Source organism: Umezawaea endophytica (assembly GCF_025061645.1).
In the GTDB taxonomy this organism is placed as follows: domain Bacteria; phylum Actinomycetota; class Actinomycetes; order Mycobacteriales; family Pseudonocardiaceae; genus Umezawaea; species Umezawaea endophytica.
Genome location: NZ_JANYMP010000017.1, coordinates 110,218 through 225,002, shown reverse-complemented (window position 1 = coordinate 225,002; position 114,785 = coordinate 110,218). Strand labels below are relative to the sequence as shown.

The following is a 114,785-nucleotide window of genomic DNA, read 5'->3' as shown; positions in this document are numbered from 1 at the left end:
CCGCCTCCAGGTCCAGGTCCGGCTCGATCATGTCGATCGGGTAGCCCGTGCGCTCGGCGATGATCTCCAGCACCGACTCCAGGACGCTGGTCGGCGCGGCGACGACCACCGGCACCTGCTCGACCACCACGGGCTGGATCACGACCGGTTGTCGTTGGGGCGCGCGTTGCGCGGGCAGGCGTTCGGCCGTCCCGAGGTAGCCGAGCAGGACGTCCCGCTGCGCGGCGATCATCTCCCGGCTGCCGCGGAGGAACTCCGCGATCAGCGCCTCGTCGGAACCGCCGCCGTGGGCCGCCATGGGGATCTCCTGAACGCGTTCGGCCGGGCGCAGCGCACCGGTCGGGATGACGCCCGCAGCGGTGCGGACGAGGTGGCCGTCGACGGTCCAGCCCGCCGCACGGGTCGTGCGGGGCACAGACGCGTCGACCGAGTCGCGGCCGCGGTGTAGCCACGCCGTGCGCGGGTCCACGCCCGCCACGGCGAGCTGGGCCAGCGCGGTGAGGAAGCCGCGCACACCGTCGTGCCCGAAGGACTCCAGGCCGATCGTCCGGTGTGGACGGTCGCCGAGGGTCGCGGACACCAGGCCGGACAGCACCGAGCCCGGCCCGGCCTCCACGAACACCCGCGCGCCGTGGGCGTACATCGCCTCGACCTGGTCGGCGAACCGCACGGGCGACCCGAGTTGGGCCGCCAGCTCCGCGCGCACGTCATCCGGGTACGTCGTCGCGGTCCGGTTCGACCACACCGGCAGCTCCGGGGCGCGCACGTCGGTCAGCGCCTCGGCGAACGCCTCGCCTGCGGAGGCGACCAGCGGGCTGTGGAACGCGCACGCGACCTTGATGCGCTTGGCGCTGAAACCGTTGGCCCGCAGGGTTTCCACGGCCGCCTCGACGTCGGCGGTCGGTCCGGAGACCACGGTCTGCGTCGGCGAGTTGTGGTTCGCCACCACGACCGACGGGGGCAGCAGCGCCTCGAAGTCGGTGGCGGCGGCCGTCACGGCGGCCATCGCGCCCGGATCGTCGCCGGTCGCCGCGAGGATCGATTCAGCTCGCGCGGCGCTCAGCGCGGGCAGGGATTCCACCGGGAGGGCGCCCGCCGCGGCCAGCGCGACCAGTTCGCCGTAGCTGTGGCCCGCGACCATGTCCGGCTCGACGCCCGCCATCGTCAGCAGGTCGTGCGCGGCCAGCCCGACGATCCCCAGCGCGGGCTGGGCGACCCTCGTGTCGGTGAGCCTGGCCTGCTGCGCGGCGCGCTCCCCGGCGTCGAACGCGGTCGGCGGGTGCAGCACGTCGGCCCACTCCGCGCCGACCTGGAGGTGCCGCTGCACCTCCGGGAACGCCACGAACAGCTCGGCGAACATGCCGGGCCGCTGGCTGCCCTGACCGGGGAAGAGGAACGCGACCTCGCCGGACACGCCGGTCGCCTGGAAGATCCCGTCGGACGGTGAGTCCTCACCGGAGACGGCCCGGCGCAGCTTGGCCGCCAGGTCGTCCACATCGGACGCCACAACGGCGAACCTCACCTCGCCGCGCGCGAGGTCCGCTCGCCTGGCGGCGCTCAGCGCGTAGTCGCGCAGCCGCCACCCGCCCGCCCGGACCAGCGCCAGGAGCTGTTCCGCCGCCTGCACCGCGCCCTCGCCGCGGAACGTGAAAAGCTCGGCTGGCCACTCGTCCAGCCCGTGCGCGGGCGGTGGGGCACCGTCGTAACCCCGCAGCACCACGTGGAAGTTCGTGCCGCCGAACCCGAACGCGCTCACCCCGGCGACCCGGTCGGCGGGCTCCGCCGACCACGGGCGAGGGGTGGCGTGGAAGGTGAACGGACTGGTGTCCGCGACCCACGCCGAGTTCGGCTTGCTCACGTGCAGCGTGGGCGGCTGGACACCCGTGTACAGCGCCAGGGACGTCTTGATCAGCCCGGCGAGCCCGGCGGCGCACTTCGTGTGGCCGATCTGCGACTTGACCGAGCCGACCGCGCAACTCGCGGGCGTGGCGCCGGCCTCGACGAACACGTCGGTGAGCGTGCCCAGTTCGGTGCGGTCGCCGACGACGGTCCCGGTGCCGTGCGCCTCGACCAGCCCGACCTCGGCCGGGGAGATGCCCGCGTTGCGGTAGGCCCGTTCCAGCGCGTTGCGCTGCCCCTCCGGGCGGGGCGCGGTGAGACCGAGTGACCGGCCGTCGCTGGCGCTGCCGACGCCCTTGATGACCGCGTAGACCCGGTCGCCGTCGCGTTCGGCGTCGGCGAGGCGCTTGAGCACCACGCACGCCACGCCCTCGCCGAGCGCGATGCCGTCGGCGGAGCTGTCGAACGTGGCGCACCGGCCGGTGGGCGACAGCGCGTGCACCGACGAGAAGAGCAGGTAGTCGTTGATGCCGTTGTGCAGGTCCGCGCCGCCGCACAGCACGACGTCGCTGGTGCCGCCGGTGAGTTCCTTGCAGGCCACGTCGACCGCGGTCAGCGACGACGCGCAGGCCGCGTCCACGGTGTAGTTGGCGCCGCCCAGGTCGAGCCGGTTGGCGATCCGGCCCGCGATGACGTTGGCGAGCACACCGGGGAACGAGTCCTCGGTCAGCGTCGGCAACTGGTCGCGCAGACCCGGTGGCACCTCGCCGAAGTAGCTCGGCAGCACCGTGCGCAGGGTCATGGCGTTGGACAGGTCGCTGCCCGCCTCCGCGCCGAACACCACGGACGTGCGGGACCGGTCGAACGGCCGCTCGGCGTACCCGGCGTCGGCCAGCGCCCGCGACGCGGCCTCCAGCGCCAGCAACTGCACCGGTTCGATGCTCGCCAGCGACGTCGGCGGGATGCCGTACTTCAACGGGTCGAACGGGATCTCCGGCAGGAACCCGCCCCAGCGCGACGGGGTGCGGTCGCCGTCGCCGTCGGGGGCGTAGTAGACGGCCGGGTCCCAGCGGACGGCCGGGACCTCGGTCACGGCGTCCGCGCCGGACAGCACGTTCGCCCAGAACGAGGGCAGGTCGGGTGCCTGCGGGAACATGCAGGCCATGCCGATGACAGCGATGTCCAACGGCTGGGGCACGGGGAGGTCGAGCCCCGGCGCCGCCAGGCCCAGTTCCCCGGCCCTGGCGGTGGCGAAGGCCGCGGCTCCGGTGGTGACGCTCGCGTGCAGCTCGGTGATCGTGGTGACCTCGGACCGCAGCACGGCCACGTCCCCGGCCATGAACATGCCCTCGTCGAGCTGACGCGATTCGTCCACTTCGGACAGAACGTCGCCGATCCGCTCGATGCCCTTGCTGGCCAGGCGGAGCCTGCCGACGTTGAGCCGCTCCAGCCGCTCCCACGCCTCGCGGTCGGGCACCTCGCGGTCGCGCAGCTCCTGCTTCACGGCCGCGTACTCGTCGGTGAACGGGCTGCTGACGCACCGGGTCGCGTGACCAGGCGCGGTCTCCAGCAGCTCGGTCCGCTCGGCCTCCACCACCTGCCGCTGGAACAGCGGCTGGACGGCCCCGGCCCGCACGGCCTCCTCGGTGAACAGGTACGCGGTGCCCATCAGCACACCGATCGACCCGCCGCGGCTGGTCAACGGCGTCGCGAGCGCGGCCACCATCGCGGCCGACCGCTCGTCGTGGATACCGCCCGCGAACAGCACGTGGACGTCGTCGACGGGGTGTTCGGAAAGCACCGCCAACTGCGCCTCCCACAACGGGAAGCTGTTGCGCGGCCCCACGTGCCCGCCGCACTCGGCGCCCTCGAACACGAACCGCCGCGCCCCGGCCGCGAGGAACTGCCGCAGCAGACCGGGTGACGGCACGTGCAGGAACGTGGTGATGCCGACCTCGTCCAGCGCGGCGGCCTGCGCCGGACGGCCGCCCGCGATGATCGCGTGCGTCGGCCGCAGTTCGCGGATCACGTCGAGCTGGGCGGTCTTGACGTCCTCGGCGGCGAACCCGAGCACCCCGACGCCCCAGGGCGAGTCGCCGAGCTGTTCCCGAGTGCTGGTCAGCACCTCACGGGTCTGCGCGCCGGTCGACAGCGCCAGCGCGATGAACGGCAGCCCGCCGCCCTCGGCCACCGCCGCGGCGAACGCGGGCTGGTCGCTGACCCTGGTCATCGGGCCCTGCGCGATCGGCAGGGCGGTGCCCAGCGACCGGGCGCCGGGGGAGTCCGGGCCGAGCGAGCCCGCGCCGTCGCCGAGCGCGGTCACGACGGCGTCGCGGACTCCGCGGACGGCGGCGCCGACGGTGCCCCAGCGGTCGCGGAAGACGGCGGCGAGGAAGCTGTCCTGGCCGACGGGCAGGAACCGGGTGTCGAGCGGACCCGACAGCGCTCCGGGGTCGGGGAGCGCGGGTGCGCCGGGGCCCTTGCGGAGCAGCACGCGGTGCCCGTGCACGACCGTCGTCTCGGAACCGTCCATCGTGGCGAGCGGGCCGGTCACGTCGGCGGGCAGTTCCGACTCGGCGAGCAGCGCGAGCTGGACGTCCAGCACGACCCCCGCGGCGCCACCGGCCACCGCGGCGGCGGCCGTGTTCGGCCCGATGCCCCCCGCGGCCCACACCGGCACGTCCAGGTCGGCCAGGAGCTGTTGCAGGAGAACGAACGTGGCCAGGTCGCCGATCCGGCCGCCGCTCTCGTGGCCTCGGGCGATGACGCCGTGCGCACCGGCCAGCACGGCGTCGTGGGCCGACTCGCGGGAGGTGACCTCGACCAGCACCCGCAGGCCGGGCAGGTCGGCCGGGCTCAGCGGGGCGTCGAGCGCCAGGACGGCGGTGGACACCTGGTCCGGCAGGTCGGCGGCCGTGAGGCGGCAGCCCGCCGTGAACCGCACGCCGAACGCCCCACCCGCCCACCTCGCGGTGCGGGCGAGCGCCGACCGGGCCGCCCGGCCGCCGCCACCGAGGTCCAGCACGCCGAGGGCTCCCGCCCGTGCCGCCGCCGCCGTCATTCTCGGGGAGGTCGTGGAGAACGGGTTCAGCGCGATCACCAGATCGTCCGCGCCGCTTCCGTGAATCAACCCGCGCATTCGCACTCCAGTAACACTCGAAAGAGTGACAGGGACTACTCGGAGTTAAGCGGTCCCATCCGTTCAGGTCAATGCGTCGACGGGCTGAAAAATTGCAATCCCGCTCACATGTTAATTCCACTCCCGTAACACGAAAAACGCGTTGACCTGCTGTTTTGGCCATCGGTCACGCGCTTGACGCATGATCGTCATGTTCTCACCCGTGCACGGCGAATACCCCTTGGACACGTTCGTCCAAGGGGTATTCGGTAATCGTATGGATCAGCCGGTAATGGCGTTCAGCGGTGCGAAGTAGCCGAACTGGTGACCCTTTTTGTTCGGGTGGAACGACTCGTTGAGCTTGAAGATTTCGAGGGCCGTCAGGTACCAGTCGCTCGTGCAGATCTCGTGACCGCTGAAGGTCGTTCGCGCGTCCAGGAACGTGAAGCCCGCCGCGGCGGCCTGGTTGGCGGTCACGGTCGCCAGCACGTCGGCGGAAGCGTTGATCGCGGCCTGCTTCGGGGCGCTCAACTGGCCGAAGCACGTGCCGCCCGGCTTGTAGATGCGCGGGTAGCCGATGACGATGACGCGCGCCGACGGGGCGTTGGCCCGGATGGCCGCGTAGGTCTTCTGGAGCGCCGGGGAGACGGTCGTGCGGACGACTTCGCTGGCGACCTGGGTGCGGGTGACGCAGTCCGCGTCGGACCCGAAGGTGCAGCCGACGAGCACGTCGACGAAGCCCGCGTCGTTGCCGCCGACCTGGATCGTCACGAGCGAGGTGTCCGGCGTGACGAGCGGGATCTGGGTGGAGAGGACGTCGGTGGTGTCGGCGCCCGAGCACGACGCCTCGGTGAACGCGGTCGCGGGGTGCGCGGCGGCCCAGAGGCGGGGGTAGGCGAACGGTCCGCGACGGCACGGGTCGTTCGGGTCGTCGTAACCGTACGTTCCGACACCGACGGTGTAGGAGTCGCCGAGCGCCACGTACTTGGTGATGGCGCGGGGTGCCGCTGAGGCTGCCGAGGTGGTTCCTACCAGCAGGGAGAGGGTGGCCAGGGCTGACAGGGCGAAAACGCGGAACGCTCGCATTGGTTCTCCGTAGATCACCGGGCAGGGGGGAACGGCGTCCAAGAGTTAGCGGTCGCTCACCCTGAGCGAAAGGGGTGGCGTCCAGAATTCACCGAAGTGCGTACGGTCGGGTCAGTCGTTTCCTCCTTACGCCACCGCAGGTCCTGCGGGGGTCCGCACCACCTGCGGGTATCCGCAACAGCCACTGTGGACCGTCCACGACGGCGGTGGTCCAGCCGGCTAACAATCAGTCTTGACTGTTTGTTAGTGAGCGGCCAGACTCGGCGGCATGGTGGTGGAGGTGAGGCAGCGCCAGGCCGATCGCAGCCGTGGGACCAGGCGCAAGCTGATGGAGGCCACGGTCGACTGCCTGGTCGAACGCGGCTGGTCGGGCACCACGACGATCCTGGTCGCCGAACGCGCGGGCGTCTCGCGCGGCGCGCAGCTCCACCACTTCCGCACCCGCGGCGAGCTGGTGGCGGCGGCCGTCGAGCACCTGGGCGCGGAGAGCGTGCTGGTGCTCAAGGCGCGCGCGGTCGGCGTCGGCCGGTCCCCGGTCGCGGTGGTGGGCCTGATCGCGGACTTCTACGCCAGCGACCTGTTCTCCGCCGCGCTGGAGCTGTGGGTCGCCGCGCGGACCGACCCCGAGCTGAAGACCATCGTGCTGCCGTTGCAGACGAAGATCGGCCGTGAGACGCACCGGTTGGCCGTGGAGCTGCTGGGCGCGGACGAGACCCGGCCCGGTGTCCGCGAGGCCGTGCAGATCACCCTGGACCTGGTCCGCGGCCTGGCGCTGGCCAACCAGCTCGCGGACGACCGCAAACGACGTGCGGGCATCGTGCGGCACTGGGCGACGATGCTCGAAGCTGCCCTTGAGGAGAGCTGATCGTGATCACCGACGTGCTCGACGACCTCCGGGTCGAAAGCGAGGAGCTGGACGACCTGGTCGCCCCGCTGGACGACTGGTCGGTCCCGACCCCGGCCGCGGGCTGGACCATCGCCCACCAGGTCGCGCACCTCGCGTGGACCGACCGGATGTCGCTGGTCGCCGTGCGGGACCCCGACGGGTTCACCGCCGGGCTGGCCGCCTACGACGAGCACACGGTCGACAAGGCCGCGGCCGAGGGCGCGGAGCACCCGGACCTGTTGGCGCGCTGGCGAGCGGGACGTGAACAGTTGGCCGAGGCGTTGCGCGCGGTCCCCGCGGGCGAGAAGCTGGTGTGGTTCGGCCCCCGGATGAGCCCGACGTCGATGGCGACGGCCAGGCTGATGGAGACGTGGGCGCACGGGCAGGACGTCGCCGACGCGCTCGGTGTGGTCCGCGCGCCGTCCGAGCGGCTGCGGCACGTCGCCCACATCGGCGCCCGCACCATCGCGTTCGCCTTCCTGGTCAACAACCTCGCCCCGCCCGCCGACCCGGTGCGGGTCGAGCTGACCGCCCCGAGCGGGGAACTGTGGACGTGGGGGCCGGAGGAGGCGGAGGACCGGATCACCGGGCGGGCGCTGGACTTCTGCCTCCTGGTGACCCAGCGCCGCCACCGCGACGACCTGGACGTGACGGCCGTCGGGCCGGTGGCCCAGGAGTGGCTGCCGATCGCCCAAGCGTTCGCGGGCCCTCCCGGAACGGGCAGGGAGCGGTCGTGATCAGGATCGGCAACGCCTCCGGCTTCTACGGCGACCGGCTCGGCGCCGTGCGCGAGATGCTCGAAGGCGGCGACCTCGACGTGCTGACCGGCGACTACCTCGCCGAGCTGACCATGCTCATCCTCGGCCGCGACCGGATGAGGGACGCGAACCTGGGCTACGCCAAGACGTTCCTGCGCCAGATGGAGGACTGCCTCGGGCTCGCCGTTGAGGGCGGCGTCACGATCGTCGCGAACGCGGGCGGCCTGAACCCGCTCGGGCTGGCCGCCGCCATCGAGAAGGTGGGCGTGGGCGCGAAGATCGGCGTCGTGACGGGGGACGACCTGCGGGCGGACTTCCCGGAGTCGTTGACCGCCAACGCCTACCTGGGCGCGTGGGGCATCGCCGAGTGCGTCCGGGCGGGCGCGGACGTCGTGGTGACCGGCCGGGTGACCGACGCGTCGCTCGTGGTCGGCCCGGCGGCGGCGCGCTTCGGCTGGGCGCGCGACGACTGGGACGCCCTCGCGGGCGCGACGGTCGCGGGCCACGTGCTGGAGTGCGGCACCCAGGCCACCGGCGGCAACTACTCGTCCTTCACCTCGATCGACGCGGACCGGCCGGGGTTCCCGATCGCCGAGGTGCACGCCGACGGCTCGTCGGTGATCACCAAGCACGAGGGCACCGGGGGAGCGGTCACGGTCGACACCGTGACGGCCCAGTTGCTGTACGAGATCGGCGACCCGGCGTACCTCGGGCCGGACGTGGTCAGCCACTTCGACACGATCACCCTGGAGCCGCACGAGCGCGGCGCGCGGATCTCCGGGGTGCGCGGCAGCCCGCCGCCGGACACGCTGAAGGTGTGCCTGAACAGCCTGGGCGGCTTCCGCAACGGCACCACGTTCGTCCTCTGCGGACTGGATGTCGAGGCGAAGGCCGACCTCGTGCGGCGGCAGTTGGAGACCGCGCTCGGGCCGGACGGCCTGACATGGACCCTGGCCCGCACCGACCGGGCGGACGCGGACACCGAGGAGACGGCCAGCGCACTGCTGCACGTGACCATCAAGACCTCGGACCCCAAGCGCGCCAAGGCTTTCTCCCGCACGGCCATCGAACTGGCGCTCGGGTCGTACCCCGGCTTCCACGTCACCGCGCCGCCGTCGGACGGCACGCCGTTCGGCGTCTACCGCGCCGCGTACGTGCCGCGCGACCGCGTCGAGCACCAGGCGGTCCTGCCCGACGGGAAGGTGATCACGGTATGAGGCTGCCACTCGGCACGATCGCCGGAGCCCGCTCCGGCGACAAGGGCGGAGACGCGAACCTCGGAGTCTGGGTGCGCACCGACGAGGCCTACGCGTGGCTCGCGGAGGAGCTGACCGCGGCCCGGCTGAAGGAACTCCTGCCCGAGGCGGGCGAGGTCGTCCGGTACGAGCTGCCGAACCTGCGGGCGCTCAACTTCGTGCTGCCCGGCCTGCTCGGTGACGGCGTGGCGTCGTCCACCCGCTTCGACCCGCAGGCCAAGGGACTCGGCGAATGGCTGCGCTCCCGCCACGTGGACATCCCGGAGGCCCTGCTGTGACCATCACCGCCGACCTGTTCGAGACACCGGAGCGCAAGGACCTGCGTGCCACGGTCCGCCGGTTCACCGAGCGGGAGGTCGTGCCGCACCTGGACTCCTGGGAGCGGGCGGGTGAGCTGCCGCGCGAGCTGCACCGGGCCGCCGCGGCGGTCGGACTGCTGGGCATCGGCTTCGCCGAGGAGGTCGGCGGCAGCGGCGGCGACCTGCTGGACAGCGTCGTCTTGACCGAGGAGATCATCCAGTCCGGCGGCTCGTCCGGCTTGATCGCGGGGCTGTTCACCCACGGCATCGCCCTGCCGCACATCGTCGACGCCGGGAACCCGGACCTGGTCGACCGGTTCGTCCGGCCCGCGCTGACCGGCGAGCTGATCGGCTCGCTGGCGATCACCGAACCGGACGGCGGCTCGGACGTCGCCGCGCTGCGCACCACGGCCGTCCGCGACGGCGACCACTACGTCGTCAACGGCACCAAGACGTTCATCACCTCCGGCGCCCGCGCGGACTTCGTCACGACGGCCGTCCGCACCGGCGGCCCCGGCTACGAGGGCGTCAGCCTGCTCGTGGTCGACAGCGGTATTCAGGTCGTGCGCAGGCTGGAGAAGATGGGCTGGCACTGCTCGGACACCGCCGAACTGTCCTTCGTGGACGTTCGCGTGCCGGTGGCGAACCTGGTGGGCGAGGAGAACGGCGGGTTCGCGCTGATCATGCGCCAGTTCCAGGTCGAACGCCTCACGATGGCCGTCGAGGCGTACGCCACGGCCCAGCGCTGCCTCGACCTGACGCTGGCCTACGTCCGCACCCGCGAGACGTTCGGCAAGCCGCTGGTGAAGCGGCAGTTGGTCAGCCACAAGCTGGTCGAGATGGCGCAGCGGATCGAGCTGGCCCGCACCTACACCCGCGAGGTCGTGGCGATGGTGGCCGAGGGGCGCGAGTGCGTGGCGCAGGTGTGCTTCGCGAAGAACGCCGCCGTCGCCGCGTGCGACCACGTGGTGGACGAGGCCGTGCAACTGCACGGCGGCTTCGGCTACCTGCGCGACGCCGAGGTCGAACGGCACTACCGCGACTCCCGCATCCTCGGCATCGGCGGCGGCACGACCGAGGTCATGGCCGAGCTGGCCGCACGACGATTGGGGTTCACGGCATGACCACGCTGCGCTCGGTGCTGGACACCGGATCGGCGGACTACCGCGACAACCGGGCCGCGCTGCTGGCGAAGGTCGAGGAGTTGGACGCCGAGCAGGCCAAGGCGCTCGCGGGCGGTGGGCCCAAGTACACCGAGCGGCACCACAAGCGCGGGAAGCTGCTGGCCCGTGAACGGATCGAGCTGCTGGTCGACCAGGACAGCCCGTTCCTGGAGCTGTCGCCGCTGGCCGCGTGGGGCACGGACTTCCCGGTCGGCGCCAGCATCGTCACGGGCATCGGGGTCGTCGAGGGCGTCGAGTGCCTCGTGGTCGCGAACGACCCGACGGTGCGCGGCGGCGCGAGCAACCCGTGGACGCTGCGCAAGACGTTCCGCGCCAACGACATCGCGTTCGCCAACCGGCTGCCGGTGGTGAGCCTGGTCGAGTCCGGCGGCGCGGACCTGCCGAGCCAGGCGGAGATCTTCATCCCCGGCGGGCGGGCGTTCCGCGACCTGACCCGGCTGTCGGCGGCGGGCATCCCGACGGTCACGGCGGTGTTCGGCAACGCCACGGCGGGCGGCGCGTACGTGCCGGGCATGTCCGACCACGTCGTCATGATCAAGGAGCGGTCGAAGGTCTTCCTCGGTGGGCCGCCGCTGGTCAAGATGGCGACCGGCGAGGAGTCCGAGGACGAGGCGCTGGGCGGCGCGCACATGCACGGCACCGTGTCCGGTCTGGCGGACTACGTGGCCGAGGACGAGGTCGACGCGATCCGGCTGACCCGCCGGATCGTGGCGCGGCTCAACTGGCGCAAGCTCGGCCCCGCTCCGAAACCGGTGGAGGAGCCCGCGTACCCCGCCGAGGAGCTGCTCGGGCTGGTGCCGACCGACCAGCGGATCCCGTTCGACCCGCGCGAGGTCATCGCCCGGATCGTGGACGGCTCGCGGTTCGACGAGTTCAAGCCCGGCTACGGCACCAGCCTGGTCACCGGGTGGGCCGACCTGCACGGGTACCCGGTCGGCGTCCTGGCCAACGCGCGCGGCGTGCTGTTCAGCGAGGAGTCGCAGAAGGCGACCCAGTTCATCCAGCTCGCCAACTCCGCCGACACCCCGCTGCTGTTCCTCCAGAACACCACCGGCTACATGGTCGGCGCCCAGTACGAGCAGGGCGGCATCATCAAGCACGGCGCGATGATGATCAACGCCGTGTCGAACAGCCGCGTGCCGCACCTGACCGTGACCATGGGCGCGTCCTACGGCGCGGGCAACTACGGCATGTGCGGCCGGGCGTTCGACCCGCGCTTCCTGTTCACCTGGCCCAACGCCAAGTCCGCCGTGATGGGGCCGGTGCAGCTCGCGGGCGTGCTGTCGATCGTCGCGCGGCAGGCCGCCGCGGCGAAGGGGCAGGACTACAACGAGGAGCACGACGCCTCCATGCGGAAGATGGTCGAGGGGCAGATCGAACAGCAGTCCCTGGCCGCGTTCCTGTCGGGGCGGCTCTACGACGACGGGGTCATCGACCCCCGCGACACCCGCACGGTGCTCGGCCTCTGCCTGTCCGCGATCCACAGCGGACCGATCAAGGGCGCCGAGGGCTACGGCGTCTTCCGGATGTGATGGGGACGATGATCCAGACACTGCTGATCGCGAACCGGGGCGAGATCGCCCGCCGGGTCATCCGGACGTGCCGGGAGCTGGGCATCTCGCCGGTCGCCGTGCACTCCGACCCGGACGCCGACGCGCCGCACGTCGCCGAGGCGGACGCGGCGGTGCGGCTGCCCGGCGCGACCCCCGCCGAGACGTACCTGCGGGCGGACCTGCTGGTCGCCGCCGCCGTGAGCGCGGGCGCGGACGCCGTGCACCCCGGTTACGGCTTCCTGTCGGAGAACGCCGACTTCGCCCGCGCGGTGCTCGCCGCCGGGCTGGTCTGGGTCGGCCCGTCGCCGGAGGCCATCGAGGCGATGGGCTCCAAGGTCGCCGCGAAGAAGCGGATGGCGTCCGCAGGCGTACCGGTGCTGGCCGAGCTGGACCCGGACTCGGTCGCCGACACCGACTTCCCGTTGCTGGTCAAGGCTTCCGCCGGTGGCGGCGGTCGGGGCATGCGCGAGGTGCGGTCCCGCGCCGAGCTGGCCGACGGCGTCGCCTCCGCCAGGAGGGAGGCCGAGTCGGCGTTCGGCGACGGCACGGTGTTCTGCGAGCCGCTGCTGGAGGGCGCGCGGCACGTCGAGGTGCAGGTGCTGGCCGACGCGCACGGCACGGTGTGGGCGCTGGGCGAGCGCGAGTGCTCGATCCAGCGGCGGCACCAGAAGATCGTGGAGGAGACGCCGAGCCCGGCGGTGGACCCCGAGGCGCGCCACCGGCTCTACGCCGCCGCCACGGCCGCCGCCGAGGCCATCGGGTACGTCGGCGCGGGCACGGTCGAGTTCCTCTTCTCCGACGGCGACTTCCACTTCCTGGAGGTCAACACCCGGCTCCAGGTCGAGCACCCGGTGACCGAGCTGGTGTTCGGCGTCGACCTGGTGGCGTGGCAGATCGCCGTCGCCGAGGGCGCGGAACTGCCCGCCGAGCCGCCGACGCCGAACGGCCACGCCATCGAGGCGCGCCTGTACGCCGAGGACCCGACCCGCGACTGGCGGCCCGCCAGCGGCACGCTGCACCGGTTCGAGGTGCCCGGCGACGTCCGCGTGGACAGCGGCGTGGAGAACGGCTCGGTGGTCGGCGTGCACTACGACCCGATGCTGGCCAAGGTCATCGCGTGGGCGCCGGACCGCGCGTCCGCGGCCCGCAAGCTCGCGGCCTCGCTCGCGGGCGCCCGCATCCACGGTCTGGTCACCAACCGGGCCCTGCTCGTGGACGTCCTGAGGCACCCCGCGTTCCTCTCCGGAGACACCCATACCGGCTTTCTCGATCAGCACCGCCTCACCGAGGCGCGGGAACACGACCTGACCCCCAGCGCACTGGCCGCCGCGCTCACTCAGGCGGCACGACGGCACACCGGCGCTCTGCCGATCGGGTGGCGGAACCTCCCCTCGCAGTCACAGCGCGTGAGGTACGAGAATGTCGAGGTCGATTACCGGCACACCCGCGACGGCATCGTCACGAGCCTGCCGATCACGGTCGTCTCCGCCGACGGGGAATCCGTCGTGCTGGAACGTGACGGTTTGCGAAACCGTTTCCACGTCAGCGTTTACGACGATTCGGTCGAAGTGGACTCGCCACTCGGCGCCGTGACGCTCCGGACCGTTCCGCGCTTTCCCGACCCGGTGGCGAAGGTGGCGCCCGGCGCGACCGTCGCCCCGATGCCCGGCACGGTCGTGCGGGTCGCGGTCGAGCAGGGGCAGCGGGTCGAGGCGGGCGCGGAACTGCTCGTGCTGGAAGCCATGAAGATGGAGCACCGGATCCTCGCGTCGACCGCGGGGGCGGTCGCCGAACTCCGCGTCACCCGAGGACAACAGGTCGACTCCGGCGACGTGCTGGTCGTCGTGGCCGAAGACGAAGTCGCAGAGGGAGAGCCATGACCGTCAACTTCACCGAGACCGACGAGCGCAAGGCGTTGCGCGCGGCCGTGGCGGACCTGGGCTCCCGCTACGGGCAGGAGTACTTCACCGCCAAGGCCCGCGCGGGCGAGAAGACCGACGAGCTGTGGGCCGAGGCGGGCAAGCTCGGCTACCTCGGGGTGGCCGTGCCGGAGGAGTTCGGCGGGGGAGGCGGGGGCATCGGCGACCTCGCCGCCGTCTGCGAGGAACTAGCCAGGGCGGGCAGCCCGATGCTGCTCATGGTGGTGTCGCCCGCGATCTGCGCGACGGTGATCGCCCGGTTCGGCACCGCGGAGCAGAAGGCGCGGTGGCTGCCCGGATTCGCCGAGGGCACCACGAAGATGGCGTTCGCCATCACCGAGCCGGACGCGGGCTCGAACTCGCACAAGCTCACGACCAGGGTCCGCCGCGACGGCGACGAGTGGGTCCTCAGCGGCGGCAAGTACTACATCTCCGGTGTGGACGAGGTCCAGGCCGTGCTGGTCGTGGCGATCAGCCCGACCGGCCCGGCGCTGATGATCGTGCCGACGGACGCGGCGGGCCTGACCTACCAGCCCATCGAGATGGACATCGTCTCGCCGGAGAAGCAGTTCACGATGTTCTTCGACGACGTGCGCCTGCCGTCGGACGCCCTCGTCGGGTCGGAGGACGCCGGGTTGGCCCAGCTCTTCGCCGGGCTCAACCCGGAGCGCATCATGGCGGCCTCGTTCGCCACCGGCATGGCCCGCCGCGCACTGGACAAGGCCGCCGAGTACGCGCGCACCCGGTCGGTCTGGGGCGCGCCCATCGGCACCCACCAGGGGTTGTCGCACCCGCTCGCCCAGTGCGCCATCCAGGTCGAACTGGCCAGGCTGATGACGCAGAAGGCGGCGGCGCTGTACGACGCGGGGCAGGACAGGGCGGCGGGCGAGTCGGCGAACATGGCGAAGTACGCCGCCGGGGAAGCGGTTGCCACGGCCGTCGACCTGGCCATCCAGGTGCACGGGGGCAACGGTCTCGCGACCGAGTACGGACTCGCTTCGCTGTTGACCGCGTCACGCATTTCGCGAATCGCCCCGGTGAGCCGGGAAATGATCCTCAACTATGTGGCGCAGCACACCTTGAACCTGCCCCGGTCGTATTAGTTGTACGACCATTCCCAGCGGATGCCGAAGATTCCGGGACCGAAGTCGCGGGCCTTCGCGTGGGCGTAGCCCCAGTCGTCCACCTTGATCTCGGTGCCGCTGGCGAGGTCGGGCGTGGAGAACTGCTCGCACCGCGCGGGCACGCACCGGCTGTCGAACCTGACCTCCAGCGCGTACTCCCGGACGGGCAGGCGGAAACGGCGGAAGTGCGAGGTCTCCAGGGCGGGGTAGGGCGCTTCGCCGTGGAGCAGCTCGTACTCCAGCACCAGCGTCTCACCCTGTCTCAGCGGTCTCGGGAACAGGAGTTCGGCGACCAGGATGCCGCTGGTCGGATCCGCTATCAACCGCCCGAGCCTGCACGAGCGGAGCATGCCGATCGTCGGCAGCGGGTTGCCCGGCGCGTCCGTGTCGTAGACCAATACCCACCGGTCCACGCCCCCGCGGTCGGCCCGCAGGGTCTGCCGGGACCGCAGGCGGCGGGTGCCGCCCTCGGCGCCGATCTCGACGCGGTCCTGCTGGGAGACGCGGTTCAGCCCGGTGTCGGAGCTGGTGTCGACGCCCGCGAGCAGTTGGGCGAGCCGAACGTTGTCCCGGCCGACGCCCTGCACCTGGGGCTCCGGCTGGCGGACCCGGCCGCGACCGCGGGGCCGTGGCGGGCCGAGGAGTTGGCTCAACGAGCCTTCCGGCAGGTCGAGCACGTCTTCGAGGTGGCTCAACGCGAGCAGTGAATCCGGTCTTTCCGGTCTGCGCCTGCCCGACTGCCAGTAGCTCAACGCCGTGATGCTGATCGGCGCGCCACGCATGTGCAGCCGGTGCCGAATGCGGTCCAGGCTGAGGCCTTTCGCGCGTATCGCGGCACGCAGTGTTTCGGCGAACTCCTCGGCCGTTTCGGTGGTGTGGCCGACCATTACCCACTCCGTTCAGAAGGAACTTCAGCGGGAGCGACCCTACTGGGCCAAAACAGTGCTCCGGTACAGCCGTTCGGGGATGTTCCTCAGCATTCCGGATGCTGACACTGTTAAAGAAACACTGGATTCTTGAGACTTTCGGCCCTGTTCATTACCGGTACCCGGTCGGAGGTGTACCGCCGAAGGTATGACGACGATCGTCGTGGCCCCGGTGCAGTAGAGTCCACGAGCTGACTGGGGCATCTGGTCTATTTCGGACATCTTGGATCGTCAATAGCCTCGGAAGACGTGGAGCGCCTGCTCAGGGGCGTGACATGCGGTCGTCGTCCCCGTCTTCCCCCGCCCGCGGGTCACTTCGTCGACCGTTCCCTGCGAACGACAGGAACAGACGAATGCGTGAAACACGACAGGTGCGCTGGTTGGCCGGTGCCGGTGCGGTGATCGTCGCGGCGGCGACCATCACCATGGCCGCCGGGACGGCGCAGGCCGCGGAGGGCAGCATCCTGGCCGCCGGGTCGCCCCAGGCCATCCCCGGCAGCTACATCGTGAAGCTCAAGGACTTCTCCACCGCGTCCGTCGACTCCCTCGCGTCGAAGTTCGGCACGAAGATCGACCGCACCTACGAGGGCGGCTTCAAGGGCTTCGCGACGAGCGCGTCGGAGACGCAGGCCAAGCGCCTCGCCGCCGACCCGTCGGTCGAGTACGTCGAGCAGAACCAGGTGTTCAGCATCCAGGCGACGCAGACCAACCCGCCGTCGTGGGGCCTGGACCGGATCGACCAGGCCAACCTGCCGCTCAACTCGTCCTACAGCTACACCACCACCGGCGCGGGCGTGAACGCCTACGTCATCGACACCGGTGTCCGCATCAGCCACCAGACGTTCGGCGGCCGCGCGGTCAACGGCTACGACGCCGTCAGCAACGACAACATCGCCCAGGACGGCAACGGCCACGGCACGCACGTCGCGGGCACCATCGGCGGCAGCCAGTACGGCGTCGCCAAGGGCGTCAAGATCGTCGCCGTCCGCGTGCTCGACAACAACGGCTCCGGCACGACCGCCGGTGTCGTCGCGGGCATCAACTGGGTCACCAACAACCACGTCAAGCCCGCCACGGCCAACATGAGCCTCGGCGGCGGCGCCTCCACGGCGCTGGACGACGCGGTGCGCACCTCCATCGCGCGCGGCGTGACCTACGGCGTGGCGGCGGGCAACAGCAACGCCAACGCCTCCACGTTCTCCCCGGCCCGCGTCACGCAGGCCATCACCGTGGGCGCCACCGAGCGCACCGACGCCCGCGCCAGCTACTCCAACTTCGGCTCCGTGCTGGACGTCTTCGCGCCCGGCTCGGGCATCACGTCGTCGTGGAACACCAGCGACACGGCCACCAACACCATCAGCGGCACCTCCATGGCGACGCCGCACGTCGTCGGCGTGACCGCGCGCTACCTCCAGTCCAACCCCTCCGCCACGCCCGCCGCGGTGTCGTCCGCGATCACCTCGACGGCCACCGCCAACAAGGTGACGAACCCCGGCTCCGGTTCGCCGAACCGCCTGCTGTTCCGGGCTCCGTCCGCGTAGTCCCCGCTCCGTCACCGGTGGCCCCGCCGCGCTTTCGCGTCGGGGCCACCGCCCTGTTCGAGGAAAGGACCTGTCCATGCGCAAGTCGTTGTCCTGCTTGGGAGTCGTGGCACTGGGGATGGCGCTCGCCGCCGCGCCCGCCCAAGCCGCCGAGGGCGTCGTCCTCGCCGCCGGGTCGCCGACCGCGATCCCCGGCAGCTACATCGTGAAGGTCAGGAGCGGGGGCGACCGGCTGGCCGCGTCGCTCGGCGGGCGGTCGCTGTCCGGCGCGTTCCCCGGTTTCGCCGTGACGCTGTCGGAGAAGCAGGCGCGACGGCTGGCGGCCGACCCGTCGGTGGAGTACGTGGAGCAGAACCAGGTCGTGCACTCCACCGCGACCCAGTTGAACCCGCCGTGGGGCCTGGACCGCACCGACCAGCGGGCCCTCCCGCTGGACCACACCTACAGCTACACGTCCAGCGGTCGTGACGTGAACGTCTACGTGATCGACACCGGCATCCGCAAGACGCACGTCGACTTCGGCGGCCGGGCCCGCGACGGCTGGGACTTCGTCGACAACGACCCGATCGCCGACGACCTCAACGGCCACGGCACGCACGTCGCGGGCATCGCCATCGGCACGACGTACGGGATCGCGAAGCAGGCCATCTGCTACGGCGTGAAGGTGTTGGGCCCCACGGGTTCCGGCACGACCGCGGGCGTGATCGCGGGCGTGAGCTGGGTGACCCGCAACGCCGTCCACCCCGCCGTGGCCAACATGAGCATCGGCGGCTCGGCGTCCGTGGCGATGGACGACGCCGTGCGCACGTCGATCGCCTCCGGCGTCACCTACACCGTCTCGGCGGGCGGCAGCAACGCCGACGTCGCCAACTTCTCGCCCGCCCGCGTCGCGCAGGCGCTGACCGTCGGCGCGTCCACGATCACCGACACGAAGGCGTCGTCGTCCAACTACGGCCCCGGCGTCGACATCTACGCGCCGGGCCAGAGCATCCTGTCCGCCTGGAACACCAGCGACACCGCCGCCAACACGCTCTCGGGCACGTCCATGTCCGCCCCGCACGTGGCGGGCGTCGCCGCGCGCTACCTCCAGTACAACCCCGCGGCCACGCCCGCGGAGGTGTCGGCGGCCATCGTCGCCGCCGGAACCCCCGTGCCCTACGGGCGGCTCCTGTACTGGGACCCCGCCCTGTAGACCCCTCGGTTGGGCACGCCCGCAAGCGTGCCCAACCGCTGGAATCGGCTGTCGAAATGCTGTCGAATACCGTTCGGTCCATTCTCGTCAACCACTTTCAGAAGGTGAGAAACCCGAGGTAGAAGCATTTTTTGACACGGTTGCAACAACTGGCAACATTTAGCCCTTTCACCCGTTCGCATTCACTGCCTATGGTCGTGACCATCAGCAACGATGCTGTGGCACTCAGTGAAGTCGATCGCGTGACCAGCACTTCCACTCCCTGCGGACGTGGTGGTCACCATCCGAGAACGGGATCACACGATGCGAGAGTCACGACAGAACCGGTTCCTGGCCGGCGTCGGGGTGGCCGCGATGGCCGCCACGGCAGTCACACTGCTGGCTTCCCCGGCTCAGGCCGCGACGGGCGAAATCCGTTCGGCGGACGCCAAGGAAAAGGTGCCGAACAGCTATGTGGTGAAGCTGAAGGACACCGCTGAGGCCTTGTCGAAGACCGAGACGACGGCCAACACCGTCGCCGCCCGCTTCGGCGGCGCCGTCGACCGCGTCTACGGCAGCGCCCTGCGCGGCTTCAGCGTCAAGCTCTCCGAAACCCAGGCCAAGCGCCTGGCCGCCGACCCGGCCGTCGAGTACGTCGAGCAGGACCAGGTCTTCCACGTCGAGACCACGCAGACCAACCCGCCGTCCTGGGGCTTGGACCGCATCGACCAGGCCAACCTCCCGCTCAACTCGGCGTACTCCTACGCGTCGACCGGCTCCGGCGTCACCGCCTACGTGATCGACACCGGCGTCCGCATCAGCCACCAGACCTTCGGCGGCCGCGCGGCCAACGGCCGCGACTTCGTCGACAACGACGCCGTGGCCCAGGACGGCAACGGCCACGGCACCCACGTGGCGGGCACCATTGCGGGCAGCCAGTACGGCGTGGCGAAGGGCGCGAAGGTCGTAGCGGTCCGCGTCCTGGACAACGCGGGCTCCGGCACCCTCGCGGGCGTGGTGGCAGGCATCGACTGGGTCACCGCCAACGCCGTCAAGCCGGCAGTGGCAAACCTCAGCCTCGGCGGCGGCGCCTCCACCGCGATCGACGACGCGGTCCGCCGCTCCATCGCCTCAGGCGTCACCTACGCGGTAGCGGCGGGCAACAGCAACGCCAACGCCAGCACCTTCTCCCCGGCCCGCGTAACGCAGGCCATCACCGTAGGCGCCACCGAACGCACCGACGCCCGCGCCAGCTACAGCAACTTCGGCAGCGTCCTAGACATCTTCGCCCCCGGCTCAGGCATCACGTCCTCCTGGGGCACCAGCGACACCGCCACCAACACCATCAGCGGCACCTCCATGGCCACCCCCCACGTAGCAGGCGTAGCCGCCAGGTACCTCCAGACGAACACCACGGCAACCCCCGCCCAGGTCTCCGCAGCACTAGTGGCGGCAGCAACGGCCAACAAGGTCACCAACCCAGGCTCAGGCTCCCCGAACCGCCTGCTCTTCCTCTCGCCCACGGCGTAACAACCACACACCATCAGAGGGCCCGGCACACCTGCCGGGCCCTCTTCTTTTTCTCTTAATCTTGTTGCCCACCAACGAACCGCACGCCGCCTACGCAACCGTGGCCGATTTTACTTGGGGGATTTGCCCCTTAAACTTGCGTCGGACGGCAGCTTCACCTCTGCCCTTTATTGTCCGACGAAGGGGCAAATCTAGGGGCCCCAAGTCAAATCGGCCACCCCACCAACGCACCCCCGGCACCCAACCGGACCCCCCACCGAACCCATCCCCACCGAACCCACCCTCACTGAACCACCGGCAACAACACCGGCCCATACACAGCCTCGTTGGCAGGCAACCACTCCACCACCCCGTTCCCCCTCAACCCAGGCCAAGCCCGAGCAATCCGAGGCAACACCTCCTGCAACTCCACCCGAGCCAACCCCGCCCCCAAGCAGTAGTGCACCCCACCCCCATAAGTCACATGCGCCACCCGCGCCACCCCGACATCCAACCGATCCGCCCCAACAAAAACCGCCGCATCCCGATTAGCCGACCCCGTAACAGGCAGCACCCAACTACCAGCCTCCAACAGCATCCCGTTCACCACGATGTCCTCCTTGGCGACCCGAGGCACCCCCAACAACGTCGCAGGCTGAAACCGCACCACCTCCTCCGCCGCCTGCCCCGCCAACGACGAATCACCCCCCAACACCTCCCACTGCTCAGGGAACTCCAAGAACGCGGCCACCGCCCCACCGAGCTGGTGCTGCACCGTCCCCTGCCCAGCGGACAACAACGTGACCACCAACGACCGCAACTCATCCTCGGTCAACGACTGGTCCACCAACGAAGAGAGCAGATCACCCCCAGGCGACCGCCTCCGCTGATCCACCAGATCATCGATGAACTCGTACAAACACCCCAACGCCGCCTCGATCCGAGAAGCGTTCTCCACCACCGAAAACCCGAACAACAACCCCACGGAAGCAGCCCACCCGCTCACCTCCCGCTCCGCATCCTCCGGCACCCCGATGAACCGACACAGCGCCCGCACCGCGAACGGCCGAGCGAAATCGGCCACGAAGTCGAACTCCCCACCCACCCCATCGATCAACTCATCCGCCAGAAATCCAACCGACGACCGAAACTCCTCAACCCGCCGCACGCTGAACGCCCGCCCCACAGCCCGCCGCAACCGCTGATGCGCAACCCCATCGGAGTTCACCAGGAACCCGCGCATCACCTCCACCAGCGGCCCCTCGGTCACCCCTTGCGCGACCAGGAAATCCACCCCAGGCGTCCGCAACGACCACGACGACAACACCGCCTGCACCTCGTCGTACCGCAGCACCGCCGTCCCCAGATCCGTCTCAGCCCACCAATCCGCCTCCCGCAACCCACGCAGCACAGCATGCGGATCCGCCAAGAACGCCGGCCCGCGCAAATCCAGAAACCCGCTCACACCCCGACGATAAGCAACCCGCCACCCCCGAAAACCCCGCTCACCACCACGGCGGAACCGACTCCACCCGGTCAGCCCATCCCCCGACCACTGGATCGATCCCCCTGAACTCCCCCCAACTCCCCGCACGACCACCCCCGCCCCCGCAGCCCGCACAAAACGTCATTCGGAATGCTCCGAACGGGCGAAATCACCCCAAGTTCACCTGGCAGGCCCAACCCACCGCCCAGGTGATCGGCGATCGTCCCGGAGCATCTCGTTCATCGTTCACCGTCCACCGCCGCGATCCGGCGAGACGACGACACGACGACACGACTGCGGTAGTCGACCCGTGGAGGGCGGGCATGACGTGGCAGCGGTTCATCCGGGTGGCGCGCACAGCCGCGGTGGTCGGCCTCAGCGCCGTGACGACGCTCGTCCTGCTACCGATCGCGATCAACGTCGGCACCGGCGGAACCGCCCCCGGTTTCCTCGCCCGCTTCCAGGACTGGCTCTGGCCCGCCGTGGCGGTCCTCACCGCCGTGACCGTCGTACTGGGCACCTGGGACCGCTTACGCGCGAAGAGCGAGCCCTACCTCAAGGGCCGCTGGGACCACCCCTCGAACAGACGGGCCGCGCTGAACAGGATCGAGTCGTGGGTGGGCAGCCGCCTGGACAGTTCACTGGGCCGCCGCACGGGTCGTGAACTGGACCTCAAGCTGTCACCGCAACCCAGCATGGTCATCTGCCCGGTCGACCTCATCGAGGACCCGTACGTGGAACTGGGCGAGCCGTCGTCGAACCACGACATCGCCAGGCTCTTCACCGACAACCACAGCGAACTGCTCGTCCTGGGTGATCCGGGGAGCGGCAAGAGCACCGTCCTGCTGCACCTGTGCCAGAAGCTGGTGGAAGAGGCCCGCGAGGACTCGACCAGACCGCTCCCGATCGTCGTCGACCTGGCGTCGTGGTCACCGTCCAGCCAGAACAGCCTGAGGTTGAGCGCACAGCTCAACCCGCTCCCGGAGTTCGAGCCCTGGCTCCTGGCACAGGTGGTCGACCGCTACAAGCTGCCCATCGGCCACGTCAAGAAGTGGTTCAGGGCCGGGCGGCTCGTCCTGCTGCTCGACGGGCTGGACGAGGTGAACGGGGACGACCGGAACAGTTGCGTGGACAAGATCAACGCCCTGACCGAGCAGTTCGGCAACCAGGTGGCCGTCTGCTCGCGGATCAAGGACTACCAGACCCTCAAGGAGAAGCTCAAGCTCTACCAGGCCGTCCGCATCGAACCGCTGGAGCGGCACGTCGTCGAGGACTACCTCGGGGCGGTGAGCCCGGTGCTGGACGGCGTTCGCGGGGCCTTGGAGGACGCGCCGAGGCTGTGGGAGCTGCTCGACTCGCCGTTGATGCTCAACATCATGGCGCTCACCTACCGGAGCGGTGAGGCCGCGGGGGCGCCCGAGCAGGTCGGCGCGCACGAGGAACCCCACCGGCGGCTCTTCGACGCCTACGTCGTGGAGATGCTGGTGCGCCGTCACGCCCCCGAGGCGCCCTTCGACAGCGAGCGCGTCATCCGCGGGTTGCGGTTCCTCGCGCTGGTCGCGAAGAACCCGTTCTGGAACGACCTCGTGGCCCGGCGCAAGCTGATGTACCGGGTGGCGTGGCTGGACTTCGTTCCGGCACAGGCGGTCCACCGCATGTTCACCCGGTTCGAGCCCGCGATGCTCATCGGGATGCTGTCGGCCTTCGGGTTCGCGGTGGGGTCGAGGTTCGGGCTGGTCGAGGCTTCGGTCGTCACCGCCTGCTCCGCGCTGTTCATCCTCGTCCTCGTCGCCCGCGGCAGGTCGGACCGCGTGCCGGTCCGGCCCGAACGGGGTGACCGGCGTTCCTGGCACTGGGGCGCGGCGGGTTTCGCGGCGGGCGCGGTCGGAGCGGGAGTGGCCGTCTGGTCCGCTCGGCAGCTCGGGCTCCTGGTCGGCTCCGGGCCGGACTTCGTCGGCGTCGGTCTGGTCGTGCTCGTGACGTTCGCCGTGGCGTTCGCCAACCTGGTGACGTTCAACAGCTACACGCCGGGGTCCCTCTCGTTCATCGCGTCGCTGGTCCCGGCGGTGGTGATGATCTGGACGGGGCCGTCGCCGGACCTGGTCGCAGGCCTCGCCACGGGCTTCGCGGTCGGCGGTCTCACGGGGACGGTCACGATGAGCTTCTCCAGGCTGTGGGCGACCGCCGACCGGGCGGGGTTCGGGTCACCGGGTCCGAGGGGGAGGTGGGTGCTCCTCGACCTCGCCGTCCTGCTCGTCGGCGCGGGGGCGGGTCTCGGTGCCGCCGGGCTGCTCGGCGCGTCGTTCGACACGTCGGTGCTCGGGTCGCTGACCGGGCTGGCGATCGGGCTGCTGATCGGTCCGGTCACCGCTGTCCAGGCGATCTTCCCGTTCGACGTGACCCACGGCCTGGCGGAGTTGCTCGCCAAGCCCTTGGCGCACGGTGAACTGCCCTGGCGGAGGACGGTCCTGCTGCGGTTCGCGAGCGACCGGATCCTGCTCACCGAGGTCGACGGGGAGTACCGGTTCGTCCACGCGCTGGTCCGCGACCACCTGGCCGCCTGCGACCCGGTTCGACTGGCGGAACTGGTGCGTCGGCGCGTGGCCGCGAAACCCGACGGGGAGTGACCCGCCGTCACCCCTCCACGACACTCGTGAACGTCATCGGCTTGACGGGCTTCCCGTCCTGCGCCCCACCCTCCACACCGCCCGCCACGACGGCGTCGACGAGTTCCATGCCCGACCGCACCTTGCCGACCACCGGGTAGTCCGAGTCGATCTGCGCGGCGCCGTGGACGATGAAGAACTGGCTCCCGTTGGTGCCCGGTCCGGCGTTGGCCATCGCCACGACCCCGCGCACGTACGCGCCGCGGGTGGGCAGCTTGTCCTCGTACCGGAACCCCGGCGTGCCCGTCCCGGTGCCGGACGGGTCGCCGCACTGGAGCACGCCGAGGCTCGGGTTGGTGGTCAGGCGGTGGCACGACGTGCCGTCGTAGAACTTCTTCTTCACCAGGTAGCGGATCGCCTCGACCGAGCACGGGCCCGCGGTCGGGTCCAGGTCGATCGTCAGGGTGCCCTTGTCGGTGGTGAACGTGGCCGTGGTCTTCCCGGTGCCCGGTTTCGAGTCGGGGAAGCCGTTCGAGGGGAGCGCGCCGGGGGAGGTGTCCTTGGCGTACTCGCACTGCCCCGCGGGCGACGGGGAACCCGTGGTGGAGGCGCCACGGGACGTGGTCGCGGTGGTGGAGGCGGCGACGCCCGCGACGGGCACCCCGTTCACGCGGACCGCGCAGCCCGACGTCAGCAGCAGGGCGAAGACGATCACCAGCAGGCGTTTCGGCACCAGCGGATCCTACGGTTCCCGCCGTCACCCACAAGTGAATCGGAAACCTGGTGGGTGTCGCCACGGGGCTGTTGGCTAGCCTTGACTGCCAGCCGCCAGTCGGATAAATGAGCACGAGGAGAGCAGCACCCGTGATGCGCACGCACGAGGCCGGGACGCTCCGGGCCGAGCACGCCGGGCAGTCCGTCACCCTGACCGGGTGGGTGGCCCGCAGGCGCGATCACGGCGGGGTCATCTTCATCGACCTCCGCGACGCCTCCGGTGTCGCCCAGGTCGTCTTCCGCGAGGGCGAGATGGCGGAGCGGGCGCACCGCCTCCGCTCCGAGTTCGTCGTGAAGATCGTCGGCGACGTGACCGCGCGCCCCGAGGGCAGCGCGAACCCCGACCTGCCCACCGGCGCCATCGAGGTCTACGCGACCGAGCTGGAGGTCCTGAACGAGTCGGCCGCGCTGCCGTTCCAGCTCGACGACCACCTGGAGGTCGGCGAGGAGGCCCGCCTCAAGCACCGCTACCTGGACCTGCGCCGCAGCGGCCCGGCCAAGGCGATCCGCGCCCGCAGCGAGGCGAACCGCATCGCCCGCGAGGTGCTGCACGCCGAGAAGTTCGTCGAGGTCGAGACGCCGACGCTGACCCGCTCGACCCCGGAGGGCGCCCGCGACTTCCTGGTGCCCGCGCGCCTGCGCCCCGGCTCCTGGTACGCGCTGCCGCAGTCGCCGCAGTTGTTCAAGCAGCTCCTGATGGTCGGCGGCATGGAGCGGTACTACCAGATCGCCCGCTGCTACCGGGACGAGGACTTCCGCGCCGACCGCCAGCCGGAGTTCACCCAGCTCGACATCGAGATGAGCTTCGTCGAGCAGGACGACGTCATCGCCCTCGGCGAGCGGATCATCTCCGCGCTGTGGAAGGGGCTCGCCGACCACGAGCTGCCGCAGCCGTTCCGCCGGATCAGCTACGCCGACGCCATGTCCAAGTACGGCTCGGACAAGCCCGACCTGCGCTTCGACGTGGAACTGGTCGAGCTGACCGACTACTTCAAGGAGACCCCGTTCCGGGTCTTCCAGGCCCCGTACGTCGGCGCGGTCGTCATGCCCGGCGGCGCGGACCAGCCCCGTCGCACGCTCGACGGCTGGCAGGAGTTCGCGAAGCAGCGCGGCCACCGCGGCCTGGCGTACGTGCTGGTCGCCGAGGACGGCACGCTCGGCGGCCCGGTTGCCAAGAACCTGTCCGAGGCCGAGCGCGAGGGCCTGGCGAAGGCCGTCGGCGCGAACCCCGGCGACTGCGTGTTCTTCGCGGCGGGCGACCCGGACGGCGCTCGGTCGCTGCTCGGCGCGGCCCGCGTGGAGATCGCGTCCCGCGTCGGCCTGATCGACGAGAACGCCTGGTCGTTCGTGTGGGTCGTGGACTTCCCGATGTTCGAGTCGACCGAGAAGCTCAAGGACGGCGACGTCGCCGTCGGCGGCGGCACGTGGACCGCGCTGCACCACGCGTTCACCTCGCCCACCCCGGAGTGGCTGGACAACTTCGAGTCCGACCCCGGCAACGCGCTGGCCTACGCCTACGACATCGTCTGCAACGGCAACGAGATCGGCGGCGGCTCGATTCGTATCCACCGCGCCGACGTGCAGCAGCGCGCGTTCGGCGTGATGGGCATCGGGCCGGAGGAGGCGCAGGAGAAGTTCGGCTTCCTGCTCGACGCGTTCAAGTTCGGCGCCCCGCCGCACGGCGGCATCGCGTTCGGCTGGGACCGGATCGCCATGCTGCTGTCCGGCACGGACTCGATCCGCGACGTGATCGCGTTCCCGAAGTCCGGCGGCGGCTACGACCCGCTGACCGCTGCCCCGGCCCCGATCACGCCGTTGCAGCGCAAGGAGGCGGGCGTGGACGCCAAGCCCCCGGTGGACAAGTCCGCGACAGACAAGTAGGTGCTGCACTTACGCGCGGTCTGCCCGGTCGACGTCACCGACCGGGTGCTGGCCGTGTTGAAGGAACATCCCGGCGCGACGCACGTGGTGCTGCTGCGCGGGGCGGCGATCGACCCCGCGGGCGACGTCGTCGAGGCGGACGTCGCACGGGAGGCCACCGACGAGGTGGTGGCCTCCCTGTGCGGCCTCGGCGTCGACAAGGACGGCGGGGTGACGCTGGAGCAGATCGACACCGCCCTGTCGGACGCCGCCGACCAGGCCCAGGACGCCGCGCCCGGTGAGGGCGCGGACGCCGTGGTCTGGGACGAGCTGCTGTCCCGCACGGGGGAGGAGTCGCGGCTCAACGCGACCTTCCTGGCGTTCCTGAGCATCGCGTGCCTGCTGGCGGCGGTCGGGGTCGTGACGAACTCGACCGTGACGCTCGTCGGCGCGATGGTCGTCGGTCCGGAGTTCGGGCCGCTCGCCGCCATCTCGGTCGGTCTGGTGCTGAAGCGCTGGGACCTGGTCCGCCGGGCCGCGCTGGCGCTGGCTGTCGGGTTCCCGGCGGCCATGCTGGTCACCGTCATCGGGGCGCAGATCGGGTCGTTCACCGGGCTGTTCGACCGGCAGACCGTGATCGACCAGCACGAGTTCGACTTCGTGTACACCGTCGGGCCGTTCTCGCTGATCGTCGCGCTGCTGGCCGGAGCGGCCGGGATGCTGTCGATGACCTCGGCGAAGTCGGCCGCGCTGGTCGGCGTCTTCATCTCGGTGACCACCGTTCCGGCCGCGGGTTACGCCGCCGTCGCCGCCGTTCTCGGTGAGTGGGAACGCTTCGCCCAGTCCACGGGACAGCTCGTGGTCAACCTGGTGGGCATCGTGGTGGCGGCGTCCCTGGTCCTGGCGGTGCGCAGCCGGAAAAACCGGGCGGGCGACACGGGCAGACCGCTGTCAACGGGATAACGGCCCTACATCTCGTATGGTTCGAAGCCGTTACCAACTAGTAGTGGTGGTCATCACCGGTGGAGCACTACCGTCACGATGCCCAGCCGACTTCTGTCAACCAGCACCGCACCATGGCCAACGGAGTAGGGTCGGAGGGGATGAGCGTGGAGATCACGGCCGGCTCACCGGACGTCGACAACGCTGCCACGCCGGAGATCGACGAGGCGGTGGCAGCCGCGCAGTCCGTGTTGAGCGGGCGTTTCGGAGCACAGATCAGGCTTGCCGATCCCGAGGACCTCGGGGGAGCAGGCCGGTCCGTCGTCGTCCGGGTCAGGGTTGCCGCGACGCCGTTCTCCCTCCCGCGCACCCTCGTGGTCAAGCGGTACCCGCCCGCCGCCGCCGATCGCGACCCGTTCGCGCACGAGACCGTCAGCCACCAGTTGCTGACCGCCCTGCCGTCCGAGGAGCGCCTGACCCCCGAACTGGTCGCGCACGACATCCGCAAGCGGCTGGTCGTGCTGGAAGACCTCGGCAAGGCCCCCCGGCTGGCGGACAAGCTCCTCGGCAGGGACGCCCGCGCCGCCGAGCGCGGGCTGCTGTCGTGGGCGCACGCGATGGGCAGGCTGCACGCCACCACCGCGGGCCGGGACGCGGACTTCGACGCGCTCATGCGCCGCCAGGGCACCCAGTGCTGCCAGGACCCGGTCGCCGTGGACGTGCACGCCGCCCTGGAGGGCCTGCCGGACCTGCTGGAACGCGAGCTGGAGGTGGAGACCACGGGCAAGGCCCGCGACTTCGCCGCCCTCGCGGTGAAGGGCTTCGTGTCCTCGCGCCGCCGCGCGTTCAGCCCGTCCACGTCGTGCCCGGACAACCACCTCGTCACCAGCAAGGGCGTCCGGTTCCTGGACTTCGAGGGCGGGTGCGTCCGCGACATCGTGTTCGACGCCGCCTGCCTGCGCGTCCCGTTCCCGTCCTGCTGGTGCGCGTACGGCCTGCCCGCGGGCATGTCCGAGGCGATGGTGGCCGCGTGGCGCGCCGAGGTCGGGTCGGTGTGGCCGGACCTGGACGACGACGCCGTGTTCCTGCCGCGCCTGCTGGAGTCGCAGCTCCTGTGGGTGTGGCTGTCGACGTGGCGGGCGCTGCCGAAGCTGACCGCGACCGAGCAGAGCGGTCACCGGGGCCAGGACGCACCGCCGCGCAGCACGATCCTCACGTCGCGGTGGGTGCGGCTGCGCACCGACGCCGCGTCGCTCGGCGCGACGGCCATCGTGGAGCACGCGGACGCCGTCATCGGCGCCCTGGTCGAGCGCTACGGCGAGAAGGCCACGAACCTCCAGCTCTACCCAGCCTTCCGGTAACCGGAGCCGCTCCAGGTCCGGAAAAGCCCGCCGTACCAGGCGTTCCGGCAGTGCGCACACGGCGTTCGCCACGCTGTTCCCACCCGGTCACCCGGCTGCGCGATGGTGGCGCTCGTGCGAACCCTCGTGGTGCTGGGAGATTCGACCTCGGTCGGCATCGGCGACCCCGTTCCCGGCGGCTGGCGCGGCTTCGGTCCGCTGCTGGGCGCGGCCTTCCCCGACTACCACAACCTCGCGTTCCCCGGCGCCCGCGTCGGCTGCGTGCGCACGCGGCAGCTCCCGCTCGCGCTGGCGGCCCGCCCGGACGCCGTGGTCGTGCTGGCGGGCATGAACGACACGCTGCGCTCCGACTTCGACCCGGTGCGGCTGCACCACGACCTGGACCACGTCGTCGGCGCGCTGCGGTCCGCCGGTGCGATGATCGTCACCGTCCGCTTCCACGACCACGGTCGGGTGTTCCGGCTGCCCGGTGCGCTGCGCCGGGCCCTGTCGGCCCGCGTCGCCGCCGTGAACGAGGTGGTCGACGCCGTCGTGGCGAGGCACGGCATCGGCTGCGTCGACCTCGACCTGCTGCCCGGCGCCTACGACGCGTCGACGTGGAGCGTGGACCGCCTGCACCCCTCTGAGCTGGGACATCGCCGGTTGGCGGCGGCGTTCGCGGAGGTGCTGGGCACGGCTCCGGTCAGCCTGGAGTGCGTCGGGGGAGTGCGCACGACACCCCTGCACCACGCCGCGTGGCTGGTCCTGAAGGGCCTCCCGTGGCTCTGGCGGCGGAGCCGCGACCTGGTGCCGATGGTGGTGCGGATCATGGTCTCGGACGCCGGTCTTGACCGATCCGATCGGACAGGGCACCGGGACGGGGCTACCCTCGGAGACGGTTGAGAGGACAGCCACGGACAAGCACACACTGTCGACCGGTCGGGGAAGCACTGGTGGAATACCCGGAATTCGCGGTGGACGAGCGCCGCCAGGCGGGCTGCGCCGTCGTCGTAGTGCGCGGTGACGTCGACAGCGACACCGCCCCGGACGTCTGGGTGGTGGCTCGCCAAGCCCTGGAGAGCAAACCCGTCTCGCTGGTCGTGGACTGCACCGGCGTCACCTTCTTCGGCTCCACCGGCATCAGCCTGCTGCTGGAGCTGAGCGGCGTGTGCCGCGAGCAGGGCCTCCCGTTCCGGCTCGTCGCCGACACCAAGACGGTCCTGCGCCCGCTGGAGGTCATGGACCTGCTGCGCGAGTTCGTGATCGTGCGGGACGTCGCCGAAGCCTGCTAGACGTGCTGCTCCATGACCAGTATCGCGCCGTTCGGCTCACCGGTGCTCGACCGCAGTGACGTGCACACGACGCGGACGTGCACGTCCCGGCCGCGGCGGTTGACCGCGTCCACCTTGACCTCGGTGGTGAACGAGCCGTCGGAGAGCGCTTGCCGCACGACGGGCCGCAGTTCCGGCAGCGGCAGGCCGATGTCGAGGTTCAGCAGGTGCATGCCCTCGGCCTCGTCGCGCCGCATGCCCCACAGCTCCTCGGCGCCGCGGTTCCACGCCAGCACGCGCATCTCCAGGTCCAGCACGATGACGCCCGCGCGCAGCGACGTGAGGATCGACTCCAGGAAACCGTTGACCTCGTCCAGCTCCCCGCTGCGGTCGCGCAGGGTGTCGTTCATGGTCTGGAGCTCGTCGTTGGTCGACTGGAGCTCCTCGTTCATCGTCTCCAGTTCCTCGTTGGTGGACTGGAGCTCCTCGTTGGTCGTCTCCAGTTCCTCCACTGTGGACTGGAGTTCCTCGTTCGTGGTCTCCAGTTCCTCGTTGGTCGACTGGAGTTCCTCGTACGCCGCTTCGAGCTGGTGGTTCGCCTGCTCCAACTCCTCCAGCAGTCGCCGCGCGGCGCTGACGTCGTGGAAGACGATGGAGACGCCGAGGATGCCGTTCCCCGAGTCCACGAGCGGGTTGACGTGCACCTCGAACCACATCGTGTCGCCGGGACCGCGGGCCCACTCGACGTCCTTGACGCGCAGCGTCCGCCGTTCCAGCCGCGCCTGGTCGACGTAGCCGCGCAGCTCGACCGGCCGGTAGGAGAGGTCGAGGTCGCGCAGCGGCCTGCCGACGTCCTTGCCGGACAACCCGAACGTCGCCTCCGCCTGGTGGTTGACCAGCGCGACCACGTCGTCGCTCGTCACGACGACCTGCGCGACCGGGCTCGCGGAGAAACCCAGTTCGCGCAACTGGTCGAGCCCGCCGATGTCGATCCGCCGGTCCTGCACGAACGCGTGCGTGACGAAGTGCGAGGCGCCGTTGCCGCTCGCGGCCCGGCGGAAGATCCGCCGCTTGAGGTCGACGGCGTCGAAGATGCGGGTGTGGCTGAGCAGCATCTCGGCCTTGCCGAGGAACAGCACGCCGCGCGGCACCAGCGCGAAGTGGAAGCGCCCCAGTATCTTCGCCTGCGTCTCCTGGGTGAAGTACATCAACGTGTTGCGGCAGATCAGCAGGTCGATGCGCGAGATCGGCGCGTCCTGCACCAGGTCGTTGCGGCCGAAGATGACCGTGCGCCTCAGGTCCTTGCGGAACGAGAACCGCCCGTCGTGCGCCTCGAAGTACTTCTCCAGCAGCTCCGACTCCAGGCCTTCCAGCTCGCGGGCGGTGTAGCTGGCCTGCCGGGCCTGGGCGAGGGCCTCGTCGTCCACGTCCGTCGCGTAGATCTTGACCCGCCGCCGGTACGCGTCCGGCCCCAGTGCCTCGGCCAGCGCGATGGCGATGCTGTACGCCTCCTCGCCGGACGCGCACCCCGCGCTCCAGATGCGGATCGGGTCGTCCGGGCCGCGTTCGCCCAGCATGGACGGGATGACCTCGCCGCGCAGGTACTCCCACGCCTCGGGGTCGCGGAAGAAGCCCGTGACGTTGATCAGGATGGTGTTGAACAGCGCGTTGAACTCGTCGGGGTTCAACTGGAGGTAGTCGATGTACTCCGTGTGACTGTCGATCGACACCTGGCTCATCCGGTGCGCGACGCGCCGCATGAGGCTCGTGCGCTTGTACCCGGTGAAGTCGAAACCCCTCGCCTCCTTCAGGTAGGCGAGCACTTCTTCGAAGTCGCGGTCGGGCTCTGGCTGGCGATCGGTCACGGCGGGTAACGCTACTCGCTCGACGGGGAGCCGTCGGTGAGCGGCAGCACCGCCCAGATGACCTTCCCGCCACGGGGGCTGGGCGAGGCCCCCCACGCCTTGCTCACGGCCTGCACGAGCGGCAGGCCGCGGCCGCCCGGCTGGTCCGGGGTCAGCGGCCGCAGCTTCGGCATGGTCGGGTCCTCGTCGTGGACGGCGACCGCGAACTGGCCCGGACGCAGTTCCAGCCGCAGCGACGGCGCGGACCCCGTGTGCTGCACGGCGTTCTCCACCAGTTCGCTCACGACCAGCACCGCTTGGTCCAGGATCTCCGGCACTCCCCACCGCTCGCACGTGTCCCGCACGAACCCCCGCGCGAGCCGCGGCGTCGCCGAGGAGAAGGGGAGTTGGACCTCGTGCCTGCGCCTCGTCCGCGGGGCGCCGATGGCGTCCAGTGCCAGCCGGACCGTGGGGTACTGCGGCACGAACCTGGCGATGCCGCTGAGCGTCAGGGTCGTGCGCATGAGGTCGTCGGCGACGACCATCACCGGCACCCCCGGCCATTCCGACACCCGCATCCACACCGTCGCGAACACGCTCAGCTCAGCGGTCCCGGACGCCTCGAATCCGTCGAGCAGGTGGACGATGATCGCCGTCGGCTCGGTCACCGCGCACTTCAACAGCCCGTCGCGGAACTCCGCGTAGCTCGACAGGTCCAGCCTGCCCGTCGCCTCCACCACGGTCGCGCCCTCCTCGGGCGTCAACCCCAGGGTGATCACGAGAAGCGATTCGCATGGGCCTGCTCGCCGACGGCATCGGACAACAGGTAGCCCCGCAGCACACCAGCGGCGTGCGCGGATTCCTCCTCGGTTCGCGCGTACCTCTCCGCGAGCCTCTCGCCGCCCCGTTTCCGGGCGTCCATCCGCAATTTGCGGGCCAGGCTCACTTTTTCCTCCAATGTGCGCAGCGCGGTCCACAGCGCGCGCTCCAGTGTGCCCGCTTGCGCGTCCAACAGCGCGTCGGCGGTCCAAGCGTGGCCGACTCGACACCGGAACCGCTTGCGTTCGGCGTCGAGTTCCACGAGCGTGCCCGAGCAGTCGGGGCAACTGAAGCCGGACGGTTCGCCGAGGTCGTTCACCTCGACGGTCTTCTGCACCGCGAACAGGGTCTCCATCCGCAGCAGCGCAGGCGGCGCGGGCAGACCGTCGGTCTCGACCAGTTCGCCCGCGTGCCTGCGCACGGCGGAACCCAGGAGCCGGGCGGGCAGCACGTGATCCATCCGGACGTGCCTCATCACGCTCCCCGGCATCCCGCGGTAGAGCGCGTCACCCAGGTCCTGGGCCATCGTCACCCCGCCCCGCGCGGAGATCGCGACCATGCCCGCCGTGCCGTCGTCGAGCGCCCCGGACAGCACGACCCCGATCACGCGCGGCCCGCGCGCCAGCGAGGCGGACCGGAACAGCGCGTCCACGGCGGGCCGATGCCCGTTCTCCGTGGGCCCGCGCGACAACGTCAGCACCCCGTCGTCGACCACGACGTGGTGGTCGGGCGGCGCCACGTGGATCAGCCCGTGCTCCAGTTCCATGCCGTGCCGCGCGCTCACGGCCGGGAGCAGCCCGCTGCGCGCCAGGATCGCCGGCAACGCGCTGTTCCCGCCCGCGGGCAGGTGCAGCACCACCACGACGGCAGCGGGCAGACCGAGCGGCAGACCGGACACGAAGTTCCGCAGCGCTTCGACACCACCCGCCGAAGCACCTACCACGACGAGGTCACGAGGTTCCAGAGCCATCCGCCTCAACCCCTTGTTTGATGGCGGGGTACCCAGTGTGAACCTGGTCAGACCCGAAAGACACCCGTGAACTTCCGCCATACCGACGGTGTGAACGCCAAGGAAGGACCGGCCGCGTTCTTGGAGTCCCGCACGGCCACGAACCGCGAGGTCAGAGCGACTTCACCCTGCCAGATCGGGATCATCGGCCAGTCGTGCGATGAAACGTCGTGAATGTTCGGGCGACAGTGCCCGGCCGACGAGTTCTTCGGCTGACCGCACGTACTTCGCGACCTGTTCTCGCCTCTCCAGGTACACGTTGGCGGTCTTGATGCCGACGACGACCAGGGGTTTCCTCTCCTTGTTGTCGAGCAGCAGGAAAGAGCCGTCCACGCCCGCGTGCATGCCTGCCGAAGTGGGCAGCACTCGGATCGAGACGCGCTTCCACTCGGCGAGGAACGCCAGGTGCATCAACTGGTCGTGGATGACGGCCGGTCCGCCGATCGGCCGTCGGAGGGCGCTCTCCTCGATGAGGAAGGTGGCGAGCGGCGCGCGGGCACCTCGGAGCACCTCCTGCCGGGCCTTGCGTTGATCGACCAGCTCGTCCTGGTCGACAGTGGTGAGCGCCCGGATGTACCCCTCGGTCTGGATCAACCCCGGAATCAGGGAGCACTCGTAGTTGATGATCGTGGTCGCCCGCTGCAACTCGGTCGTCAGCGCGCGAGTGCGTCCACCCGGTCCCTTGCCGAACATGTGCAACCAGGTGTCCTGGCCGGACTCCCGATTCAAGTCCAGGAGCCTGACCATGTTGTCGCCCAAGGCATCGCAAACGGTGAGCAGGGCCAACAGTTCGATGTCCTCGACGCCCTGCTTGCCCTGCTCGATCCGCGACAGCTTGCTCCCTGCCCATCCGAGCTTCTCGGCCACCACCTTCGCGTCCAAGCCTGCGGTCTTCCTGATCCGCGCCAACTCCGCACCGAGTACCTGGCTGCGGGTGGTGGACCTGCGTTCGCCCATGTCGTGGAACGGTATTGCCAAGCCGGGGTCGCTTCCGCCCGTTGATGCCAAGTCCCCTCGAAAGAAGCACGCGCCGGGCTTCCGTTGCGACAGGCGCAATCGGTGCACTGGTTCCATGCGTGAACTGCGGGCACTGGTCGAGCGCGGCTTCTTCTTCCAGCACATCACCGACGACGGCGGCGAGATCGTGGTGGTCGTCGGCTCCTACGGCTGGCACGGCTTCTACGACCGCATCCACATCTGGGGCGAGTCGGAGGCGGTGGCGGCGCGGGAGCGCAGTGACCACCGGCCGTTCAGCGGCAACGTCGTGTGGACCGTGGACGGCACGACGGCCGACGTGGCGCGGGCGGTCCTGGAACTGCCCGCGCCCGGAACCCGTGGGGCGCCGACGATCGCGAAGTGCGCGCCGAACACGCTGTGGTTCCCGCGCCGCGCTACCGGATGAGCAGCAGCGCCCCGCCGAGCAGAAAGAGCGCCGACAACGACGTGGCGACCAGGACCTGACCCCGGTTGCCGAGGTGGCGCAAGGCGATGGCGAGTGGACCGATGGGCAACATCTCGTGGGCCTTCCCTGTGGTGAAGCGGAGTCGGAGGCAGGTCACCGCGATGCCGAGCAGCAGACCCCGGCGGCTCAGGCCGAGTTCGGCGGCGCCGTCGAGGTCGGCCGTCCACTGCTCGCGGTAGCGGGCGCGGACCTCCGGGTCGCGGATGAGGGTGGTGAGGACGGTGATCACCCGGCCGCCTCCGGTCTGCCGGGATTCCACGTGGGGGAGCGGCGGGTGGCGCAGATCCGTTGCGCCTCAAGGGCTCCGTCGCGGGTGAGGACGTAGAGCCTGCGGCGCGGGCCTTTCCGCTCCTCGTCGTCCCACGACGACGTGACCCAGCCCGCGCGTTCCAGGCGGTCCAGCAACGGGTACACGCTGCCGGACGGGCGGCCGGTGGTCTTGATGATCTCCAGGCCCCATCTCGGGCGGTCGCTCTCCAGGAGGACCGCGAGCACGTCGACGGTGGTCCTGCCGATGCGCCCGAGTGGTTCCACGACGGCTAATCTACCTATGTAGTTTAAGCCGCGCAAGGGGGGCCACCCCGCCCGGAGGCGAGGTGGCCCGGAGAACTCAGAAGCCCGAGTTCCCGCTGCCCCTGGTGAGGGTGTAGCCGGTGGAGTTGAGCAGACCGCCCGACGCCGCGCCGGACACGGTCGTGTTGGAGATCGACGCGCTGCCCGCCGCGTTCAGCTCGATCCCGTACGTGCCCGCCCCGGAGATCGCCACGCGGTCGAAGCTGATCCCGCTGATGGTCTTCTGGTAGCTGAGCAGCAAACCCTGGTAGGTGCTGTCGGTGATCGTCATGTCCGACACCACGACCGGCGCGGTGATGTCCTTGGTGTCCGCGTAGATCCACAGCGCACCGAGCCGCGCGTCCCAGTTCGGCTCGTGGCCGCCGGTGCGGATCAGCGTGTTCTGCCGGACGTACGTGGTGCCGGTGAACGGGGTCGGGTTGAACCTGGTGCTGATCGCGATGCCCGCGGAGGCGGTCACCGTGTCGGAGATCAGGTTGTTGTCGGCCCGGTTGCCGGTGCCGCCGTAGATGCCGATCCCGTTGGCCAGCAGCGGGACCTGCACGGTGTTGTGGGTGTACGCGCCGTTGACCACCGGCTGGCCCTCGGAGAACATCGCCAGCGCGTCGTCACCGGTGTTGCGGAAGGACGACTGGTCGATCCGGACGTTCGTGGTCGGGCCGTCCTTGGCGTGGATGTTCACGCCGTCGGCGAACGTGTCGCGGACGCGGATCCCGACCGCGTACAGGCCGTTCGTGCCGGAGTCCGGCCACATGCCGGTCTTGGTGTGCTCGATCCAGATGTCCTGGAGCAGCGAGCCGGTGCCGAAGTTGCCCTCGATCCCGGTGTCCGAGGCGTTGTCCAGCCGGGAGCGGACGTCGCCGTGGATCGCCAGGTCGGCGATGGTGACGTTGCCGCCGTTGGCGAAGAAGCCGCCGCGGTTGGCCGTGCCCTGGACGACCGTGTGCCACGGGCCCGCGCCGAAGATCTTCACGTTGGCGACGCTGATCGCCGCGGTGATCCGGAACGTGCCCGCCGGGATGAACAGCGGCTTGTTCTGCGCCGACGCCGCCGAGACGGCGGACCTGATCGCCGCGGTGGCGTCGGACCCGTTGTTCGGGACGGCGCCGTAGGCGGTGACGTTCAGCGCGCCCGCGGGAGCGGTGGCCGCGGCCGGGGCGACCTCGGCGTCGATCAGGTCGACGTCGACGTACGCGGCCGAGCCGGAGTCCTTCTGGAGCTTGAGGACCGTGCCCGCTGGCAGGTCCCCGACGATCGCGCGGGTCTCGTCGTAGAAGTGGTGGGCGTTGCCCTCGCCGGGGTTGTTCGTGTACGGGTACGCGCCGTAGACCCAGCTATAGGCCGACGTGAGGGTGAGGTCCTGCTTCTTGGTCCCGTTCGCGTACACGGCCAGCGGGGCGGTCTGCCCGGCGCCGTCGGCGCTGTCCGGGATCGAGTAGCGCACGACGATCGCGTTGGCGGGCTTGGTGAGCGTGACGCTGACGGATTGGCCGGTGGTCAAGCGCACCGCGCGCCTGCCGCTGGACTCCGACTGCACGGTCTTGAACGTGCGGTCGGCCGCGAGCACGGTTCCGGTGGTGCTGCCCGCTTCCGCCTCGTACTGCGTGTACGGCACGGTCGCGCCGCGGTTCGCGAGCGCGGTCTCGTTCGCGACCAGGACGCTGTCGACGAGCACGTCCCCACCGTTCCCGGTCAGCGCCAGGGTGTTCACCCCCGCGCGCAGCGGCACGGAGACCGCGGTGGTGCGCCAGCCCGTGCCCGAGGTGAGCGTCGCGGTGCCCGCGTCCCGGCCGTTGGCCGACACGGCGAGCGTCCGCGAAGCCCCACTGCTGTTGGCGAAGCGGATCGTGGCGGTCGCCGTGCCCGCGGCGGGCATCGCGACCGTGCGGACGACGCGGGCGCCGTTCGTGCCGAAGCCGGTGACGTAGCCGGAGCCGCTGAACCCGGACGTCGAGGTGGCCACGGTCGCGCCGCCGGAGAGGAAGGCCGACTCGGCCTCACCCGGTCCGGCGGGCGGTGCGACGACGACCGGGTTCACCGCGAGGCTGTCCAGGTTGACGTTGCCGGAGTCGGTGGCGTCGAACGCGTAGGCGACCGAGTGGGACCCCGCCGACAGCGCCACGGTCTCGGACGCGGTGCCCCAGGTGTCCCAGTTCGCCGTGGCGGGCAGGGACACCTGCCGCAGCCTGGTGCCGTCGACGTGCAGCGAGAGCGTCATCGCCGTTCCGGTCCCGTTGGCGTACCGCAGGTCCAGCGACTGGTCGCCGGACCTGGTGGTCACCTGGAACGTGGTGCGGGCGCTGCCCTTGTTCGCGTCGGTGTAGCCGCCGACGAACCCGGACCCGGTGTAGCCGGGGTGGTCGGTCGCGACGACCGCGCCGCCGGACAGGGCGGCGTTCTCGGCCTCCTTCAGCGAACCGCTGTCGGGGGTGGCCGGGACGAGGTCCAGGTAGTCGATGTTCACGTTGCCGTTGTCGGCCGTGCCGAAGGTGTACGCGATGGAGTGGGAGCCCGCACCCAGCGCCACGCTCGTGCCGGAAGTGCCCCACGTGTCCCAGTTCGCGGTGGCGGGCAGGGAGATCTGGCGGGCCGCGCCGCCGTCGACGGTCAGCGTCAACGTCCTGGTCGAGCCGGTTCCGTTGGCGTAGCCAAGGACCAGCGAGTACGTGCCCGCGGTGACGGTGGTCTGGAAGGTGGCCCTGGCGTTGCCCCTGTTGCCGTCGGTGAAACCGCCGACGAAACCGGTGCCGCTGTAGCCGGGGTGGTCGGTCGCGGTGACCGCGCCGCCCGACAGCGCGGCGCGCTCGGCCTCGACGCGGGTGGTCGCCGCGGACGCGTCGACCACGGGGGAGAGGGCCAGTGCGGTCAGTGCCAGCAGGGTGACGAGGCGACGTCCGCGGCGCCTTGGTGTTTTCACTTTTCGCATCCGTTCCGTTGGGGGCTCAGCCCTTGACCGCGCCCGACAGCGCGCCACCGTTGAGGAAGAGGCGCTGGAAGGCGAGGAACAGGGCGACAGGGATCACCGTCGAGATGGCGAGCGCGGCGAGGAACACGTCGAGCTCGATGAAGCGCTGCAACGCGGGCAGCCGCACCGACAGCGGCTGGACGGCCGGGTCGGGCAGGACGAGCATCGGCCAGAGGAAGTCCTTCCACGCGGCGATGACGGCGAACACCGACACCACCCCGAGGATCGGCCGGGACAGGGGGAGCACGATCGACCAGAACAGGCGGAAGGGACCCGCGCCGTCGACCCGCGCGGCCTCGAACACCTCGCGCGGGAGGTTGTCGAAGAACCGCTGCACCAGCAGGATGTTGAACGCGTTCGCGCCCGCCGGGAGCCAGACCGCCCAGAACGTGTTGATCATCGACAGGTCGACCACAGTCAGGTACAGCGGCACCAGCAGCACGACCGCGGGCACGAACAGCGTCGCCAGCACCACACCCGTGAGCGCCTTGCGGTAGCGCGGGCGCAGCACGGACAGCGCGAACCCCGCGGTCGTCGCGACGAGGAGCTGCACGAGCCACGCGCCCGCCGCGATCCACACCGTGTTGAGGAAGTACTCGTCGATCTTCACGCGGGTCCACGCCGTGGCCAGGTTCGCGAAGTCGAACCCGTTGGGCCACAGCGCGAGCGGGTCGCGCAGCGTGTCCTGCGTCGGCGTGATCGCCGACTTCGCCAGCCACAGCACCGGACCGAGACCGGCCAGGAACAGCAGCACCAGCAGGACGGTGTGCGCGAGGCGGGCCGCGCCGCGCACCCGTCCCCTCCGCCAGTCGAACGACGAGAGCACTCCGCGGTCGGTCATGACGCGCTCCAGGAACGGGTGAGGCGGAAGTAGATCGCCGACAGGACGCCCAGCACCACGGCGAGCATCAGGCTCAGCGCGGTCGCGGAGCCGTAGTCACCGCCGAGGCTGTTGGCGAACGCGTAGTTGTAGATCAGCAGCAGGACCGTCGTCGTGGAGTTGGCCGGACCGCCGCCGGTGAACAGGAACGGCTCCAGGAACACCTGGGCGGTGCCCACGATCTGGAGGATGAACGTGATCAGCAGGACGCCCCGCAGCCGCGGGATGGTCACGTGCCAGACCTTGCCCCACACCGACGCGCCGTCGATCTCGGCCGCCTCGTACTGCTCCGGCGGCACGCTGGTCAGCGCGGCGAGGTAGATGATGACCGTGCCACCGGCCGCCGCCCATGTCGCCTCAATGACCAGCGACACCATCGCCGTGCTCGCGTCCTGCAACCACGGCACCGGGCCGATCCCCACGGCCCCCAGCAGCGTGTTGAACACGCCGCTGGGGCTCGCGTCGTAGAAGAACTTCCACAGCAGCACCGCGACCACCGGCGGGATGACCACCGGCAGGTACGCCAGCGTGCTGTAGAGGCCCTTGAACCGCCGCACCTCGCTCATCAGCACCGCCGCCACCAGCGGGATCGGGTAGCCCAGCAGCAGGGCCAGCACCGCGAACCACAGGGTGTTCCGCACGGCCGTCCACAGCAGCGGATCGGCCAGCACGGTCCGGAAGTTCTCCAGCCCCGCGAACGTCGGCGCGGTGACCAGGTTCGTCTCCTGGAAGCTCATCACGACCGACTGCACGATCGGCGCCCAGGAGAACAGCCCGAACACCACCAGCATCGGCAGCAGGAACACCACCGTGGCCGGCCCGCCGCCCCGCACCCAGGTGACCGGCGACCGTCGAACACGACGGCGGACGGGCACGGCGGGCGGGGGAGCGGCGGTCGTGGACGGCCCCGGACGCAGCGACGGCGGCGCGGTCACTTCTTGTCCAGCAGGGCTTGCGCCTGGGTCCGGACTCCGTTCAGCAGCGAGCCGATGTCGGCGCCGCGGTCGGTGAGCACCGACTGCACGACCGGGTCGAGCAGCGCGTACACCTGCTGGGTGGAGCGCGTCGGCTCGGGCACCAGCGGCTGGCCGAACATCTTGTCCGTGTACGGCGTCATCTGCTTGACGGGGACGTTGACGTACTGCGCGATCCACGTCATCCGCTCGTCGAACGCGGCCTTGTCGAACACCGGCAGCTCCGGCGACCCGACGGCCTGGCCCGAGTCGGCGGTGGTCTTCGCGTCGGCTACAGCCGCGTCCTTGTTGGTCAGCTTCTCCAGGTAGTAGAAGTCGATCCACTTGACGGCGGCGGCCTTGACCGGCTCTTCCGCCTTGGCGCTGACGGCGGCGAGCGTGCCGCCGCCGAGCACCCCGGCGTTCGCGCCGCCGGTCAGCGGCAGGGCCGCGACGCCGTAGTCCTCGGGCTTCATCGCGTTCTGCGCCTTGAGCGACCCGTAGTTGCCGCCACCGGAGACGTACATGCCGATCCGGCCCGCGGCGAAGTCCTGGTTGATGGTGCCCCACTCGTACAGGAAGTTCGCGCCCATGCTGTTGTCGTCCCACCGCATGGCCTTCACCGCCTGGAGCGCCTTGACCATCTCCGGACTGTCCACGGTGGACTTCGCGGTGTCGCCTTCGAGCTTCTCCGTGCGCCCGCCGAACGCGTAGGCGAGCGTGGTCGCGATCCAGCCGCCGGTGTTGCCGCTGGTCATCATCGCGAACCCGGCCTGTCCGGTCTTCTCCGAGATCTGCTTCGCGGCCGACCGGATCTCCTCCCACGACGTCGGCGGCTTGTCCGGGTCCAGCCCGGCCTGGGTGAAGAGCGTCCGGTTGTAGTGCAGCGCCTGCCCGTGCGCGGCGATCGGCACCGCCCACATCTTCCCGTCGTCGGCCGACCCGGCCTTGGCGATCTCCTTGTTGAACTTCCCGGCGTACGGCAACCCGGCCACCTGACCGCTGATGTCCGCGATCTGCTTCCGCTCGATGAGCCCGCGCCCGTCGGTGAACGGCACCGTGAACACGTCCGGGAGCGTTCCGCCCGCGAGCTGCGTGGTGAACGTGGTCGCGTCCCACTTGTACTCGCGCGGCACCAGGTCGATCGACGGGTTCGCCGACTCGAACTGCGCCACGCGGGCGTTGAACGCGTCGATCGCCCCCTGCTCGAGGCCGGGGTCGAGTGACACGTTCACGACGGTCTTCCCGTCGGCGCTCTGCGCGCCACCGCCGGAACACGCGGCCAGCACGGCGGTGGCGACCGCCAGAACAGCGATGGACTTCATCGTCCCTCCAGGGGCGGATTCATCGGGAACGCAGCCAGACGGCTGTGTCGGTGGGCAGGAGTTCGCCGTCGAGGTCGCCGCTGGCGAGCAGGACGGAGGTGTGCGGGGGCAACGGGATCGGGGTCGGACCCAGGTTCACCAGGCAGACCAGGTCTTCGCCGCGGCGGAAGGCGAGGACGCCGTCGGCGGAGTCGAGCCAGTCGAACGCCTCGCCGCGCAGCGCGGGCTCGACCCGGCGGAGCGACAGCATCGCGCGGTACAGCGAGAGCATCGAACCGGGGTCGTCCTCCTGCGACGACACGGAGTACTCGCCCCAGCCCGCGGGCTGCGGCAGCCAGGAGCCGCCGTCGCCGAACCCGAACGAGGACCCGTCGGCGGTCCACGGCAGCGGCACGCGGCAGCCGTCGCGGCCGGGGTCGACGCCCTCGGACCGGAAGTGCATCGGGTCCTGGAGCGCGCCGAGCGGCAGGTCCTCCACCTCGGGCAGGCCGAGTTCGTCACCCTGGTACAGGTAGAGCGAACCCGGTAGCGCGCCGGTCAGCAACGCCGCCGCCCGAGCCCGGCGCCTGCCCGTGGCCAGGTCCGTCGGGATGCCGAACCGGCGCGCGGCGAAGCCGAACGAGCTGTCCTCCCGGCCGAAGCGGGTGACCGGGCGGGTGACGTCGTGGTTCGACAGCGTCCACGTCGGCGGCGCCCCGACCGGCCGGTGCGCCTCCACAGTGGACTGGATGGAAGCGCGCAACTGGGCCGGTTCCCACGGCCGCATCATGAAGTCGAAGTTGAACGCGGTGTGCATCTCGTCGGGCCGCAGGTACCGCGCGAACCGCTGCTGGTCGGCCAGCCAGATCTCGCCGACCAGCATCCGCGGCTCGTCGTAGGAGTCCGCGACCGCGCGCCAGCCCCGGTAGATGTCGTGCAGCTCGTCGCGGTCGACGAACGGGTGCTCGCCGGGCCGCTGCTCGCCGACCAGCGCGGGGAACGAGGGGTCCTTGACCGGCATGGTGGCCGAGTCGATTCGGATCCCCGCGACCCCGCGGTCGAACCAGAACCGCAGCACGTCCTCGTGCTCCCGTCGGACGTCCGGGTGGTTCCAGTTCAGGTCCGGCTGCTGCGGCGCGAAGAGGTGCAGGTACCACTCGCCCGGAGTGCCGTCGGCGTTCGCGGTCCGCGTCCAGGTGCCGCCGGAGAAGCTCGACACCCACTCCGTCGGCGGTTCCGCACCGTCCTCGCCGCGGCCGGGGTGGAACCAGAACCGTTGCCGCTCAGGCGATCCCGGCTCCGCCGCCAGCGCGGCCCTGAACCACTCGTGCCGGTCGGACACGTGGTTGGGCACGATGTCGACGATGGTGCGGATGCCCAGCGCCGCCGCCTCGGCGATCAGCGACTCGGCCTCCTCCAGCGTGCCGAACGCCGGGTCGATCGCCCGGTAGTCGGCCACGTCGTAGCCGCCGTCGGCCAGCGGCGAGGAGTACCAGGGCGTGAACCAGATCGCGTCCACGCCGAGCGAGGCCAGGTAGGGCAACCGGGAGCGCACCCCGGCCAGGTCGCCGGTGCCGTCACCGTTCCCGTCGGCGAAGCTGCGCGGGTACACCTGGTAGATGACGGCGTTGCGCCACCACCCGGTCGACTCGGTGGAAGCGTTGCGCGCGAAGGTCGAGGTGCTGGTGCTCACTTGGCTCCATCCTGAACGACTGGTCACTGTGGACGCTCCAGCCGCTCGATCCGCCGACTAGGTTTAGCGCTCCACCTAGAGGGACGGTAATGTGACCCCCGGCACCCTGTCAACGGTCGAACCGGCCTCGGGCCCTTGAGGGGCGTCGTATCCTGGGTGCCGGACGAGAGGAGTTCGACAGGTGCGGGTCACCCTGCGGGACATCGCCGACGAGGCGGGCGTGAGCATGATGACCGTGTCGAACGTCGTCAACGGCAACAAGGCCCGCGTCTCACCGGAGACGATCGAGCGCGTGCGGCGCATCGTGGCCGAGCGCGGCTACGTGCCCAGCGCGTCCGCGCGGAGCCTTGCGGCCAAGTCGTCGCGGCTGATCGGGCTGCTGGTGCCGGCGGCCGACGAGGACAGCATGATGATCAGCCCGCACAACGTCGCCATCGCGGGCCAGATCGAGCGCGAACTGCGCAAGCGCGGCTACCACCTGCTGCTGCGCGGCATCGCGCACCCGGACGAGGTGACCGAGGCGCTCCAGTCGTGGAGCCTGGACGGCGCCGTGCTGCTGGGTTTCCTGGACGAGGAGCTGGACCGGCTCACCAAGGCGACGATCGGCGCGGTCCGCGTGCTGGCCGTCGACAGCTACTCCAAGAACCGGATCACCACGGGCGTCCGCGCCGACGACTTCGCGGGCGCCCGGCTCGCCGCCGAACACCTGATCGGGCTCGGCCACCGGCGGATCCTGTTCGCGGGCCCGGCGTTCTCCGACGTCGGCGTGGTGCACCAGCGGTTCGAGGGTTTCCTCCAGGCGTTCACCGACGCGGGCCTGACCTGGGCGGACGACCTCATCGAGACGGTCAACACCACCCACGCCGAAGGCCTGGAGGTCGGACGGCGGCTGCTCGCGGCGCACCCGGCCGCGACCGCCGTCTTCGCGACCGCGGACATCCTCGCGATCGGCATCATGGAAGGGGTCGCGGACAGCGGCGCGACCGTGCCGGACGACCTGTCGGTGATCGGCTTCGACAACCTGGACCTGTGCGCGTACGTCACGCCCAAGCTGACGACCATCGCCCAGGACATCGGCGAGAAGGCAGCGACGGCCGTGCGGATGCTGATCAGCTCCATCGAGGGCGGCAAACAGCCCCGCAAACCGGTCACCATAGGCGTCGACCTGGTCGAACGCGCCTCCACCACCCGACCCCGGACGTGAGAACGCGCGCGTTCCTCTTCGACAAGTCGTGGCCAAAAGATGGCCACATCTCCGGTGGGGGTTTAGGAAGGTTCGTGCGGTCGGCGACCTTGTAGTGTTGAGGTGATGATCTCGTGTTGCGAGCCCTTCCGGGAGGCGGATTATGCGTAGGGAAGGTGTTGAATCATCGCAATTGTGGCTGAATACAAGTCGTATTGATGCAATAGCCGCGATTGAGGATCAACTGGAGTTAAGCAGCTTGATCCTGCCGCCGGTCGAGTCTGCTCGCGGTCGCGACAAGAGTTTCAGTGCGAACGAGGAATTTTGGGAAGACGTCGGATCGGAGCGTTTGCGATCCGGGAGCATGGTCACGCTTGAGGAATTCTATCTTTTCGAATGGTTTCCCAGGTCGCCGGGGCTGTTTCATACCGAATCGGCGAGAAGATCCCGTGTCGCGGCGCAAAGATACCTCTTCCACGTGAGTCCTGTGCGGAAGGGTGAGCATCTTCGGGATCTGCCGGTAGATGGTCGTGTTTACGATCTGCATGGCAAAGCGAAAATGTTATACGGGGGATTGGGTTGTGTTCGGCTGACTGACAAGGAGACGGATCAGGGTCGACTGTGGTTCATGTCGGCATCTTCCACTCTGGCGGCACATGAAGGTGTGCCGGTCGGGGTGTCTATGGATCTTTATCAGCGCTACATCAACTATATTTCTGATTATGGCGTGCTTCCCTGCACCTTGATCGGTAGGCTGAAGTTTCTTCCGAAATCGATGATGTCTCTGTATGATACTTCGGTCGGAGTTCCGAGGGTCTACCTCCTGGTCGAGGAGATATTGCCGGCTCGTACTCCGAGGGAAATTATCGGCGGTTTGCCGGTTGCCAGCGGGGCGGTGGTATTTCGCAAGTCGATAGATGATGGATACCCTAAATTTTTTACAGCTTATATTGAGTTTGTTGCGGGCTCCAGGGGTACTTTGGGTACCCGTGTCGAATGGCTGGAGAGATATGTCGAGGACCTTCATGATGGCCGAGTAGTCACCGACTTTGACGAGCAGGCGGGTCACTTTGAAGGGGCGGCTTTTTCGCTGGGCAGGGTCTTCAATGGTCGTATCGACTGGCGAGATGTCGAGGATCTTTCTGAAGGGCTTCGCTACGATGAGCGCAAAAATTCGCCGCCACTGATCGTGCAGATGAACAATTTCATGGAGGTTGTCATGGGTGATCGATTCGAGAATATCGGTACCGGAGCTGTTATCGTCAACCGATCTTCGCTGTCTAATGCTCTTAATTCGATTGATAGCAGAGGTGATGACGTACGCAAAGCTTTGCGCGATGTGGCCGATTTGGTCGAACGTTCAGGAAATGAAGAAGCCGTGGAGAACTTGAACGCTTTCACGGAAGAATTAGAGCTGGCTGAGCCTCGAAAGGCCCGCCTCAAATCGTTCTGGCAAGGTCTGGTCGTGTCTCTGCCCGATGTCGCCCAGCTCGGCGATGCGGCTGGCAAGATCGCGGCGTTGTTCGCCTAACACGGTCGGGTGGTCGAACGCGCCTCCACCACCCGACCCCGGACGTGAGAACGCGCGCGTGGCCCGGTGGCCGCGCGCGCGTTCCTCCGGTGAGCTACTCGCTCAGGTCGTAGACGGTCGTCCCGTCGACCTCCACCGCGGTGAAGTTGGCCTCCACCCAAGTGGCGATCTCACCGCTCCCGCCGCCGCCACCCATGCGGCCGCCGGGCACGTAGTACCCGATCTTCCCGTCGGCGACGTACTGCTGGAACTCGGCGAGCGTCGGCGCCGGGTCGGATCCGCTCCAGCCGCCGATGCCGATCACGGCCTTGCCGGTGGCCAGTTCCAGGCTCGCGGCGCTCTGCGAGCTGACGGTCGCCGCGGCCCACAGCGTGTCCGTGCTCTTCAGCAGCTCGGTCAACGCGCTCCCGGTCGACTCCTCGCCTGGACCGCCCATGCCCCCGCCCATGCCGCCGGAGACGTAGCCCGCCGGGCCCGACACCGGGATTGACCCGTTGTGCGAGGACGCCGCCGTGGCGACCGAGTACGAGACGGTGCCGAGCAGACCGGCCACCAGCACCCCGGTCAGCACGACCTTCTTGGCCTGCGTGACACCCAGGACGATCACCGTGGCCACGACGACCGTCACCACCGCGATGGTCCACCGCACGAACGGCAGCCACTCCGGCACCCGGTTCAGCAGCGCGAAGCTCCAGAACCCGGTCGCCGCGACCATCGCCGCCAACGCGATCCGCGCGGGCGCGTGGGCCCGGCCGCGCCACAGCTCACGGCCGGAGATCGCGACCGTGCCGACGATCCCCGGCGCCAGCGCGACGGCGTAGTACGGGTGGATGATGCCGCTCATGAAGCTGAACACCAGCGCCGTGACGACCATCCAGCCGCCCCACAGGACCAGCGCGGCCCGCGTCCGGCTGGTGCGCGGCGCGCGGCGGGTGAACCACAACCCGGCGACCAGGCCGATCAGCGCGGCGGGCAGCAGCCATGACACCTCGTTGCCGAAGCTCGCACCGAACATCCGGCCGATCCCCGACGCGCCGCCGAACCCGGTGTTCCCGCCGCCACCGGTCATGACACCGCCCCCACCGCCGCCCTGGCCGAACAGCCGACCGAGACCGTTGTAGCCGACCGCCAACTCCCACAGGCTGTCGTTGGTGGAACCACCGATGTACGGCCGCGAGTCGGCGGGCCACAGCTCGACCAGCACGATGAACCAGCCCGCGGACACGACCATCGCGACGGCCGCGCCCAGCAGGTGCAGCAGCCGCTTGCCGATCCCCGTCGGAGCCGCGATGAGGTACACGAGCCCCAGCGCGGGCAGCACGAGCAGCGCCTGACCCATCTTCGTCAGGAACGCGAACCCGATCGCCACACCCGCGAGCGCGATCCACCGAGGACTCGCCTTCTCCAGCGAGCGGACCGTGCAGTACGCGGCGGCGACCATCAGCAGCACCAGCAGCGCGTCCGGCAGGTTGAACCGGAACATCAGCGTGGCGACCGGCGTCAACGCCAGCGCCGCACCGGCGAACAGCCCGGCCACCGGCCCCGACGTGCGCTTCACCGTGGCGTACAGCAACCCCACGGCCGCGACGCCCTCCAGCGCCTGCGGCGCCAGCACCGTCCAGCTAGAGAACCCGAAGATCCGGGCGAACAGCCCGCTGACCCACAGGAACGCGGGCGGCTTGTCCACCGTCAGCACGTTGCCGGAGTCGAGCGACCCGAACAGCCACGCCTTCCAGCTCTGCGTGGCGGACTGGGTCGCGGCGGCGTAGAAGCCGTTGCCGAAGCCCGACGCCGACAGGTTCCACAGGAACAGCACCGCTGAAGCCGCGAGGAGCGCGAGGAACGCGGGCCGGACCCACCGGGGATCGCGCCGGGGTTCCGGAACGGCAGGGGCGACGGTAGTCGCGCTCGGCGCCAACGTCGTGGTCATGAGTTGCTCTCCAGAGGAGTGGGGGTGGGACGGGAGCGGAACACCCAGTTGCGCAGCAGCAGGAAGCGCAACACGGTGGCGATCAGGTTGGCGCCGACGACGGCGGCGACCTCGGCGACCTGGCCGGGATCGGTGGAGCTGTGCAGCAGCGCGAGCGACCCGCTGGTCAGCGCCAGCCCGAGGCCGAACACGATCAGCCCCTCGAACTGGTGCCTGCCCGCGCCGTGCCGACCGCGCACGCCGAAGGTGAAGCGGCGGTTCGCGGCGGTGTTCGCGACGGCGGTGAGCAGCAGCGCGACCAGGTTCGCGCCCTGGGCGCCGAGGCCGCCGCGCAGCATCAGGAACAGCAGCAGGTAGGCGAGCGTGCTGGTCACGCCGATCGCCGCGAACCGGACGAGCTGGCGCAGCAGACCCGTTGGCACGCCGGGGGTTCGGCTCTCCAGCGGTTCCCGGCCGAGCTGCTGGCGGAGTTCGGTGATCGGCAGCTTGCCGGTCGCGAGCGCCCGCCCGAGCCGGGCGACGCCCTTGAGGTCCGCCATCGCCGTGGACACGATGTCGACCCGGCTGTCCGGGTCGTCCACCCAGTCCACCGGGACCTCGTGGATCCGCAGGCCCGCGCGTTCGCCCAGCACCAGCAGTTCGGTGTCGAAGAACCAGCCGGTGTCCACGACGTGCGGCAGCAGCCGCTGGGCGACGTCGGCGCGGATCGCCTTGAACCCGCACTGCGCGTCGGAGAACCGGGTGGCCAGCGTGCCGCGCAGCAGCAGATTGTAGCAGCGCGAGATGAACTCCCGCTTCGGGCCGCGCACGACACGGGCGCCGCGGGCCAGTCTGCTGCCGATCGCGATGTCGGAGTGCCCGGAGATGAGCGGCGCGATCAGCGGCGGCAGCGCGGCCAGGTCGGTCGACAGGTCGACGTCCATGTACGCCAGCACCGGCGCGTCGGAGGCGAGCCAGACCTGGTGCAGCGCCCGACCGCGGCCCTTCTGCTCCAGGTGCACCACGGCGACCTCGGGCAGCTCGTCCACGAGCGCCTCGGCGACCGCGGCGGTCCCGTCCGTGCTGGCGTTGTTCGCGATGGTGATCCGGAAGGGGTACGACGAGGTCCGGACCAGTTCGGCGTGCAGCCTGCGCACGCAGGGACCGAGGTCCGCCTCCTCGTTGAACACCGGTACCACCACGTCCAGGACGGGGGTCTTGGTGTTCGTCGCGATGGGAGTCGCACCGGGCCGCAGCGTCGTGAGTGTCATGAGCCCAACCTCGGGCGCGGGGCTGGGTGCTTCGTGTGTCATCGCTGTGCGCCGACTGTGAGGTCGTAGACGGCGACGCCGTCCACTGTGGACTCGGTGAAGTTCTCCTGCACCCAGGCGGCGATCTCCTGCGCCGCGTCGCTCCCGGTCGACCCGGACATCCCGGCGCCACCGAGGAAGTAGTGGATCCGCCCGTCCGCCACGAGCTGCTGGAACTCGACGAGCGTGGGAGCCGGATCGGTGCCGTTGAAGCCGCCGACGGCCATGACCGGCCTGCCGCTGCCCAACTGGTAACCGGCGGCGTTGTTCGACCCCACCGCGGCGGCGGCCCAGGTCTGGGACCCGCTCCGCAGCAGGGAGACCAGCTCGGCGCCGGGCGTGGGAGCGCTCAGCAGGCCGCCCATGCCCCCGCCCATCCCGCCACCACCGCCGCCGCGGAACCCGCCCGTGCCCGCCGGACCGGCGGAGGGGATGGCCCCCGAGTGCGGCGTGGCCGCTGTCGCGACCGAGTAGGCGCCGGGCCCGAGCAGCGCGGCGACGAGGGCGACCGGCACGAACAGCTTGGGGCTGAAGAAGAAGCCCGCGGCACCGAGGAACCCGAGCACCAGCACGACGACGGCGAACGTGCTGGACCACGAGGTCAGCAGGAGGTAGGACTGCAACGCGGCCAGTGCCACCGCGCCGGACAACCCGGCGAGCGCCATCGGATCGTCCCGCTTGCGCCACAGGGCCGCGGCGCCGATCCCGATGACCGCGCCGATGGCGGGCGCCAACGCCACGGTGTAGTAGCCGTGGATGATCCCGTTCATGTAGCTGAAGACGGCGGCGGTGACCAGCAGCCACCCGCCCCACACCAGCAGCCCCGCACGGGAGGCGCGGTCACCGGCCCACCAGCCCGCGACGAGCAGCACGACGGCGGCGGGCAGCAGCCAGGCGATCTGGGAGCCCATCTCACCGCCGAACAGCCGGGACCACCCGGTGGTACCCCACCCGCCGCCCGCGCCGCCGCCGACGCTGCCGACCTCGTCACCGGTGAGCCTGCCGAAACCGTTGTAGCCCAACGTCAGTTCGAGCACGCTGTTCGTCTGCGACCCGCCGATGAACGGTCGGGAGGCCGCGGGCACCAGTTCGACGACCGCGATCCACCAGCCGCCCGCGACCACCATCGCCCCGAGGGCCGCGGCCAGGTGCGCGATCCGCTGCCCCAGCGTCGCGCGGGCGAACACCAGGTACGCCGAACCGAACGCGGGCAGCACCAGGAACGCCTGCAACATCTTCGCCAGGAAGGCGAACCCGACGGCTGCGCCCGCGAGTGCCAACCACCTGGCGCTCGCCTTCTCGGTCGCCCGCACCGTGCAGTACGCGCCCGCCACCAGCAGCAGCACCAGCAGCGCGTCCGGGTTGTTGAACCGGAACATCAGCACCGCGACGGGCGTCAACGCCAGCACCGCGCCCGCGATCAGCCCGGCCGCCGCCCCGGATGTCCGCTTCACCGCGGCGTGGAGGAGCCCGACACTGGCGACGCCCATCAGCGCCTGCGGCACCAGGATGCTCCAGGCGTTGACCCCGAAGACCCGCGCCGACAGCCCCATGAACCACAGCGCGGCAGGCGTCTTGTCAACCGTGATCGAGTTGGCCCAGTCGGTGGACCCGAAGAACCAGGCCTCCCAGCTCTGCGCCCCGGCCTGGGCGGCGGCCGAGTAGTACGCGTTGGCCCACTCGGAATCCCCGAGCTGCCACAGGTAGAGCACCGCGGTCGCGGCCAGCAACCCGATCAGCGCGGGCCGAGCCCAGCGGGGGTCCCCGGCCACCGGCGGGGGAGGAGCGGGCGTCGCGGCCGGTGCTGGAGCGTGCGTGTCGACAACCGTCATGCGACCGAGGTTCGTGCTCCCGGCTAAGCACGACTTGTGCCTTGCCTGTGCGCCACCTGTGTGGGCCGCGCGGCCCTACCGGCGCGCGGGCAGCCGAACCGTGAACCGGGTCTTCCCCGGCTCGCTGGCCACCCCGACGGTCCCGCCGTGCGCCTCGACCACGGCCGACACGATCGACAACCCCAGACCGGTGCTCCCGGCCGCCCGCGAGCGCGACCCGTCGCCGCGGGCGAACCGCTCGAAGACGTCCGGCAGCAGCGTCGCGGGGATGCCGGGCCCGTCATCGGTCACGGTCAGCTCCACCCCGCGACCGGGCGACGCCGACAGCCCGGTGGTCACGGTCGTCCCCGGCGGCGTGTGCGTGCGGGCGTTGGACAGCAGGTTCGCCAGCACCTGGTGCAGCCGGTCACCGTCACCCCGGACCGTCACGGGCTCGGCGGGCAGCTCCAACTGCCAGTTGTGCCCGTTCCCGGCGATCCGGGCGTCACCGACGGCGTCGAGCACCAACCGGGTCAGGTCCACCTCGGCGTCGTCCAGCGGTCGACCGGCGTCCAGTCGGGCCAGCAGCAGGAGGTCCTGCACCAGCACCGTCATCCGATCGGCCTCGGACTCCACCCGGCTCATCGCGTGCGCGATCTCCGCGGGCACCTCGGCCTTGCTGCGCCTGGTCAGCTCCGCGTACCCCCGGATCGCGGCCAACGGCGTCCGCAACTCGTGCGAGGCGTCCGCCACGAACTGCCGAACCCTGGTCTCGGTGGCGTGCCGAGCCGTCAACGCGGCCCCGATGTGCCCCAGCATCCGGTTCAGCGCGAGGCCGACCTGCCCCACCTCGGTCCGCGGGTTGGCGTCCTGCTCGGGCACCCGAACGGCGAGCGCCACCTCACCCTCGTGCAGCGGCAGCTCAGACACCCTGGTGGCGATCCCCGCCACCCGCTGCAACGGCGTCAACGTCCGCCGCACGATGAAAGCCCCGGCCAGCCCGGCGATGAGCAGCCCCGCCAGCGCCACCCCGCCCAGCACGAACCCCAGTTGCAGTACCGTCGCGTTCACCGACGCCAGCGGCAACCCCGTCACCAGCAGGTCCCGCGACGGCGTCGTGGTGACGACCAACCGGTACTCGCCGAGCCCCTCCAAGGTCACCGACTGCGGAGCGGCGCCGGGTTCGAGGGCGATGAGCTGCGGGCGCGCCGCGTCGGGCAGGACCTCCTGGTCACCCCGGTCGGGGGTCAACCTCAACGCCTGGGTGATCGTCTTGTCGTGGATCAGCGCCGTGAGCGTCCCCGGTGCCTGACCGGGCCCCAGCAGCGGGTTGCGGTCCTTGATCACCGTGCTGGGGAACCTCGGGAGCCCGCCGGGCGGTGACTGGTCCCCGCGGAACTCCGACGCCCGGTCCGAGGCGAACTTCAACTGCTCGTCCAGCTTCCCGATCTGGAAGTCCCGCAGCGCCACCATCGTCACCACGCCGATGATCAGGCAGACCGCCGTCAGCAGCGCCATCTGCTCCGCGATGATCCGCGTCCGCAGCGACCAGGACCTAGGGTGCCGGCTTGAGGACATAGCCCGCGCCCCGCATCGTGTGGATCATCGGCTCGTGGCCGACGTCGATCTTCTTGCGCAGGTAGGAGATGTACAGCTCGACGATGTTCGCCTGACCACCGAAGTCGTAGCTCCACACCCGGTCCAGGATCTGGGCCTTGCTCAGCACCCGCTTCGGGTTGCGCATCAGGTACCGCAGCAGCTCGAACTCGGTCGCCGTCAGCTCGACGGACCGGCCGCCGCGGTGCACCTCGCGCGTGTCCTCGTCCAACCGCAGGTCGCCGACCACCAGCTCCGCGCCCGCCGTCGCCTCGGTCACGCCCGTGCGGCGCATCAGCGCGCGCAGCCGCAGCACGACCTCCTCCAGGCTGAACGGCTTCGTCACGTAGTCGTCGCCGCCCGCCGTGAGCCCGGCGATGCGGTCCTCCACGGCGTCCTTCGCGGTCAGGAACAGCACCGGCAGGTTCGGCTGCTCGGCGCGCAGCCGCCGCAGCACCTCCAGCCCGTCGAAGTCGGGCAGCATGACGTCCAGCACGACGGCGTCCGGCCGGAACTCCCGCGCGGTGCGCACGGCCGAGGCGCCGTCCAGCGCGGTGCGGACCTCCCACGTCTCCATCCGCAGCGCCATCGACATCAACTCGGCCAAGGTGGACTCGTCGTCCACCACGAGCACCCGCACCGCCTGACCGTCCGGACGGCGGAGTTCGGCGTGCTTCTTGCTGGTCGTCACTGCGCGCATGTCCTCATCGTGGGTCGCCGCCTTGGGCCGCTGCTGTGCGAATCCTGTGTACCACCTGTGACCGGGAGCGGCAGGCCCACAGCGGTCGCCCATCCGACGCACAGCGCACGCACAGGCTGAGGAGTGACCGTGGTCTCCACAGCGGGCGAACGCCCGGTGGAGGACCGCAGGAGGAAAGACGATGAGCACCGACCAGAACGCGCCGGCGGAGCAGCCGGGTTCGGCCGTGCCACCGCAGGCCGTGCCGCCCCAGGAACCCGCCTGGGGCGCCGAGCAACCGCAGGGCTCCAAGGTCTCGTGGTCCGGCCGCAAGACCATCGCCGCCGTCGCCATCGCCGTGGGCATCGCCGCCGCGGGCGGCACGGCCATCTACGCGGCCAACGGCGCCGTCGGCGCGACCGAGATGGGCCCCGGCGGCCGAGGCGGACCCGGCGGCTACGGCCGCATGGGCGGACCCGGCATGGGCGGCCTGAGCGGTGGCCCCGGCTTCGGCACGGCCCTGCACGGCGAGTTCCAGGTGGGCACCGTGACCGAGGTGTCCAGCACGTCCATCGGGGTCAAGAGCACCGACGGCTACACGAAGACCTACACGATCGACAGCAACACCGTGGTCGGCGGCGGGGGAGGCCCGAACCAGCAGACCAAGGGCGACCTCAGCAGCATCGCGAACGGCGACACGGTCACCGTCATCGGCGAGACCACCGACGGCAAGACCACCGCCAAGTCGATCGTCGAGCGCGTGCTCGTCCGCAACGGCCAGCAGCTCGACGGGCAGCCGCAGGGCGTGCCGCCACGCCGTGAGGACCAGGGCAGTGGTCAACCGCCGACCTCTTGACCGGAGCGCCTCCGCCGCGGCGCCCGAACTCGGCAGGCTGATAGCCGTGCTCCTGGAGGCCAGGACGCCGCTGTGGCGTTCACTGGCCGCGAGCGTGACCGTCGACCGACCGGTGGTCGTGTGCGTCGCGGTGAGCACCGTGCAGATCGCCGTGCTCACCGCGACGCCCGACCTCGTCGTCGACGGCCTGCTGACGGTGGCGCACGCCGTCGGCGCCCACCGCGTGTACCTGCGCACCCCGCCCGGCATCGGCTCGGTCGCCGTCCGCCGGGCCCTGTCCCGCCGCGGCGACCCGGTGCGGGTCGTCGTCGAGCAGCACGAACGGCCCGGTGACGTCGTCCACGAGGCCGCGGAGTTCGTCCGGCTCGCTCAGCTCGTCAACTGAGCGGACCTCGGAGTGGAAGCGGTCCAGCTCGCCAGCACGGCGAGCTTGTCCGCCGTCCCCGAGCCCGCCACCGGGATGTAGGTCAGCAGGTGCTGGCCGACGTCACCGGGCAGCGCGAACATCTGCCACTCGACCTCCAGCTCGCCCACCAGGTCGTGGTTCATCACCTTGCGGCCGAAGACCTTGTCCTTCACGTCGTGCCGCGCCCAGAGCCGCCGGAACACCTCGTTCTTGATCGACAGCTCGCCGACCAGCGCCGCCAGCCCGGCGTCGTCCGGCCACCGGCCGGCCTCCAGCCGCAGGTAGGCGACGGTTTCGGCGGCCACCCGGTCCCACTCCGGGTAGAACAGGTGCGCGGTGGGGTTCAGGAACGTCTGCCGGGCCATGTTCCGCTCGGCCGCGGGGTGCGCGGAGAACCCGCACACCGCGTCCGCCAGCCGGTTGTAGGCGAGCACGTCCAGGTGCTTGCCCAGCACCGCGGCGGGCACGGTGTCCATCAGGTCCAGCAGTCGCTGGACGGTCGGCGGCACCCGGTTCGGACCGGCGTCCCCGTCGGCGGGCCGCACCAGGTTCCCCAGGTGCGTGCGCTCGACGGCCGACAGGCGCAGCGCGCGGCCGACGGCGTCCAGCACCGAGTCGGACACACCGGCCGTGCGCCCCTGCTCCAAGCGCACGTAGTACTCGACGCTCACGCCGGCGAGGCTCGCGACCTCGTCGCGCCGCAGCCCCGGCACGCGGCGGCGGAGTCCGGCGGGCAGGCCTACGTCGGTCGGTTTGATGCGGGCGCGGCGGGAGCGGAGGAACTCCCCGAGTTCGCGACTCATGTGGACAGTCTGCACCTTCGACCCGGTCGATGGGTGGTTCTCCGGTTACCACCCTTGAGCGGGCCTCCCTCGGGGCCGTCCGCGCTGCCAGTTTCGGTCCCATGACCAACTACGACACCCTCACCGACCGCACCGCCGTCGTCACCGGGGCCTCCAGCGGCATCGGCGAGGCGACCGCCCGAGCCCTGGCCGCGAGCGGCGCGAAGGTCGCCCTGTTCGCCCGGCGCGCCGACAAGCTCTCCGACGTCGCCGCCAAGATCGTCGCCGACGGTGGGCGCGCGCTCGCCGTTGAGGTCGACGTGACCTCCGAGGAGTCCGTCGCCGCTGGTGGAGCCGCTGTGCGCGAGGCGTTCGGCCGGGTCGACCTGGTGGTGAACAACGCCGGCGTGATGCTCGCGGCGCCGATGGCCGACGTCCGCGTCGACCACTGGGCCCGGATGATCGACCTCAACGTCACCGGCGCGCTGCGCGTGATCGGCGAGTTCACCCCGGACCTGCTGGGCGCCGCGGCCGACGGCGGTACCGCGGACCTGGTGGACATCTCGTCCGTCGCCGCGCACCAGTTGTTCCCGGACTACGCGGTCTACTGCGCCACCAAGGCCGCCATTACGCACCTGTCCGCGAACCTGCGGGCCGAGTTCGGGCCCGCGGACGTGCGGGTGACCAACATCGAGCCCGGCGTCGTCCGGTCCGAACTGCGTACCCACCTGGACGACGTCCAAGCCGAGGGACTGGCGTCGTGGATCGACACCGTGGGCCTGCTGTCGTCCGAGGAACTGGCCGACGTGGTCGCCTACGCGGCGAGCCGCGCGCGGCACGTGAACCTGCGGCAGATCGTCGTCATGCCCACCCGGCAGGTCTAGAAGCGGCCGCCGAACAGCAGTTCCGCGACCTCGGTGTCGGTGTCGCGGCCCTCCTGGTAGCCACCCTGGCGGTGCAGGTCGTTCATCACCGCCAGGGTGAACCGCTCGTCGGGGCCGACGAAGCCGACGCTGTTCATCACCCAGCCCGAGTCCTCTTCGGACCAGCCGTCCTTGTTGCCGGGCCGCGCGGCGGGACCGGCACCCCAGACGCCCCACTGCTGCTCGGGACCGACCGCGCGCATCTCCCGCACCAGCAGGGCGCGGTCCTCGGCGGGCACGGCGGTCAGCACGTGGCTCATCAGCCGGTCGAGGTCCTCGGTGGTGCACTTCTGGAAGCCCCAGTACGGGAACGTGGAGGAGTAGCCCTCCTGCGGCGCCAGCGACGTGAGGCCGTAGGAGGCGAACGAGTCGTTGAACGCCCGGTGGTCGTCGCCGGAGTAGAGCCGCCACAGCTCGTCCGCGGCGGCGTCGTCCGAGCTGTGCAGCATGGCCTTGACGAGCGCCTGGTCGTCGTCGGTCAGCGCGATGTCGCCCTCGCGGTCGCGGCGGAACAGGTCCACGACCATCGCCAGCTTGATCGTGGACGCGGTCCACACCAGGTCGGCGGAGTGGTCGTTGTGCCACACCGCGCCGGTCTGCCGGTCGCGCACCACGATGCCGACCGTGCCCGGCCGGGTCTTCACGTACTCCTCGACCTTCGCGAACCGGTCCTGGAAGTCGCAGTCGAACCCGGTGTCGGGGCAGTCCGCCCCGGCCTTGGCGGCCGAGACGCCGGTCGCGGCCTCGGGTCGGGCGGAGCCGCACGCCGAGAGCGCGAGCACGGCCGCGAGCAGGACCGGCAGGGAGCGTCGGGGCATGGGCGGCAGGCTAGCCGCACCCGGCCCGTCCGCCGAGGTCCTGGCGGGGCAACGTCCCAGTCGTCCCATTCGTCACTGCGAGCGACGGCTCGAGTGCCCGCGAATCACCCGGTTCAGCGACCGGGTGGAGGCCGGTTTTTGTCGGTGCTCCCCGCTCTACTGGACCCATGCGAATTCGAAACCCCAGGTCGAACGTAGGTACTGCGGTCAACGGTCAAGACGTACGGTGCCCCGATGACCGAGAATCCAGTTCGGCGTCGCGCCGTGCTCGCGGGCACCGCCGCGGGCGTCCTCGCCGCCGCGGGCTTCCGCCCGGCCGCCGCCCAAGCGGAGACGCGTGGCGTGGACAGGGCGTTCACCCTGACCGTCATGGGCACCACCGACCTGCACGGCAACGTGTTCAACTGGGACTACTTCGCGAACAAGGAGTTCGACGACTCCGGCCACAACGACATCGGCCTGGCGAAGGTGTCTTCGCTGGTGACGGCGGTCCGCCAGGAGCGCGGCGAGCACCGCACGCTGCTGCTGGACGCGGGCGACACGATCCAGGGCACCCCGCTGGCGTACTACTACGCCAAGGTCGAGCCGATCACCCGCCGCCGCGTGCACCCGATGGCCGCCGCGATGAACGCGATCGGCTACGACGCCGCGGCGCTGGGCAACCACGAGTTCAACTACGGCATCCCGCTGCTGCGGACGTTCGAGCGGCAGTTGCGGTTCCCGCTGCTCGGCGCGAACGCGATCGACTCGCGCACCGGGCAGCCCGCGTTCAAGCCGTACGTGGTGAAGACGGTGTGGCGCACCGGCACGGCCCCGCTGCGGGTGGGCATCCTCGGGCTGACCAACCCTGGCATCGCGATCTGGGACAAGGCGAACGTCGAGGGGAAGATGACGTTCCCCGGCCTGGTGGAGCAGGCGGCGGTGTGGGTGCCGAGGATGCGCCGCGCCGGTGTCGACCTGGTGATCGTGTCGGCTCACTCGGGCGCGGACACGTCCTCGTCGTACGGCGACGCCCTGCCGTACCCGGAGAACGCGGCGACCCTGGTGGCCGAGCAGGTGCCGGGCATCGACGCGATCCTCGTCGGGCACGCCCACGTCGAGATCCCGCAGCGCCTGGTGGCGAACAAGAGCACCGGCAAGCAGGTCCTCATCACCGAGCCGCTGTTCTGGGGCAAGCGCCTGAGCCTGATGGACTTCGACCTGTCCTGGGCCCCCCGCGGCGGCTGGACGCTGAAGGCGTCCCGCTCGCAGGTGCTGAACTCCAACACCGTCCCCGAGGACCCGAAGATCGTCCGCCTGCTGACCGAGGACCACGCCAAGGTCGTCACCTACGTGAACTCGAAGGTGGGCACGAACAAGCAGGCGATGTCCGCCGCCACCGCGCGGTACGAGGACGTCGCGGCGCTCGACTTCATCAACTACGTCCAGGCCGTCGAGGTCAAGAAGGCACTGCCCGCCAACACCCTGCCGATTTTGGCGCTGGCGGCCCCGTTCAACCGCGCCGCGGCCATCCCGGCGGGCGACGTCTCGGTGCGCGACGTGGCGGGCCTGTACATCTTCGACAACACCCTGCTGGCGGTCCGCCTGACCGGCGCCCAGCTCAAGGACTACCTGGAGTTCTGCGCCAGGTACTTCAAGCAGGTCACCTCAGCGGGCCCGTTCCCGGCCGACTCGATCACCAACGCCCCGACCTCGACGGCCCCGAACGGCACCCCCGACTACAACTACGACATCGCCGCGGGCCTGGACGCCCCGCTCACCTACGACATCGACATCACCAAGCCCGTGGGCAACCGCATCACCACCCTCGCCTACGCGGGCACGGCAATCACCCCGACCCAGGAATTCGCCGTGGCCGTCAACAACTACCGCCAGTCGGGCGGCGGCGGCTTCCCCCACATCTCCACCGCACCCGTGCTGCTCAACCAGCAGCAGGAAATCCGCCAACTCATGATCGACTGGGTGAAGGAAACAGGCGAAATCGACCCAGCAGTCTTCGCCAAGGTCGACTGGCGCCTAACCGCCAACGGCACCCCAGTGACCATCCAGCCATAACCCCCAACCACACCACCACGTCACCAACGCGGCCCGGCGTCCGACTTTGGAGGTGCCAGGTGCCCACCTGACCCCACCCGGCCGGCGCCGGGCTGACGTTGGACCGGCGAGGTTGGCGTTGGTTCGACGCCGGGTTGGCGATGGTCCGGCACGGGGCCGTTGCCGGGCGGTAGCAGGGTCCCGGCAACCGGCACAGCACCGCGGCGGTCATGGTGGCGGTCGGCTTCGGCCTCGCTGTGGCGGACCCGGTGTCCGGCCACGATGAGTCCTGCACCCGCGCGGATTGGGATCAGCGCTCTCGGCGACTCGGGTTCCTTTGGCGACTCTGGCTGTCCTGAGGACCCAGGCGACCCCGGTTGTCCTGGTGCTTCCGGCTGTTCCGACAGCCTGACCGCTAAAAGACTTCGGCCGCTCTATCCGTCCTGCCCCGACCCCGATCGCGTCCCGGCGACCCCGCCCCGACCCCGGCCGCTCCATCCTTCCCGCCCCGACCCCGGTCGCGTCCCAGCCACCCCACCGCCCAAGCGTGCCCCCACAAGGAGGTCCTACGACACCGGAGTTCCCCCTGCGCGGTCGTGTTCCGCAGGTGCCCCGTGTGCGTCTTGGCGCAGGGCGTGTTCGGTCTTCGCCACGAGCAGTCCCCACCCGTACGCGGAGCGCGTGACCGCTCCCCATTCCCGCATGACCGGCTGAACGATCGGAGCCAGCCCTTGGATGGCGTTCAAGCAGCGCGTGAGCTGTTTCTCGTCCGTGCAGAGCGACACGGCCTTCTGCAAGACCACCTCGATCTCCGTCGACAGGTCGGAGCCGCCCAGGCCGATGATCTTGTCCATCACGGCCACCGGGTCGACCGGGCCGGATGGGTGGGGGATGCGGTTCAGCGTGTGGAACTTCTGCATGAGGTAGCCGCGTTGCCAGGCGACCTTCAGCAGGAACGCGAGTGACTCCTGGAACAGGGGCGGGCCGGACAGGTCGTGTTCCAGGATGAAGCGCGTGCTGGACGTGTCCGCCATGACCTCGATGATCGGGAAGAGCCCGTCGGGGATGAACCGCAGCACGGCTTCCAGGTCGCCGATGTGTTCCAGGCAGGCGTCCAGGTCGGTCACGAACGTGAGGATTTGGTCCAGCGCCGGGGAAGGCGTCACCGGCACGTCGCCCTCGACCACGTTCGCCTGGAACAGCACCGCGAACAGGGTGCCGTCGAACCGGTTGTCGCGTGTGCCGGACGCGTGCGGTGGGTTCGGCGTTCTCGCTGGGTTCAACGCGGCCTCCAGACCAGGTGGACGACTCCCGACCGTGCGCCGATGGTGACACCGGATCCGCTTCGCTACTCCGAATTTTCGCGGATCTTCGCTCATCCGGGCGAGCGGGAATTCCGTCCTCCGCAGGAATGCGGACCGGGGTCGGTGGAGGGCGTCCGCAAGCCCTTTCCCCTCCAGGGCAGTGCGCGCCCGAAGCGGACGAGTTCGCCGTACAGCGCCGGGTCGACCGGATCCGCCAGCACGAAGTCGAGCACGCGCCGGGCGGCTTCGGCGCTGGTGAGGGCGTGGCTGAAGTCGTCGAACCAGGGGCGGGACGTGGGGGTGTCGACCAGGCCGGGGCAGACCGCGGCGATCAGGGTGCCGTTGGTCAGGTCGCGGGCACGGCGTTCGGTCGCGACGGCGCGCACGGCGGCGACCTGCGCGACCTTCGACGGCAGGTTGACCCACTCCGGCCAGCCCTGCCGGGCGGCGGTGCCGTCGTGGACGGCGGCCCGCCACGACTCGACGGCCGCCTCCACCTCGTCCAGCGACACCTCGTCGAACAGGTGGTGCAGCGGGGCGGGCAGGTGGTCGAGCGTGCCGAGCGAACTGGCCACGATGACCAGCCGCCCACCGGGGCGCAGGACCGGGCCGAAGGAGCGCAGCACGGCGTGCGCGCCGCCGTTGGCGACGGCGATGAACTCGTCGGTCTGCTCCGCGTGCCGGTCCGGCGTGATCCGGGTGACCGCGTTGGACACGACCACGTCGATACCGTCGGTGAACTCCGCGGCGAGCTTCGCCACGGCCTCGGAGTCGGTCACGTCCAGCACTCGGCCCTCGACCCGGCCGCGCGTGGCGGGGTTGCGGGCGGCTCGTGCCGCGGCGTCCGCGACCCGGTCCGGATCTCGACCGGTGAGCAGGACCAGGTCGGCGGGTTCCCAGCGGGCGGCGAGTTCTTCGACGAGCGCGAACCCGATGTTCTGGTTCGCGCCGGTCACCAGTGCGGTTCTCATGGGATCCACGCTAGGAGCGGCGAACCCATGCGTCCAACGAGAGTTGGTCATGTCTGGTATGCGTGGACGTCATGGACTTCACCGACGTCTCGCTGGTCGCGCTGCGGGTGTTCCAGGAGGTCGCCGAGCGGGGCACGCTCACGTCGGCCGCCGCCTCGCTCGGCTACACGCAGTCGGCCGTGTCCCGCCAGATCGCGTCGCTCGAACGCGCGGCGGGTGGGCCACTGCTGGAGCGCCGCCGTGACGGCGTCCGGCTGACCGCCGCCGGGCACGTCCTGCTGCGGCGGGCGGCGGTCGTGCTGGAGCAGATCGACGCGGCGGGCCGGGAACTCGCGGGCCTGCCCGCCGACGCGGGGGCCGTGCGGCTCGGCTGGTTCGCCAGCGCGGGCGGGGCGCTGGTGCCCGCGGCCGTCGCCGCGCTGCGCCGCACCCACCCCGGCATCACCGTGACCAGCCGCGAGGGCAGCACCCCCGTGCTGGTCCGCGCGCTGCGGGCGGGCACGCTCGACCTGGTCGTGGTCGCGTCCGCGCCGCCGTTCCGCCCGCCGGACACCGGCTCGCCACCACTGGAACTGCGCACCCTGTCCGAACGGGGCCTGCTCCTCGCCGTCCCCGCGACCCACCCGCTGGCCGCGGAGGACTCCGTCGACGTCGCCGACCTGCGCGGCCAGCGGTGGATCGCGGGCCACTCCGGCGACGACAAGCTGATGGGCGTGTGGCCGGGCCTGGACGAGCGGCAGGAGATCGCCCACACCGCCCGCGACTGGCTGGCCAAGCTGCACCTGGTGGCGGCCGGGTGCGGCCTGACCACACTGCCACCGTCCCTGCTGCCCGTGGTCCCGCCCGGCGTGCGAGTCGTGACGGTGCGCGGCGGTCCGAGCGAACAGCGCCGCATCCTGCTGGCCTGGCTACCGGGAAAACTGACAAAACCCGCGACCCTGCTCGCCAACGCCCTGTCAGCCGTCGGCCCGGCCTGACGAAATCCGCTCGCCGACGCGCGGGTGGCCGGGCTGGATATGCGGGTGCGCTCGCCGATGCCCCACCAGCCCTGTCTGACTGGGCCTGCGGACTTGCTCGCCGACGCGGTGGTGGGCCGTCAGCTCGGTCCAGCGGGACCCACGAACCCGCCGACCGCCGTCAGACCCGCCTGAGCGCGATCACGATGTCCGCCACCGTCGCCGTCTGTCTATTCGGGCCGATCGCTTCCCGTTGCGGCGCACCGAGTCGCTCGACCCGCCACGCCGTCCGGTCCAGGCCGATCTCGGCCAGCGACTCCTCCGGCGTCGGGAACTCGGCGTCCTGGTTCCACGACCACGGGGCGACGGAGCCGTGCTCCACGACCAGCAGGAGACCGCCCGGCGTCACGGCGTTCGCCGCCTTGCGCAGGACCTCGGCGCGCGGGAAGTCCAGCGGTGACTGGAGGTACTGCGCGGACACCAGGTCGAACGTGCCCTCGGGGAAGGTTCGTGCCAGGTCGTGGTGTTGCAGGTCGACCTCGACGCCCGCGTCCACCGCGTGTGCCGCGGCACGTGCCAGCGCGGTGGGGGAGACGTCGGCGGCGGTGACCCGCCAGCCCCGAGCGGCCAGCCAGACGGCGTCGGCGCCCTCGGCGCAGCCGAGGTCCAGCGCCGTCCCCGGCGGCAGCGACGCGACCACGTCGACCAGCACCGCGTTGGCGCGCCCCAACCACACCCCCGCGCGGGCCCGGTAGTGGGCGTCCCAGAACTCCTCGCTCATCGCGCCGCCCGCAGCGCGGCCACGGCGGCGGCCGTCTCCTCCGCGATCAGGTCGGCGTTCACGCCCGCCCCGGCCATGACGCCCGCGGCGGCGGAGGTGACGACCTGCGCGCGCGGGTCGGTCACGTTGCCCGCGACCCACACGCCGGGGACCTCCGTCGCGCCACCGGCGTCCGCCGTGACGTGGCTGCCCAAGACCTGACCGGCCATCTCCCAGTCGGTCGCCTTCACCCCCAGCGCTGCCAGCACGTCCGCGCGGGCGGCTACGTGCGGCATGACGACGACGGCCTCGCGCGCCACGACCTCACCCGACGCCAGCCGCACGCCGGTGAGCCGGTCGTCCTCGACCTCCACCGCCACGACCTCGCCCTCCACCACGGTGATCCCGCGCGCGGCCAACTGCTCGGCCTGCTCGTCGGACAGGGCGGGCGCGGTGTGCCGGAACACCACGACGTCGTCGCTGAGCTGCCGGAACAGCAGGGCGCTGTGCGTCGCCATCGGCCCGGTCGCGAGGATGCCGATGGGCCGGTCCCGCACCTCCCAGCCGTGGCAGTACGGGCAGTGGATCACGTCGCGGCCCCAGCGCTCGGCCAGACCCGCCACGTCGGGCAGTTCGTCCACCAGGCCGGTCGCGACCAGCACGCGCCGCGACCGCAGCGTTCCGCCGTCCGCCAGGTCGACGACGAACCCGCCGTCGCCGTTCGACACGCCCGTCACCACGCCGTCCACGATCCGCGCGCCGTACTTCTCCGCCTCGGCCCGCCCGATCGCCACGAGTTCGCCGGGACTGATGCCGTCCCGCGTGAGGAACCCGTGCACGCCTTCGGCGGGCGCGTTGCGGGGCGAGCCCGCGTCCACCACGACCACCTCGCGCCGCGCGCGCCCCAACACCACGGCGGCGCTCAGGCCCGCCGCCCCACCACCGATCACCACTACGTCGACCACGTTCTCGCTCATGGTCCCGACTGTCCCCGGAGCGGAGAAATATCGCAAAGTAACTTGCCACTATGGCAACATCGGGGGATGGACGACGAACTGGACGCCGTGCTGAGCGCGGTCGGCCCCCGGCTGCGCTCCCTGCGCAAGCGGCGCGAGACCACCCTGACGGACCTCTCCGAGTCGACCGGCATCTCGGTCTCCACCCTGTCCCGCCTGGAGTCCGGCCAGCGCAAGCCGACCCTGGAACTCCTGCTGCCGCTGGCCAAGGCCTACGGGGTCCAGATCGACGAGCTGGTGGGCGCCCCGCCGACGGGCGACCCGCGGATCCACCTGCGCCCGGTGAAGATGGGGCGCATGACCATGGTCCCGCTGACCCGCAGGGCGGGCGGCGTGCAGGCCTACAAGCTCCTCATCCCGTCGCACGGGTCGGCGGAGCCGGACCAGAAGACCCACGAGGGCTACGAGTGGATCTACGTTCTCAGCGGCAGGCTGCGCCTCGTCCTCGGCGACCAGGACCTGGTGCTGACCCCCGGCGAGGCCGCGGAGTTCGACACCCGCGTCCCGCACTGGTTCGGCAGCGCGGACCCCACGCCGGTCGAGGTCCTCAGCCTCTTCGGCAGGCAGGGCGAACGCGCGCACCTGCGGGCGAAGTCGACGGCGGGCCAGGACGGGCGGCGCACAGGCCGTTCCACCCCGCCACCTGATGTTGATCATCAACCTGGCTGATTCCTGTCACCTTGACGAGTGAATTCACGGCCATATCCCGCGTTTTCGGTGCTCGCGGTTCGCAATCGGACGTCGGCATCGGGTACTAACGCCCGGTGTTGAATCCCCGACCCCAACGGCTCTGGCTGCTCGGCGCCGTCCTCGTGCCCGCGCTACTGGCGGCGACCGGCGTGGTGGTCCAGGGCGACCGCATCGAGCAGGACCTGGCCGACCGGGTCGCGCACGCCATCGACGAATCCGGCCACGCCGAGAACGGCGTCACGGTCAACGGCCGCGGCGTCACGGTCACCGGCGTCGTGCCCCGCGAAGCGACCACCGTCCAGAAGCTGGTGGCCTCCGTCCCCGGCGTCACGGCGGTGACGCTCCGCGACGCCGAACCGGGCGAGTTGTCGGTCTTCGTGCGCGCCGACGAGGTCGTGCTCGCGGGCACGACCGCCGACGCCGAGGAGCAGCGGGCGCTGGTGGACGCGGTGCGCGCCCGCGCCGTCGGCTACCGGATCACCGACGTGATGGCGCCCAGGACCGGGACCCGGTCGCCGATCTCGGCGGCGGAGGCCGCGGCGATCGTCGCCGCGGTGGTGGAGAACGGCGTGCACGACTTCAGCGGCGTCGTCCGGGGCGGTGCGCTGACCGCGCGCGCGACGGTCGTGGACCAGGAGAAGGCCACGGCGTTCGGGCGGTTGCTCCAAGCGGCGGCGGGGGAGTTGCGCGTGGAGCCCACGATCGTCGTCGGGTCGTCGAACCACGACCGCGAACTCGACCTGGTCGCGCTCGGCGACTCGATCAACCGCCTCGTCGGCGGCAACGGCGGCATCCGGTTCCAACCGGGGACGACCGCGTGGCAGGGCCACGGGCCCGTGCTGATCGACCGCGTGGCGCGGATGCTGCTGGTCGCTCCGCGCGCGACGGTGACGGTGCGCGGCCACGCGTCGGCGGACTCGCCGGACGCCCGCGAACTCGCCGAGACCCGTGCGCGGCTGGTCCGCGACGTGGTGCTGGCGCAGGGCGTGCGGCCCGCCATGGTGGAGACCGCCATCAGCGTCGACAACGCGCCCGAGCTGACCGACACCTCCCGTCAGGTAGACATCCTCGTTCGCTAGGAGTTCGCTGTGCTCTGGTTGTTCACCCAGATTTTCGTGCTGTGCGCGGGGGCCTTCCTCGCCGGGTCGCTGCTCGTGTGGCTGCCCATGCGCGCCGTCAACCGCAGGCTGCGCGCCGACCTGATCACCGCGCGGCGGCCGGTCGTCGCCCTGCCGTCCCAGTCGGTCGTCGTGGTCCCGGAGCCGCGCGCCGAGGTCTTCGAGTCCGATGAGGACGGTGAGAGGTCCGAAGTGGACCTCCCCGTGAAGGGCAACTCGAAATCGCGGATCTTCCACACGGAGACCTCGCCGTACTACCGGCGGATGAAGGGCGACGTGCGGTTCCGCTCGGTCGAGGACGCGGAGCGCGCGGGTTACACCGCCTGGTCGCCGCGCTCGCGTTCCCAGCTCGCCGGGTCGGCCCAGTAGTTCGGGTCCGACCACTGCGGGTTCCACTCCCAGTGGCTCTCGTCCGAGGCCTTCTCCCGCGTGGCGAGCAGCGCCAGCGCGTTGACCGCGGCCCAGCCGAGCGCGACCGCGACGACCTTGGTGCGGGTCGCCTTGTCCGGCGCGGCCAGGCCGAGCGCCGCGTCACCGAGGTCCATCGCCACGCGCGCCAGCAGCGCGAGCCGGAGCGGGGTCCCGGCGGGCGCCAGCGCGACCGCCAGCCCGGACACGAGGTCGCGCGCGCCGACGGCACGGCTCAACGCGTGGGTGGCCTGGGTGTCGCCGAGTCCCGTCGGAGTCGTCAGAACCTCGGGCCTGGCGACGACGGCGGCGCTGTAGGCGGCGGTCGCCGCCCCGAGCACTCGGGGGATCCAGCTCATGTCCACCACTCCTAGTTCGGCGTCGGAACCCAGGCTGGCCCGGTCCGGCGGTCCCGACAACCCCTGATCGTCCCGGCCGGACTAGGGGTGGTGGATGATGGACCCATGCGCCACGACTTGGCCGCCGCACGGGAGAAAACGCTCCCGGACGTGCTCGCCCCCGGTCTGGACGTCGTGTTCTGCGGCATCAACCCCGGCCTGTACTCGGCGGCCACCGGCCACCACTTCGCCAGGCCCGGCAACCGCTTCTGGCCCGCGCTGCACCTCGGTGGCTTCACGCCGACCCGACTGGCCCCGGCCGAGCAGGACCAGCTCCTGCTGCACGGCCTGGGCCTCACGAACCTGGTCCCGCGCGCCACGGCCCGCGCGGACGAGCTGACCGACGCCGAACTGCGGGCAGGTGCGGTGCGGTTGACCGGGATCGCCGAGGAGTACCGGCCGAAGGTGATCGCGGTCGTCGGCGTCACCGCGTACCGCACGGCGTTCGACCGCAAGAAGGCGGCGATCGGCGAGCAGGCTGACCTGATCGCCGACAGCGGGCTGTGGGTCCTGCCGAACCCGAGCGGGCTCAACGCGCACTACCAACTCCCCGCTCTCGGGGACGCGTTCGCGGAACTCCGCTCGGCCATCGACCGGTAGGGCGTGCGGTCAGGCGCGCTTGTGGTTCAACGAGATCAGCCTGCGCAGCTCGCTCTCGCCGAGACCTCCCCACACGCCGTAGGTCTCCTCGACGGTCAGGGCGTGCTCCCGGCACTCGCGCCGCACCGGGCAGCGGTCGCAGATCTGCTTGGCCCTCGTCTCCCGGCGTTCACGGGCTGAGCCGCGCTCGTTCGGCGTGTGGAAGAAGAAGGAGCTGTCGACGCCGCGGCAGAGACCCCGCAACTGCCAGTCCCAGGACTCGGCGACCGGCGTTGGCAGTCGGGACAATTCGGGCATGTGACCACATCCTCGCTCGGCTGGTGGTCACCACAGTAAATTCGATTCAAAATCGTTTCAAGCTGACCGACCGGAACGGGTGAGGACTTCTTCGACACACCCCCGCAGGGTTTGAACCCGGCGCACGCCGCTGGGCAGCGCGATCCGACCCCAGCCGGGGCCTCCGAGCAGCAGGGTCGTGCTGGTGGCGGCGATCGTCGCCAACGGCGCGAGGCGCGCGTACGCGTGGTCGTGCGCCCACAGCACCACGCACCGCGGCGCGAGGACGTCCAGCGCGGCCAGCAGCGCCGGTGACGGAACGCGCGCGCCCAGGTTCCGCGACGCGCACCCGCGTTCGGCCAGCGCGGCGGCGAGCGCCTCCAACGGCAGGGTGTGCTGCTCGTCCGGCGCGGCGGCCAGCAGCGCGGGCAACCGGCCGCCCTCCAAGGGGTCGCCGACCCGGCGCAGCACCGTCAGGAGGGCGTTGCTGGCGACGTGCTCGACCCCGATGCCACCACCCTCCTCGACGGCGCGCTCACCGAGTTCGACGAGGAACGGCACCAGCACGGACTCCCACGCGTCGATGACGCCCAGCGCGCTGACCAGCTCGGTCGTGAGCCTGCCCAGCCTCGGCGAGTCGAGCTGCGTCGCGGCGCGGATGAAGTCGTGCACGTCGGGAACGGGCCCCGCCCCACCGCGGGCCATGGTCGCCGCGGCGGCGGGCGACACGCCCTGCCCGGTCAGCTCCAGCATCCGCCGCAGCGTCGCCACGTCACCGTCGTCGTAACGCCGGTGCTTGCCCTCTTCGCGGGTGCGCGGGCCCAATCCGTAACGCCGGTCCCAGGTCCGCAGCGTCGTGGGCGAGATGCCGAGCGTGCGCGCCACCGCCCCCGCGCTCCAGCGGGCGCCGTCGCTCACGATGATCACCGCCGGTAGCTGGGCATTACCTCTTCCGGAGGCGAATCATAGGCCGTCACAGGCGACGGAGGCCGTTCAGAACCCGTTCCAGCAGCGCCAGGTCGGCGCGTCCACCGGCCGAGCCGCCGTTGGTCTCGTGCACCGACACGACGCCCAACTCGATCAGGTCGCTCAACAGCACTCGCGCCACACCCAGCGGGATCGACAGGACGGCCGACACCTCGGCCACCGACCTGGGGTTGGCGCACATCTCCACGATCGACCGCTGCTCGGGACTCGTGGCCGACGCCGCCGAATGCGCGCGGGTCTCGTCGACCGAGATCAACGTCTCCAGCCGCAGGTCGACGTTCGCCGTCGTCCGCCCGCCGGTCCACGCGTACGGTCGGACTAAGGACTTGCCCGTCTCCTCGTAGTACGGCTCGTCGTAGTGAGGCTCCGGGATCGGCTCCCGGTACTGGACGGGCGCGGGCATCGGCGTCGTCACCTCGACCGGTTCCGGCGCGGGCTCGTCCTCCTCGATGGCCCGCCGCACGGCGGCTGACCCGAACCGCGCCCCGGTCTGCCCGACCTCACCGCGCAACGACCGCCGGGCCCTGCGCGGCTTCGGCGGCTCGGGAACCTCCAGGTGCGCGGGGACGTACCCGACCTCGTCGTCCTCTTCGAGATCACGCCGCACGGCGGCCGACCCGAAGCGCGCCCCGGTCCGCCCGACCTCACCGCGCAACGACCGGCGCCGCCTGCGCCCACCACCGGTCGAACCCAACTCCGCGCCGTCAACCATGACCACCACGTCGCCACCCAGAGTGCTTCGTCCGTCACGTAACGGTAGACGCAACCCGATCCGGCTCGTTGCGAACAGGTTTCGACTCGGTGTTTTCCTCGTTACCGCGAAGACTTCTTCCGCAACCCGCTCACCGCCAACGTCACCCCACCGATGACCGCCAGCAACCCGATGGCCGTCCACAACTGCTGGCCGGTCATGAAGCTGCCCTTGATCACGTTCAACCCCTGCAACGTCCACACCGAGCCGAACAGGACGAGCAGCACGCCGACCACCACGGACACCCACTTGTTCATGGTCAAGTCGTACCATGTGCGGATGACCAAGCCGCCCATCCGAGACGTGCAGATCGCCGACGACATGATCAGGCTGGGCCAGTTCCTCAAGCTGGCGGGCCTGGCGGAGGACGGCTCGCACGCCAAGGAACTGATCGAGGCCGACGAGGTCACCGTCAACGGCCGCTCGGAAACCCGCCGAGGCGCCCAGTTGCACAACGGCGACGTGGTGGCCGTGGGCGACAACCGCGCCCGCCTCCACGCGACCGCGCGCTAGGACCGCCTCACCGCCTCACCGCCTCACCGCGCCAGGGCGCAAGCCCGTGCTCGCGGCCGCCCGGCCGCCTGGCCCCCGCGTGCCCGCGGCCCTGAACGTCATCAAGATCAATTCTCGCCGACCCCCTACATCTCCACTCCGCCACTCGTCTAGACCACGCATTACCAATCCCCAATTCCACCCCAAGCGTGATCAACATTCGTACTCCCGGCGGATCCCCCGTCCCCATCCCCGCCGCTACGCTTAAAGCGAGCGAAGTTCACATTGCGCCAGGGGGAGGATCGTCATGGGGGCGGATCGGCCGATCGACTCGGCGTCCACTTCCCGCTCCCCGCGCCGTTCACACTCGACCCCGCAACACCGTTCCCATTCATCCCCGCGCGCGAATGCACCAGACCAATGCGAGCCGTGCTCGACTTCGCGCCCATCCCGATCACCCCCGCGCGGAACGATCAAGATCACACCCCGATCACCGCGGTGACGCGAAACATCCCGCGCAAACCGGTCGGATTCACCGCGAGGAACGCGGAACGAACGCGGAACGAAGGATGACGTACGCCACATCCACGGCCTTTCCGGTGATCGTCCGCGTACCAAGCGTTGCGCCAACCGGGCGTCGACGTTTCTTCGAAGGTAACGAGAACGCTATGACCGACTGGTCTGAATAGCTGCCTCCGCTGCGTGAATGGGTGACCACGCGGAGGAGGTGTCCGGATAGGACAAGGGTCTTTTGGCCCATTCCCTGCCCCCGTACGCCAGCAGGGTGAACTCTACTCACAGTGGCTGTAACGGGCCGTCGGGTGTGAACGATATGTCGTGCGACTTGGCTTCTGCGGACACATTTCGTACGTGACGACTAGGCCTTGGCGTCGGTTTGGTCTAACGTGCGTTCAACTGGTATTGGATCGTCACCCGTCGTCACTCGGCGGACCGGCCCGGTCACTTCCGAACATTTCTTCGGTGTGACCAAACTTCGTGTGTAACGCCCACGGGCGGCCGAACGAATGATGGTTTGCAAGCGCCGGTTCATCAAGGGAAAAGGTGCCCTGGCGATGTGCGAAGTGTCGGTCAACCAATTGCCGTACCACGCGGGTCCTCGGGGATGCCCTGCGAACGTGCACGTCCGAACCGGCTGAACCGGGGGAGAACCACGATGAGCGAGCAGGTCCAGCCCACACGACGGAGACCCGTCGTGGGGATCACTCCTACCAACACGATGGAGTCGTCGAGGCAGACGCACCCGCCGGTGGCCGCCTGGGAGTCGCGGTACCGCAAGGGCGTCATCCTCGGGGACATCCTGGCCACGGTGCTGGTCATCGTGGCGTTCGGCGGGCTGATGGCGGCGCGGCACAGCGCGTTCGTGCCGATGTCGATCGCCACCCTCGAACTGCTGACGGTCGCCGTGGTGCTCGGCTCGCTCTACCTGAGCCGGGTCTGGAACGCCAACGTCCTCGGTCAGGGCGCGGAGGAGTTCCGCCGCCTCGGACGCGGTCTGTTCGCGTCCGTCGTCGTCCTCGGTTTCGGTGCGCTCGCGGTGGACATCCCCGGCGCCCGCCTCTGGGTGTTCGTGGTCGGACCGGCCATCGCCCTCGTCGTCTTCCCCCTCCGCTACCTGCTCCGCAGGCCTCTGCACCGCGCGCGCTCCGAAGGACGCTGCCTGCTGCCGGTGCTCGCCGCGGGGAACGTGGCCACGGTAGGGGACCTGATCACCCGCACGCGCAAGGCTCCGCACCTCGGCTGGCGCGTCGACGCCATCTGCACCCTGGACGGCCGGGCCGCGCTCGGCATCGACCTGGAGGGCGTGCCGGTCGTCGGCCGCTTCCGCGACCTCGCCGACCAGGTCCGCCGCGGCGGCTACCGCATCGTCGCCGTGACCCCGGACGCCTACTGGACGCCGCGCAGGCTCCAGCAGCTCGCGTGGGACCTGGAGGGCACCGGCACCGAGATGGTCGTCGCGCCCGCGCTGATGGACTTCGCCGGACCGCGGCTGCACGTGACCGGCGTGCTCGGCATGCCGCTGCTGCGGGTCAGCGAGCCCGCGTTCACCGGCTTCCGCCGGGCGATCAAGGCCAGCGTCGACCGGATCGGCGCCATCGGGCTCGTGCTGGCGTTCGCGCCCCTCCTGCTCCTCGTGTCCGCCGCCGTCATGATCGACAGCAGGGGCCCGGTGTTCTACCGGCAGCGCCGCGTCGGCAAGGACGGCGCCGAGTTCACCATCATCAAGTTCCGCACCATGGTCACGAACGCCGACGCGCTGCGCACCAAGCTGGCGGCCGTCAACGAGGGCTCCGGCGTGCTGTTCAAGATGCGCAAGGACCCGCGCGTGACCAAGGTCGGCAGGTTGCTGCGCCGCTACTCGATCGACGAGCTGCCGCAGCTCCTGAACGTGCTCACCGGAACCATGTCGCTGGTCGGCCCCAGGCCGCCGCTGCCGGAGGAGAGCGCGAAGTACGCCCCCGAAGTGCGCCGCCGCCTGCTGGTGAAGCCGGGACTGACCGGTTTGTGGCAGGTCAGCGGCCGAAGCGACCTCTCGTGGGAAGAGTCGGTCCGACTCGACCTGCGCTATGTCGAGGACTGGTCCCTCGCCCTCGACGCGCTCATCTTGTGGAAGACCTTCCGCGCCGTCTTCGGCGGCCAAGGAGCTTACTGATGGAAAGGGAAGACGTGACGCCGATCGGCATCGCCGTGATCGGCGCGGGTTATTGGGGCCCGAACCTGGTGCGCAACGCCCAGGCGACCCCCGGACTCAACCTGCGCTACCTGTGCGACCTCGACGTGGAGCGCGCCCGCCGCGTGCTCGGCGAGTACTCGACGGTCGCCGTGTCCGGCTCGCTCGACGACGTGCTGGCCGACCCCTCGGTCTCCGCCGTCGCCATCGCCACCCCCGCGGCCACCCACCTGCCGGTGGCGATGGCCGCGCTGGAGGCGGGGAAGCACGTGCTCGTGGAGAAGCCGCTCGCGGCGAACTTCTCCGACGGCCGCAAGCTGGTCGAGGCCGCGGAGAGCCGCGGCCTGACCCTCATGCTCGACCACACGTTCTGCTACACCCCGGCCGTGAGCCACCTGCGCGAGCTCGTGCGCGGCGGCGAACTCGGCGAGATCCAGTACATCGACTCGGTGCGGATCAACCTCGGCCTGGTGCAGCCGGACGTCGACGTCCTGTGGGACCTGGCTCCGCACGACCTGTCGATCTTCGAGGCGATCCTGCCGGACGACGTCCGCCCGGTGGAGGTGTCCGCGCACGGCTCCGACCCGATCGGCGCGGGCCACGCGTGCGTCGCGCACCTGACGATGAAGCTGTCCAACGGTTCCATCAGCCACGTGCACGTGAACTGGTTGTCCCCCACCAAGATCCGCACGATGGTAGTCGGCGGCTCGGCCCGCACGGTGGTCTGGGACGACCTCAACCCGACGCAGCGCCTGTCCGTCTACGACAGGGGTGTCGAGCGCGAGCGCGAGCACAAGATCATCTCCTACCGCTCCGGCGACATGGTCGCGCCCGCGCTGCCCGAGCGCGAAGCGCTCCGCGGCGTCATGGCGGAGTTCGCGGCCTCGATCACCGAGGGCCGCCCGCCGCTGACCGACGGCCGCGCGGGCCTGCGCGTGCTCGCGATCCTCGAAGCCGCGTCGGAGAGCCTGGCCAACGGCGGCTCCTTCGTCCCCGTCCAGCAGGTTGGCGCACCGATCAGCACTGGAGGCACGACCTCATGACCGCACAGCCCATTGCCGGCCAGCGAGCGCTGGTCACCGGCGGAGCGGGCACCATCGGCTCCGCGGTGGTCGACCAGCTCGTCGCCGCCGGGGCGGCCGAAGTGGTCGTGCTGGACAACTTCGTGCGCGGCCGCAGGGAGAACCTGGCCGACGCCGTCGCCGCCGCGGACGACCGGGTGACGATCGTCGAGGGCGACATCAACGACCGGAAGCTGGTCGGGGAGCTGACCGAGGGCATCGACCTCGTGTTCCACCTCGCGGCCATCCGCATCACCCAGTGCGCCGAGGAACCGCGGCTCGCGCTGGAGTGCTTGGTGGACGGCACCTTCACCGTCGTCGAGGCCGCCGCGGCGGCGGGCGTGAAGAAGCTCATCGCCTCCTCGTCGGCGTCCGTCTACGGCCTCGCCGAGACGTTCCCGACCACGGAGCGGCACCACCCGTACAACAACGACACCTTCTACGGCGCCGCGAAGGCGTTCAACGAGGGGATGCTGCGCAGCTTCCACGCCATGAACGGCCTGGACTACGTGGCGCTGCGGTACTTCAACGTGTACGGGCCGAGGATGGACGCGCACGGCCTCTACACCGAGGTCCTCATCCGGTGGATGGAGCGCATCTCCGACGGCGAGTCGCCGCTGATCTTCGGTGACGGCGCCCAGACGATGGACTTCGTCCACGTGCACGACATCGCGCGCGCCAACGTCCTGGCGGCGCGGGCGGACGTCACCGACACCGTCTACAACATCGCCAGCTCGCACGAGACCAGCCTCGCGGGTCTCGCGCTCGCGCTGCTGGGCGCCATGGACTCCGAGCTGCCGCTGGAGCACGGGCCCGAGCGCAAGGTCAACGGCGTGACCCGACGGCTGGCGGACATCTCCGCCGCCGCGCGGGACCTCGGCTGGAAGCCGGAGATCGGCATGGACGACGGCCTGCGCGAGCTGGTGTCCTGGTGGCGCGCGGAGACCGGCCGATGATCCCCGTGATGCGCCCGGTCCTCGGCGAGGAGGAGGCACAGGCCGCCGCCGAGGCGGTCCGGTCCGGCTGGGTCGCGCAGGGCCCGAGGGTCGCGAGCTTCGAGGAGGCCTTCAGCGCCAGGGTCGGCGCGCGCCACGGCGTGGCGGTGTCGTCGTGCACCACCGCGCTGCACCTCGCCGTGCACCTGCTCGACATCGGTCCCGGCGACGAGGTCGTCGTGCCGTCGCTGTCGTTCATCGCCACCGCCAACGCGGTCCGCTACTGCGGCGCCACACCGGTTTTCGCCGACGTGGACGCCACCACCGGCAACCTGACGGCCGAGACCGTGGAGCCGGTGATCACCGACCGCACCCGCGCGGTGCTCGTCGTGCACCAGGCCGGTGTGCCCGCGGACGTGAAGGCGCTCCGCGCGCTGTGCGGCCCGCTCGGCATCCCGGTGATCGAGGACGCGGCCTGCGCCGCGGGCTCGACCTACCTCGGCGCTCCCGTCGGGACGGGCGCGCTGCTGGCCGCGTGGTCGTTCCACCCGCGCAAGCTGCTCACCACCGGTGAGGGCGGGATGCTGACCACCGACGACCCCGAGTGGTCGGTGCGGGGACGCCGGTTGCGCGAGCACGGCATGAGCGTGAGCGCCGCGGACCGGCACAGCGGTGGGGGATCGGTCGTCGAGGAGTACCTGGAGACCGCGTTCAACTACCGGATGACCGACATCCAGGCCGCCGTCGGGATCGTGCAGTTGTCCAGGTTGGACTCCATCGTCGCGCGTCGCCGTGAACTGGCGGCGAAGTACCACGAGATGCTGGCCGACGTGCCGGGGCTGCGGATGGTGCGCGACCCGGCCTGGGGCACGACGAACTACCAGTCGTTCTGGGTCAGGCTGCCGGACGACTGCCCGCTCCCGCGCAACGAGGTGCTGGCGGCGCTCGCGAGCAGCGGTGTGTCCGCGCGGCGCGGCATCATGGCCTCGCACCTGGAACCCGCCTACGCGGGCCACCCCCACGCACCACTGCCCGCCACCGAGGACTTCACCGGTCGGACCCTGATCCTCCCGCTGTTCCACGACATGACCGATGCCGAGCAGCACCAGGTTTCCGAGGCGTTGACCACGGCCCTCTCGGGGGTGGCGGTGTCGTGACCCGTGAGCCCTTGCTGCTGGTCGGCGCGGGCGGGCTGGCCCGCGAGGTGCTGGCGGCCATCCGGTCCGGCGACCGCTGGGAGCCGGTGGGCCTCCTCGACGACCGGCCGTCCGCGGCGGGTGACGAGGTCGACGGCCTCCGAGTGCTCGGCGGCACCGCGCTCGTGCACGACCACCCCGCGACGAAGGTGGTCGTCTGCGTCGCGAACGCGCACCGCCCGGACGGCAGGCGTTCCCTGGTCCGCCGACTCGGGTTGCCGCCCGAGCGGTACGCCACCGTGGTGCACCCGCACGCGTCCCTGGCGCCGGGCGTCGAACTCGGCGCGGGCACCGTGCTGCTCGCCGGTGTCGTGATCACCACGCCGCTGCGCGTCGGCTCCCACGTCCTGGCCATGCCCCAGGTCCTGCTCACCCACGACGACGAGGTCTCGGACTTCGTCACGATGGCGGGCCGGGCGAGCCTCGCCGGAGGCGTGCGGGTGGGCGAGGCCGCCTACATCGGCTCCGGCGCCCTGATCCGCGAAGGCGTGAGCGTCGGCGCGGAAGCCGTCATCGGCATGGGCGCCGTGGTCCTGAACGACGTTCCCCCAGGGCAGACCTGGGCGGGCGTTCCCGCCCGCCCGCTGTCCACTGTGTCCACTCCGCGTCTGGAGGCTTTGTGAACAACCCCATCCCGCTCGTCGATCTCGCCGCGCAGCACGCGTCGGTGGCCGACGAGGTCGCCGAGGGCTGGGCCGCGGTGTTGGCGAAGACCGCCTTCATCGGCGGCCCGCAGGTCGCCGCCTTCGAGCAGGAGTTCGCGTCCTACGTCGGCGTCGACCACTGCGTCGGCGTCGGCAACGGCACGGACGCCCTGGAGTTCGCGCTGCGCGCGGCCGGTGTCGGCGCGGGCGACGAGTGCGTCCTGCCCGCCAACACCTTCATCGCCACCGCCGAGGCGGTCGTGCGGGCCGGTGCCGTGCCGGTGCTGGTGGACTGCGTGGCCGACACCGGCCTCATCGACGTCGACGCGCTCGCGGGCGTGGTGTCCGAGAGGACCGCGGCGATCATCCCGGTCCACCTGTACGGCCAGGCCGCCCAGATCGAGCTGATCCACCCCGTCGCGGAGTCCGTGGGCGCGGTCGTCGTCGAGGACGCGGCGCAGTCCCAGGGCGCGCGCAGGAACGGCGTGACCACGGGAGCGCTCGGCCACATCGCGGCCACGAGCTTCTACCCCGGCAAGAACCTCGGCGCCTACGGCGACGCCGGCGCGGTCCTCACCGGGGACGCGCGCCTGGCCGAGCGGGTGCGCCTGCTGCGCGAGCACGGGTCGCCGAGCAAGTACGTGCACACCGAGATCGGGTTCAACAGCAGGCTGGACACGGTGCAGGCCGTCGTCCTCTCGGCCAAGCTCCGCAGGCTGGAGGACGGGAACTCCGCCCGCAGGCAGGCGGCTTTCCGCTACGGCAAGCTGTTGGAGGAGCTGCCCGGTGTCGTCACCCCCGTGGTGGCCGAGGGCAACGAGCCCGTGTGGCACCTCTACGTCGTCCGGGTCGCCGACCGCGACCGAGTGCTGGCCGAGCTGAACGCGGCGGGCATCGGCGCGGGCGTGCACTACCCGGTTCCCGTGCACCTCACGGGTTCCTTCGCCCCGCTCGGCCACACCAGGGGCGACTTCCCCGTGTCGGAGTTGCTCGCGGGCGAGATCCTCTCGCTGCCGCTGTTCCCGGAGATCACGCCCGCGCAGCAGGAGCGCGTGGTGGACGTGCTGGCGCGGGCGGTCGGCCGATGACGGTCTTCGTGCACCCCAGAGGACTCTGCGAGAGCGACGACGTGGGCGACGGCACACGGGTGTGGGCCTTCGCCCACGTCCTGCCCGGAGCCCGGATCGGTCGGGACTGCAACATCTGCGACGGGGCGTTCGTCGAGTCCGGAGCCGTCCTCGGCGACCGGGTCACCGTCAAGAACGGGACGCTGGTGTTCGACGGCGTCACCTGTGAGGACGAGGTCTTCCTGGGGCCCAACACGCTCTTCACCAACGACCTGAGGCCCAGGGCGGCGATCCGCAAGGGGCCGGAGGACCTCTTGTCCACAGTGGTCCGGCGCGGTGCCACGCTCGGCGCGGGCACGGTCGTGGTGTGCGGCACCGAGATCGGCGAGCACGCCTTCGCCGCGGCCGGGTCCGTCGTCACGAGGGACGTCGCGGCGCACTCGTTCGTCGCGGGGAATCCGGCTCTGCACAAGGGATGGGTCTGCTCCTGCGGGGTGCGGCTCGACGCCGGGCTGCGCTGCCCGGACTGCGGCCGCGCACACGAGAAGTCACCGAGCGGTAGCGGTTTGCGCGCACTGGAAAGGGAACCGATCGCTCAGAGCTGACGGTCCGAGCACGATGAGTGAAAGATCCTTGGGATACGCCAAATCGAGTAACGATGCGAGGTGTATGGCCGAGTACAAGACAAGCAATCGTATGGCGCCCATGGAGGCACGTAATGGATAGACCGGCGCACAGAGCGCGGTGGGGCAGAAGAGCCAGGATCGGTGTGATCGTCAGCTCCTTGGTCGGCGCACTCGCGGTCGTCACGGCGCCGGTGGCGGTCGCCGGTCCCTGCGACCCCCCCAACAACGCCATCGTCTGCGAGAACTCGAAGGCCGGTACGCCGCGCGAGGACTGGTTCATCGAGACGGTCTACGGCGACATCGAGGGCTTCGGCACGCAGGCGAGCGTCCAGCCGGGCGAACGACTCGACTTCAAGATCAAGACTCCGAGCACCGACTACACGGTCGACATCCTCCGGCTCGGTTGGTACGGCGGAACGGGAGCGCGCAAGGTCGCGACGCTGAACCCGACCGTGCCCCTGCCCCAGAGCCAGCCGCAGTGCGGCTACCAGTCGGCCTTCGGCCTGGTCGACTGCGGCAACTGGAAGGTCTCCACCAACTGGCAGGTGCCCAGCACCGCCGTCCCCGGCTTCTACGTCGCCAACTTCGTCCGCAACGACGACTCCGGCGCGAGCCAGTTCCCCTTCGTGGTGCGCAGCGACAGCTCGCACTCGGACATCGTCGTGCAGACCTCCGACCAGACCTGGCAGGCCTACAACAAGTACGGCGACCGCCCCGGCGTCAACGAGTTCAACCTCTACGAGGGCGGCTTCGCCGGGTCCGAGGACGGCCGCGCGTACAAGGTCAGCTACAACCGCCCGTACCGCAACGGCGGCACCGCGAGCTTCCTCAACGCCGAGTACCCGCTGATCCGCTTCCTGGAGCGCAACGGCTACGACGTGTCCTACCTGTCCGGTGTGGACGTCACCCGGAACCCCGCGCTCGTGCGCAACCACAAGGTCTACGTGTCCTCCGGGCACGACGAGTACGTGAACGCCGCGCAGCGCACCGGCATCGAGCAGGCCCGTTCGGCGGGCGTCAACATGATGTTCATGTCGGGCAACGAGTGGTTCTGGAAGACCCGCTTCGAGAACAGCACCGACGGCACCAACACCGCCTACCGCACCCTGGTCTGCTACAAGGAGACCAAGGCGAACGCCAAGATCGACCCGAGTCCGGAGTGGACCGGCACCTGGCGCGACCCGAGGTTCTCCCCGCCCAGCGACGCGGGCAAGCCCGAGAACGCCATCACCGGGACCCTGTTCATGGTCAACGGCTACCGCGCCGACGCCCTCGAGGTCCCCGCGGTCTACGGCCGCAACCGCTTCTGGCGCAACACGTCCGTCGCCAACGCCACGACGAAGACCACCTTCCCCGCGGGCACCCTCGGGTACGAGTGGAACGTCGACCCGGACAACAACTTCCGCCCCGCGGGCGCTGTCCCCCTCTCGGAGACGACGGTCACCGTCGACGACGGCCAGCTCCTGCTGGACAACGGCCACTTCTACGGCGGCGGTCCCGCCACGCACAAGATGACGCTGTACCGCGACCAGACCAGCCGCGCGCTGGTGTGGGGCGCGGGCACGGTGCAGTGGTCCTGGGGCCTGGACGGGGACCACCTCTACCCGTCCGGCGCGCCGACCACGACCCCGACCAGCGTCGCGATGCAGCAGGCGACGATCAACCTGCTCGCCGACATGAGCGTGCAGCCGCAGACCCTCATGGGCGGCCTGTCCCTCGCGGTCAAGAGCACGGACACCACCGGTCCCACCGCGGTGATCACGTCCCCGGCGGCCGGTTCGACGGTTCCGGCGGGCTCGCAGGTCACCATCTCCGGCACGGCCACCGACTCCGGTGGCGGGCGCGTCGGCTCGGTCGAGGTGTCGATCGACGGCGGCACGACCTGGCGCCGCGCGGCGGGCCTGGACACCTGGACCTACGCCTGGAGCCCGAGCACGCTCGGCCCGGTGTCGATCCGGGTGCGCGCCTCCGACGACAGCGCCAACCTCGGCGCCACGGCCAACGCGAACGTCACCGTGGGAGCGCAGCAGTGCCCCTGCACGGTGTTCGGCAACCAGACGCCGCCCGTGGTGGACTCCGGCGACGCCGCGGCCATCGAGGTCGGCATGAAGTTCCGCACCTCGGTCAACGCCATGGTCACCGGTGTCCGGTTCTACAAGTCGGCCGCGAACACCGGGTCGCACACCGGGTCGCTGTGGACCTCGAGCGGCCAGCGCCTCGCCACCGGGACGTACTCCGGTGAGTCCGCGACCGGGTGGCAGACGCTGACCTTCGCCCAGCCCGTGCAGATCAGGACGGGGCAGACCTACATCACGTCCTACTCGACGACGTCCGGGCACTACGCGGTCGGCGCCGGGTATTTCAACGGCAAGGGCGCGGGCGTCGTCCCGGTGACCGCGCCGTCCAGCGCGGACTCGGGCGGCAACGGCGTGTTCCGCTACGGATCGGGTTTCCCCGACTCGTCGTACAACGGCGGCAACTACTGGGTCGACGTCGTGATCACCACCGCGGGCGCGGACAACTCGCCCCCGTCGGTGAACTCGACCAGCCCGGCGGCCGACTCGACCGGGCACCACACCGACCAGGACGTGACGACCACGTTCTCCGAGGCGGTCGACCCGGCGAGCGTGACCTTCACCGTGACCTCCGGCCAGACCTCGGTCCCGGGGACGATCAGCGTCAACGACGCCGTGGCGCGCTTCACGCCGACGAACCTGCTGCTGGCCAACACCGCCTACACGGCGACCGTCAACGCGACGGACGGGTTCGGCAACGTGCTGGCCACGCCGAAGACGTGGAGCTTCACCACCGGGGCCGGTCCGGCGCCGTGCCCGTGCACGATCTTCGGGCAGTCGACGCCGAACAGCGCGGACACGAACGACCCGAGCGACGTCGAGCTGGGCGTGAAGTTCACCAGCTCCACCAACGCCGTGGTCACCGGCGTCCGGTTCTACAAGTCGGCGGCGAACACCGGAACCCACGTCGGGTCCCTGTGGCTGTCCACCGGCCAGCGGCTCGCCTACGGCAACTTCAGCAACGAGACCGCGACCGGCTGGCAGACGCTCACGTTCTCCGAGCCGGTGCAGATCCAGGCCGGCAAGACCTACATCGCCTCGTACCGCACGCCGACCGGGCACTACGCCGCGGACGGCGGGTACTTCGCGACCAAGGGGGCCGGACGGGGCGTCGTGACGGCGCCGAGTTCGATCGCCGCCAACGGGCAGGGCGTCTTCCAGTACGGCGGCGGTTTCCCGGCCAGCTCGTACAACGACACCAACTACTGGGTCGACGTGACCGTCGAGACCGACGGCGCCGACGTGACCGGTCCGCTCGTCTCCGCCAGGAACCCCGCGGCCAACGCCACGGGTGTCTCCACGGGGACCGGTGTCACGGCGACGTTCAACGAGCCGGTCGACGCCGAGTCGGTCAGCCTCACGGTGACCGCCAACGGCGGTGGCCAGGTGGCGGGCACGACCCAGGTCACCCCGGACGGCACGTCCGTGAGCTTCGCGCCGAACGCCAACCTGGCGGGCAGCACGACGTACACGGTCAGCGTCACGGCGACCGACCTGCAGGGCAACCCGATGCTCGCCCCGCACACGTGGTCGTTCACCACCGGTGCCGCCGGAGCGTGCCCGTGCACGCTGTTCCGAGCGGTCGACACCCCGGCCGTGACGGCGATGGACTCGCCGGTGGAGCTGGGCATGCGGATCACCCCATCGCAGAACGGGTCGATCACCGGGATCCGGTTCTACAAGACGGTGAACGACATCGGCACGCACACCGGGTCGCTGTGGTCCACCACCGGCCAGCAGTTGGCCACCGGGACGTTCACCGGCGAGTCGTCGAGCGGGTGGCAGACGCTCACCTTCTCGTCGCCGATCCCGGTGACCGCGGGCACGACCTACGTGGTCTCCTACCACACGTCGGCGGGCAGGTACGGCTACACGTCGCAGTACTTCACGACGGACAGGACGAACGGGCCGCTCACCGCGCCCGCCACGACCGAGAACGCGCCGAACGGCGTCTACCGGTACGGCGGAGGCGGAACGATGCCGAGCGACAACGGCGGTGGCAGCAACTACTGGGTCGACGCCGTGTTCACCAACTAGAGGAGGAAGTGGGCAGTGTCTTCAGTTGACGTGGTGATCCCGTGCTACCGGTACGGCGCGGTCTTGCCGACAGCGGTGCGCAGCGTGCTGGACCAGCCGGGCGTCGACGTCCGGGTCCTGGTGATCGACGACGCCTCCGGTGACGGGAGCGCGGACGTCGCCAGGGAGCTCGCCGCGGCGGACAGCCGGGTCGAGGTCTGGGAGCACGAGACCAACAAGGGTCACATCGCCACGTACAACGAAGGCCTGCTGGGGTGGGCGTCCGCGGACTACTGCGCTCTGCTGTCCGCGGACGACGCCCTCACCCCCGGTGCGCTCAAGCGGGCGGCCGACCTGATGGACGCCCACCCCGAGGTGGGGTTCGTCTACGGCCGCCCGCTGCACTGGGACGGCAGCGACCCGCTGCCGCCCGCCAGGACCGAGTCGAAGGGCTGGCAGGTCTACCAGGGCCGGTCCTGGCTGAAGCGGCGCTTCGAGGTCGGGGACGGGTGCATCACCTCGCCCGAGGTGGTCGTCCGCACGTCGTTGCAGCAGAAGATCGGCGGCTACGACCCGGCGCTGCCGCACTCCGGTGACATCGAGATGTGGATGCGGTTCGCGCTGCACTCCGACGTCGGCTACCTCAAGGGCGTCGACCAGGCGTACTACCGGGTGCACGGCAACAACATGTCGGTGTCCTACTACTCCGCCTCCGGTGTGGGCGACCTGCGGCAGCGCCTGGTCGCCTACACCGCGCTGCTCGACCGCGCCAACGGCGAGTTCCCCGAGGGCCGTCACCTGGAGGTCGGCCTGCGGCGCGTGCTCGCCAAGGACGCGCTGCGCCGCGCGGGCCGCGCCTACGACAAGGGGCAGGCCGAGGTCGAGCCGGTCGAGGAACTCGTCGCGTTCGCCAAGGAGGCGTACGACGACGCGGAGAAGCTCCCGGAGTGGCACACGCTCCGCCTCAGACAACGCCTCGGCGCCCGCGCCGCGAGAGCGCTGCGCCCACTCGTGCTCACCGCCGCGGCTCGCCGCGTGCGGCAGGTGTACCGGGTGAGGCAGTGGAAGCGTGCGGGGGTCTGACCTCCGTCTGCCGTCACTGACAGGGCTGCGCTTCCTGGCCGCCCTTGCGGTGTTCGGATTCCACCTCAACGCGCTGGGGCTGTTCGGCGGAGGGCCCGCCGAATCCGTCGTGGGACTGCTGTTCGGTCCCGGCGCCATCGGGGTCAGCTTCTTCTTCGTGCTGTCGGGGTTCGTCCTCACGTGGTCGGCGCGCCCCGACGACACCGCGGCGTCGACGTGGCGCCGCCGCGCCGCCCGCGTCTTCCCGAACCACGTGGTGACGTGGTCCCTCGCCGTCGTCGGGCTGCTCCTGCTCGGGGTGCACGACGTGTCACCGCTCGCGGTGGTGCTCGGGCTCCTCCTGGTGCAGGCCTGGATCCCTGTGCCGGACGTGTACTTCGCCGTGAACACCCCGGCGTGGTCGCTGTCCTGCGAGGTCGCCTTCTACGCGGCGTTCCCCCTGCTGCTGAAGGGGATCGACGCCGTGCGGAGCAGGTGGCTGTGGCCGCTCGCCTGCGCGCTCGTGCTGGGGGTGCTCCTCGTCCCCGTCGCCGCGATGCCGCTGTCCGACGGCGCGGCCTACTGGCTGGTGTACATCTGCCCGCTCACGCGCGTCCTGGAGTTCGCGCTGGGCATGGTGATGGCCAAGATCGTCCAGCGGGGCCGGTGGATCGGGGTGAAGGCGCTGCCCGCGTTCGGGCTGTTCCTCCTGGCCTACTTCGGGTCCGCCCACCTGCCGGGGACGTTCGGCTACGTCGCGGCGACCATCGTGCCGCTGGCCCTGCTCATCCCGGCCGCCGCCGTGGCGGACGTCGACGGGGTCCGGTCGGTGTGGAGCAGCCGGGTCGCGGTGCGCCTCGGCGAACTGTCGTTCGCGTTCTACCTGGTGCACCACGCGGTGATCCGCACGCTGGCGGAAGCCTTGGAGGAGACCGGCTTCCGGGGGCCGCCCGCGGCGGTGGCCGCGGGCGTCATGCTCCTCGTGTCGCTGGGCGCCGCGTGGCTGCTGCACCGGTTCGTCGAGCGGCCCGCCTACCGGCTGCTCGCCCGCGGGCGCGGTCAGCCGGTCCAGGCGGTGTAGTAGCTGTCCTCGTTCACCAGGTAGCGCACCGTCGGCTCGGGCACGTGCTCGACGACGTGGCGCTTCGCCAGCCGGTGCACGAACTCCCAGTCCTCCTTGGGCAGCGTGGACTTCGTGCGCGGCAGGAGGCTGAACACGACGTCGTCGGAGCGGCGCACGACCAGCGAGTTGGCGTCCACGTAGGGGGTGCCGTCCCGGAAGGTGCGGCGGTCGAACTCCTCGGTCAGCACGTCGAGGACGGATCCGTCCGCACGACGCCGTTCCACCGCCGTGTAGACCACGTCGGCCCCGCGGGACAGCCCGGCCAGCGCGAGTTCCAGGTGGTCCGACCGCCAGGTGTTGTCGTCGTCCAGGAACGCCAGGAACCGGGACCGGGTCAGGCGGACGCCCACGTTGCGCACCAGGCCCAGCACGGCGGTGTTGCGGGACAGGCTCACGGCGCGCAGGCGGGGGTCGTCCGGCAGCGCGGGCAGTCCGGCGCCGTCGTCGACCACGATGACGGTCTGGTCGACGACCGTCTGGGCGAGCGCGGACTCGACGGCGTCCACCAGCAGTTCGGGACGCCGGTAGGTCGGGATGACCGTCGCCACCAGCGCGGTGCCGGGCGTGGGGCCCAGCCTGGCCACCTCCGCGTCCTCGAAGCGCCGCAGGGCGGGCACCTGGCGGCCGAGCGCCAGGTGGTTGCGGGCCTCGTGCATGGGCCACAGGCCGAAGGTGTCGCGCAGGGCCTTGCGGGCGGTCGCGGACACGGGGTTGCGGTTCACGCGGCCACCGCCACGGGTGACCGGCCGGGAAGGAGGGAACGCATCGGGGACACCACCGGGAGGTAGACCGCGACGGCCACGAGACCGCCGACGGCGAGTTGGGCGAAGGAACCGTCCACGAAGGACCGGACGACGAACGCGGACGCCACGACGAGCGCGCCGCCGAGCAGCGGCCTGCGGCAGGCGAGGAACGTGGACCACAGCCGGACGCCGCGGCGTTCGAGCACGACGATGAACGCGGGCAGCACGACCAGGGCCGCCACCCCCAGCAGCGCGAGGCTCGCGCCCCGGATGCCGTCCAGCTTGGTCGCGATCAGCAGCGCGGGCAGCATCGTCGCCAGCCACAGCGCTTGCAGGCCGAGCAGGACGCGGTTCCCGTCGAGCGCGACGAGCAGGTCGTACCCGATGAACAGCACGACCCGGACGAGGCCGAGCACGGCGAGGATCTGCAACGCCTGGGCGGCGGGCACCCACTTCTCGCCGTAGACGAACGACAGCGCGGGCTGGGCGTAGCAGGCCAGCAGCGCGCACACCGGGATCGTGGCGGCCATCAGCAGGCCGACCCCGCGGGCGAGCGACTGCTCCAGTTGCGCCGAGTCGTCGCGCAGCCGGGAGAACCCGGCCAGCGAGACCCGGCGGGCCGCTTCGGAGAAGACCTGGAGCGGGAGGCTGGACTGGTTGAACGCCATCAGGTACAGGCCGAGCGTGACCTCGTCGGTCAGCGCGCCGATGGCGATCTTGTCGAGGTTGGTCACCGAGAGGACGAGCAGGCTCGACGCCGCCAGCGGCAGGCCGAACCTGACCAGGTCCTTGGCGATCGTCGGGTCCCAGCCAGGACGGACCCTCACCGGGCACAGGATCAGGTAGACGGTGACCGACACGACGTTGCCCGCGATCTGGCCGATCGCGAAGCTCATCGCGCCCCAGCCGCCGACCGCCAGGGTGATGGTGATCGAGGTGCTGACCGCGAACGAGCTGAAGTCGGTGAAGAACCGGCGCGCCTGCATGAACTCGCGGTTCAGGATGGTCGCGGGCACGACCGCGATCCCGTCCAGCACCACGGCGAAGCACAGCACCCGCAGGACGCCGACGGCGGACGGGCTGCCCATCGCGTCGCAGAACGCGGGCGCGGCGAACCAGACCACCGCGTACAGGGCGGTGCTGGTGGTCACGGCGATCGTCATGGCGGTCGGCGCGAACTCGCGCACGTCGCGCTCCCAGCGGACCAGCGCGAGGCTCACGCCGAGCTCGTTGAACGCCTGGAGCAGCGTCATGGCGACCAGCGCCACGGCGAACACGCCGTAGTCGGACGGTGACAGCAGCCGGGCCAGCACGATCCCGGACACGAGCACCCCGAGCCGCAGGACGACGTTGTTCAGGAGGCTCCACAACGCTCCACGACCGACCTTGCTGCCGATCGAGCGGTCCTGCTGCCCGGCTGTCATCTGAGCACCTCTTCAGGTCTGGTGGCCCGCTCGTCCCGCACCGCGCGCAGCAGCGCCCCGCTGCACCCCATGAGGAGGAACGCGAACCCGCTCGCGACGGAGAAGGCGAGCAGGTCGAAGGTGGCGGCGGAGATCGCCGGGATGGTGAGGCAGGCGGCGAGCGTGATGCCGAGCTCGCGGGTCTGGGGGTCGTCGCTCAACAGCCTGGCGCGCATGGCCGCGTACCCCGCCGCGAGGAACAGGAAGATCAGCGCGGCGAGGCCGATCAGCCCGGCCATCACCATCGTGCCCAGGTACTGGTTGTCCAGGTAGCCGTACTTCGTCGGCAGGTACGTGCCCATGCCGCGGCCGAGCCACAGGTGGTGGGCTATCTCCTCGCCCGCCCGGTCGATCGCCCTGGTGCGGCTGCCGGTGCTCGGGTCGATGGCGATGTTGGTGAACAGGGCGACGAGCGTGCCGACCAGACCGGGGACCAGCCCGCGCAGCGCGACCAGGAAGACCGCGCAGGCGATGACCGCGCGGATCCTGCGACCCTTGCGCATGTGCGGGATCAGCACCATCCCCGCCACGAACAGGCCCAGCACGGCGGAGCGGGACAGCGACTGCATGGCCGCGACCGCGAGCAGCCCCAGCGACAGCCACCACCGCAGTTGCGGGCCGCCGTAGTCCTTCGCCCGGAACGCGTAGTGCAGTGCGAGGGGCACGGCCATGGCGCAGACCACCCCGAACTCGATGGGGTGCTCCGCCGTGCCCGCGGGCCTGCGGAAGTTCGAGCGCTCCAGCACGAACGAGATGTCGCCCGCGAGCTGGAGACCCGGCAGCATCAGGTACTTGGTGAGGTCGAAGCCCAGCGCGAACTGGAGGATGCCGACCACGGCCATGAACGTCGAGCCGCCGACGAGGACCTTGAGCACGCGGTCGATCCGGACGAGCCCGCGGACGCCGTCGCACACCGCCAGGCCCACGCACACGAACGCCATCAACGTGATGAACGTGCGGTCGGTGGCCTTCAGCTCGTCCTCGGGGAGGTAGCTGTACGTGGCGTAGCCGTAGGTGGCGACCTGCGACAGCGCGAAGAGGAAGAAGGCGGTGCGCACGGCGCTGCGGCCCTTGGCGACGCCCACGGTGTCGACCATCTGCGCGCAGAACCACACCACGCCCATGAGCAGACCGACGAGCATCGCGGGCGTCAGCGCCAGCGGCAGCTTCGCGAAGATGAGCCGGGCCGGGATGAGCGTCATCGCCAACGCGAACAGGCACGCGAGCGTGGCGCCGTCGACCCGCACGGGCGACCGGGTGCCGTCCCGGACGGGGAGCACGGCGCTCACCCCGAGCGCTTGGACCCGGTGGTGGCGGGCTTCATGCGCAGCGTCGGAGCTGCCCAGGGCACCGCGTCGCCGTTCTGCGGGGCCTCGGCCTTCGGCCAGCCGATGGCCTGGTCGTCATCGTCGTCCGGGGGAGGCGGGGGACCGTCCGCCTTGCCCTTGTCGTCCTTCCCCTTCTTCTTGCGCTTGGCCTGCGCCCGGCTCTCCAGGCCGTACACCACGGTCAGCATCGCGGCGAACCCGAGCACGACCGCGGCGCCCGTCGCGCGCAGCTTCCCGCCCCGCTGGGGTTCCGGCTTGGTCGGCTGGATCACCGTCTCGACCTTGATGAAGGTGCCGGGAGGGGCTTGCAGGGCCGCCTGGCGGTCCGCCAGGTCCTTCTGCACCCGTTCCAGCACCCGCGTCACGGTCGCCTTGGCCTCAGCCTCGGAGGTGCTCTCCGCGACGACGTTGATGAACGGTCCGCCGATCTCGGCGCCGCTGATCACGTACGTGGTGTCCTCGCCGTCCGCGCCGAGCGACTTCTGCACGCTCTCGGTGCTGAGGCTCTGGATGATGATGGCCGCCGAGACCCCGAGGCTCATGTCGAACGCCAGGAAGGGGTTCGTGAGCCCCCGCTGCTTGGTCGCCTCGCTGCTGGCGCCCTCGGCGGGCGAGGTGAGGACGACGGTGCCCGTCGACTCGTAGCGCATCGGCACAGCGGCGTACGTGCCCGCGGCAAGACCGAGCGTCACCACGAAGACGGGCACCGCGACGTACCACCGCCGCAGCAAGACGACAATCGTCTTCCACAAGTCCATCCGCGTCCCAACGATGGCAGTTGCCCCACGGCGCCGGACAGCGCAGTGGCCTACTAGATAACGAATCGGCTCGGTCAGCCCGGTCGTTACTCGACGTGACCCCCGCGACTGCTGCGAAGTCCCGAACCCCTACAAGAGATGGTCCGGATGAACCATGACGGGCGGCCTGTCCCGAGAGTACCGTCACGGGCGATTTGGGTGAACAGGACAAGATCGCCACTCTCTGTTCATCCCTGTGGGTGGAATTCGTCATTGTGAGCACGACTTCTCCCGTGATCGCATTGTGATCTTCGGGCCGATCTGCCTAAGGTACCGGCGCCGAAGGGGCAGCAACCCGTTCCTCGGTCGCTGCGGGGGGCGAAATGTTTCCGGCTCGGAAGGATGTCATGTCCGCACGACCTCAGTTGTCCGCGGAGAGAACGGCGTCGCGAAGAACGAGAAAAAGATTCATGCTCGCGATCGTGGCAGGTGGTGCCGTGCTCACCGCGGCCTGCGGCCCGGCCGCGGGCAGACCGGTCTCCTCGCCCGGAACGGATTCCACGATTTCTTCGGGAACCGCCGTGGCCGCAAGTCCTCCGCCGTCGTCCAGCGCGCCGCCCAGTTCGGCGAGCAGCGCGCCACCGGCGCCGCCCGTCTCCCTCCCACCCGTGGTCAGGCCACCAGCGCCCCCGGCACCTCCAGGCGGCGGCTCGGTCGCGCCGGGCACGGTGCCGTCGGCGGGCCAGGTCGGCTTCCGCGGCGATCCGGGATCCCTCACCGTGATCGACGGCCCCGGCAAGGGGCCGAGCGGCACCACGTGGAATTCCGGTGTGCTCCAGGTCACCGGAAATGACGTGACGCTGGACAAGGTTTTCGTGAAGGGCGGCGTCACCTTCCAGGGGAGCGGCACCCTCACCGTCAAGGATTCGATCATCGAGGGCAACCGCAGCGCCCAGTCCGCGGTCCTCGGAATGAAGGGCCACCTCGACATTCAGGACTCCACCATTCGGTGGAAGGCTGGTGAAGGCGGCCCGCAGGACCAGTGGGGCAACGGCGCGATTCACGGCGATTCGACGATGACGATCCTGCGGAACGACATCTCCGGAACTCCGGACGGCATCCAGAACGGGCCCGGTCGGAGCAGGATCGAGCAGAACTACATCCACGACCTGGCCAGGATCGGGTCATACCCGAACAACACTCACAATGACGGCATCCAGAGCTACGGCGGGCCGGACCTGTCGATCAGGTACAACCGGATCGACATCGAGGGCCCGGACGGCGTCGCGTACGACGGCACGCACCAGAACGGCGCGGTCTTCGTGCAGCCGAGCGGGAACAGCTCGCAGAACCTCCAGGTCGTCGGCAACTTCCTCGCGGGCGGCGGCTACATCGTGCGGCTGGAGGGCCCCATGTCCGGGGCGGTCGTGACGGACAACAAGTTCGGCCCCACCACGGGCGGCTGGGGCGAGGTGCTGGTGGACAAGGGCGTCGGCATCGCCCAGTGGTCCGGCAACCTCGCCGCGAGCGGCAAGCCCGTCGACCAGCCCTGACCTGACGACTCGTCCCCGTCCCCGCCTCGCGGTGGGAACGGGGACGAGCTGTTCGTGGGGAACAGGGCGCGGGTCGGGACCGAGCCGATTGCCGGGGCGGTTGCCGGGACCGAGCCCTTCAGGCGAAGGGCGTCACGGCGGGGACGGGGACGAGGCCGACGCGGCGAGCAGCACGGCTTCGCCGGTGCCGTCGGCGGCGGAGGAGTAGATCGCGGGCGCCTCGCCCTGCGGGACCTTCGCGTAGGCGAGGGTCGAGTCGTCCAGCCAGGCCGCCTGGTCGTCCATGCCGTGGCTGTTCGGGATCGGGGTCTCCTTGCCGGAGGCCAGGTCCAGCACCGCCAACTGCCAGGCCCCGAGGGAACCGGCGCGCTTCTTGTACGCCACCCGCTTGCCGTCCGGCGAGAGCGACGGGCACTCGGCCCCCGGCCGGACGGTCTCCATGGTCTTGGCGCGCAGATCGCCCTTGACGAGCCAGTTCTGACTGCCGGAACCGAGCGTCGCGTAGAACGTGTTGTCGTCCTCGGCGACGGTGACACCCCAGTAGTTGACGTTCTCCCGCTGCTCGACCTTGCCCTCGATCGTCGAGGTGAAGTGCTCCAGCGACTCCACGACGGTGCCGTCGCGCAGGTCGATGTAGCCCGTGCGGGTGGAGAAGCCGCCCGGCACGGCGTACGAGTCGCCGACCACGAACACCGTCCAGGACACGATCTTCCCCGAGGCGGAGACGCGCGCCCGGCTGGGCACACCCGGCAGGCCGACGGTCTTCACCGTGGCGCCGGAGGAGTCCAGCACCGCCACCTCGTAGGACGGGCCCAACCCCGCGAGCCGCAGGCAGACGGTCGTGCCTCCCGCCGAGTAGACCCGTTGGCAGCGCAGCGAACCCGCCGTCCTCGACCCGTCGGCGGCCAGCACGTCCACCCGGTTGCGCCCGTCGGTCTGGTCGACGAACCGCAGCCCGGTGCTGCTCTGCCCGCCCGCGGCCGCGGCACCCTCCTTGGTGACGGTCCACAGGACGTACCCGGTGCCCAGCAGGACCACGAGGACCAGCGCGGCGACCCCGGACAGCATGCGCCGCCGGGTCACGACTCGACCTCCGCGCGGAGCATGATGACCCGCACGGCCACCAGCGCCACCAGCAGCGCGCCGACGCCGAGCGCGACCGACGTGGTGAAACCGAGGTACTGCAAGGAGAAGCCGAACGCGATCGAGGACACGAGCCGGGCGAGGGCCTGGCCGGTCTGGACGATCGACAGCCCGCTCGCCCGCAGCTCCTCGGGCACCATCGTGGCGCCGTGGGCCATCAGCACGCCGTCGGTGGCGGCGTAGAACAGGCCGTGCAGCCCGAGGGTGAGGATCACCAGCGGCCAGCCGGTGATCGGGCCGAGCAGCAGGACGTAGGCGGCGAGCAGGACCACGTGGCCCGCGAAGAACACGGTCCAGCGGCCGACCCGGTCGGCGAACGACCCGATCGGGGTGGCGGTCAGCAGGAACACCAGCGCCGTCCCGACGGGCATGAGCGCCAGCCACGTCGGGTTCAGGCCGGAAACGCGTTGCAGCACCACGAAGAGGAACGCGTCGGACATCGTGACCAGGCCGAGCAGACCCGCGGCGACGGTCGTGCGCCGCAGGCCCGCGTGGCGCAGCAGGCCGAGCGACCGGCGGATCGACACCCGCCCGCTCGGGGCGTCCGACCGCGGCTGGCGCACGAAGAAGACCAGCACGATCAGGCCCAGCAGCGCGAAGCAGAAGCTGATGACGAACATGGGCTCCGGGCTCGTGGTGAGCCACGCCAGCACCGCGAACGTCATGAGCGGCCCGATCAGCGCCCCGATGGTGTCCATGGTGCGGTGCACGCCGAACGCCACGCCGAGCGATTCCTTCGGCGTGGCCAGGGAGATCATCGCGTCGCGCGGGCTCGTGCGGAGCCCCTTGCCCGCCCGGTCGAGCGCGAGCACACCGCCGATGCCGAACGCGGACGCGCCGACCACCGGGAAGGCGAGCTTGGTGACCGCGGAGAGGCCGTACCCGGCCACGGCCACGGCCTTGTGCCGCCGCATCCGGTCCGCGACGTACCCGCCCGCGAGGCGCAGGACCGCGGTGGCGCCGGTGTAGATCCCGTCCAGCAGACCGAACTGGAGGTAGCTCATCTGGAGGCTGAAGAGCAGGTACACCGGCATGAAAGCGGTGATCATCTCGGCGGAGACGTCGGTCAGCAGGCTGACCGTGCCGAGGGCGAAAACGGTGCTGGGCAACCGCTTCCGCAATTCCGCGCCGCCCTTGGGGCGGCTGGTGGCGACGTACATGACTAGTGCCCTGTCATCTCGCGGTGCCACACCTCGAGTGAGAGCAGCGTCCAGATCCTCGGTTGTTCGTTGCGCGCGCCCGTGGCGTGCCCGTCGAGCAGCTTCGCGACGGCCGCCCGGTCCAGCGTCCCGCCGACGAACGACGACGGACCGGTCAGCAGGTCGAAGGCCATGTCCCGCAGGCCGTCGCGGAACCACGCGTCCAGCGGCACCTTGAAGCCCGACTTGGGCCGGTCGACGACGTCGGCGGGCAGGTGCTTGCGCGCGACCTCCTTGACGACCCACTTGGTCTTGCCGCCGCGCACCTTGACGTCGCTCGGCAGGCTGAACGCCAGCTCGGCCACGCGGTGGTCGAGGAACGGGGGCCGCAGCTCCAGCGACGCCGCCATCGACATGCGGTCGCCGCGCTCCAGGAGGTTGTCGGCGAGCCAGGTGTGCGAGTCGGCGTAGAGCATCCGGCTCAGCGCGTCGCCGCCGCCGTCCTGGTACGGCCCGAGCACGGAGCGGGTGGCCGGACCGCCGAGCAGCGCGTCGCGCTCGGACGTCGTGAACGGCGCGAACCAGCCGCGCATCCGCTCGGCGTAGCTGGGCTCGCCGAGCGCGCGCACGACCACGCCGAGGCGGGCCTTGCTCGCGGGCAGCGCGCCTTCGAGCCTGCGCAGGGCGGCACCGGGCAACGCGCCCGCGAGCTTGGTCGCCTTGGCGAAGCGGTACTTGGGGTAGCCGCCGAACAGCTCGTCGCTGCCCTCGCCGGACAGGACGACCTTGACGTCGCGGCGAGCCAGCTCCGCGAGGCGGAACACGGCCACGTCCGCGGGCTCGGACAGGGGCGCGTCGCGGTGCCAGCTCAGCTTCGCCCAGCTATCGCGGAAGTCGTCCGCCGTCACCACGACCTCGTGGTGCTCGCTGCCGACGATCCCGGCCACCTTGCGGGCCCAGGTCGTCTCGTCCACGCGCTCGTCACCGAACCCCGCGGAGAAGGTGTGCAGGCCCGCTCCGTCGCGCTCACGGGCCACCAGGGCGGTGATGAGGCTGCTGTCCACGCCACCGGAGAGGTACGCGCCCACGGGCACGTCGGCGATGAGCGCGTCGCGCACGGACGCGGTGAGCGCCTCGTCCACGAGCCGCACGGCCTCCTCTGGGGAGACGTCGAGGACGTCCGGCGCCTTGGGCAGCTCCCAGTACGGCTCGGTGCGGACCGCGCCGTCGGCGGTGACCACGAGGTGGTGACCCTGCGGCACCTTCCGCACACCCTCGATCAGCGTGTACGGAGCGGGCACCGAGCGGTGCGCCAGGTAGTCGTGCAGGCTCGCCCCGTCCACCCGGTGCGCCCCGATCACCGGGAGCAGCGCCTTGATCTCCGAGGCGAACGCGAACACGTCGGCGGTCGCGTAGTAGTACAGCGGCAGGATGCCGAGCCGGTCGCGCACCAGGTGCGTCTCGCCGGTCTTCGAGTCGTGCAGCGCGTAGGCGAACTGGCCGCGCAGCTTCGCGACGCCCCGCACGCCGTGCTCCTCGTACAGCGCCAGCAGCACCTCGGTGTCGCCCTTGGTGCGGAACGGGTAGGACAGCTCCGCGCGGAGTTCCCGGTAGTTCAGGATCTCGCCGTTGAACGTGATGTGCGTGTGGCCGCTCGCGCCCTCCATCGGCTGCGGCGACCCGGCGAGGTCGATGATCGACAGCCGGGTGTGCGCGAAGCCGACCGGGCCGTCGGACCAGAAGCCGCTGTCGTCGGGACCTCGGTGGTGCAGCCGCTTCGCCATCTCCGCCAGCAGTTCGGCGTCGACCGGTTCGCCGTCGAAGCGGCGGATGCCCGCTACTCCGCACATGGTTCGCCCTCCGCGTCGACGTGGGTCCCCTCGGCCAGCGCCATCAGCTCCAGCGCCCGCGAGTCCCACGACGCCGTGAGGACCGCGGCGCGGCGCTCCTCGGGGGTCTTGGGGCCGCCGTCGGCGAGCGTCCGGCGGATCATCTCGATGAACGCCGTGTGGTCCGGGGCGACCCGGATGACGTCGGAGTACCGGGCCACCTCCGGGAAGTCCGTGCTGACCACGGCGAGTCCCAGCGCGAGGTACTCCTTCATCTTGATGGGGTTCGCGTGCTTGATCCAGTCGTTGTCGAGCCACGGCATCAGCGCGACGTCGAAGCCGGAGCCGTACGCGGGGATCTGCGCGTAGGACCGGAAGTCCAGCCAGTGCGCGTTCTGGTACTTCTCGTACCGCTCCATCGAGCAGGTCGCGTCGCCGATCATCACCAGCGAGGCGTTCGGGAACTCGACGGCGACGCGCTCCAGCAGGTCGAAGTCGACCAGGTAGTCGTCCAGGCTGCCGAAGAAACCGATGCGCGGGCCGGGGATCGACGCGAGGTCGGCGGGCAGGTCCTCGGTGCGCCGGAAGTGGTCGACGTCGACGCCGTGGTCGAGGAAGTGGGCCCGGTCGCCGGTGAGGCCGCTCTCCTCCTCCTGGAGCGCGCGGCTCACGTAGAGGACACGGTCCGAACGGGACAGCAGGTTGTCCTCCAACGCGCGGATGGTCGACTGGTCCGACTCGGGGAACGCCGAGTGCCGGTCGGACCGGTTGAACAGCAGCGTGCGCCGCTTCATCGGCTCGACGACGTCCCACGCCGTCGGGATGGTCGCGACGACCGCGGGCGTGCCCATCCGCAGCGCGAGGCACACGGCGCGCACCTGTGCGCGCACGAGCACGGAGTTCAGCTTGCGCAGCCACGGTTTGCCGTAGAACGGCAGCGGGAGCGGGGTCATCACGTGGAAGCCGGGAGTGTCGGGCAGCGGTCGGCGCACGAGCTTCGCGACGCTGCGGGCCTTGCGCAGGATCCGGCGCGCGAACTGCGTGCTGCGGCCCGGCAGCGGCATCCGCAGGCCGATGCTGTTCACCAGCAGCACCTTGCGGTGCTTGGCGACCCGGCGCAGCAACTGGAAGTCGGAGTGCGCCTGGTTGTGGTACCACCAGTCCTGTGCGGAGAAGCAGAGGTAGCTCGGCCCCTCGGCCGCGGCGGTCGCCCTCGGCACCTCGGCGGGCCACTCGGCCATCGTGAGCAGTCCTCGCAACGCGGTGCGGTGGCGTCCGTCCCGCGACCGGAGTCCTTCGTTCAGCGCCACGGCCAGCCACATGGCCGCCGCGGCGACGCGCCCGTGGCGCTCCCGGTGCATCCGCACCCTGTTCGCCGTGAGGATCGACCACAGCCGCGGTGAGGTCTGCACCTCGCCACCGATGTGCTCGGCCACCGCGCTCGGCACGTACCGCACGGGGAACCCGGCTTCCCCCGCGCGGAGCATGTATTCGGTCTCCTCGGAGTAGAGGAAGTACCGCTCGTCCAGCGGGCCCAGCGCGTCGAGGACCCGGCGCGAGACCAGCCAGGCCGCGCCGGTCGCCCAGTCGACCACGTGCGGGCGCTCGTAGTCCTCCGGGCGCAGGACGGTTTCGCCCAGCGGCGGGATCCGGCCCGCCCGGCCACCGCCGAGCACCGCCTCGCCCAGCGCGCGCAGCACGGTCGGCTCGCGGCGCAGCGAGTGGTGCAGCGCGCCGTCCGTGCCGACCAGTCGCGGCACGGCGATGTCGGCACCGGTGGCGCGCAACGCCTCCACGGTTCCGGGGCGCAGCCGGATGTCGGCGTTGAGCACGAGCACGTCGTGGCCCTCGGCCGCCGCGACGCCCAGGTTCACGCCCGCGGCGAAGCCCGCGTTGACCGGGTTCCGCACCACCACGGCGTTCGGGGACGTCTCCTCGACCAGTGCCGTGGTCCGATCGGTGGAAGCGTTGTCGACCACCACCACGAGCACGTCGTCGGGGAGCGACCTCAAGCAGTCGACGATCACCCGTTCGCTCTGGTAAGTGACGATGACCACCGCGACAGGTGACCGATCCACCGCATCTCCTAGCCGAACCACTCGGTTGCGCTTCCGCCCGCTACATCGAGCGCGTCGGGACGTCCGTTACGAGATGGCCCGAGGTGTAACCGATTCGACTTCCGGAACGAGAACACAACGTCGACGTTGTTCGCGAGGAAGAGGATCCCCGGTGTCGCATTCGCCGCACGTGCTCATCATCGTGCAGAACCTGCCGGTCCCGCTGGACCGGAGGGTGTGGCTGGAGTGCCGCGCGCTCATCGCCGCGGGCTACCGGGTTTCGGTGATCTGCCCCAAGGGACCGGGTGATCCCGCTCACCAGTTCCTCGACGGAGTGCACATCTACAAGTACGCACCGCCACCGCAGGCGGACGGCGCGCTGGGCTACGCGTGGGAATTCCTGTACTGCTGGGTGCGCACGGCGTTGCTGAGCGTGAAGGTTCGCCGCAGGGAGCGGTTCCACGTGATCCAGGCGTGCAACCCGCCGGACACCTACTGGGCGCTCGCGCTGCTGTGGCGCCTGGCCGGGGTGAAGTTCGTCTTCGACCACCACGACCTCAACCCCGAGGTCTTCCTGTCCCGCTTCGGCGAGCCGACCGGTCTCGCGGGCAAGGCGCAGTTGCGGGTCCTGCGCTGGCTCGAACGCCGCACGTTCCGCACCGCCCAACGGGTCATCTCCACGAACACCTCGTACCAGCGCATCGCGTGGGAACGCGGGGACGTGCCGAAGGAGCACACGACGGTGGTCCGTTCGGGCCCGGACACCACGGTCATGCGCCCGGTCGAGGGCGTGGAGGCCCTGCGCCGCGGCGGGAAGCACCTCGTGGCCTACCTCGGCATCATGGGCCCGCAGGACGGCGTCGACGGCGTGCTGGAGATCGCCAAGCGGGTCGTGCTCGACAAGGGCCGAACGGACGTCAGGTTCGCGCTGCTCGGTTTCGGCGACTGCCTGGAGGACCTGAAGAAGCAGAGCACCGCCATGGGGCTGGACGACTACGTCGAGTTCACCGGGCGGGTCGGACCGGAGCAGATCACCCGCTACCTGTCGACCGCGTCGGTGGGCCTCGGGCCGGACCCGCTGAACCCGCTCAACGACGTCTCCACGATGAACAAGACGATGGAGTACATGGCGTACGCCGTTCCCGTGGTCGCCTACCGTCTCACCGAGACGGTCGTGTCGGCCGCCGACTGCGCCGTCTTCGTGGAGCCCGGCGACGTCGACGGGTTCGCCGACGCGCTGCTCGACCTGCTCGACGACCCGGAGAGGCGGGCGTCCCTCGGCGTCGCCGGTCGGCAGCGGTGCGAGCAGGTGCTGGACTGGCGCCCGCAGGCCGAGAACTACGTCGGCGTCTACGACGAGCTGCTCGGCTTCCCGTCGAAGGGCCCGTTCCCCGAGGGGCCGCCCGCCCTCGACGGCGCGCTGGTCGACAAGTGGGGCAACCGCGTGATCGACCTCCAGGACGAGGCGGCGCTGCTGGCGTTCGCCGCCGACCGGACCTCGCGCGTGGGCGCCCACCGCGACGATTCGCCCGAGCGGGGGATCGGCTAACGCACATCGATCTTCCGACGATGTCGCGAGTGGGTCGGGTAAGCGCCAGGAGGCACCACATGCCAGTGCTCGATCGTTTACGTACTCAGTCGACCTTGGTCGGCGTGGTGGCGCTCGTCACCGCGTTGGCCGCGGCGCCCGCTTCGGCGGCGCCCGCGGGCCGGGTGTTCGGCTACATCGCCAACAACGGCGGTGGGGTTTCCGTGATCGACACGGCGACCAACGCGGTCACGTCGACCATCACCGACAGCGGCGGCAGTTCGCCCTACATGGTGGACGTCGCCTTCGACGGGACGCGCGGGTACGTCACGAACATCCGCGACAACACGCTGACGGTGATCCACGCGCCGACGAACACCGTGGACGCCAGCATCCCGGTGGGCTCGCGCCCGGCGGGAGTCGTGGTGGCGCCCGACGGCGGCCACGTGTACGTGACCAACTACGGCGACGGCACCGTGTCGGTCGTCGACGTCGCGACCCTCGCGGTCGGGGCCACGATCCAGGTCGGCCCCAACCCGGACGGGGTCGCCATCGCCCCCGACGGCAGGTCCCTCTACGTCACCCACGACGTCGCGGGCCCCGGAACCGTGTCCGTCGTGGACACGGCGACCAACGCGGTCGTCGCGGACGTGACGACCGGCAACACCCCGACCGCGGTGGCCGTGACGCCGTCGGGCGCGCGTGCCGTGGTCGTCAACAAGCTTTCGCACAACGTTGCCGTGCTGGACACCTCGACGAACGCGGTGCTCGGTACCGTGACCGTCGGGTCGACGCCGCACGGCGTGGCCATCTCGGCGGACGGGGCCCGCGCGTTCGTCACCAACAGCCAGTCGGCGTCGGTGTCCGTTGTGGACATCGCGTCGATCTCCGTGGTCGGCACCGTTCCGGTCGGCGCCCGGCCGATCGGGGTGGCGTTCACGCCGGACGGCGCGAGCGCCTACGTGACCAACTTCAACAGCAACACCGTTTCCGTCGTCGACACCGCCTCGCTCGCCGTCACCGCGACGGTGGACGTGGGGTCGCAGCCGGTGGGCGTGGCGATCCACCGCGTGCCTCCCGCCGAGACCACGCTGACGGCGGGGGCGGCGAGCTTGCAGGTGCGCGTGCTCGGCTTCACCGTGCGCAGCGTCGACGCCAAGCTCACGCGGACGCACGACGGCGCGCCGGTCCAGGGCCGCCAGGTCGTCTTCCGGTTGGTCAACGGCGGGCCGTTGTGCACGGCGACCACCAACGCCTCCGGTGTCGCGAAGTGCGACGCGAACGTGCCGCTGCTGGTGGGCGTCGGCGCACTGCTCCAGGGCTACACGGCGAGCTTCGCGGGCAACGACGACTACACGTCGTCGGTGTCCCACGGTGGGATCGGGCTGCTCTAGGGAGGGGTCGGGGGCGCGGTCGGTGTAACGGGGACGGCGCCCCCGGACGACAAGAGGACGTAGGCCGCGAAAGGTGCCACGGCACATGGGCGCGAGCCGGGAACAGGGGAGTGACGCAGGTGTTCATCCGACGGATCGCAGTGATCGGGACCGGGTATGTCGGCCTGACTACGGGTGCCTGCCTGGCTTCCCTCGGTCACCGCGTCGTGTGCGCCGACGTGGACGTGGAGAAGGTCGAGCGGCTCACGCGCGGTGAGGTCGACATCCTGGAGCCTGGGCTGCCCGAGCTGGTGGCCGAGGGCATCGCGTCCGGGCGGCTCTCGTTCGTCGTGGGTGCGGCCACCGCGGTCGGGGCGCACGACGGTGGTGCGGAGGTCGTGTTCCTGTGCGTGCCGACGCCGATGGGGGTCGGTGGGCTGGCCGACCTGAAGGCTGTCGAGTCCGTTGTGGACGAGTGCCGCTCCCTGTTCGCCGAGGGCTGCGTGATCGTCAACAAGTCGACGGTGCCGGTCGGCACCACGGTGCTCACGTCGGAGCTGCTGGGGCGGCCCGACATCTCCGTCGTCTCGAACCCCGAGTTCCTCCGCGAGGGCTCCGCGGTGAAGGACTTCCTGAACCCCGACCGGATCGTGGTCGGCTGCGACGACCAGGACGCGGCCGAGCGGGTGGCGGCGCTGTACTCGCGGCTCGGCGCGCCGACCGTGCTCACCGACGCGGCGAGCGCGGAGATGGTGAAGTACGCGGCGAACTGCTTCCTCGCGATGAAGCTGTCCTACGTCAACGCGGTCGCCGAGCTGTGCGAGCGGTTGGGCGCCAACATCTCCGACGTGACCGAGGGCATGGGCTACGACCGCCGCATCGGCCAGTCGTTCCTCTCGCCCGGTCCCGGCTGGGGCGGTTCGTGCCTGCCGAAGGACACGCACGCGATGCTCCAGGTGGCGGACGCGGCGGACTTCGAGTTCCGGCTGCTGCGCGCGACGATCGACACCAACGACCGGCAGCGCCAGCGGATGGTCGACAAGATCCGGCTCGCCGTGACGGGCAAGCGCAACGGATCCCTGTCGCACGTGCGGATCGGCGTGCTGGGCTTGACGTTCAAGGCGGGCACGGACGACCTGCGCGACTCGCCCGCGCTCGCGGTGGCCGCGCTGCTCAAGCAGGCGGGCGCCGACCTGGTCGGCTACGACCCGGCGATGGGCGTGGGCTCGTCGGCCGCGGTGGGCATGGACGTCGTGGACGACCCGTACCTCGCCGCGAAGGACGTGGAGGCGCTGGTCGTGCTGACCGAGTGGCCGGAGTTCCGCACGCTTGACTGGGCGAAGGTCGCCGGGCTGGTCCGCCAGCCCGTCGTCGTCGACACCCGGAACCTGCTCGACCCGGACGTGCTCAGCCGGGCGGGCCTGAAGTGGACCGGACTGGGCGGTCACCGCTAGGTCCTCGAAGCTCGGGGAGTCCACGCCACTGCAGGGGTGGCGGGGACACCCCGAAACCCGGAGGGGTTCTCGCCGCGGCAGGGGCGGCGGGAGTCCCACCGAACCCGGAGGGGGTTCACGCCGCGGCAGGGGCGGCGGCGGGAACCCCCTCCGTCCTACGTCGTGCGGGGGCGGGCCAGCAGGAGCAGCACGAGGCCCGCCAGGGACATGGCCAGCGACATGCCGTAGGCGGTGCGGTACGTCAGCACCTGCGCGAGGGCGAGCAGCGGCCCGGCGAGCATGGACGCGACCGTGGCCGAGTTGGTGAACATCGTCGTGGCGTAGCCGGGGCGGTCCGGTGACAGGCTCTGGAAGTACGAGATGCCGATGCCCATCACCGCCGAGATTACGATGGCGTTGAGGACCTGCGCCGCCGCGATGTGCCACGTGGTCGAGACCAGCAGCATCGCGCCGAAGTAGCCGAGGCCCACGACGGCGCCGACGAGCACCAGCACGCGCTGGTCCACCCGCGACGCCAGGACGCCGAAGCCGATCATCAGCGGGATCTCCAGCCCGGCGCACAGGCCCATGATCAGGCCGACGTCGGTCGTGGTGCCGCCCACCTGCTCGGTGACGAACAGCGGCAGCGTGACCACGCCGAGGGAGATCGCGCCCTGGAGCAGCACGAACGCGAGCACCGACAGCGCGAACCGGGGCCGGGGACCGGGCGCCACCGGTTCGACGTCCTCCTCCACGGGCGGTGCGGCGGCGACCTCGGGCAGGCGGAGGGTGAGCAGCGCGACCACGCCGAAGACGAGCCCGGTCGCGGCGAACAGGCCGGTGAACCCGGTCTGCGCGACGAGCAGCGCGGCCAGCGGCGGGCCCGCGACCCAGGCCAGCGAGATCAGCGTGCGCAGACCCGTGATGATCAGCGGGGCCCTGGTCGAGCCGCCGCGCTCCAGCACCTGGCGGGCGTAGGCGAACATCTGCGGCAGCAGCGACGACGCCACCGCGACCAGTGTCGTCGACACCAGCAGCAGCACCCAGTAGTTCCGCAGCACCGCGAACAGCCCGTAGCCGAGCGCGCCCGTCACCGCGCCCACGATCAGCAGGGTGCGGCGCACCGCCCGCGCGTCCGACAGCCTGCCGAGCAGCGTGCTGGCGACCAGTGACGCGAGCGGCGTGATCAGCAGGAACGTGCCGAGCGCGAGGGGGCTCGCGCCGACCTCCGCGCTGAGGAACAGCGACATGAACGGGAAGGCGAGCGCGGCGCCGAGCCCGACGGCCGCGCTGACCAGCGACAGGGGGACCAACGACCGCACGCGGAAGGGCACAGGGAGTTCAGCCGTGACAGTCACCCCATCATCCTCTCAGCGCGTGCCAGGACGGTGGAATCGATTAAGCCCAGGAAGTGACCGATTTCTCGTGCTCCATCACTATAGTTTCAGTGTAGACCGAAATAAGTGGTGATCACGGGTTTCACCAGCATGAACACCCGCCGGACAGTGGCTGAAAATCGCAGGTCACCACGAACAGGTGGTCGATCCCTCTACTCTGGAAGTGCCGACGGCATGAGGGAGGAAGTACAGGTGCAGCCACTGCCCGTGGACGGGCCGCAGCGCATCGGGGACTACGTGCTGCTCAGAGGGTTGGGCAAGGGCGCGATGGGGTCCGTGTACCTCGGTCGCTCCCGCGGCGGGCGTCCGGTCGCGGTGAAGGTGGCCCGCGCCGAACTCGCCGAGAGCCCGGCCTTCCGCGAACGCTTCCGCCGCGAGGTGGACATGGCGCGCTCGGTCGGCGGCTTCTGGACCGCCGCCGTCGTGGACGCCGACCCGGACGCCGACCGCCCGTGGATGGCCACCGAGTACGTGGTCGGCCCGAACCTCCAGCAGGCCGTCGAGACGCACGGGCCGCTGCCCGAGCAGTCGGTGCGCAGGCTGGCCGCCGGACTGGCCGAGGCGCTGGTCGCGATCCACGGCGCGGGTCTGGTGCACCGCGACCTGAAGCCGTCCAACGTGCTGCTGGCCACCGACGGTCCCCGCGTGATCGACTTCGGCATCGCCAGAGCGCTGGAGCACTCCGCGCTGACCGAGGCCGGTGTCGTGTTCGGCACGCCCGGCTTCCTGTCGCCGGAACAGGTCATCGGGACCAAGATCGGCCCGCAGAGCGACGTGTTCGCGCTCGGTGCCGTGCTGGTCTACGCCGCCACCGGGCGCGGCCCGTTCGGCGACGGCTCGACGGCCTCGCTGGTCTACCGCGTGGTGCACCAGGAGCCCGACCTGACCCACGTGCCGCCCGCGCTCGTGCCGCTGATCGTGCCGTGCCTCGTCCGCGACCCGGACCACCGCCCGACGCCCGCCAGGCTGCTCGCGACGATCGACGTGCCGCACCTCGACGACACGTGGCTGCCCGCGCCCGTGCGGACGCTCGTGGAGCAGCGGCACACCGAGCTGAGCGCGCTGCCCGCCGCGAACGGCAAGCCCGCGACGCGGATGATGGCCGAGGCCGCGCCCGTCGTGGCCGCCGCCGCGGCGAAGCAGATGCAGCGCGCGATGCAGGTCGTCGTGGAGAAGGCCAAGGCCCTCGAGGCGAAGGCCGTGATGGCCAAGGCGATGGAGCCGAGGGCGATCGAGAAGGTCGACAAGGCCGACAAGGCCGACAAGGCCGACAAGGTCGAGAAGGCGCCGAAGAAGGCCAAGCCCGCGTCGGTCGCGCAGCCGAAGAAGCCCGTCGGCGTCCGGTTCAAGGAGTCGCGCGCGTCGGACATCGGGTGGGGGCTGGTGACCGGGTTCATCACTCTGGTCGCGCTCGCCTTCCAGGGGACGGACACCGCGGGCCGGGACGTCCAGTACGTCGCGCTGATCACCGCGCTGGTGTTCTCGCTGTGGTCGATCCGGCTGCTCGTCGGGGCGCTGCGGCCCCGGCTGGGCCTGGAGATCGGGCCGGACGGGCTCACCGTCTCGTGCGGCAGCCGTGAGCGGAAGCTGCCGTGGTACGCCATCTCCAGGAGCAAGATCATGTACCGCCGCGGCAAGCCGTGGCTGGTGGTGTGGCTCGTCGCCGCGGCGGGTGAGCCGCAGTCGCTGGGGCACGGGACGTTCAAGCCGTACAAGGGCGGCTACCGCGCGTACCCGGTGTCGCACGAGAAGGCCAAGGCGCGGCAGGGTCAGGACGTGGGCGAACTCCGCTCGGCCCTGGCCTGGTACGCCGCGTCGACGTTCGACCCGCGCTGACCGCGTTGCCCGGTCGTGCCCGGTCGGGCGCCCGGTTCAGCGTCCGGTGAAGGTCGCCTTGCCGGGTCCGTCCGCCAGGAACGAGCGGACGGCGTTCGGCAGGTCCTCGGTGTCGAAGAGGGCGGCGGCGATCGTGGTGACGTGGGCGTTCGCCTCCGGCACACCGCCGCTCTGGAAGTGCTCCAGCACCTCCTTGGTCGCCGCGTGCGCCCGCGTCGGGCCTGCCGCGAGGGTCGCGGCGAACTGGCGGGCGGTGTCGTCGAAGCCGTCGTCGGCCAGGACGCGGTTGACGACGTTCCACCGCTCCAGCGTCGCGGCGTCGTAGCGCTCGCCGGTCATCACGAACTCCTTGGCGCGCCCGACCCCCGCGCGCGCCGCGAGGCGCTGGGTGCCGCCCATCGTGGGCGTCAGGCCGATCACCTTCTCGACCAGGCCGAACTTCGCGCGGGCCGCGGCCAGGATGATGTCGCACGCCACGGCGACCTCGAACGCCCAGGTCAGCGTGAGGCCGTGGGCGGCGAACACGGTCGGGAACGGCAGCGCGGCGATCCGGTCCGGCAGGTCGAGCATCCGGTCGAACAGCACCTTGGCCTCGTCGGGCCCGGTCTGCGCCGCGAACAGCGACACGTCGACGCCGCCGCTCACGACCTTGCCCTCGGCGCGGATCAGCAGCGCGCGGGGCGCGTCCTCCTCGACCTCGGTGATCGCCGAGATGAGCTGGTCGTGCAACTCGGCGGTGTAGAGGTTCAGCGGGGGAGCGTCGACGGTCAGGACGGCCAGACCTGCGGCATCACGTTCGAGTTTCACCACCTCGCCACCTTCTCACGGCAATCGGGTCTTGACACTGTCGCAACAATGGTCACAATCGGAGGAGAACGGGCGTCAACCGGAGGGAACCGGGCATGTACGCGGCGGAACGGCACCAACTGCTGGCACAGCGCTCACGCCGCGACGGCCGCATCGAGGTCGGCGACATGGCGGCCGAACTCGGCGTCGCCCCCGAGACGATCCGCCGCGACCTCGGGGTGCTGGAACGCCAGGGCCTCGTCCGCCGCGTGTACGGCGGCGCCGTCACCGTCGAACGCCTCGACTTCGAACCCGGTGTGGCGCAACGGGACCAGACCAACGCCGCCGAGAAGGACCGGATCGCCCGCGCGGCGCTCGACGAGATCCCCGAACGCGGCACCGTGCTCATCGACGCGGGCACCACCACCGCCAGGCTCGCGACCCTGCTGCCGACCGACCGCGAACTGACGGTCGTCACCAACTCCGTGCCCGTGGCCGCGATCGTCGCGGGCCGCGCCGCCACCACGCTGCACCTGCTGGGCGGCCGGGTGCGGGGAATCACCCTGGCGGCCGTCGAGTCGTGGACGCTGACCGCGCTGGAAGGACTGCTGGTCGACGTGGCGTTCCTGGGAGCCAACGGCTTCTCCCTGGCACACGGCTGCACCACCCCCGACATCGCCGAGGCGGCGGTCAAGGCGGCCATGGTCAAGGCCGCCCGCCGCCGCGTCGTGCTGGCCGACTCGAGCAAGCACGGCGCCGACCAGTTGAGCCGCTTCGCCCGCTGGGCGGACATCGACCTGCTGATCACGGACACCGGCCTGGACACGGGCGTGATCCCGGAACTGGAAGACGCCGGAGCACGGGTGGTGCGGGCATGACCAGGAACTGTCGGACCCCTGTCGTAGTGTCGAATTCGGGGGGCCCAGCCTGCGGGGTAGGGCTTGGTCGGCGCGCGTTCGGTCCGGTGGGCTTTGCCCGTGGGGCTGGGCTTGGACGGCGTGGGTTCGGTCCGGTGAACCCGGCCTGCGGGGTGGCGCTCGGCCGTGCGTTCGGTCCGGTGGGCCGCGCCCTGCGGGAAAGCCCTGCCCGCGACCGTTTCCCGAAACTGTCGGACCCCTGTCCTACTGTCGAATCCGGGGGCCCATCCCACGGCCATGGGCTTGGTCGGCGTGTCCGGAAGTCGTGGGTGGCGTTGTGATCGTCACCGTGACGCCCAACCCGAGCGTGGACCGGACCGCCACCCTGGAGGACTTCCGCCGGGGTGGGGTGTTGCGGGCGTCCTCCACGCGGCTCGACCCCGGTGGCAAGGGGGTCAACGTGGCGCGGGCTCTGGCCGCCGCGGGGACGCCCACCGTGGCGTTGCTGCCCGCGGGTGGGCCCGAGGGGGATCGGTTGGCGGAACTCCTGGCCCCGGAAGGGGTTCCGGTGGTCGCGGTGCCGATCGCCGGGTGCACGCGGAGCAACATCGCGCTGGTCGAGCCGGACGGGACGACCACCAAGATCAACGAGCCCGGTCCCGAGCTGTCGCTGTTCGAGCTGGCGGCGCTGGAGGCGCGGGCGGCGCAACTGGCCGAGCGCGCGGACTGGCTGGTGTGCTGCGGCAGCCTCCCGCTCGGTGTGCCGTCGGACTTCTACGCGCGGCTGGTCCGACTCGCCCGCGGGGCAGGGGCGAAGGTCGCCGTCGACTCGTCCGGCGCGACGCTCGCCGAGGCGTGCGCGGCAGGACCGGACCTGGTCAAGCCGAACCTCGACGAGCTGGTCGAGCTGGCCGGGCACCCGCTGCCGCGCCTGGGGGACGTGCTCGACCACTGCCGCGTGCTGGTCGGCGGTGGGGTGGGGGCGGTGCTGGTCAGCCTGGGCGCGGACGGGGCGCTGCTGGTCGACCAAGCGAACGCGTGGCACGCGCGGGCGGAACCGGTGGAGGTGCGCAGCACCGTCGGCGCGGGGGACGCGGCGCTGGCCGGGTTCCTGCACGCCGGGGCCCGCGGTGAACGCGCGCTGCTGACGGCCGTCGCGTTCGGCACGGCGGCCGTGGCGCTGGAGGGCAGCCGGATGCCCAAGGACGTGCACACCGACGCGGTGCGCCGCATCGACGTCGACGAATCACTCAACCTCAGTGGAGCCGCGGCATGGACGCCGAACTGATCACCACGGAACTGGTCGACCTCGATCTGGCCGAGCACGATCGCCGGGACGTCGTGCGCTCGCTGGCGAAGCGGCTCGTGGCCGCGGGGCGGGTGACCGACCTGGAACTGTTCCTCGCCGACGTCGAGAAGCGCGAAGCGCAGATGGCGACCGGCCTGGAGGGCGGGATCGGCATCCCGCACTGCCGGTCCGCCGCCGTCACGGCGCCGACGCTGGCGTTCGGCCGCAACGCCGGGGGCGTCGACTTCGGCGCGGACGACGGTCCCGCGAAGCTGATCTTCCTGATCGCCGCGCCGGAGGGCGGTGGGGCGGAGCACATGACGATCCTCGCCGCGCTGGCCCGCAGGCTCGTGCGCGCCGAGTTCAAGCAGACCCTGACCGCCGCGACCGATCCCGCCGAGGTCGCCGCGTACGTCCGCCAGGAGGTGGCCCCGTGAAGTTCGTCGCCGTCACCGCGTGCCCGACGGGCATCGCGCACACGTACATGGCCGCCGAGTCGCTGGAGCAGACGGCGAAGGCGAACGGGGACACCATCGAGGTGGAGACCCAGGGATCGGCCGGGTCCGCTCCGTTGGACCCGCAGGTCATCGCCGACGCCGACGCGGTGATCTTCGCCGTCGACGTGGCGGTCCAGGGCCGGGAGCGGTTCGACGGCAAGCCGGTCGTCGAGGTCGGCGTCAAGCAGGCCATCAACGGCGCGGCCGGGGTGTTCGACCAGGCCAGGGAGGCGGCGAAGGCGGGCCCGTCGAAGCCCGCGCTCACCACCAAGGTCGGCGCGAACGACCGGACGGGCACCAAGGTCCGGCAGTGGCTGATGACCGGTGTCAGCTACCTGATCCCGTTCGTGGCCGCGGGCGGGCTGCTGATCGCGCTGAGCTTCGCGCTGGGCGGCTACGAGATCGTCGACGCCCCCAAGGTGACCGACCAGTTCGACGCGGGCTCGCTCCAGGGCTGGGCCGCGCTGATGTTCCAGATCGGGTCGGCCGCGTTCGGGTTCCTGGTGCCGGTGCTGGCGGGCTTCATCGCGTTCGCCATCGCGGACCGGCCCGCCATCGCGCCGGGGTTCGTGGGCGGCGCCATCGCCGTCACGGTCGGCGCGGGCTTCCTCGGCGGCCTGGTCGCGGGCCTGCTGGCGGGCGGGGTCGTCAGCGCGCTGAAGCGGATCAGGGTGCCGCGCCCGGTCGCGGGCATCATGCCGGTGGTGGTCTACCCGCTGCTCGGGTCGATCGTGGTCGGCGTCCTGATGTACGTCGTGGTCGGCAAGCCGATCGCCGCGGCCACGACCGGCCTGACGAACTGGCTCACCGGGCTGAGCGGCACGAGCGCACTGCTGCTGGGCGCGCTGCTCGGGCTGATGATGGCGTTCGACATGGGCGGCCCGGTGAACAAGGCGGCGTACGCGTTCGCCGTCGGCGGCCTCACCACCGGCACCGGGACCTCGTTGCAGATCATGGCCGCGGTGATGGCGGCGGGCATGGTGCCGCCGCTCGCGCTCGCGCTGGCGTCGACCGTCCGCAAGGCGTTGTTCACGGAGGTGGAACGGGAGAACGGTCGGGCCGCGTGGTTGCTCGGGGCGTCGTTCATCACCGAGGGCGCGATTCCGTTCGCTGCCGCCGATCCGCTGCGGGTCATCCCGAGCATCATGCTCGGCTCGGCCACCACGGGCGCGTTGTCGATGGTGTTCGGGGTGACGCTGCGTGCTCCTCACGGAGGTATCTTCGTGCTACCCCTGATCGGGAAACCGTTGCTGTTCGTGCTCGCGCTGGCGATCGGGACGGTGATCTCCACGGTCGCCGTGATCCTGCTGAAACAACTGAAGGCAGGTGTTCCGGAGAGCGCCGGGACGACGGCGAACACCGCCGCCGTGAGCGCGTGATTACCTGATCGGGAAGAGGGTCCGGTCACCGATGATTAGTTCTTCCGGACCTCTACCGACGCGCTCGTTATAAGAGTCATATGGGTTTGGTATATGTCATGTGATCTGCATCACTTGACTAGACAAAATCATCCCAGTTAAGTAGGGAGGTAGTTATCGGCCGCTGAATGAAATGGGGATCAACCAGTGGCTTTCATCATTGAGATGATTTTCCGAGACGCTGGCGACGTGCGCAGATCGATTCATGTGGCACATCGTGATTACTGGAAGCGTCTTGCCGATCAGGGAGTCCTGATCGGCGGCGGGTTGGTGGGTGACGGCTCGGCGGCGATGCTGCTGTGCCAGGCCTCGGACGAGCAGGCGGTCCGCGAGCTCATCCGCGCCGACCCGTACATCAGGTCGCACGTGATCGCGGAACTCCGCGTTCGCCAGTGGCACGTCCTCATGGGTGTGCCGCAGGTGGAACGACCGGAGCCCGCGCTGGTGCGGCCGCGTGACGGGCAGGCGGTCGACGCGATCGACCACGACCCGCTCACGCCGCACGAACGGCGGATCGCGCTGATGATGTTGGAGGGCAAGACCAACCGGCAGATAGCCGAGCACTTCTCGGTATCCACCCGCGCGGTCGAACTCCACATCACCCGCATCTACCGCAAACTGGAGATCGGTCGCCGCGCGCAGCTCGCCGCGGCGATGTCCTGGGGGCAGGGTCAACGGTCCTACCTGTAGGCGCGACGGCGCTCTCCGATCTTGGGGGGCGCCGTTGGTCATATTCCACGCGGGGTACGGTGAGTGGGCGTCAATAGTTCATCCCGGTGGGTCACATCACATTAACACCCACTAACACCATATGAGATGAATACACTGCTACCAGTTGGTAACTTACTGGTGGGAGTCTGTCTTGCGTCGTCGTGCCCTGGCCGCGGTCCTCACGGCTGTCGTGGCCACGTCTGCCTGCGCCTCCTCCGCCGCGCCCACCGTCAAGTCCGGTCCCGGCGTCACCGAGAGCACCATCTCCCTCGGTGTCCTGACCGACATGAGCGGGCCGTTCGCACCGACCGCGCTCGTCCGGATCAAGGGCTACGAACTGTTCATCGGCGAACTCAACGCCCGCGGCGGGATCTGCGGCCGCAAGGTCGAGCTGACCACCAAGGACCACGGCTTCACCGTCCAGCGAGCCCTCGACGGGTACTTCGACCTCGAACCGAAGGTCCTCGGCTTCCTCGACATCACCGGCGCCGCGATGACCGCCGCCATCGCCCCCGACCTGATCCAGACCCGCGCGCTCGCCGCGCCGGTCTCCTGGTCGGCGGCGCTGCTGGGCAACCCGCACATGATGATCGTCGGCGGCACCTACGACATCGACGTGATGAACGGCCTCGACCACCTCAAGCGCGACGGGGTCATCGCCGACGGCGACACCATCGGGCACGTCCACGTCGAGGGCGACTTCGGCACCAACGCGCTGGAGGGCAGCACGTTCGCCGCCCAGCAGTGGGGCATGACGCTGGTCGAGAAGCCCGTCGCGGAGTCCGCCGACGACCTGGGCGCCCAGATCGCCGCGCTGAAGGCGCAGAACGCGAGGGCGGTCGTGCTCAGCACGAGCCCCGCGCAGACCGCGCTGGCCGTCGCCGCCGCGGCGGCACTCGGCTGGGACGTCCCGTTCCTGGTCAACGTCGCGGGCTTCGACCCGGCGATCCTCAAGTCGCTGGCCGCCCCGGCCGTGATGAAGCAGGTGCAGGTCGTGTCGCCCATCGCGCCCTACGGCGCCGACGCGGCGGGCCCCCAGGCCGTGGCCAAGGCGTTCGAGGCCCGCTACCCCGACCTGGAGGCCAACGGGGCCGTGAACCACGGCTACGCGGTCGCCATGGCCTTCGCCGCCGTGCTGGAGAAGGCCTGCGCCGAGAAGGACCTGACCCGCGACGGCGTGCTGCGCGCGTTCCAGGACACCAACGGCGTCGAGACCAGCGGGCTCACCGGCCAACTGCGCTTCTCGCTGGCGGGCAGGCCGTCGGCGACCCAGTCGTACATGGCCAGGCCGGACGACAAGGTCAAGGGCGGCCTCGTGGTGACCGAGAAGCTGTTCGAGTCCGAACTCGTGAAGGCCAAGGGCACGCGGGCCAAGTAGCCGGTGGGGCCGGACGGAACTGCGGGGCGGCTGGTCGGCATCGGTTCCGCCCGGCCATCAACACAGACCGTCCGGTACCGGGTCCGCGAGGCAGCTAGTTGTAGACGGCTCGGTTCAACGTCCGGATGAGCGCGCCGTAGCCGCCGCCCGCCCAGCCGTCGCGGGCCAGTGCGGCGCGGGCCGCGTTCGCGCCCGGCGCGCCGTGCACGCCGCCGCCCGGATGCGCCGACGAGCCCGCCAGGAACAGCCGGTCGATCGGTGTGTCCGCCCGCGCCAGGCCGGGCACCGGGCGGAACACGAGCTGCTGGTGGATGCCCGACGTGCCCGCGTTGATCGCGCCGCCGACCAGGCTGGCGTTGCGCTGCTCCAGGTCGGCGGGACCCTGCACGGACCGGCTCACGACCAGGTCGCGGAAGCCGGGCGCGTGCTGCTCCACGACCTGCTCGATGCGGTCCACCCGGCGCCGCAGCCGGTCCGCGGACCAGTGCTCGCCGCGCGGCACGTGCGTGTAGACCCACGCGGCCTCGGTGCCCGCCGGGGACCGGGTCGGGTCGGTGGTGGTCATCTGGCCCAGCAGCAGGAACGGCGTGCGCGGCGTCCGGCCGCACGCCAGGTCGTTCGCGATGCCCGCGAGCCCGTTCACGTCCGGTCCGATGTGAACGGTCCCGGCCAGCCGGGCGTCCGGGGACGTCCACGGGATCGGACCGGACAGCGCCCAGTCGACCTTCATGGTCGCGTCGTCCCACTCGAACCGGCGCAGGTCGTCGATCAGCCTGGGCGGCAACGAGTCCCGGCCCACCAGGTCGAGGTAGAGGTTCGGCGCGGGCACGTCGGCCAGCACGGCCCGCCTCGCCCGCACGGCGGTGCCCGACACGTCGCGCACCCCCACCGCCCGGCCCCGCGCGTGCAGCACCCCCGTGACGCGCCTGCCGCACTCGACCCGCCCGCCGCGGCTGGTCAGCCTGCGCACCAGCGCGCTCGTCAGCTCACCCGCGCCGCCCTCCGGCACCGGGAAGCCGATCTCCTGGCCCAGCATGGTGAGCAGCCACGCGAACACCCCGCCGCCGGACTGGTCCGGACCGAGGTCGGTGTGCATCGTGTTGCCCGCGAACAGCAGCCGCGCGCCCTCACCCGCGAACTTCTCCGCGCCGACCGCGCGCACCGGCTGGGTCAGCATCCTGGTCAGCCGCAGCGCTTCCGCCGGACCGAGCGACCGCAGCAGCCCGCGCCCCGCCCTGATCGGCGGGAACGGCCGCAGCACCGCGTCCAGCACGTCGTCGCGGATCCGCTGCCACAGCGCGAACTCCGCGCGCCACGCGTCCCCGTCGCCCGGCGCGAACGCGCTCACCGACTCCGCCGTGCGGTCGAGGTCCCGCGACAGCAGCACGGACCGGTCGTCGGGCAGCACGTGCGCCAGCACCTCCGGCGCGTGCACCCACCGCAGCCCGTGCTCCTCCAGCCCCAGCCCCCGGATCACCGGCGACCCGGCGCCCATCGGGTAGAACGCGCTGAACACGTCGTTGCGGAAGCCGGGCGCGGTGATCTCCTCGGTGCGCACCGCGCCACCGGGCGTCGCCGCGCCCTCCAGGACGAGCACGGACCAGCCCGCGTCGGCGAGGACGTTGGCCGCCACCAATCCGTTCGGGCCGGATCCGATGACCACCGCGTCGACGTCGTCCCCACCCAAGGCGGGCCGGTCCATGCTGCCTCCTGCGTCGGGGACCTACTTGCCGAGTCCGGCGCGGCGCAGTGCGTCGGCCATCGCGCCACCCGCGGGCGCGCGGTCCTGGCGCTGCTTCTGCTGCCCGCCGCCACCACCGCCGCGCTGGCCCTGCGGCCTGCCGCCGCGGTTCTGCTGCTGCTCCTTGGGCTTGCCCGGCTCGTCCTGCAACCGCAGCGTGAGGCCGATCCGCTTGCGCGGGATGTCGACCTCCATGACCTTCACCTTGACCACGTCACCGGACTTCACGACGTCGCGCGGGTCCTTCACGTAGTCGTTGGACAGCGCGGAGATGTGCACCAGGCCGTCCTGGTGCACGCCGATGTCGACGAACGCGCCGAACGCGGCCACGTTCGTGACGACACCTTCCAGCACCATGCCGGGACGCAGGTCGCCGAGCTTCTCGACGCCGTCGGCGAAGGTCGCGGTCTTGAACGCCGGACGCGGGTCGCGACCGGGCTTCTCCAGCTCCCGCAGGATGTCCGTGATCGTGGGCAGGCCGAACGTCTCGTCCACGAACTTCTCGGCCCGCAACGACTTCAGCAGCGCCACGTTGCCGACGACGGACTCGCCGCCGACGGCCTGCTGCATGCGCCGCACCACCGGGTACGCCTCGGGGTGCACGGTCGAGCCGTCGAGCGGGTCGTCGGCGTTCGGGATGCGCAGGAAGCCCGCGCACTGCTCGAATGCCTTGGGGCCGAGGCGGGCCACGTCCTTGAGCGCCTTGCGCGAGCGGAACGGGCCGTTGGAGTCGCGGTGCAGCACGATGTTCTCGGCCAGCCCGGACGTGATGCCGGAGACGCGGGTCAGCAGCGGCGCGGACGCGGTGTTCAGGTCGACGCCGACCGCGTTCACGCAGTCCTCGACCACCGCGTCGAGCGACTTCGACAGCTTCGTCTCCGCCAGGTCGTGCTGGTACTGGCCGACGCCGATGGACTTCGGGTCGATCTTCACCAGCTCCGCCAACGGGTCCTGCAACCGGCGGGCGATCGAGACCGCGCCGCGGATCGACACGTCCAGGCCGGGCAGCTCCTGCGACGCGAACGCCGACGCGGAGTACACCGACGCGCCCGCCTCGGACACCATCACCTTGGTGAGCTTGAGGTCGGGGTGCCGGGAGATCAGGTCCGCGGCGAGCTTGTCCGTCTCGCGGGAGGCGGTGCCGTTGCCGATCGCGATCAGCTCGACGTCGTGCTTCTTCGCCAGCCCGGCGAGGGTGTGGATCGACTGGTCCCACTTGTTCGCGGGCACGTGCGGGTAGATCGTCTCGTGCGCCACGACCTTGCCGGTCGCGTCGACCACGGCGACCTTCACGCCGGTGCGGAAACCGGGGTCGAGGCCCATCGTGGCGCGGGTGCCCGCCGGGGCGGCCAGCAGCAGGTCGCGCAGGTTCGACGCGAACACGCGCACGGCCTCGTCCTCGGCGAACTGGCGCAGCCGCGACCGCAGGTCGATGCCGAGGTGGATGAGGATGCGGGTGCGCCACGCCCAGCGCACGGTGTCGTTGAGCCAGCGGTCCGCCGGACGGCCGCGGTCCGCGACGCCGAACCGCTGCGCGATCC

95 protein-coding genes and 1 pseudogene (1 of these 96 running past the window's edge) are annotated in these 114,785 nt (G+C 70.7%); 50 read left to right on the top strand and 46 right to left on the bottom strand.

Annotation, left to right across the window (positions count from 1 at the left end; genetic code table 11):
• Together NZH93_RS31270 and NZH93_RS31265 are read right to left on the bottom strand one after the other, a co-directional pair.
• On the bottom strand, window positions 1-4,978 hold a 4,978-nt coding region (locus tag NZH93_RS31270), incomplete at its 3' end, for a type I polyketide synthase (RefSeq protein WP_259626845.1).
• Window positions 4,979-5,239: 261 nt separating this feature from the next.
• Entirely contained in the window at window positions 5,240-6,043 is an 804-nt protein-coding gene (locus NZH93_RS31265; protein ID WP_259626844.1) for an SGNH/GDSL hydrolase family protein, read from the bottom strand.
• Between the two features lie 268 nt (window positions 6,044-6,311).
• Here NZH93_RS31265 and NZH93_RS31260 point away from each other — a divergent pair, with 268 nt between their 5' ends.
• From NZH93_RS31260 to NZH93_RS31230, 7 genes and pseudogenes are all read left to right on the top strand, one after another.
• Window positions 6,312-6,908: a TetR/AcrR family transcriptional regulator gene (locus NZH93_RS31260; protein ID WP_259626843.1), complete on the top strand. Its 597-nt coding sequence runs from the start codon at window positions 6,312-6,314 to the stop codon at window positions 6,906-6,908.
• Complete coding sequence (locus tag NZH93_RS31255; protein WP_259626855.1) at window positions 6,905-7,666, top strand: TIGR03084 family metal-binding protein; 762 nt, start codon at window positions 6,905-6,907, stop codon at window positions 7,664-7,666. Before NZH93_RS31260 ends, NZH93_RS31255 begins: the two co-directional genes overlap by 4 nt.
• Window positions 7,663-9,221: pseudogene (locus NZH93_RS31250) on the top strand (acyclic terpene utilization AtuA family protein). The gene NZH93_RS31255 and the pseudogene NZH93_RS31250 overlap by 4 nt, the downstream one beginning before the upstream one ends.
• A 2-nt stretch (window positions 9,222-9,223) precedes the next feature.
• On the top strand, window positions 9,224-10,366 hold the full coding sequence (locus tag NZH93_RS31245; RefSeq protein WP_259626854.1) for an acyl-CoA dehydrogenase family protein: 1,143 nt from the start codon (window positions 9,224-9,226) through the stop codon (window positions 10,364-10,366).
• A complete protein-coding gene (locus NZH93_RS31240) occupies window positions 10,363-11,958 on the top strand; it encodes an acyl-CoA carboxylase subunit beta (RefSeq protein WP_259626842.1) in 1,596 nt (531 codons plus the stop codon). The genes NZH93_RS31245 and NZH93_RS31240 overlap by 4 nt, the downstream gene beginning before the upstream one ends.
• Window positions 11,959-11,966: 8 nt before the next feature.
• Entirely contained in the window at window positions 11,967-13,859 is a 1,893-nt protein-coding gene (locus NZH93_RS31235; protein ID WP_259626841.1) for an acetyl/propionyl/methylcrotonyl-CoA carboxylase subunit alpha, read from the top strand.
• On the top strand, window positions 13,856-15,001 hold the full coding sequence (locus NZH93_RS31230; protein ID WP_259626840.1) for an acyl-CoA dehydrogenase family protein: 1,146 nt from the start codon (window positions 13,856-13,858) through the stop codon (window positions 14,999-15,001). The genes NZH93_RS31235 and NZH93_RS31230 overlap by 4 nt, the downstream gene beginning before the upstream one ends.
• Here the strand turns inward: NZH93_RS31230 and NZH93_RS31225 are convergent.
• A complete protein-coding gene (locus NZH93_RS31225) occupies window positions 14,998-15,909 on the bottom strand; it encodes a helix-turn-helix domain-containing protein (protein ID WP_259626839.1) in 912 nt (303 codons plus the stop codon). The two genes, NZH93_RS31230 and NZH93_RS31225, sit on opposite strands and share 4 nt — an antisense overlap.
• A gap of 392 nt (window positions 15,910-16,301) precedes the next feature.
• Between NZH93_RS31225 and NZH93_RS31220 the strand changes: the two genes are divergently transcribed.
• The 3 genes from NZH93_RS31220 (at window position 16,302) to NZH93_RS31210 (ending at window position 20,190) form a co-directional block, all read left to right on the top strand.
• A complete protein-coding gene (locus NZH93_RS31220) occupies window positions 16,302-17,489 on the top strand; it encodes a S8 family peptidase (protein ID WP_259626838.1) in 1,188 nt (395 codons plus the stop codon).
• Between the two features lie 76 nt (window positions 17,490-17,565).
• Window positions 17,566-18,681 (top strand): S8 family peptidase, encoded by a 1,116-nt coding sequence (locus NZH93_RS31215; RefSeq protein WP_259626837.1) that lies wholly within the window; start codon window positions 17,566-17,568, stop codon window positions 18,679-18,681.
• Window positions 18,682-18,984: 303 nt separating this feature from the next.
• Window positions 18,985-20,190 carry a S8 family peptidase gene (locus NZH93_RS31210; RefSeq protein ID WP_259626836.1) on the top strand — a complete coding sequence of 402 codons (1,206 nt, stop codon included), beginning with the start codon at window positions 18,985-18,987 and terminating at the stop codon, window positions 20,188-20,190.
• 283 nt (window positions 20,191-20,473) lie between these two features.
• Here NZH93_RS31210 and NZH93_RS31205 read toward each other — a convergent pair whose 3' ends face one another.
• A complete protein-coding gene (locus NZH93_RS31205) occupies window positions 20,474-21,634 on the bottom strand; it encodes a cytochrome P450 (protein ID WP_259626835.1) in 1,161 nt (386 codons plus the stop codon).
• A 344-nt stretch (window positions 21,635-21,978) separates the two neighbouring features.
• Here NZH93_RS31205 and NZH93_RS31200 point away from each other — a divergent pair, with 344 nt between their 5' ends.
• Entirely contained in the window at window positions 21,979-24,282 is a 2,304-nt protein-coding gene (locus tag NZH93_RS31200) for an NACHT domain-containing protein (protein WP_259626834.1), read from the top strand.
• A gap of 7 nt (window positions 24,283-24,289) precedes the next feature.
• Here the strand turns inward: NZH93_RS31200 and NZH93_RS31195 are convergent, their stop codons facing one another.
• Window positions 24,290-24,994 carry a peptidylprolyl isomerase gene (locus NZH93_RS31195; RefSeq protein WP_259626833.1) on the bottom strand — a complete coding sequence of 235 codons (705 nt, stop codon included), beginning with the start codon at window positions 24,992-24,994 and terminating at the stop codon, window positions 24,290-24,292.
• Between the two features lie 131 nt (window positions 24,995-25,125).
• On the opposite strand from NZH93_RS31195, the gene aspS reads away from it, so the two are divergent.
• The 5 genes from aspS (at window position 25,126) to NZH93_RS31170 (ending at window position 30,469) form a co-directional block, all read left to right on the top strand.
• Complete coding sequence (aspS, locus tag NZH93_RS31190; RefSeq protein ID WP_259626832.1) at window positions 25,126-26,916, top strand: aspartate--tRNA ligase; 1,791 nt, start codon at window positions 25,126-25,128, stop codon at window positions 26,914-26,916.
• Window positions 26,917-27,858 (top strand): DUF389 domain-containing protein, encoded by a 942-nt coding sequence (locus tag NZH93_RS31185; protein WP_259626831.1) that lies wholly within the window; start codon window positions 26,917-26,919, stop codon window positions 27,856-27,858. It begins immediately after the preceding gene.
• Window positions 27,859-27,998: 140 nt separating this feature from the next.
• Complete coding sequence (locus NZH93_RS31180) at window positions 27,999-29,198, top strand: hypothetical protein (RefSeq protein ID WP_259626830.1); 1,200 nt, start codon at window positions 27,999-28,001, stop codon at window positions 29,196-29,198.
• A gap of 102 nt (window positions 29,199-29,300) precedes the next feature.
• Window positions 29,301-30,080, top strand: coding sequence for an SGNH/GDSL hydrolase family protein (locus NZH93_RS31175; protein WP_372506928.1), 780 nt, complete (start codon window positions 29,301-29,303; stop codon window positions 30,078-30,080).
• Window positions 30,081-30,130: 50 nt separating this feature from the next.
• On the top strand, window positions 30,131-30,469 hold the full coding sequence (locus NZH93_RS31170) for an STAS domain-containing protein (RefSeq protein WP_259626828.1): 339 nt from the start codon (window positions 30,131-30,133) through the stop codon (window positions 30,467-30,469).
• Here the strand turns inward: NZH93_RS31170 and NZH93_RS31165 are convergent.
• From NZH93_RS31165 to NZH93_RS31150, 5 genes are read right to left on the bottom strand one after another with little or no spacing between them, the layout of a single operon-like run.
• Window positions 30,466-32,313, bottom strand: a complete 1,848-nt coding sequence (locus tag NZH93_RS31165; protein WP_259626827.1) for a CheR family methyltransferase — start codon at window positions 32,311-32,313, stop codon at window positions 30,466-30,468. The two genes, NZH93_RS31170 and NZH93_RS31165, sit on opposite strands and share 4 nt — an antisense overlap.
• A gap of 11 nt (window positions 32,314-32,324) precedes the next feature.
• A complete protein-coding gene (locus tag NZH93_RS31160; protein ID WP_259626826.1) occupies window positions 32,325-33,071 on the bottom strand; it encodes an ATP-binding protein in 747 nt (248 codons plus the stop codon).
• Complete coding sequence (locus NZH93_RS31155; RefSeq protein ID WP_259626825.1) at window positions 33,068-34,081, bottom strand: chemotaxis protein CheB; 1,014 nt, start codon at window positions 34,079-34,081, stop codon at window positions 33,068-33,070. The genes NZH93_RS31160 and NZH93_RS31155 overlap by 4 nt, the downstream gene beginning before the upstream one ends.
• A 47-nt stretch (window positions 34,082-34,128) precedes the next feature.
• Entirely contained in the window at window positions 34,129-34,266 is a 138-nt protein-coding gene (locus NZH93_RS51310) for a DUF397 domain-containing protein (RefSeq protein ID WP_372506927.1), read from the bottom strand.
• A complete protein-coding gene (locus tag NZH93_RS31150; RefSeq protein ID WP_259626824.1) occupies window positions 34,244-35,077 on the bottom strand; it encodes a helix-turn-helix domain-containing protein in 834 nt (277 codons plus the stop codon). The genes NZH93_RS51310 and NZH93_RS31150 overlap by 23 nt, the downstream gene beginning before the upstream one ends.
• A 115-nt stretch (window positions 35,078-35,192) precedes the next feature.
• On the opposite strand from NZH93_RS31150, the gene NZH93_RS31145 reads away from it, so the two are divergent.
• Complete coding sequence (locus NZH93_RS31145; protein WP_259626823.1) at window positions 35,193-35,522, top strand: hypothetical protein; 330 nt, start codon at window positions 35,193-35,195, stop codon at window positions 35,520-35,522.
• Here NZH93_RS31145 and NZH93_RS31140 read toward each other — a convergent pair.
• From NZH93_RS31140 to NZH93_RS31110, 7 genes are all read right to left on the bottom strand, one after another.
• Window positions 35,512-35,811: a hypothetical protein gene (locus NZH93_RS31140; protein WP_259626822.1), complete on the bottom strand. Its 300-nt coding sequence runs from the start codon at window positions 35,809-35,811 to the stop codon at window positions 35,512-35,514. The two genes, NZH93_RS31145 and NZH93_RS31140, sit on opposite strands and share 11 nt — an antisense overlap.
• Window positions 35,808-36,116 (bottom strand): PadR family transcriptional regulator, encoded by a 309-nt coding sequence (locus NZH93_RS31135; protein WP_259626821.1) that lies wholly within the window; start codon window positions 36,114-36,116, stop codon window positions 35,808-35,810. Before NZH93_RS31135 ends, NZH93_RS31140 begins: the two co-directional genes overlap by 4 nt.
• A 76-nt stretch (window positions 36,117-36,192) precedes the next feature.
• On the bottom strand, window positions 36,193-39,072 hold the full coding sequence (locus tag NZH93_RS31130) for a CBM35 domain-containing protein (RefSeq protein ID WP_259626820.1): 2,880 nt from the start codon (window positions 39,070-39,072) through the stop codon (window positions 36,193-36,195).
• Window positions 39,073-39,097: 25 nt separating this feature from the next.
• Window positions 39,098-39,961, bottom strand: coding sequence for a carbohydrate ABC transporter permease (locus NZH93_RS31125; RefSeq protein WP_259626819.1), 864 nt, complete (start codon window positions 39,959-39,961; stop codon window positions 39,098-39,100).
• Window positions 39,958-40,935 (bottom strand): carbohydrate ABC transporter permease, encoded by a 978-nt coding sequence (locus NZH93_RS31120; protein ID WP_259626818.1) that lies wholly within the window; start codon window positions 40,933-40,935, stop codon window positions 39,958-39,960. The genes NZH93_RS31125 and NZH93_RS31120 overlap by 4 nt, the downstream gene beginning before the upstream one ends.
• Entirely contained in the window at window positions 40,932-42,278 is a 1,347-nt protein-coding gene (locus NZH93_RS31115) for an ABC transporter substrate-binding protein (protein WP_259626817.1), read from the bottom strand. The genes NZH93_RS31120 and NZH93_RS31115 overlap by 4 nt, the downstream gene beginning before the upstream one ends.
• Before the next feature lie 19 nt (window positions 42,279-42,297).
• A complete protein-coding gene (locus NZH93_RS31110; RefSeq protein ID WP_259626816.1) occupies window positions 42,298-43,950 on the bottom strand; it encodes a glycoside hydrolase family 13 protein in 1,653 nt (550 codons plus the stop codon).
• A gap of 181 nt (window positions 43,951-44,131) precedes the next feature.
• Here NZH93_RS31110 and NZH93_RS31105 point away from each other — a divergent pair, with 181 nt between their 5' ends.
• A complete protein-coding gene (locus tag NZH93_RS31105) occupies window positions 44,132-45,154 on the top strand; it encodes a LacI family DNA-binding transcriptional regulator (protein ID WP_259626815.1) in 1,023 nt (340 codons plus the stop codon).
• A gap of 142 nt (window positions 45,155-45,296) precedes the next feature.
• On the top strand, window positions 45,297-46,664 hold the full coding sequence (locus NZH93_RS31100; RefSeq protein WP_259626814.1) for a hypothetical protein: 1,368 nt from the start codon (window positions 45,297-45,299) through the stop codon (window positions 46,662-46,664).
• Between the two features lie 94 nt (window positions 46,665-46,758).
• Here the strand turns inward: NZH93_RS31100 and NZH93_RS31095 are convergent, their stop codons facing one another.
• The 5 genes from NZH93_RS31095 to NZH93_RS31075 all read right to left on the bottom strand — a co-directional run bounded on the left by NZH93_RS31095 (window position 46,759) and on the right by NZH93_RS31075 (window position 53,990).
• Window positions 46,759-48,594 carry an ArnT family glycosyltransferase gene (locus NZH93_RS31095; RefSeq protein ID WP_259626813.1) on the bottom strand — a complete coding sequence of 612 codons (1,836 nt, stop codon included), beginning with the start codon at window positions 48,592-48,594 and terminating at the stop codon, window positions 46,759-46,761.
• On the bottom strand, window positions 48,591-49,844 hold the full coding sequence (locus NZH93_RS31090; protein WP_259626812.1) for a bifunctional glycosyltransferase family 2/GtrA family protein: 1,254 nt from the start codon (window positions 49,842-49,844) through the stop codon (window positions 48,591-48,593). Before NZH93_RS31090 ends, NZH93_RS31095 begins: the two co-directional genes overlap by 4 nt.
• Before the next feature lie 38 nt (window positions 49,845-49,882).
• The gene (locus NZH93_RS31085; protein WP_259626811.1) at window positions 49,883-51,715 is read right to left on the bottom strand and encodes a glycosyltransferase family 39 protein; all 1,833 of its coding nucleotides are present in this window, start codon (window positions 51,713-51,715) and stop codon (window positions 49,883-49,885) included.
• A 75-nt stretch (window positions 51,716-51,790) separates the two neighbouring features.
• On the bottom strand, window positions 51,791-53,272 hold the full coding sequence (locus tag NZH93_RS31080) for a sensor histidine kinase (RefSeq protein ID WP_259626810.1): 1,482 nt from the start codon (window positions 53,270-53,272) through the stop codon (window positions 51,791-51,793).
• A complete protein-coding gene (locus NZH93_RS31075) occupies window positions 53,250-53,990 on the bottom strand; it encodes a response regulator transcription factor (RefSeq protein ID WP_259626809.1) in 741 nt (246 codons plus the stop codon). The genes NZH93_RS31080 and NZH93_RS31075 overlap by 23 nt, the downstream gene beginning before the upstream one ends.
• Before the next feature lie 181 nt (window positions 53,991-54,171).
• Between NZH93_RS31075 and NZH93_RS50110 the strand changes: the two genes are divergently transcribed.
• Together NZH93_RS50110 and NZH93_RS31065 are read left to right on the top strand one after the other, a co-directional pair.
• Complete coding sequence (locus tag NZH93_RS50110; protein WP_276024395.1) at window positions 54,172-54,825, top strand: hypothetical protein; 654 nt, start codon at window positions 54,172-54,174, stop codon at window positions 54,823-54,825.
• Window positions 54,803-55,210, top strand: coding sequence for a hypothetical protein (locus tag NZH93_RS31065; RefSeq protein WP_259626808.1), 408 nt, complete (start codon window positions 54,803-54,805; stop codon window positions 55,208-55,210). Before NZH93_RS50110 ends, NZH93_RS31065 begins: the two co-directional genes overlap by 23 nt.
• Here NZH93_RS31065 and NZH93_RS31060 read toward each other — a convergent pair.
• Complete coding sequence (locus NZH93_RS31060) at window positions 55,195-56,034, bottom strand: helix-turn-helix transcriptional regulator (protein ID WP_259626807.1); 840 nt, start codon at window positions 56,032-56,034, stop codon at window positions 55,195-55,197. The genes NZH93_RS31065 and NZH93_RS31060 overlap by 16 nt on opposite strands.
• Before the next feature lie 101 nt (window positions 56,035-56,135).
• Between NZH93_RS31060 and NZH93_RS31055 the strand changes: the two genes are divergently transcribed.
• Window positions 56,136-56,897 carry an SDR family oxidoreductase gene (locus tag NZH93_RS31055; protein ID WP_259626806.1) on the top strand — a complete coding sequence of 254 codons (762 nt, stop codon included), beginning with the start codon at window positions 56,136-56,138 and terminating at the stop codon, window positions 56,895-56,897.
• Here the strand turns inward: NZH93_RS31055 and NZH93_RS31050 are convergent.
• On the bottom strand, window positions 56,894-57,754 hold the full coding sequence (locus NZH93_RS31050) for a serine hydrolase (protein ID WP_259626805.1): 861 nt from the start codon (window positions 57,752-57,754) through the stop codon (window positions 56,894-56,896). The genes NZH93_RS31055 and NZH93_RS31050 overlap by 4 nt on opposite strands.
• A gap of 234 nt (window positions 57,755-57,988) precedes the next feature.
• Between NZH93_RS31050 and NZH93_RS31045 the strand changes: the two genes are divergently transcribed.
• On the top strand, window positions 57,989-59,809 hold the full coding sequence (locus NZH93_RS31045; protein WP_259626804.1) for a bifunctional metallophosphatase/5'-nucleotidase: 1,821 nt from the start codon (window positions 57,989-57,991) through the stop codon (window positions 59,807-59,809).
• A gap of 545 nt (window positions 59,810-60,354) precedes the next feature.
• On the opposite strand, the gene NZH93_RS31040 is transcribed toward NZH93_RS31045, so the two are convergent.
• Together NZH93_RS31040 and NZH93_RS31035 are read right to left on the bottom strand one after the other, a co-directional pair.
• A complete protein-coding gene (locus NZH93_RS31040) occupies window positions 60,355-61,071 on the bottom strand; it encodes a hypothetical protein (RefSeq protein WP_259626803.1) in 717 nt (238 codons plus the stop codon).
• Between the two features lie 92 nt (window positions 61,072-61,163).
• Window positions 61,164-62,063 (bottom strand): SDR family NAD(P)-dependent oxidoreductase, encoded by a 900-nt coding sequence (locus NZH93_RS31035; protein WP_259626802.1) that lies wholly within the window; start codon window positions 62,061-62,063, stop codon window positions 61,164-61,166.
• A gap of 71 nt (window positions 62,064-62,134) precedes the next feature.
• Here NZH93_RS31035 and NZH93_RS31030 point away from each other — a divergent pair, with 71 nt between their 5' ends.
• On the top strand, window positions 62,135-63,040 hold the full coding sequence (locus NZH93_RS31030) for a LysR family transcriptional regulator (protein WP_259626801.1): 906 nt from the start codon (window positions 62,135-62,137) through the stop codon (window positions 63,038-63,040).
• A gap of 160 nt (window positions 63,041-63,200) precedes the next feature.
• On the opposite strand, the gene NZH93_RS31025 is transcribed toward NZH93_RS31030, so the two are convergent.
• Both NZH93_RS31025 and NZH93_RS31020 read right to left on the bottom strand, forming a co-directional pair.
• Complete coding sequence (locus NZH93_RS31025) at window positions 63,201-63,800, bottom strand: class I SAM-dependent methyltransferase (protein ID WP_259626800.1); 600 nt, start codon at window positions 63,798-63,800, stop codon at window positions 63,201-63,203.
• A complete protein-coding gene (locus NZH93_RS31020; RefSeq protein WP_259626799.1) occupies window positions 63,797-64,756 on the bottom strand; it encodes an NAD(P)/FAD-dependent oxidoreductase in 960 nt (319 codons plus the stop codon). The genes NZH93_RS31025 and NZH93_RS31020 overlap by 4 nt, the downstream gene beginning before the upstream one ends.
• Before the next feature lie 66 nt (window positions 64,757-64,822).
• Here NZH93_RS31020 and NZH93_RS31015 point away from each other — a divergent pair, with 66 nt between their 5' ends.
• From NZH93_RS31015 to NZH93_RS31005, 3 genes are all read left to right on the top strand, one after another.
• Window positions 64,823-65,464 carry a helix-turn-helix domain-containing protein gene (locus NZH93_RS31015; RefSeq protein WP_259626798.1) on the top strand — a complete coding sequence of 214 codons (642 nt, stop codon included), beginning with the start codon at window positions 64,823-64,825 and terminating at the stop codon, window positions 65,462-65,464.
• Between the two features lie 95 nt (window positions 65,465-65,559).
• Window positions 65,560-66,564 carry an OmpA family protein gene (locus tag NZH93_RS31010; RefSeq protein ID WP_259626797.1) on the top strand — a complete coding sequence of 335 codons (1,005 nt, stop codon included), beginning with the start codon at window positions 65,560-65,562 and terminating at the stop codon, window positions 66,562-66,564.
• A 9-nt stretch (window positions 66,565-66,573) separates the two neighbouring features.
• Window positions 66,574-66,972 (top strand): sunset domain-containing protein, encoded by a 399-nt coding sequence (locus NZH93_RS31005; RefSeq protein WP_259626796.1) that lies wholly within the window; start codon window positions 66,574-66,576, stop codon window positions 66,970-66,972.
• On the opposite strand, the gene NZH93_RS31000 is transcribed toward NZH93_RS31005, so the two are convergent.
• Window positions 66,918-67,370, bottom strand: coding sequence for a hypothetical protein (locus NZH93_RS31000; RefSeq protein WP_259626795.1), 453 nt, complete (start codon window positions 67,368-67,370; stop codon window positions 66,918-66,920). The two genes, NZH93_RS31005 and NZH93_RS31000, sit on opposite strands and share 55 nt — an antisense overlap.
• A gap of 105 nt (window positions 67,371-67,475) precedes the next feature.
• Between NZH93_RS31000 and mug the strand changes: the two genes are divergently transcribed.
• Window positions 67,476-68,009 (top strand): G/U mismatch-specific DNA glycosylase, encoded by a 534-nt coding sequence (gene mug, locus NZH93_RS30995; RefSeq protein WP_259626794.1) that lies wholly within the window; start codon window positions 67,476-67,478, stop codon window positions 68,007-68,009.
• Between the two features lie 9 nt (window positions 68,010-68,018).
• Here mug and NZH93_RS30990 read toward each other — a convergent pair whose 3' ends face one another.
• The 4 genes from NZH93_RS30990 to NZH93_RS30975 all read right to left on the bottom strand — a co-directional run bounded on the left by NZH93_RS30990 (window position 68,019) and on the right by NZH93_RS30975 (window position 70,280).
• A complete protein-coding gene (locus NZH93_RS30990; protein WP_259626793.1) occupies window positions 68,019-68,306 on the bottom strand; it encodes a WhiB family transcriptional regulator in 288 nt (95 codons plus the stop codon).
• Window positions 68,307-68,363: 57 nt separating this feature from the next.
• Window positions 68,364-69,203 carry a MerR family transcriptional regulator gene (locus NZH93_RS30985; protein WP_259626792.1) on the bottom strand — a complete coding sequence of 280 codons (840 nt, stop codon included), beginning with the start codon at window positions 69,201-69,203 and terminating at the stop codon, window positions 68,364-68,366.
• Between the two features lie 55 nt (window positions 69,204-69,258).
• Window positions 69,259-69,984: a DUF742 domain-containing protein gene (locus NZH93_RS30980; RefSeq protein ID WP_259626853.1), complete on the bottom strand. Its 726-nt coding sequence runs from the start codon at window positions 69,982-69,984 to the stop codon at window positions 69,259-69,261.
• Window positions 69,985-70,085: 101 nt separating this feature from the next.
• Entirely contained in the window at window positions 70,086-70,280 is a 195-nt protein-coding gene (locus NZH93_RS30975; protein ID WP_259626791.1) for a hypothetical protein, read from the bottom strand.
• A 22-nt stretch (window positions 70,281-70,302) separates the two neighbouring features.
• On the opposite strand from NZH93_RS30975, the gene NZH93_RS30970 reads away from it, so the two are divergent.
• From NZH93_RS30970 to NZH93_RS30920, 11 genes are all read left to right on the top strand, one after another.
• Window positions 70,303-70,536, top strand: a complete 234-nt coding sequence (locus tag NZH93_RS30970) for an RNA-binding S4 domain-containing protein (protein WP_259626790.1) — start codon at window positions 70,303-70,305, stop codon at window positions 70,534-70,536.
• 1,216 nt (window positions 70,537-71,752) lie between these two features.
• On the top strand, window positions 71,753-73,186 hold the full coding sequence (locus NZH93_RS30965; protein WP_259626852.1) for a sugar transferase: 1,434 nt from the start codon (window positions 71,753-71,755) through the stop codon (window positions 73,184-73,186).
• Complete coding sequence (locus tag NZH93_RS30960) at window positions 73,186-74,247, top strand: Gfo/Idh/MocA family protein (RefSeq protein ID WP_259626789.1); 1,062 nt, start codon at window positions 73,186-73,188, stop codon at window positions 74,245-74,247. Before NZH93_RS30965 ends, NZH93_RS30960 begins: the two co-directional genes overlap by 1 nt.
• Complete coding sequence (locus tag NZH93_RS30955) at window positions 74,244-75,221, top strand: SDR family NAD(P)-dependent oxidoreductase (protein WP_259626788.1); 978 nt, start codon at window positions 74,244-74,246, stop codon at window positions 75,219-75,221. The genes NZH93_RS30960 and NZH93_RS30955 overlap by 4 nt, the downstream gene beginning before the upstream one ends.
• Complete coding sequence (locus NZH93_RS30950) at window positions 75,218-76,357, top strand: DegT/DnrJ/EryC1/StrS family aminotransferase (RefSeq protein ID WP_259626787.1); 1,140 nt, start codon at window positions 75,218-75,220, stop codon at window positions 76,355-76,357. Before NZH93_RS30955 ends, NZH93_RS30950 begins: the two co-directional genes overlap by 4 nt.
• Window positions 76,354-77,019, top strand: coding sequence for an acetyltransferase (locus NZH93_RS30945; protein ID WP_259626786.1), 666 nt, complete (start codon window positions 76,354-76,356; stop codon window positions 77,017-77,019). The genes NZH93_RS30950 and NZH93_RS30945 overlap by 4 nt, the downstream gene beginning before the upstream one ends.
• Entirely contained in the window at window positions 77,016-78,128 is a 1,113-nt protein-coding gene (locus NZH93_RS30940) for a DegT/DnrJ/EryC1/StrS family aminotransferase (RefSeq protein ID WP_259626785.1), read from the top strand. Before NZH93_RS30945 ends, NZH93_RS30940 begins: the two co-directional genes overlap by 4 nt.
• On the top strand, window positions 78,125-78,712 hold the full coding sequence (locus tag NZH93_RS30935) for an acyltransferase (protein WP_259626784.1): 588 nt from the start codon (window positions 78,125-78,127) through the stop codon (window positions 78,710-78,712). The genes NZH93_RS30940 and NZH93_RS30935 overlap by 4 nt, the downstream gene beginning before the upstream one ends.
• Window positions 78,713-78,876: 164 nt before the next feature.
• The gene (locus NZH93_RS50890) at window positions 78,877-82,845 is read left to right on the top strand and encodes a DUF4082 domain-containing protein (protein WP_259626783.1); all 3,969 of its coding nucleotides are present in this window, start codon (window positions 78,877-78,879) and stop codon (window positions 82,843-82,845) included.
• A gap of 15 nt (window positions 82,846-82,860) precedes the next feature.
• Window positions 82,861-83,907, top strand: coding sequence for a glycosyltransferase family 2 protein (locus NZH93_RS30925; protein ID WP_259626782.1), 1,047 nt, complete (start codon window positions 82,861-82,863; stop codon window positions 83,905-83,907).
• Window positions 83,894-84,967 carry an acyltransferase family protein gene (locus tag NZH93_RS30920; protein ID WP_259626781.1) on the top strand — a complete coding sequence of 358 codons (1,074 nt, stop codon included), beginning with the start codon at window positions 83,894-83,896 and terminating at the stop codon, window positions 84,965-84,967. Before NZH93_RS30925 ends, NZH93_RS30920 begins: the two co-directional genes overlap by 14 nt.
• Here the strand turns inward: NZH93_RS30920 and NZH93_RS30915 are convergent.
• From NZH93_RS30915 to NZH93_RS30895, 5 genes are all read right to left on the bottom strand, one after another.
• Entirely contained in the window at window positions 84,946-85,731 is a 786-nt protein-coding gene (locus NZH93_RS30915; RefSeq protein ID WP_259626780.1) for a glycosyltransferase family 2 protein, read from the bottom strand. The genes NZH93_RS30920 and NZH93_RS30915 overlap by 22 nt on opposite strands.
• On the bottom strand, window positions 85,728-87,176 hold the full coding sequence (locus NZH93_RS30910) for a lipopolysaccharide biosynthesis protein (RefSeq protein WP_259626779.1): 1,449 nt from the start codon (window positions 87,174-87,176) through the stop codon (window positions 85,728-85,730). The genes NZH93_RS30915 and NZH93_RS30910 overlap by 4 nt, the downstream gene beginning before the upstream one ends.
• Window positions 87,173-88,495: an O-antigen ligase family protein gene (locus NZH93_RS50885; RefSeq protein ID WP_259626778.1), complete on the bottom strand. Its 1,323-nt coding sequence runs from the start codon at window positions 88,493-88,495 to the stop codon at window positions 87,173-87,175. The genes NZH93_RS30910 and NZH93_RS50885 overlap by 4 nt, the downstream gene beginning before the upstream one ends.
• 5 nt (window positions 88,496-88,500) lie before the next feature.
• Entirely contained in the window at window positions 88,501-89,295 is a 795-nt protein-coding gene (locus NZH93_RS30900; RefSeq protein WP_259626777.1) for a hypothetical protein, read from the bottom strand.
• Window positions 89,296-89,701: 406 nt separating this feature from the next.
• Window positions 89,702-90,058, bottom strand: coding sequence for a hypothetical protein (locus tag NZH93_RS30895; RefSeq protein ID WP_259626776.1), 357 nt, complete (start codon window positions 90,056-90,058; stop codon window positions 89,702-89,704).
• Window position 90,059: 1 nt separating this feature from the next.
• On the opposite strand from NZH93_RS30895, the gene NZH93_RS30890 reads away from it, so the two are divergent.
• Window positions 90,060-90,833: a right-handed parallel beta-helix repeat-containing protein gene (locus NZH93_RS30890; RefSeq protein ID WP_259626775.1), complete on the top strand. Its 774-nt coding sequence runs from the start codon at window positions 90,060-90,062 to the stop codon at window positions 90,831-90,833.
• Window positions 90,834-90,965: 132 nt separating this feature from the next.
• On the opposite strand, the gene NZH93_RS30885 is transcribed toward NZH93_RS30890, so the two are convergent.
• The 4 genes from NZH93_RS30885 to NZH93_RS50880 are packed head-to-tail and all read right to left on the bottom strand — an operon-like array spanning window position 90,966 to window position 97,022.
• Complete coding sequence (locus NZH93_RS30885) at window positions 90,966-91,916, bottom strand: TolB family protein (RefSeq protein WP_259626774.1); 951 nt, start codon at window positions 91,914-91,916, stop codon at window positions 90,966-90,968.
• Window positions 91,913-93,136: an MFS transporter gene (locus NZH93_RS30880; RefSeq protein ID WP_259626773.1), complete on the bottom strand. Its 1,224-nt coding sequence runs from the start codon at window positions 93,134-93,136 to the stop codon at window positions 91,913-91,915. Before NZH93_RS30880 ends, NZH93_RS30885 begins: the two co-directional genes overlap by 4 nt.
• Before the next feature lie 2 nt (window positions 93,137-93,138).
• Window positions 93,139-94,965, bottom strand: coding sequence for an asparagine synthase (glutamine-hydrolyzing) (asnB, locus tag NZH93_RS30875; protein WP_259626772.1), 1,827 nt, complete (start codon window positions 94,963-94,965; stop codon window positions 93,139-93,141).
• Window positions 94,953-97,022: a glycosyltransferase gene (locus NZH93_RS50880; RefSeq protein WP_259626771.1), complete on the bottom strand. Its 2,070-nt coding sequence runs from the start codon at window positions 97,020-97,022 to the stop codon at window positions 94,953-94,955. The genes asnB and NZH93_RS50880 overlap by 13 nt, the downstream gene beginning before the upstream one ends.
• 151 nt (window positions 97,023-97,173) lie before the next feature.
• On the opposite strand from NZH93_RS50880, the gene NZH93_RS30865 reads away from it, so the two are divergent.
• From NZH93_RS30865 to NZH93_RS30855, 3 genes are all read left to right on the top strand, one after another.
• Window positions 97,174-98,550 carry a glycosyltransferase family 4 protein gene (locus tag NZH93_RS30865; RefSeq protein ID WP_259626770.1) on the top strand — a complete coding sequence of 459 codons (1,377 nt, stop codon included), beginning with the start codon at window positions 97,174-97,176 and terminating at the stop codon, window positions 98,548-98,550.
• A gap of 104 nt (window positions 98,551-98,654) precedes the next feature.
• Entirely contained in the window at window positions 98,655-99,923 is a 1,269-nt protein-coding gene (locus NZH93_RS30860) for a cytochrome D1 domain-containing protein (protein ID WP_259626769.1), read from the top strand.
• Between the two features lie 119 nt (window positions 99,924-100,042).
• Window positions 100,043-101,356: a UDP-glucose dehydrogenase family protein gene (locus tag NZH93_RS30855; protein WP_259626768.1), complete on the top strand. Its 1,314-nt coding sequence runs from the start codon at window positions 100,043-100,045 to the stop codon at window positions 101,354-101,356.
• A 155-nt stretch (window positions 101,357-101,511) separates the two neighbouring features.
• Here NZH93_RS30855 and NZH93_RS30850 read toward each other — a convergent pair whose 3' ends face one another.
• On the bottom strand, window positions 101,512-102,693 hold the full coding sequence (locus NZH93_RS30850; protein ID WP_259626767.1) for a sugar efflux transporter: 1,182 nt from the start codon (window positions 102,691-102,693) through the stop codon (window positions 101,512-101,514).
• Between the two features lie 213 nt (window positions 102,694-102,906).
• Here NZH93_RS30850 and NZH93_RS30845 point away from each other — a divergent pair, with 213 nt between their 5' ends.
• Window positions 102,907-104,568, top strand: a complete 1,662-nt coding sequence (locus tag NZH93_RS30845) for a serine/threonine-protein kinase (RefSeq protein ID WP_259626766.1) — start codon at window positions 102,907-102,909, stop codon at window positions 104,566-104,568.
• A gap of 36 nt (window positions 104,569-104,604) precedes the next feature.
• Here NZH93_RS30845 and NZH93_RS30840 read toward each other — a convergent pair whose 3' ends face one another.
• Window positions 104,605-105,378 (bottom strand): enoyl-CoA hydratase/isomerase family protein, encoded by a 774-nt coding sequence (locus NZH93_RS30840; protein WP_372506923.1) that lies wholly within the window; start codon window positions 105,376-105,378, stop codon window positions 104,605-104,607.
• Between the two features lie 92 nt (window positions 105,379-105,470).
• Between NZH93_RS30840 and NZH93_RS30835 the strand changes: the two genes are divergently transcribed.
• The 6 genes from NZH93_RS30835 to NZH93_RS30810 all read left to right on the top strand — a co-directional run bounded on the left by NZH93_RS30835 (window position 105,471) and on the right by NZH93_RS30810 (window position 111,503).
• Entirely contained in the window at window positions 105,471-106,232 is a 762-nt protein-coding gene (locus tag NZH93_RS30835) for a DeoR/GlpR family DNA-binding transcription regulator (RefSeq protein WP_259626764.1), read from the top strand.
• 316 nt (window positions 106,233-106,548) lie between these two features.
• Entirely contained in the window at window positions 106,549-107,499 is a 951-nt protein-coding gene (gene pfkB / locus NZH93_RS30830; protein ID WP_259626763.1) for a 1-phosphofructokinase, read from the top strand.
• A complete protein-coding gene (locus NZH93_RS30825; protein WP_259626762.1) occupies window positions 107,484-107,936 on the top strand; it encodes a PTS sugar transporter subunit IIA in 453 nt (150 codons plus the stop codon). The genes pfkB and NZH93_RS30825 overlap by 16 nt, the downstream gene beginning before the upstream one ends.
• Window positions 107,933-109,375: a PTS fructose transporter subunit IIC gene (locus tag NZH93_RS30820; protein WP_259626761.1), complete on the top strand. Its 1,443-nt coding sequence runs from the start codon at window positions 107,933-107,935 to the stop codon at window positions 109,373-109,375. Before NZH93_RS30825 ends, NZH93_RS30820 begins: the two co-directional genes overlap by 4 nt.
• A 186-nt stretch (window positions 109,376-109,561) precedes the next feature.
• Complete coding sequence (locus NZH93_RS30815) at window positions 109,562-110,104, top strand: helix-turn-helix transcriptional regulator (RefSeq protein ID WP_259626760.1); 543 nt, start codon at window positions 109,562-109,564, stop codon at window positions 110,102-110,104.
• 172 nt (window positions 110,105-110,276) lie between these two features.
• The gene (locus NZH93_RS30810) at window positions 110,277-111,503 is read left to right on the top strand and encodes an ABC transporter substrate-binding protein (RefSeq protein ID WP_259626759.1); all 1,227 of its coding nucleotides are present in this window, start codon (window positions 110,277-110,279) and stop codon (window positions 111,501-111,503) included.
• Between the two features lie 94 nt (window positions 111,504-111,597).
• On the opposite strand, the gene NZH93_RS30805 is transcribed toward NZH93_RS30810, so the two are convergent.
• Together NZH93_RS30805 and NZH93_RS30800 are read right to left on the bottom strand one after the other, a co-directional pair.
• The gene (locus tag NZH93_RS30805; RefSeq protein WP_259626758.1) at window positions 111,598-113,205 is read right to left on the bottom strand and encodes a phytoene desaturase family protein; all 1,608 of its coding nucleotides are present in this window, start codon (window positions 113,203-113,205) and stop codon (window positions 111,598-111,600) included.
• Between the two features lie 21 nt (window positions 113,206-113,226).
• On the bottom strand, window positions 113,227-114,785 hold the 3' portion of the coding sequence (locus tag NZH93_RS30800; protein WP_259626757.1) for a Tex family protein. It continues 754 nt past the right edge of the window; 1,559 of the gene's 2,313 nt are visible here — the last part of the coding sequence; its start codon lies beyond the right edge, outside the window; it ends in the stop codon at window positions 113,227-113,229.

Coding starts and splice junctions, on each gene's coding strand:
- NZH93_RS31265 (WP_259626844.1), bottom strand. CDS start 6,043: ATGCGAGCGTTCCGCGTTTTCGCCCTGTCAGCCCTGGCCACCCTCTCC.
- NZH93_RS31260 (WP_259626843.1), top strand. CDS start 6,312: ATGGTGGTGGAGGTGAGGCAGCGCCAGGCCGATCGCAGCCGTGGGACC.
- NZH93_RS31240 (WP_259626842.1), top strand. CDS start 10,363: ATGACCACGCTGCGCTCGGTGCTGGACACCGGATCGGCGGACTACCGC.
- NZH93_RS31235 (WP_259626841.1), top strand. CDS start 11,967: ATGATCCAGACACTGCTGATCGCGAACCGGGGCGAGATCGCCCGCCGG.
- NZH93_RS31230 (WP_259626840.1), top strand. CDS start 13,856: ATGACCGTCAACTTCACCGAGACCGACGAGCGCAAGGCGTTGCGCGCG.
- NZH93_RS31225 (WP_259626839.1), bottom strand. CDS start 15,909: ATGGTCGGCCACACCACCGAAACGGCCGAGGAGTTCGCCGAAACACTG.
- NZH93_RS31220 (WP_259626838.1), top strand. CDS start 16,302: ATGCGTGAAACACGACAGGTGCGCTGGTTGGCCGGTGCCGGTGCGGTG.
- NZH93_RS31215 (WP_259626837.1), top strand. CDS start 17,566: ATGCGCAAGTCGTTGTCCTGCTTGGGAGTCGTGGCACTGGGGATGGCG.
- NZH93_RS31210 (WP_259626836.1), top strand. CDS start 18,985: ATGCGAGAGTCACGACAGAACCGGTTCCTGGCCGGCGTCGGGGTGGCC.
- NZH93_RS31200 (WP_259626834.1), top strand. CDS start 21,979: ATGACGTGGCAGCGGTTCATCCGGGTGGCGCGCACAGCCGCGGTGGTC.
- NZH93_RS31180 (WP_259626830.1), top strand. CDS start 27,999: ATGAGCGTGGAGATCACGGCCGGCTCACCGGACGTCGACAACGCTGCC.
- NZH93_RS31175 (WP_372506928.1), top strand. CDS start 29,301: ATGGTGGCGCTCGTGCGAACCCTCGTGGTGCTGGGAGATTCGACCTCG.
- NZH93_RS31155 (WP_259626825.1), bottom strand. CDS start 34,081: ATGGCTCTGGAACCTCGTGACCTCGTCGTGGTAGGTGCTTCGGCGGGT.
- NZH93_RS51310 (WP_372506927.1), bottom strand. CDS start 34,266: ATGATCCCGATCTGGCAGGGTGAAGTCGCTCTGACCTCGCGGTTCGTG.
- NZH93_RS31150 (WP_259626824.1), bottom strand. CDS start 35,077: ATGGGCGAACGCAGGTCCACCACCCGCAGCCAGGTACTCGGTGCGGAG.
- NZH93_RS31145 (WP_259626823.1), top strand. CDS start 35,193: ATGCGTGAACTGCGGGCACTGGTCGAGCGCGGCTTCTTCTTCCAGCAC.
- NZH93_RS31125 (WP_259626819.1), bottom strand. CDS start 39,961: ATGACCGACCGCGGAGTGCTCTCGTCGTTCGACTGGCGGAGGGGACGG.
- NZH93_RS31115 (WP_259626817.1), bottom strand. CDS start 42,278: ATGAAGTCCATCGCTGTTCTGGCGGTCGCCACCGCCGTGCTGGCCGCG.
- NZH93_RS31100 (WP_259626814.1), top strand. CDS start 45,297: ATGCGTAGGGAAGGTGTTGAATCATCGCAATTGTGGCTGAATACAAGT.
- NZH93_RS31095 (WP_259626813.1), bottom strand. CDS start 48,594: ATGACCACGACGTTGGCGCCGAGCGCGACTACCGTCGCCCCTGCCGTT.
- NZH93_RS31090 (WP_259626812.1), bottom strand. CDS start 49,844: ATGACACTCACGACGCTGCGGCCCGGTGCGACTCCCATCGCGACGAAC.
- NZH93_RS31085 (WP_259626811.1), bottom strand. CDS start 51,715: ATGACGGTTGTCGACACGCACGCTCCAGCACCGGCCGCGACGCCCGCT.
- NZH93_RS31080 (WP_259626810.1), bottom strand. CDS start 53,272: ATGTCCTCAAGCCGGCACCCTAGGTCCTGGTCGCTGCGGACGCGGATC.
- NZH93_RS31075 (WP_259626809.1), bottom strand. CDS start 53,990: ATGCGCGCAGTGACGACCAGCAAGAAGCACGCCGAACTCCGCCGTCCG.
- NZH93_RS50110 (WP_276024395.1), top strand. CDS start 54,172: ATGAGCACCGACCAGAACGCGCCGGCGGAGCAGCCGGGTTCGGCCGTG.
- NZH93_RS31060 (WP_259626807.1), bottom strand. CDS start 56,034: ATGAGTCGCGAACTCGGGGAGTTCCTCCGCTCCCGCCGCGCCCGCATC.
- NZH93_RS31055 (WP_259626806.1), top strand. CDS start 56,136: ATGACCAACTACGACACCCTCACCGACCGCACCGCCGTCGTCACCGGG.
- NZH93_RS31050 (WP_259626805.1), bottom strand. CDS start 57,754: ATGCCCCGACGCTCCCTGCCGGTCCTGCTCGCGGCCGTGCTCGCGCTC.
- NZH93_RS31045 (WP_259626804.1), top strand. CDS start 57,989: ATGACCGAGAATCCAGTTCGGCGTCGCGCCGTGCTCGCGGGCACCGCC.
- NZH93_RS31035 (WP_259626802.1), bottom strand. CDS start 62,063: ATGAGAACCGCACTGGTGACCGGCGCGAACCAGAACATCGGGTTCGCG.
- NZH93_RS31030 (WP_259626801.1), top strand. CDS start 62,135: ATGGACTTCACCGACGTCTCGCTGGTCGCGCTGCGGGTGTTCCAGGAG.
- NZH93_RS31025 (WP_259626800.1), bottom strand. CDS start 63,800: ATGAGCGAGGAGTTCTGGGACGCCCACTACCGGGCCCGCGCGGGGGTG.
- NZH93_RS31020 (WP_259626799.1), bottom strand. CDS start 64,756: ATGAGCGAGAACGTGGTCGACGTAGTGGTGATCGGTGGTGGGGCGGCG.
- NZH93_RS31015 (WP_259626798.1), top strand. CDS start 64,823: ATGGACGACGAACTGGACGCCGTGCTGAGCGCGGTCGGCCCCCGGCTG.
- NZH93_RS31000 (WP_259626795.1), bottom strand. CDS start 67,370: ATGAGCTGGATCCCCCGAGTGCTCGGGGCGGCGACCGCCGCCTACAGC.
- mug (WP_259626794.1), top strand. CDS start 67,476: ATGCGCCACGACTTGGCCGCCGCACGGGAGAAAACGCTCCCGGACGTG.
- NZH93_RS30990 (WP_259626793.1), bottom strand. CDS start 68,306: ATGCCCGAATTGTCCCGACTGCCAACGCCGGTCGCCGAGTCCTGGGAC.
- NZH93_RS30980 (WP_259626853.1), bottom strand. CDS start 69,984: ATGGTTGACGGCGCGGAGTTGGGTTCGACCGGTGGTGGGCGCAGGCGG.
- NZH93_RS30975 (WP_259626791.1), bottom strand. CDS start 70,280: ATGAACAAGTGGGTGTCCGTGGTGGTCGGCGTGCTGCTCGTCCTGTTC.
- NZH93_RS30970 (WP_259626790.1), top strand. CDS start 70,303: ATGACCAAGCCGCCCATCCGAGACGTGCAGATCGCCGACGACATGATC.
- NZH93_RS30965 (WP_259626852.1), top strand. CDS start 71,753: ATGGAGTCGTCGAGGCAGACGCACCCGCCGGTGGCCGCCTGGGAGTCG.
- NZH93_RS30960 (WP_259626789.1), top strand. CDS start 73,186: ATGGAAAGGGAAGACGTGACGCCGATCGGCATCGCCGTGATCGGCGCG.
- NZH93_RS30955 (WP_259626788.1), top strand. CDS start 74,244: ATGACCGCACAGCCCATTGCCGGCCAGCGAGCGCTGGTCACCGGCGGA.
- NZH93_RS30950 (WP_259626787.1), top strand. CDS start 75,218: ATGATCCCCGTGATGCGCCCGGTCCTCGGCGAGGAGGAGGCACAGGCC.
- NZH93_RS30935 (WP_259626784.1), top strand. CDS start 78,125: ATGACGGTCTTCGTGCACCCCAGAGGACTCTGCGAGAGCGACGACGTG.
- NZH93_RS30910 (WP_259626779.1), bottom strand. CDS start 87,176: ATGACAGCCGGGCAGCAGGACCGCTCGATCGGCAGCAAGGTCGGTCGT.
- NZH93_RS30880 (WP_259626773.1), bottom strand. CDS start 93,136: ATGTACGTCGCCACCAGCCGCCCCAAGGGCGGCGCGGAATTGCGGAAG.
- asnB (WP_259626772.1), bottom strand. CDS start 94,965: ATGTGCGGAGTAGCGGGCATCCGCCGCTTCGACGGCGAACCGGTCGAC.
- NZH93_RS30845 (WP_259626766.1), top strand. CDS start 102,907: ATGAGGGAGGAAGTACAGGTGCAGCCACTGCCCGTGGACGGGCCGCAG.
- NZH93_RS30835 (WP_259626764.1), top strand. CDS start 105,471: ATGTACGCGGCGGAACGGCACCAACTGCTGGCACAGCGCTCACGCCGC.
- NZH93_RS30825 (WP_259626762.1), top strand. CDS start 107,484: ATGGACGCCGAACTGATCACCACGGAACTGGTCGACCTCGATCTGGCC.
- NZH93_RS30805 (WP_259626758.1), bottom strand. CDS start 113,205: ATGGACCGGCCCGCCTTGGGTGGGGACGACGTCGACGCGGTGGTCATC.